Origin of the sequence: Streptomyces sp. NBC_00273 (genome assembly GCF_036178145.1) — a bacterium.
GTDB lineage: Bacteria > Actinomycetota > Actinomycetes > Streptomycetales > Streptomycetaceae > Streptomyces.
Genome location: NZ_CP108067.1, coordinates 2408911 through 2523041 on the forward strand (window position 1 = coordinate 2408911; position 114131 = coordinate 2523041).

General features: G+C 72.5%; 98 protein-coding genes, 1 tRNA gene, 1 pseudogene and 1 riboswitch (2 of these 101 only partly in view). Of the genes and pseudogenes, 52 read left to right on the top strand and 48 right to left on the bottom strand.

Annotation, left to right across the window (positions count from 1 at the left end; genetic code table 11):
- Both OG386_RS10240 and OG386_RS10245 read left to right on the top strand, forming a co-directional pair.
- Nucleotides 1-114: the 3' end of a toxin-antitoxin system, toxin component gene (locus OG386_RS10240; protein WP_327382315.1), read on the top strand. Its footprint begins 444 nt before the window's first position; the window shows 114 of its 558 coding nt (coding positions 445-558); the start codon falls outside the window, past its left edge; its stop codon occupies nt 112-114.
- Nucleotides 111-1280 carry an MAB_1171c family putative transporter gene (locus tag OG386_RS10245; RefSeq protein WP_328787855.1) on the top strand — a complete coding sequence of 390 codons (1170 nt, stop codon included), beginning with the start codon at nt 111-113 and terminating at the stop codon, nt 1278-1280. The genes OG386_RS10240 and OG386_RS10245 overlap by 4 nt, the downstream gene beginning before the upstream one ends.
- 25 nt (nt 1281-1305) lie before the next feature.
- Here the strand turns inward: OG386_RS10245 and OG386_RS10250 are convergent, their stop codons facing one another.
- Both OG386_RS10250 and OG386_RS10255 read right to left on the bottom strand, forming a co-directional pair.
- Nucleotides 1306-2088, bottom strand: coding sequence for a bestrophin-like domain (locus OG386_RS10250; protein ID WP_328787856.1), 783 nt, complete (start codon nt 2086-2088; stop codon nt 1306-1308).
- A gap of 91 nt (nt 2089-2179) precedes the next feature.
- The gene (locus OG386_RS10255; protein ID WP_328787857.1) at nt 2180-2794 is read right to left on the bottom strand and encodes a hypothetical protein; all 615 of its coding nucleotides are present in this window, start codon (nt 2792-2794) and stop codon (nt 2180-2182) included.
- A 115-nt stretch (nt 2795-2909) separates the two neighbouring features.
- On the opposite strand from OG386_RS10255, the gene OG386_RS10260 reads away from it, so the two are divergent.
- From OG386_RS10260 to OG386_RS10270, 3 genes are all read left to right on the top strand, one after another.
- Nucleotides 2910-4640 carry a serine/threonine-protein kinase gene (locus OG386_RS10260; protein WP_328787858.1) on the top strand — a complete coding sequence of 577 codons (1731 nt, stop codon included), beginning with the start codon at nt 2910-2912 and terminating at the stop codon, nt 4638-4640.
- Between the two features lie 382 nt (nt 4641-5022).
- Nucleotides 5023-6333 (top strand): sensor histidine kinase, encoded by a 1311-nt coding sequence (locus OG386_RS10265; RefSeq protein WP_328787859.1) that lies wholly within the window; start codon nt 5023-5025, stop codon nt 6331-6333.
- Nucleotides 6321-6977: a response regulator transcription factor gene (locus OG386_RS10270; RefSeq protein WP_328787860.1), complete on the top strand. Its 657-nt coding sequence runs from the start codon at nt 6321-6323 to the stop codon at nt 6975-6977. The genes OG386_RS10265 and OG386_RS10270 overlap by 13 nt, the downstream gene beginning before the upstream one ends.
- 185 nt (nt 6978-7162) lie before the next feature.
- On the opposite strand, the gene OG386_RS10275 is transcribed toward OG386_RS10270, so the two are convergent.
- The 3 genes from OG386_RS10275 to metG form a co-directional block, all read right to left on the bottom strand.
- A complete protein-coding gene (locus OG386_RS10275; RefSeq protein ID WP_328787861.1) occupies nt 7163-9784 on the bottom strand; it encodes an MDR family MFS transporter in 2622 nt (873 codons plus the stop codon).
- A gap of 40 nt (nt 9785-9824) precedes the next feature.
- The gene (locus OG386_RS10280; RefSeq protein ID WP_328787862.1) at nt 9825-11117 is read right to left on the bottom strand and encodes a glycosyltransferase 87 family protein; all 1293 of its coding nucleotides are present in this window, start codon (nt 11115-11117) and stop codon (nt 9825-9827) included.
- 204 nt (nt 11118-11321) lie between these two features.
- Nucleotides 11322-13037, bottom strand: coding sequence for a methionine--tRNA ligase (gene metG, locus OG386_RS10285; protein ID WP_328787863.1), 1716 nt, complete (start codon nt 13035-13037; stop codon nt 11322-11324).
- A 168-nt stretch (nt 13038-13205) separates the two neighbouring features.
- On the opposite strand from metG, the gene OG386_RS10290 reads away from it, so the two are divergent.
- The 3 genes and pseudogenes from OG386_RS10290 to OG386_RS10300 all read left to right on the top strand — a co-directional run.
- Entirely contained in the window at nt 13206-13463 is a 258-nt protein-coding gene (locus OG386_RS10290) for a hypothetical protein (RefSeq protein WP_328787864.1), read from the top strand.
- 68 nt (nt 13464-13531) lie between these two features.
- Nucleotides 13532-14119: a sigma-70 family RNA polymerase sigma factor gene (locus OG386_RS10295; protein ID WP_328787865.1), complete on the top strand. Its 588-nt coding sequence runs from the start codon at nt 13532-13534 to the stop codon at nt 14117-14119.
- A gap of 803 nt (nt 14120-14922) precedes the next feature.
- Nucleotides 14923-15642 (top strand): annotated as a pseudogene (locus tag OG386_RS10300) (IclR family transcriptional regulator domain-containing protein); the annotation flags it as partial.
- 387 nt (nt 15643-16029) lie between these two features.
- Here OG386_RS10300 and OG386_RS10305 read toward each other — a convergent pair.
- Both OG386_RS10305 and OG386_RS10310 read right to left on the bottom strand, forming a co-directional pair.
- The gene (locus OG386_RS10305; protein WP_328787866.1) at nt 16030-16506 is read right to left on the bottom strand and encodes a hypothetical protein; all 477 of its coding nucleotides are present in this window, start codon (nt 16504-16506) and stop codon (nt 16030-16032) included.
- Between the two features lie 60 nt (nt 16507-16566).
- A tRNA-Leu gene (locus OG386_RS10310) sits at nt 16567-16651 on the bottom strand.
- A 290-nt stretch (nt 16652-16941) separates the two neighbouring features.
- On the opposite strand from OG386_RS10310, the gene OG386_RS10315 reads away from it, so the two are divergent.
- Nucleotides 16942-18108 carry a low temperature requirement protein A gene (locus OG386_RS10315; protein ID WP_328787867.1) on the top strand — a complete coding sequence of 389 codons (1167 nt, stop codon included), beginning with the start codon at nt 16942-16944 and terminating at the stop codon, nt 18106-18108.
- On the opposite strand, the gene OG386_RS10320 is transcribed toward OG386_RS10315, so the two are convergent.
- Nucleotides 18095-19036, bottom strand: a complete 942-nt coding sequence (locus OG386_RS10320; RefSeq protein WP_327382326.1) for a beta-ketoacyl-ACP synthase III — start codon at nt 19034-19036, stop codon at nt 18095-18097. The genes OG386_RS10315 and OG386_RS10320 overlap by 14 nt on opposite strands.
- 217 nt (nt 19037-19253) lie before the next feature.
- On the opposite strand from OG386_RS10320, the gene fdhD reads away from it, so the two are divergent.
- Entirely contained in the window at nt 19254-20081 is an 828-nt protein-coding gene (gene fdhD, locus OG386_RS10325; protein ID WP_328787868.1) for a formate dehydrogenase accessory sulfurtransferase FdhD, read from the top strand.
- On the opposite strand, the gene OG386_RS10330 is transcribed toward fdhD, so the two are convergent.
- Genes OG386_RS10330 through OG386_RS10340 form a run of 3 tightly spaced genes read right to left on the bottom strand, consistent with a single transcriptional unit; the run spans nt 20071 to nt 22030 of the window.
- Nucleotides 20071-20547, bottom strand: coding sequence for a hypothetical protein (locus OG386_RS10330; RefSeq protein WP_328787869.1), 477 nt, complete (start codon nt 20545-20547; stop codon nt 20071-20073). The two genes, fdhD and OG386_RS10330, sit on opposite strands and share 11 nt — an antisense overlap.
- A gap of 1 nt (nt 20548) precedes the next feature.
- Nucleotides 20549-20980, bottom strand: a complete 432-nt coding sequence (locus OG386_RS10335) for a (2Fe-2S) ferredoxin domain-containing protein (protein ID WP_328787870.1) — start codon at nt 20978-20980, stop codon at nt 20549-20551.
- Nucleotides 20981-20989: 9 nt separating this feature from the next.
- The gene (locus OG386_RS10340; RefSeq protein WP_328787871.1) at nt 20990-22030 is read right to left on the bottom strand and encodes a bile acid:sodium symporter family protein; all 1041 of its coding nucleotides are present in this window, start codon (nt 22028-22030) and stop codon (nt 20990-20992) included.
- Between the two features lie 127 nt (nt 22031-22157).
- On the opposite strand from OG386_RS10340, the gene OG386_RS10345 reads away from it, so the two are divergent.
- The 6 genes from OG386_RS10345 (at nt 22158) to OG386_RS10370 (ending at nt 30894) form a co-directional block, all read left to right on the top strand.
- Nucleotides 22158-23015 carry a LysR substrate-binding domain-containing protein gene (locus tag OG386_RS10345; RefSeq protein WP_328787872.1) on the top strand — a complete coding sequence of 286 codons (858 nt, stop codon included), beginning with the start codon at nt 22158-22160 and terminating at the stop codon, nt 23013-23015.
- Between the two features lie 103 nt (nt 23016-23118).
- Entirely contained in the window at nt 23119-24942 is a 1824-nt protein-coding gene (locus tag OG386_RS10350) for an AMP-dependent synthetase/ligase (RefSeq protein WP_328787873.1), read from the top strand.
- Nucleotides 24943-25102: 160 nt separating this feature from the next.
- Nucleotides 25103-26371, top strand: a complete 1269-nt coding sequence (locus OG386_RS10355; RefSeq protein ID WP_328787874.1) for an ABC transporter substrate-binding protein — start codon at nt 25103-25105, stop codon at nt 26369-26371.
- Nucleotides 26372-26380: 9 nt separating this feature from the next.
- Entirely contained in the window at nt 26381-29143 is a 2763-nt protein-coding gene (locus OG386_RS10360) for an ABC transporter permease subunit (RefSeq protein WP_328787875.1), read from the top strand.
- A complete protein-coding gene (locus OG386_RS10365; RefSeq protein ID WP_328787876.1) occupies nt 29140-29916 on the top strand; it encodes an ABC transporter ATP-binding protein in 777 nt (258 codons plus the stop codon). Before OG386_RS10360 ends, OG386_RS10365 begins: the two co-directional genes overlap by 4 nt.
- A gap of 129 nt (nt 29917-30045) precedes the next feature.
- Nucleotides 30046-30894: an aldo/keto reductase gene (locus tag OG386_RS10370; RefSeq protein ID WP_328787878.1), complete on the top strand. Its 849-nt coding sequence runs from the start codon at nt 30046-30048 to the stop codon at nt 30892-30894.
- 57 nt (nt 30895-30951) lie between these two features.
- Here OG386_RS10370 and OG386_RS10375 read toward each other — a convergent pair whose 3' ends face one another.
- On the bottom strand, nt 30952-31716 hold the full coding sequence (locus OG386_RS10375) for a class I SAM-dependent methyltransferase (RefSeq protein WP_328787879.1): 765 nt from the start codon (nt 31714-31716) through the stop codon (nt 30952-30954).
- Nucleotides 31716-32021 (bottom strand): 4a-hydroxytetrahydrobiopterin dehydratase, encoded by a 306-nt coding sequence (locus OG386_RS10380; RefSeq protein WP_328787880.1) that lies wholly within the window; start codon nt 32019-32021, stop codon nt 31716-31718. Before OG386_RS10380 ends, OG386_RS10375 begins: the two co-directional genes overlap by 1 nt.
- Before the next feature lie 174 nt (nt 32022-32195).
- Between OG386_RS10380 and OG386_RS10385 the strand changes: the two genes are divergently transcribed.
- Together OG386_RS10385 and OG386_RS10390 are read left to right on the top strand one after the other, a co-directional pair.
- Entirely contained in the window at nt 32196-33983 is a 1788-nt protein-coding gene (locus OG386_RS10385) for a hydroxysqualene dehydroxylase (RefSeq protein WP_328787882.1), read from the top strand.
- 24 nt (nt 33984-34007) lie between these two features.
- Nucleotides 34008-34799: a helix-turn-helix domain-containing protein gene (locus tag OG386_RS10390; RefSeq protein WP_328787883.1), complete on the top strand. Its 792-nt coding sequence runs from the start codon at nt 34008-34010 to the stop codon at nt 34797-34799.
- Here the strand turns inward: OG386_RS10390 and OG386_RS10395 are convergent.
- Both OG386_RS10395 and OG386_RS10400 read right to left on the bottom strand, forming a co-directional pair.
- Nucleotides 34785-35207, bottom strand: coding sequence for a hypothetical protein (locus tag OG386_RS10395; protein WP_328787884.1), 423 nt, complete (start codon nt 35205-35207; stop codon nt 34785-34787). The two genes, OG386_RS10390 and OG386_RS10395, sit on opposite strands and share 15 nt — an antisense overlap.
- A gap of 231 nt (nt 35208-35438) precedes the next feature.
- Entirely contained in the window at nt 35439-35762 is a 324-nt protein-coding gene (locus OG386_RS10400) for a tyrosine-type recombinase/integrase (RefSeq protein ID WP_328787885.1), read from the bottom strand.
- A gap of 466 nt (nt 35763-36228) precedes the next feature.
- On the opposite strand from OG386_RS10400, the gene OG386_RS10405 reads away from it, so the two are divergent.
- On the top strand, nt 36229-36633 hold the full coding sequence (locus OG386_RS10405; protein ID WP_328787886.1) for a hypothetical protein: 405 nt from the start codon (nt 36229-36231) through the stop codon (nt 36631-36633).
- Nucleotides 36634-37046: 413 nt separating this feature from the next.
- On the opposite strand, the gene OG386_RS10410 is transcribed toward OG386_RS10405, so the two are convergent.
- From OG386_RS10410 to OG386_RS10425, 4 genes are all read right to left on the bottom strand, one after another.
- Nucleotides 37047-37604 carry a PIN domain-containing protein gene (locus OG386_RS10410; protein WP_328787887.1) on the bottom strand — a complete coding sequence of 186 codons (558 nt, stop codon included), beginning with the start codon at nt 37602-37604 and terminating at the stop codon, nt 37047-37049.
- A gap of 3 nt (nt 37605-37607) precedes the next feature.
- Nucleotides 37608-38066 (bottom strand): helix-turn-helix domain-containing protein, encoded by a 459-nt coding sequence (locus OG386_RS10415; protein WP_328787888.1) that lies wholly within the window; start codon nt 38064-38066, stop codon nt 37608-37610.
- A 2113-nt stretch (nt 38067-40179) separates the two neighbouring features.
- Nucleotides 40180-41514, bottom strand: coding sequence for a hypothetical protein (locus OG386_RS10420; protein ID WP_328787889.1), 1335 nt, complete (start codon nt 41512-41514; stop codon nt 40180-40182).
- Between the two features lie 118 nt (nt 41515-41632).
- A complete protein-coding gene (locus OG386_RS10425; protein ID WP_328787890.1) occupies nt 41633-42079 on the bottom strand; it encodes a hypothetical protein in 447 nt (148 codons plus the stop codon).
- Nucleotides 42080-42314: 235 nt separating this feature from the next.
- On the opposite strand from OG386_RS10425, the gene OG386_RS10430 reads away from it, so the two are divergent.
- The 3 genes from OG386_RS10430 to OG386_RS10440 are packed head-to-tail and all read left to right on the top strand — an operon-like array spanning nt 42315 to nt 45467.
- Nucleotides 42315-43340, top strand: coding sequence for a hypothetical protein (locus OG386_RS10430; RefSeq protein ID WP_328787891.1), 1026 nt, complete (start codon nt 42315-42317; stop codon nt 43338-43340).
- Entirely contained in the window at nt 43337-43972 is a 636-nt protein-coding gene (locus OG386_RS10435; RefSeq protein ID WP_328787892.1) for a toxin-antitoxin system, toxin component, read from the top strand. The genes OG386_RS10430 and OG386_RS10435 overlap by 4 nt, the downstream gene beginning before the upstream one ends.
- A gap of 16 nt (nt 43973-43988) precedes the next feature.
- Nucleotides 43989-45467, top strand: a complete 1479-nt coding sequence (locus OG386_RS10440) for an NAD(P)/FAD-dependent oxidoreductase (RefSeq protein WP_328787893.1) — start codon at nt 43989-43991, stop codon at nt 45465-45467.
- Nucleotides 45468-45595: 128 nt separating this feature from the next.
- Here OG386_RS10440 and OG386_RS10445 read toward each other — a convergent pair whose 3' ends face one another.
- Nucleotides 45596-46441: a bifunctional 5,10-methylenetetrahydrofolate dehydrogenase/5,10-methenyltetrahydrofolate cyclohydrolase gene (locus tag OG386_RS10445; protein ID WP_328793209.1), complete on the bottom strand. Its 846-nt coding sequence runs from the start codon at nt 46439-46441 to the stop codon at nt 45596-45598.
- A 96-nt stretch (nt 46442-46537) separates the two neighbouring features.
- Nucleotides 46538-46640, bottom strand: a riboswitch (ZMP/ZTP riboswitch).
- 57 nt (nt 46641-46697) lie between these two features.
- On the opposite strand from OG386_RS10445, the gene OG386_RS10450 reads away from it, so the two are divergent.
- Together OG386_RS10450 and OG386_RS10455 are read left to right on the top strand one after the other, a co-directional pair.
- Nucleotides 46698-47459 carry a class I SAM-dependent methyltransferase gene (locus OG386_RS10450; RefSeq protein WP_328787894.1) on the top strand — a complete coding sequence of 254 codons (762 nt, stop codon included), beginning with the start codon at nt 46698-46700 and terminating at the stop codon, nt 47457-47459.
- A gap of 213 nt (nt 47460-47672) precedes the next feature.
- Nucleotides 47673-49265 carry an RNA polymerase sigma factor gene (locus OG386_RS10455; protein WP_328787895.1) on the top strand — a complete coding sequence of 531 codons (1593 nt, stop codon included), beginning with the start codon at nt 47673-47675 and terminating at the stop codon, nt 49263-49265.
- Nucleotides 49266-49343: 78 nt separating this feature from the next.
- Here the strand turns inward: OG386_RS10455 and OG386_RS10460 are convergent, their stop codons facing one another.
- The 6 genes from OG386_RS10460 to OG386_RS10485 all read right to left on the bottom strand — a co-directional run bounded on the left by OG386_RS10460 (nt 49344) and on the right by OG386_RS10485 (nt 57258).
- The gene (locus OG386_RS10460) at nt 49344-51155 is read right to left on the bottom strand and encodes a vWA domain-containing protein (RefSeq protein ID WP_328793210.1); all 1812 of its coding nucleotides are present in this window, start codon (nt 51153-51155) and stop codon (nt 49344-49346) included.
- A gap of 2 nt (nt 51156-51157) precedes the next feature.
- Nucleotides 51158-52219, bottom strand: a complete 1062-nt coding sequence (locus OG386_RS10465) for an ATP-binding protein (RefSeq protein ID WP_328787896.1) — start codon at nt 52217-52219, stop codon at nt 51158-51160.
- Between the two features lie 99 nt (nt 52220-52318).
- The gene (locus tag OG386_RS10470; protein WP_328787897.1) at nt 52319-52762 is read right to left on the bottom strand and encodes an SRPBCC family protein; all 444 of its coding nucleotides are present in this window, start codon (nt 52760-52762) and stop codon (nt 52319-52321) included.
- 41 nt (nt 52763-52803) lie between these two features.
- A complete protein-coding gene (locus OG386_RS10475) occupies nt 52804-54207 on the bottom strand; it encodes an amino acid permease (protein ID WP_328787898.1) in 1404 nt (467 codons plus the stop codon).
- 75 nt (nt 54208-54282) lie between these two features.
- Complete coding sequence (locus OG386_RS10480) at nt 54283-56676, bottom strand: phage holin family protein (RefSeq protein ID WP_328787899.1); 2394 nt, start codon at nt 56674-56676, stop codon at nt 54283-54285.
- Nucleotides 56677-56853: 177 nt separating this feature from the next.
- Nucleotides 56854-57258, bottom strand: coding sequence for a hypothetical protein (locus OG386_RS10485; RefSeq protein ID WP_327382352.1), 405 nt, complete (start codon nt 57256-57258; stop codon nt 56854-56856).
- A gap of 120 nt (nt 57259-57378) precedes the next feature.
- Here OG386_RS10485 and OG386_RS10490 point away from each other — a divergent pair, with 120 nt between their 5' ends.
- Both OG386_RS10490 and OG386_RS10495 read left to right on the top strand, forming a co-directional pair.
- Entirely contained in the window at nt 57379-58155 is a 777-nt protein-coding gene (locus OG386_RS10490) for an MBL fold metallo-hydrolase (protein WP_328787902.1), read from the top strand.
- Nucleotides 58152-58781: a DedA family protein gene (locus OG386_RS10495; protein WP_328787903.1), complete on the top strand. Its 630-nt coding sequence runs from the start codon at nt 58152-58154 to the stop codon at nt 58779-58781. Before OG386_RS10490 ends, OG386_RS10495 begins: the two co-directional genes overlap by 4 nt.
- Before the next feature lie 27 nt (nt 58782-58808).
- Here OG386_RS10495 and OG386_RS10500 read toward each other — a convergent pair whose 3' ends face one another.
- Nucleotides 58809-59765: a virginiamycin B lyase family protein gene (locus tag OG386_RS10500; RefSeq protein ID WP_328793211.1), complete on the bottom strand. Its 957-nt coding sequence runs from the start codon at nt 59763-59765 to the stop codon at nt 58809-58811.
- 385 nt (nt 59766-60150) lie between these two features.
- Here OG386_RS10500 and OG386_RS10505 point away from each other — a divergent pair, with 385 nt between their 5' ends.
- On the top strand, nt 60151-60612 hold the full coding sequence (locus tag OG386_RS10505; RefSeq protein ID WP_328787904.1) for a MarR family winged helix-turn-helix transcriptional regulator: 462 nt from the start codon (nt 60151-60153) through the stop codon (nt 60610-60612).
- Between the two features lie 15 nt (nt 60613-60627).
- Here OG386_RS10505 and OG386_RS10510 read toward each other — a convergent pair whose 3' ends face one another.
- The 3 genes from OG386_RS10510 to OG386_RS10520 form a co-directional block, all read right to left on the bottom strand.
- Nucleotides 60628-61800, bottom strand: coding sequence for an MBL fold metallo-hydrolase (locus OG386_RS10510; protein ID WP_328787906.1), 1173 nt, complete (start codon nt 61798-61800; stop codon nt 60628-60630).
- A gap of 31 nt (nt 61801-61831) precedes the next feature.
- Nucleotides 61832-63049, bottom strand: a complete 1218-nt coding sequence (locus OG386_RS10515; RefSeq protein WP_328793212.1) for an aminotransferase class I/II-fold pyridoxal phosphate-dependent enzyme — start codon at nt 63047-63049, stop codon at nt 61832-61834.
- Nucleotides 63050-63226: 177 nt separating this feature from the next.
- Complete coding sequence (locus OG386_RS10520) at nt 63227-63799, bottom strand: TIGR03086 family metal-binding protein (protein ID WP_328787907.1); 573 nt, start codon at nt 63797-63799, stop codon at nt 63227-63229.
- A gap of 200 nt (nt 63800-63999) precedes the next feature.
- Here OG386_RS10520 and OG386_RS10525 point away from each other — a divergent pair, with 200 nt between their 5' ends.
- Both OG386_RS10525 and OG386_RS10530 read left to right on the top strand, forming a co-directional pair.
- Entirely contained in the window at nt 64000-64851 is an 852-nt protein-coding gene (locus OG386_RS10525) for a methyltransferase domain-containing protein (protein WP_328787909.1), read from the top strand.
- Nucleotides 64852-64966: 115 nt separating this feature from the next.
- Complete coding sequence (locus OG386_RS10530; RefSeq protein ID WP_328787910.1) at nt 64967-65413, top strand: LppU/SCO3897 family protein; 447 nt, start codon at nt 64967-64969, stop codon at nt 65411-65413.
- Here the strand turns inward: OG386_RS10530 and OG386_RS10535 are convergent.
- The 3 genes from OG386_RS10535 to OG386_RS10545 form a co-directional block, all read right to left on the bottom strand.
- A complete protein-coding gene (locus OG386_RS10535; RefSeq protein ID WP_328787911.1) occupies nt 65400-67373 on the bottom strand; it encodes a DUF5107 domain-containing protein in 1974 nt (657 codons plus the stop codon). The two genes, OG386_RS10530 and OG386_RS10535, sit on opposite strands and share 14 nt — an antisense overlap.
- 65 nt (nt 67374-67438) lie before the next feature.
- Complete coding sequence (locus OG386_RS10540) at nt 67439-68338, bottom strand: arginase family protein (RefSeq protein WP_328787912.1); 900 nt, start codon at nt 68336-68338, stop codon at nt 67439-67441.
- A 72-nt stretch (nt 68339-68410) separates the two neighbouring features.
- On the bottom strand, nt 68411-69163 hold the full coding sequence (locus OG386_RS10545) for a hypothetical protein (RefSeq protein WP_328787914.1): 753 nt from the start codon (nt 69161-69163) through the stop codon (nt 68411-68413).
- A 246-nt stretch (nt 69164-69409) separates the two neighbouring features.
- Between OG386_RS10545 and OG386_RS10550 the strand changes: the two genes are divergently transcribed.
- Nucleotides 69410-70102 carry a hypothetical protein gene (locus OG386_RS10550; RefSeq protein WP_328787915.1) on the top strand — a complete coding sequence of 231 codons (693 nt, stop codon included), beginning with the start codon at nt 69410-69412 and terminating at the stop codon, nt 70100-70102.
- A 24-nt stretch (nt 70103-70126) separates the two neighbouring features.
- Nucleotides 70127-70651, top strand: a complete 525-nt coding sequence (locus OG386_RS10555; RefSeq protein WP_328787916.1) for a hypothetical protein — start codon at nt 70127-70129, stop codon at nt 70649-70651.
- Here OG386_RS10555 and OG386_RS10560 read toward each other — a convergent pair.
- From OG386_RS10560 to OG386_RS10580, 5 genes are all read right to left on the bottom strand, one after another.
- Nucleotides 70648-72666, bottom strand: a complete 2019-nt coding sequence (locus tag OG386_RS10560; RefSeq protein WP_328787917.1) for a S9 family peptidase — start codon at nt 72664-72666, stop codon at nt 70648-70650. The two genes, OG386_RS10555 and OG386_RS10560, sit on opposite strands and share 4 nt — an antisense overlap.
- A 13-nt stretch (nt 72667-72679) precedes the next feature.
- Complete coding sequence (locus OG386_RS10565) at nt 72680-74116, bottom strand: M20/M25/M40 family metallo-hydrolase (RefSeq protein WP_405789366.1); 1437 nt, start codon at nt 74114-74116, stop codon at nt 72680-72682.
- Nucleotide 74117: 1 nt separating this feature from the next.
- The gene (locus tag OG386_RS10570) at nt 74118-74951 is read right to left on the bottom strand and encodes a M55 family metallopeptidase (RefSeq protein WP_328787918.1); all 834 of its coding nucleotides are present in this window, start codon (nt 74949-74951) and stop codon (nt 74118-74120) included.
- A 306-nt stretch (nt 74952-75257) separates the two neighbouring features.
- Nucleotides 75258-75701, bottom strand: coding sequence for an SRPBCC family protein (locus OG386_RS10575; RefSeq protein ID WP_030729835.1), 444 nt, complete (start codon nt 75699-75701; stop codon nt 75258-75260).
- Nucleotides 75702-75776: 75 nt separating this feature from the next.
- Nucleotides 75777-76619, bottom strand: a complete 843-nt coding sequence (locus OG386_RS10580; RefSeq protein ID WP_328787919.1) for a hypothetical protein — start codon at nt 76617-76619, stop codon at nt 75777-75779.
- A 112-nt stretch (nt 76620-76731) separates the two neighbouring features.
- Here OG386_RS10580 and OG386_RS10585 point away from each other — a divergent pair, with 112 nt between their 5' ends.
- From OG386_RS10585 to OG386_RS10595, 3 genes are all read left to right on the top strand, one after another.
- Entirely contained in the window at nt 76732-77763 is a 1032-nt protein-coding gene (locus tag OG386_RS10585) for an Rv2578c family radical SAM protein (RefSeq protein ID WP_328787920.1), read from the top strand.
- Between the two features lie 112 nt (nt 77764-77875).
- The gene (locus OG386_RS10590) at nt 77876-79468 is read left to right on the top strand and encodes an alpha/beta hydrolase (protein ID WP_328787921.1); all 1593 of its coding nucleotides are present in this window, start codon (nt 77876-77878) and stop codon (nt 79466-79468) included.
- 54 nt (nt 79469-79522) lie between these two features.
- Entirely contained in the window at nt 79523-79942 is a 420-nt protein-coding gene (locus OG386_RS10595) for a RidA family protein (RefSeq protein ID WP_328787922.1), read from the top strand.
- Between the two features lie 41 nt (nt 79943-79983).
- On the opposite strand, the gene OG386_RS10600 is transcribed toward OG386_RS10595, so the two are convergent.
- Nucleotides 79984-80535 (bottom strand): adenylosuccinate lyase, encoded by a 552-nt coding sequence (locus tag OG386_RS10600; protein ID WP_328787923.1) that lies wholly within the window; start codon nt 80533-80535, stop codon nt 79984-79986.
- Between the two features lie 395 nt (nt 80536-80930).
- Between OG386_RS10600 and OG386_RS10605 the strand changes: the two genes are divergently transcribed.
- From OG386_RS10605 to OG386_RS10660, 12 genes are all read left to right on the top strand, one after another.
- Entirely contained in the window at nt 80931-82730 is a 1800-nt protein-coding gene (locus tag OG386_RS10605; protein ID WP_328787924.1) for a 3-hydroxyacyl-CoA dehydrogenase family protein, read from the top strand.
- A 163-nt stretch (nt 82731-82893) separates the two neighbouring features.
- Complete coding sequence (locus tag OG386_RS10610; protein WP_266606351.1) at nt 82894-83706, top strand: TetR family transcriptional regulator; 813 nt, start codon at nt 82894-82896, stop codon at nt 83704-83706.
- Nucleotides 83707-84111: 405 nt separating this feature from the next.
- Complete coding sequence (gene ccrA, locus OG386_RS10615; RefSeq protein WP_328787925.1) at nt 84112-85449, top strand: crotonyl-CoA carboxylase/reductase; 1338 nt, start codon at nt 84112-84114, stop codon at nt 85447-85449.
- A gap of 31 nt (nt 85450-85480) precedes the next feature.
- Nucleotides 85481-87562, top strand: a complete 2082-nt coding sequence (locus OG386_RS10620; RefSeq protein ID WP_328787926.1) for a protein meaA — start codon at nt 85481-85483, stop codon at nt 87560-87562.
- Nucleotides 87559-88533 carry an HpcH/HpaI aldolase/citrate lyase family protein gene (locus OG386_RS10625; protein ID WP_266606348.1) on the top strand — a complete coding sequence of 325 codons (975 nt, stop codon included), beginning with the start codon at nt 87559-87561 and terminating at the stop codon, nt 88531-88533. The genes OG386_RS10620 and OG386_RS10625 overlap by 4 nt, the downstream gene beginning before the upstream one ends.
- Nucleotides 88534-88538: 5 nt before the next feature.
- Complete coding sequence (locus OG386_RS10630; protein WP_030010163.1) at nt 88539-89051, top strand: MaoC family dehydratase; 513 nt, start codon at nt 88539-88541, stop codon at nt 89049-89051.
- A 2-nt stretch (nt 89052-89053) separates the two neighbouring features.
- The gene (locus tag OG386_RS10635; RefSeq protein WP_266606347.1) at nt 89054-90259 is read left to right on the top strand and encodes an acyl-CoA dehydrogenase family protein; all 1206 of its coding nucleotides are present in this window, start codon (nt 89054-89056) and stop codon (nt 90257-90259) included.
- A gap of 186 nt (nt 90260-90445) precedes the next feature.
- Nucleotides 90446-91102, top strand: coding sequence for a phosphatidylserine decarboxylase (locus OG386_RS10640; RefSeq protein WP_030010161.1), 657 nt, complete (start codon nt 90446-90448; stop codon nt 91100-91102).
- On the top strand, nt 91089-91949 hold the full coding sequence (pssA, locus tag OG386_RS10645; protein WP_189740836.1) for a CDP-diacylglycerol--serine O-phosphatidyltransferase: 861 nt from the start codon (nt 91089-91091) through the stop codon (nt 91947-91949). Before OG386_RS10640 ends, pssA begins: the two co-directional genes overlap by 14 nt.
- Nucleotides 91950-92255: 306 nt before the next feature.
- The gene (locus OG386_RS10650; RefSeq protein ID WP_328787927.1) at nt 92256-93740 is read left to right on the top strand and encodes an AlkA N-terminal domain-containing protein; all 1485 of its coding nucleotides are present in this window, start codon (nt 92256-92258) and stop codon (nt 93738-93740) included.
- 12 nt (nt 93741-93752) lie between these two features.
- Nucleotides 93753-94262: a methylated-DNA--[protein]-cysteine S-methyltransferase gene (locus OG386_RS10655; protein WP_328787928.1), complete on the top strand. Its 510-nt coding sequence runs from the start codon at nt 93753-93755 to the stop codon at nt 94260-94262.
- Between the two features lie 114 nt (nt 94263-94376).
- The gene (locus OG386_RS10660) at nt 94377-94763 is read left to right on the top strand and encodes an SHOCT domain-containing protein (protein ID WP_328787929.1); all 387 of its coding nucleotides are present in this window, start codon (nt 94377-94379) and stop codon (nt 94761-94763) included.
- Between the two features lie 10 nt (nt 94764-94773).
- On the opposite strand, the gene OG386_RS10665 is transcribed toward OG386_RS10660, so the two are convergent.
- Both OG386_RS10665 and OG386_RS10670 read right to left on the bottom strand, forming a co-directional pair.
- Nucleotides 94774-95202 carry a hypothetical protein gene (locus tag OG386_RS10665; RefSeq protein ID WP_327382380.1) on the bottom strand — a complete coding sequence of 143 codons (429 nt, stop codon included), beginning with the start codon at nt 95200-95202 and terminating at the stop codon, nt 94774-94776.
- 48 nt (nt 95203-95250) lie between these two features.
- Nucleotides 95251-95751: an NUDIX hydrolase gene (locus OG386_RS10670; protein WP_328787930.1), complete on the bottom strand. Its 501-nt coding sequence runs from the start codon at nt 95749-95751 to the stop codon at nt 95251-95253.
- Nucleotides 95752-96040: 289 nt separating this feature from the next.
- On the opposite strand from OG386_RS10670, the gene OG386_RS10675 reads away from it, so the two are divergent.
- Together OG386_RS10675 and OG386_RS10680 are read left to right on the top strand one after the other, a co-directional pair.
- Entirely contained in the window at nt 96041-97060 is a 1020-nt protein-coding gene (locus tag OG386_RS10675) for a glycosyltransferase family 2 protein (protein WP_328787931.1), read from the top strand.
- 84 nt (nt 97061-97144) lie between these two features.
- Entirely contained in the window at nt 97145-99565 is a 2421-nt protein-coding gene (locus OG386_RS10680) for a hypothetical protein (RefSeq protein WP_328787932.1), read from the top strand.
- Nucleotides 99566-99607: 42 nt separating this feature from the next.
- Here OG386_RS10680 and OG386_RS10685 read toward each other — a convergent pair whose 3' ends face one another.
- Nucleotides 99608-101353, bottom strand: coding sequence for a BCCT family transporter (locus OG386_RS10685; RefSeq protein ID WP_328787933.1), 1746 nt, complete (start codon nt 101351-101353; stop codon nt 99608-99610).
- A gap of 143 nt (nt 101354-101496) precedes the next feature.
- Between OG386_RS10685 and OG386_RS10690 the strand changes: the two genes are divergently transcribed.
- Nucleotides 101497-102645: a glycerate kinase gene (locus OG386_RS10690; protein WP_328787934.1), complete on the top strand. Its 1149-nt coding sequence runs from the start codon at nt 101497-101499 to the stop codon at nt 102643-102645.
- A 137-nt stretch (nt 102646-102782) separates the two neighbouring features.
- On the opposite strand, the gene OG386_RS10695 is transcribed toward OG386_RS10690, so the two are convergent.
- On the bottom strand, nt 102783-103364 hold the full coding sequence (locus OG386_RS10695; RefSeq protein WP_328787935.1) for a cysteine hydrolase family protein: 582 nt from the start codon (nt 103362-103364) through the stop codon (nt 102783-102785).
- A 106-nt stretch (nt 103365-103470) separates the two neighbouring features.
- Between OG386_RS10695 and OG386_RS10700 the strand changes: the two genes are divergently transcribed.
- The gene (locus tag OG386_RS10700) at nt 103471-104466 is read left to right on the top strand and encodes a GlxA family transcriptional regulator (protein WP_328787936.1); all 996 of its coding nucleotides are present in this window, start codon (nt 103471-103473) and stop codon (nt 104464-104466) included.
- Nucleotides 104463-107273, top strand: a complete 2811-nt coding sequence (locus OG386_RS10705) for a SpoIIE family protein phosphatase (RefSeq protein ID WP_405789351.1) — start codon at nt 104463-104465, stop codon at nt 107271-107273. Before OG386_RS10700 ends, OG386_RS10705 begins: the two co-directional genes overlap by 4 nt.
- 60 nt (nt 107274-107333) lie before the next feature.
- Here OG386_RS10705 and OG386_RS10710 read toward each other — a convergent pair whose 3' ends face one another.
- The 4 genes from OG386_RS10710 to OG386_RS10725 all read right to left on the bottom strand — a co-directional run bounded on the left by OG386_RS10710 (nt 107334) and on the right by OG386_RS10725 (nt 113192).
- A complete protein-coding gene (locus tag OG386_RS10710; protein WP_328787937.1) occupies nt 107334-109400 on the bottom strand; it encodes a SpoIIE family protein phosphatase in 2067 nt (688 codons plus the stop codon).
- A 137-nt stretch (nt 109401-109537) separates the two neighbouring features.
- Nucleotides 109538-110644, bottom strand: coding sequence for a molybdopterin-dependent oxidoreductase (locus OG386_RS10715; protein WP_328787938.1), 1107 nt, complete (start codon nt 110642-110644; stop codon nt 109538-109540).
- A 324-nt stretch (nt 110645-110968) separates the two neighbouring features.
- Nucleotides 110969-112222: an amino acid aminotransferase gene (locus OG386_RS10720; protein WP_328787939.1), complete on the bottom strand. Its 1254-nt coding sequence runs from the start codon at nt 112220-112222 to the stop codon at nt 110969-110971.
- Nucleotides 112215-113192 (bottom strand): DMT family transporter, encoded by a 978-nt coding sequence (locus OG386_RS10725; protein WP_328787940.1) that lies wholly within the window; start codon nt 113190-113192, stop codon nt 112215-112217. The genes OG386_RS10720 and OG386_RS10725 overlap by 8 nt, the downstream gene beginning before the upstream one ends.
- A gap of 135 nt (nt 113193-113327) precedes the next feature.
- Here OG386_RS10725 and OG386_RS10730 point away from each other — a divergent pair, with 135 nt between their 5' ends.
- The gene (locus OG386_RS10730; protein WP_327382392.1) at nt 113328-113813 is read left to right on the top strand and encodes an Lrp/AsnC family transcriptional regulator; all 486 of its coding nucleotides are present in this window, start codon (nt 113328-113330) and stop codon (nt 113811-113813) included.
- Between the two features lie 31 nt (nt 113814-113844).
- On the opposite strand, the gene OG386_RS10735 is transcribed toward OG386_RS10730, so the two are convergent.
- A protein-coding gene (locus OG386_RS10735) for an O-acetyl-ADP-ribose deacetylase (RefSeq protein ID WP_328787941.1) crosses the window boundary here: on the bottom strand, nt 113845-114131 show its 3' portion. The gene runs 232 nt beyond the window's last position; only the last 287 of its 519 coding nucleotides appear in the window; the start codon falls outside the window, past its right edge; it ends in the stop codon at nt 113845-113847.

Sequence of the window (114131 nt, forward strand, 5' to 3'; positions counted from 1 at the left end):
TGTCGGAACTGGCTCGCCGGATCGGCGAGCCACCGCGCTCCGGTCCAGCGCGATCAATTGGCGGGCCGGATCGAGGCTTCGCTGGGCTACCGGGGGCACAGGAAAGAGCGTTGAACGGCAAGGACTACTACATACCGGCGGCCGCGATGGCGGTCTCACTCGCCTTCAAGCTGCCGGCCCTGCGGCACAACTGGCGCGATCCCCTCCTGCGGTCGGTCGTCGCCCTGCTGACCCTGGCCGGAGCGGTGTTCACCTTCGCGGCCCCGCCCACCATCGCCGCGGTCAACCGCTGGACCGGGATCGTCAACGTCTCGGCCCCCCTGGTCTACTGCCTGATCACCGCGTTCAGCGCCTCCTGCCTGGTCCTGATGGTCAACTGGCGGGGCGGCCCGCCCGAACAGACCCGGCTCGTCTCGCGCCACTGGATCCTCGGCTACAGCGCAGTGGTCCTCTCCCTGATCATGCTCTTCGCCCTCGGCAAGACCCCGGTGGAGCGGCTGCGCGACTTCGACACCTACTACGCGAACACGCCCTACATCGGCCACATGATCGCGCTCTACCTGCTGGCGCACTCCGTGGCCGCCGTGGTGATGATGGTCCTGTGCTGGCGCTGGTCGCTCCAGGTCCGAGGCTGGCTGCGGGTCGGCCTGGTGATCATCGTCGCCGGCTACATCTTCAACCTCTCCTACGACGCCACGAAGATGACCGCGGTCGTCGCCCGCTGGTCCGGTCACAACCTGGACGACCTCAGCACCTACGCCGCCCCGCCGCTCGCCTCGCTCGGGGCGCTGATCAGCGCGATGGGCTTCGTGGTGCCGCTCGTCTGCCAGCGGCTGTCGGACCACTGGCAGACCTGGGCGACGTACCGCCGGCTCGGCCCGCTCTGGCACGAGGTGCAGATCTCCGCGCCCTGCGGTACCCCCTCCGTCCAGATGGCCTGGTGGTCCGCGGCGGAACTACGGGTGATCCAGCGCGAGTCGGACATCCACGACGGCTTCCTGCACCTCGGGCCGTACTTCGACAAGGGCCTCGGCGACGGCGCCTACGAGAGCGCCGTCGCCGCGGGTGCCGACGACGAGACGGCCCGCGCCGTCGCCGAGGCCGCCATGGTCGCGGCCGCCGTACGGGCCCGCTCCGCCGACCCCGACGGAAAGGTCATCGGAGAGGACGAGGAGGCCGTCCTCGACGTCGCCGACGGCCCGCGCGACCTGCTGCGGATCTCCCACGCACTGCGGCACTCGCCGGTGGTGCAAGCGGTCCGGCGAGAGGTCACCGCGTAGCGGCGGACCGGGAGTCCGCCGGCCCTCAGCGGCTGGCGACGGCTGCCGACGCCGTGGCCGGGAACAGGTCCTGGAACGGTGCGGCCGAGTCGATCCCCTCCCGGCCGTACGGCGCGTCGAAACTCCACACCATGAAGAGCAGGAACACGATCAGCGCGCTGAACAGCCCGGCGAGCAGCAACTCCCGTCCGGAGCGCCGGATCTGCAGGGTGAAGATCAGTCCGACCGTGACCAGCCCACCGACCAGCAGCCCGAACCACACCACGCCCGGCAGCGTGGACTCGGAGCTCTGCGTCCGCGAGTGCCGCGCGTCGTCGGCGGTCGCGATGTGGTCCAGCAGCGGCTGGTAGGCCTGCGCCTGGAGCTCGTTGGCCGGGCTCTGGTGCGTGACGTCGGTGCGCAGCTTGCCGAGCAGTGCAGCGCCTTCGGGCGAGGCGCTGTCGCCGGAGGTCAGCAGCGGCCAGTCCACGGCGACGGTGTGGGAGACGTACGCGTCCACCTCGCCCCGGATCCGGTCGCGGACGGCCGCCGGGTAGACGTCGGCGCGCTGGGTCACCTCGTACAGGGCCTGGGCCTCGCGGCGCACGCTGTCCTCGGCGGCGCCGCGCGCCTCCCAGACGCCCGCGATGGCCAGGCCCAGCACGATCGCGTAGACCACGCCCACCATCATCGTCATGTACTCGATGACATCGGGGGTTTCGCTGGTGTCCTCGTCGTCGGCGGCCCGGCGGTGCCGGATCGCGGTGATGGCGAGGACGAGGGCGCAGACGAGCGCCATGGCGATGGCCAGGACCAGCCATTCGGACACGTGGGTTCTCCCGGTGTGGATCGGTGGTTCGACGGATCGGTGGTTCGACGGATCGGTGGACGGGGGGGGCGGAGGGGCGGAGAGGCGGCGGTCAGCCGCGGCTCTTGGAACGGGGGCGCAGGGCGGCGGCGGCGAGTACGGCCGGGGTGGTGACGACGACCATGAGCGTCATGGTGGACATCCCGCCCGGGCCGCGCCGCTCCAGGGCCACCGAGCGGTACGGACGCACGTGGAAGGCGCTCACCCGTGCGGCGGCGGCCCTGGCCGCGGGCGGGGCGGGTGCGTCGGCCGACGCCGGTTCGTCCCGGCCCTCGGGACCCGCCGCGGGCTCCGGCGGCTCCGACCCCCGGGCCCTTGCCTCCGCGGAAGGCTCCACCGCTGCGCCGGGCGGACGCTGCCGCGCCGGCTCGGCCGGCCGCACGGGCCGCTCGACGGGGGTGGTGGATTGCACGGGCCGCCCCGGGTGACGCACGGTCGGCCGGTCGGCGCCCGGCTCGACCACCCGGACCGAGGGCCCCCCGGACGGAGGCCGGAAGACCGGCCTCTCCGGCTGCCCGGCCGGCACGCACACGTCGACGCGGGCTCCGTGGCCGTGGCCGTGGCCGTCTCCGTAGCCGTCTCCGTCGGCCGCGACCGCCACATGGCCGTGCAGCGGGCAGAGCGCCGCCACCAGGCCCGCCCCGGCGAAGTACTGCCAAGCGGTCACCGCGCGCCTCCCGAAATCCGCAGCAGAAGTAAGGGCTACCGCTGAAGAAACGATCAATGGGCGGCTTCGACACGCCGTGGACGGGTGCTGATCCGCGATGCGGCATGATGTCGCCGTGGGGACCGAGGGGGCGAACGCCCGGCTGATCGCAGGGCGCTACCGGCTGGACGCCAAGCTCGGACGCGGTGGCATGGGCATCGTGTGGCGCGCCACCGACCAGCTGCTCGGCCGGAGCGTCGCCGTCAAGGAGGTCGCGCTCGACCTCGCGCTGTCCGAGGACGAGGCCCGGCACCAGCGTGAGCGCACGCTCCGCGAGGCACGGGCGGCCGCGCAGCTCAAGCACCCCCACATCATCGTGGTGCACGACATCGTCGAGGACGGCGAACTCCCTTACATCGTCATGGAACTGGTCGAGGGCGGTTCCCTCGCCGACCGGCTCTCCCGGACCGGCCCGGTGGACGTCGCCGAGGCGGCCCGGATCGGGATCGCGCTGGTCGGCGCGTTGCGCACGGCGCACGCGGCCGGGGTGCTGCACCGGGACATCAAGCCGGCGAACGTGCTGCTGGAGGCGCCGGGCGGGCGGCCCGTGCTCACCGACTTCGGGATCGCGCAGGTGTCGGGCGCCACGACGCTGACCACCACCGGGTCGTTCGTCGGGTCCCCCGAATACACCGCGCCCGAGCGGATGTCGGGGCGGACGCCGGCGGGGCCCGAGGCCGATCTGTGGTCGCTGGGCGCCCTGCTGTGCGCGGCCCTCAGCGGCGCCTCGCCCTTCCGGCGGGACTCGCTCGGCGGGATCCTGCACGCGGTGGTCTTCGACGAGATCCGGCCGCCCGAGGCGTGCGGCGCGCTGCTGCCGGTGGTGCGGGGGCTGCTGGAGCGCGATCCGGCCGGACGGCTCGACGCGGAGCGGGCCGAGCAGATGCTGCGGGCCTGTGCGGAGTCGGCGGCCCAGTACACCCCGACGCAGTACGCCCCGGCCCCGTACGGCCCGACACGGTCCGTTCCGGGCCCGCAGGCCCCCTCGCCGCAGGCCTCCTCGCCGCAAGCCCCGGCCCCGCAGGCTCCGGTCCCGCACGACCCGACGCGGCCCGGCGCGGCCCCGGTGTCCGCGCCGATGCCGGTATCGGCCGCCGTGCCCGCGCCCGGGCCCGTACGCGCCCCCGGGATGCGGCGGCCGGGGGCGGCGCTGATCGCCGGTCTGCTGATGGCCGCGATCGCCGGTGCGGGCGTGTCCGCCGCGCTGCTCGTGAACGACGGCGAGCGGGGCGGACAGACGTCCACGAGCGGGGCGGCCGGCCGGCCGCACACACCCGCCACCGGGACCGCCGCCACCGCCGCCACCGGCGCCCTCGGCGAGCGGATCGACACGGGCTCCCCCTCCTCCGATGACGAGCCCGCGCCCGCCGGCTACCGCGTCGTCACCGACCCGGAGGGATTCTCGCTCGCCGTACCGCTCGGCTTCACCCGCAAGGTGGAAGGTCCGCGGATCTTCTACATGTCACCCGGTGAGGCCTTCCGCATCGGCATCAAGGTGGCCGAGCCCGAGTCGGGCGGCCCGCTCGCCGTCCATCAGCGGGCCCACGCCAAGGGGCCGGGGACCAACCCCGGTTACCGTGACGCCGAGGTCGTGACCACCTCGCAGAACGGCAGGCAGGCCGCCCTCTGGCTGTTCACCTGGGACGGCTTCTCGACGACCGAGGGCCCCCGGCACACCCGCGACCTGTGCTGGGAGGAGGACGGCCGCCTGTACGACGTGTGGGTGTCCTCGCCGGTCCACCAGGGCGACGAGGCCCGGGGCTACTTCGACACCGCGGTGCGGACCTTCGTACGCACCGGGGACTGACACCCGCCGCAGCGCCCCGGTTCACCCGCCGGGCGCAGCCCACCACGGCACCTGCACCGCCCCCGCTCCATGATCGGGGGAGCGGACCGACGGACCGGCGGACCCTCTCAGGGATGGTGGCGGATGGAACCGGACAGCCGAGGCACCCCTTGAGCACGGCTCCCCCGGCCCCCGCCGATCCGGCTCCGTCACCGGCCCCGGAGGGCCCCGCGGGCAAGCCGCCCGGCTTCTCGGGGAGGGCGGTGAGTCGACGGATGCCACACGGCCTTCGCCGTCTTTGGACGAGGGCGATGCGTGAAGCCGCCCGGACAGCGTCACCGAGGTCCTCGTCAGCGCCGACCGACGATCGCGCCACGGGAACGACCCCCTAGGCTGGGGAGACATGTCCGACTCCACGCCCCTCCCCGAACCGGCCGGCCCTCCAACGGTCGCCGTCCTGGCCGCGATACGCCGGCCGTTGCGGTTCCTCGGCTCGTGGTGGCCCTGGCGGTGCTGGGCGTACCTGGGCAGCGGGTTCCTCATCGGCTATCCCGTTCTGGTCGTCCTCGTCCTGCTCCTCGGGGTCGGAATGGCGCTGGCGGTCGTCGGGATCGGACTGCTCCTCCTGCTCGGCGCCGTCGTCGCCGTGGTGCCGCTGGGGGCGCTGGAGCGGTGGCGGCTGCGGTGGGTGGAGCCCGTGCCCGTGGCGGACCCGCACGCCTCCCTCGCCGGGGCCGGGCCAGCGGCCTGGCTGCGGACCCGGCTGCGGGAACGGGCCACCTGGCGGGAGTTCGCGTACGCCACCCTGCTCGGGCCGGTCTTCGGGGCGGCCGGGTTCGCCGTGATCACGCTGCTGGCCTTCGCCCTGATCCTCGTCGCGACCCCGGCGATCGTCTGGGCCATCGCCCCGGACCACGTGATGCTGGTCCCCGGCCGGCCGGTCTCCGGGCCGCTGGAGGCCCTGGGCGGCACGGCCGTCGGACTGGCCGGGATGCTGGTGGCGGCGTACGCGGGCGCCCTGCTCGCCGCGGCCCAGGTGAAGACCGCCCGCCTGTTGCTCGGACCGCGCGTGGAGGCCGACCGGATCCTGGAGCTCACCCGCTCCCGGGTCCGCCTGGTCGACGCCTTCGAAGCCGAACGTCGGCGCATCGAGCGGGACTTGCACGACGGCGCTCAGCAGCAGCTGGTCGCCCTCAGCATGACGCTCGGCCTCGCCGAGCTGGAACTGCGCGGCATCCCGCAGGCGGCCGGGGCCGCCGCCCTGGTGGCCCGGGGGCGCGGGGAGGCCAAGGTCGCCCTGGAGCAACTGCGCGACCTCGTACGGGGCATCCACCCGCAGGTCCTCACCGATCACGGGCTCGCGGCGGCCGTCGCCGAAGTGGCCCTGCGCCATCCCGTACCGGTGACCGTGGACCTCGACGTGCCCCGGCTGGCCGAATCGGTCGAGATCACGGCGTACTTCACCGTCACCGAGGCGCTCGCCAACGCGGCCAAGCACAGCGGTGCCTCGCGCGTCGCCGTGGTCGGTAAGGTCGAGGGTGACCGGCTCACTCTCACCGTCACCGACGACGGCCGCGGCGGCGCCGATCCCGGCGCGGGGGCGGGCCTGGCAGGACTCGCGGACAGGGTGGCGATGTTGAAGGGCAGGCTGGTGGTGTCCAGTCCGGTGGGCGGACCGACCCGACTCCGGGTGGAGGTCCCGTGCTCCGGCTGATCCTCGCCGAGGACTCCGTACTGCTGCGCGCGGGGCTGACGGAACTCCTCACCCGCGGCGGCCACCAGGTCATCGCCGCCGTCGGGAGCGCCGAGGAGCTGGTGCGGGCGGTGGAGGCGCAGCGACCGGACGCCGTCGTGACCGATGTGCGGATGCCGCCCGGCTTCCGCGACGAGGGTCTGCGGGCCGCGCTGGAACTCCGTTCCCGGGACGCCTCGTTGCCCGTTCTCGTGCTCTCGCAGTACGTGGCCACGGCCTACGCCACCCAGCTGCTCACGGGTGCCTCCGCGGCCGGGCTGGGCTACCTCCTCAAGGACCGGGTCGGCGAGGTGGCCGAGTTCCTCGACGCCCTCCAGCAGGTCGCCGAGGGCCGTACGGTCATCGACCCCGAGGTGGTACGGGTCCTGCTCAGCCGGCAGTCCGAGGAGCGGCCGCTGGCCCGGCTGACCCCGCGGGAGCGGGAGGTGCTGACCCTGATGGCCTCGGGCCTCAACAACCAGGCCCTGGCGGCCCGGCTGTTCATCACCGAGGCCGCCGTCGTCAAACACGCGTCCAGCATCTTCATGAAGCTCGACCTGGACGCCACGGAGGGCAACCGCCGCGTCCTGGCGGTCCTGGCCCACCTGTCGGGCCAGGAGGCCTAGTACTGCGACCCGAATGGTTCACCGGGTCACGAAGCCCGGCACGACGCTCACCTCGCTTACCTGAACGACCCCGTGACCCGCGCGGCGGGAGAGGACCGCGTCGAGGTCCACTGCGTCGTGCCGAGGTTCGTCGTGGTCTTCATCGAGGCCGACGTCTACGACGCGGCGCGCGGCTTCCACGAGATCTAGGCCGTTGCTCGGCCAGATCCGGAAGGGACGGCCTCGGGGGTGTCCCCGCGCGGGGTGCCGGGCCTGAGCAGCAGGGCGGCCGGCAGGGTCGCGAGCAGGAGGGCGCCGACCGCGCACCAGAGGGTGGTGGTGTAGGCGCCCAGCATCCGGGCGAACACATCGGTGTCGTCCGAGACCTGGCCCAGGCGGCTCACCAGGACGGTGCCGAGCACCGCCCCGCCGATCGCCTGCCCCAGGTAGTGGGCCGCGCCGAGGGCCGCCGAGGCCGCACCCGCGTGGCGCGGGGCCACCCCGGCGGTCGCGGTGGCGTAGAGGGGGGCCAGGGCCAGGCCCAGGCCGACGCCGGTGAGCAGCATGCCGGGCAGCACCCCGGTCGCGTAGGTGGACGCACCCCCCGCACCGGCCAGCAGGGCCAGCCCGATGGCGGTGACCACCAGGCCCGGCAGGACCAGGACGCGCGGCGCGAGACGGGGCAGCAGGCGGGCGGAGACCTGGGTGGCGGCCACGATGGCCGCGGCGACCAGGGGCAGGTGGGCCGTCCCGGACGCGGCAGGCCCCTCGCCGCGGATCTGCTGGGCGAAGAAGCCCAGGGCCGGGAGGAGGGCGACCAGGGCGACGCCGGTGAAGAGGACGGCCAGGAGGGAGGCGAGGCGGCTCCGGTCGGCGAGGACGTACGCCGGGAGCAGGGTGCCGGACGTGCTGGTCTGCCACCACAGGAAGGCGGCGAGCAGCGCGATGCCGCCCACGAGCAGGAGCAGGCTCGGGACGACGGCCCAGCCGGTGGTCTGGGCCTCGGCGAGGCCGTAGGCGAGGGCGGCGGATCCCGCCGTGCCGAGGAGTACGCCGAGTCCGTCGAACCGGGCTCCGGTACGGCCCGGACGGGCCGGCAGCAGGGTGAGCGCGCCGATCAGGGCGAGCACGGCGAGCGGGACGACCGACCACAGGGCCCAGCGCCAGTCCAGGGTCTCGGCGAGCCACCCTCCCGTGAACACGCCGAACGCACCGCCGCCCGCGGCGACCGCCGCGTAGATCCCGAAGGCCCGCCCGCGTTCCCGGGGGTCGGTGAATCCGGTGGCCACCAGGGACAGTGCGGCCGGGACGAGCAGGGCGGCGAAGGCGCCCTGGAGGGCGCGGGCGGTGATCAGCAGTCCGGAGCTGCCGACCGCGCCGCCGAGCACGTCGGCCGCAGCGAATCCGATCAGGCCGGCCACCAGCATCCGCCGGGCCCCGAGCAGGTCGACGAGGTGTCCGCCGAGCAGCAGCAGTCCGCCGAGGGCGACCAGGTAGGCGCTGAAGACCGGGCCCAGGCCGTCGGCGCTGAGGGCGAGGTCGGCATGGATCTGCGGAACGAGCAGGTTGAAGTGCGTCGCTTCGACGAGCACCAGCAGCTGCGTCAGGGCGAGGACCGCGAGGCCCCACCAGCGCCTCGGGTGCGGGGGCGCGGGGACGGACGGGTCGCCGGGGAGGGGGCCCGGGGGCGGACCGAAGCCGCCCGCGGGACCGAAGTGACCGGGCGCCGTGGGGGCGTACGCGGGCGGTGTCGCGGGCGGCGGGGCTTCCTGCCGGGACTGTGCCGGCACGAGGCGGGGGTCCGGCGTCTTCTCGACGGGCTTCTTCTCGACGGACGTCTTCTCGACGGGCGTCTTCTCGACGGGCGTCCCGTCGGCAGGCGTCCCCTCGGCAGGGGCCCCGCCGCCGGCTCCGGCTCCTGCCGGGGACGCCGGGGCGTAGTCCAGCAGCCGCGCCGCATGTCGGCCCAGTTGGGCCAGCACCGCGCCCGGAAGCCATTCCCCGGCGGCGTCCGCCGCCGTACGCGCCGCCACCTCCTCGGGGGTGGGACGCCGGGCCGGGTCCTTGTGCAGGCACGCACCGACGAGTTCGACCAGCGACTCGGGTACTCCGGTCAGGTCCGCCTCCTCCTCGGCGATCCGGAAGAGGTGGGCGTTCAGACCGGAGTTCTTGGCGCCGAAGAGCATGCGTCCCGTGGCGGCGTACACGAGGACCGCGCCGAGGCAGAAGACGTCGCTGGAGGGGCCCAGTTCGAGACCGCGGACCTGTTCCGGCGACATGAATCCCGGTGAGCCGATCAGCATGCCGGTGCGGGTGTGCAGGCTGTCGCCGGTCAGGCTCTCCATCGCCCGCGCGATGCCGAAGTCGATGACCCGCGGCCCGTCGACGGTGACGAGCACGTTGGACGGCTTCAGGTCGCGGTGGACCAGGCCCGCCTCGTGCACGGCCCGCAGGGCATGGGCGAGCCGGTTGGCGAGGGTCCGCACCGAGTCCTCGGGCAGCGGGCCGAACTGCCGGGCGACCACGGTCTGCAGGTCCGGCCCCGGGATGTACTGGGTCGCCACCCAGGGCACGGCGGCTTCGGTGTCGGCGTCGAGCACCGCCGCCGTCCAGCTGCCGCCCACCCGCCGTGCGGCGGCCACCTCGCGCGCGAACCTCCTGCGGAATTCGGGGTTCCCGGCGAACTCCGGCTGGACCACCTTCACGGCAACGGTTCGGCCGCCCTCGGAGCGGCCCAGGTAGACCAGGCCCATGCCACCCGCACCCAGCCGGGCGATCAAGCGGTACGGTCCGATACGGCTCGGGTCTTCGGCGATCAGCTGATCCACGGAGCGAAGGCTAGTGCAACGAGCCAATGCGCAGGGGCCGTCAGGCGAAACGTCCTCCCTCCCGCTCGTTCCGTACCCGCGGCCGCCCGTCCGACGGTCGGAGCCGGTACGAGCCCGCCACCACGCGCGAGACGCCCGGTACGGCCACCGAGCGGGCCCAGACCGACAGCAGGACCGGCAGCGCCAGGTACCCGAAGCGGCCCGCCGGGGCCAGGAGGAAGGCCAGCGTGAGGCCGAGGGCGAGGCGGTCCGCGGCGGCCGCCACCGTACGCGGCGGCCGGAGGAGCAGGGAGAGGGTCACCGCGAGACCCCCCGCCAGCAGCAGACCCACCGTCAGGTACCAGCCCCAGGAACCCAGTTCGGCCAGGAGGCGCCCGGGCAACGGGCTGCTCGCCGGGGTCGGCACCTCCGCCCGCCCGGTGGGGAAGGCGAACACCTGGCGCCACAGCTCCGCCGGCTGGAGCAGTGCGGCCGGCAGCACCAGCAGGGCCGTACCGCCGAACGCCACCAGGGCGCAGCGCACCGCCGCCCGCCCGCCCCGGCAGACCGCGAGCAGGGCGACGGCCACCGCGACCGCGGGCAGCGCCGTCCACTTCAGTGCGCACGCCCCGGCGAGGGCCGCCCCGGAAAGGACGGGCCGCCCGGCGGCGGCCGCTGCCAGCGCCAGGCAGCAGAGCCCGGCCAGCGGCAGGTCCACCCCGCTCACCGCCAGGGGCAGGGCCACCACCGGCGAGGCCACCAGGACGGGCAGCAGCCGGCCCGGCCCACCGACCGGCCCGCCGCCGGCCCCATCGACCGGTCCGCCGCCGGTCCCGCCGCCGGCCCCACCGACCAGCAGCCGCCGGGCCGCCCCCAGGCAGCCGAACAGCACGGCCGCGCACCAGATGCGGGCGTCCCCCAGCAAGCGCACCACCCAGCCGTCACCGCCGCCGTCGCCCCCCAGCAGCGCACGCGGTACCCCGAGCAGCGCCATGCCCGGCAGGTAGGGGGTGTACTCCTCGACGTGCCCGGGCCGGTCGACGTAGAGCCGACCGGACTCCAGCAGGAGCCGTCCGGACCGTTCGATGACCGTCACCTCCGATTGCCCCCGGCCGGTCAGGACCAGACACAGGAGGGGTACGGCGACGGCGCCCAGCAGGGCGACGGCGAGCGCCGCGCGTCGGCGGCCGAGTGCGGTGGCCGCGGCGGCCCCGAGGTATCCGGTGGCGGCGCACCAGCCCCACAGCCGGTGCGGCGCCAGCGAGGAGAACAGCGGGAAGGACAGCGCCCATGCGGCGGCGAGCAACCAGAGCAACCAGCCGGTGGCCCACCGGGCGGTACGGGAAGGGATCATGGGCCCATTCCAGCCGCGCGCCCCCGGCCGGGTCTGCACGGCCAGGTGGACGGTCCGCGGTGGGGTTTCCCCTACCGTCGCCCCTCCCCCGTCCTCCCTGCGGGCATGCGAGAGGGGCACGACCCCAGCGGGTCGTGCCCCTCACTCGGCTGTCACCGGGCCCTCAAGGGGCCTCGGGCCTCCGTGCCTCGGGCCTCCGGGGCCTCAGGCCTCGGGGTTGCCGCCGAACCGCTCGCGGTAGGACTCCAGGTCCTCCTCGGTGACCCGCGCGAACAGCACCGGCGGGACGGTGAACGGGGTGCCGGCCGGAACGGCGTCCAGGGACCGCGCCTGCTCCGGGGTGATCCACGTGGCCGTGTCGTCGGCGAGCGCGAACGAGGAGCGCATCGCGCGCGCCGAGGCCGGGATGAACGGCTCGGAGACCACCGAGTAGAGGTGGATGAGGTTCATCGCGGTGCGCAGGGTGAGCGCGGCGCCCTCCAGGTCGGTCTTGACCTCCGTCCAGGGGGCCTTTTCGTCGAGGTAGGCGTTTCCGGCCGACCACAGGGCGCGCAGCGCGGCCGCGGCCTTGCGGTACTGGAGGGTGTCCATGTGGCCCTCGTACTCGGCCAGCAGTTCCGCGATCTGCTCGCCCAGCTTGGCCTCGGCCTCGCCGGCGGGGCTGCCCGCGGGAGCCTCGTCGCCGAACTTCTTGCGGGAGAAGGTCAGCACGCGGTTGACGAAGTTGCCGAGGGTGCCGCCGAGGTCCTTGTTGACGGTGGCCTGGAAGTGCTCCCACGTGAAGGACGAGTCGTCGGACTCGGGCGCGTTGGCGATGAGGAAGTAGCGCCAGAAGTCGGCCGGGAGGATCTCCAGCGCCTGGTCGGTGAAGACGCCGCGCTTCTGCGAGGTGGAGAACTTGCCTCCGTAGTACGTCAGCCAGTTGAAGGCCTTGACGTAGTCGACCTTCTTCCACGGCTCGCGGGTGGCCAGTTCGGTGGCGGGGAACATCACCGTGTGGAACGGGACGTTGTCCTTGGCCATGAACTGGGTGTAGCGGACGTCCTCGGCCTCGTACCACCACGACGTGTAGTCGCGGTTCGCCGGGTCCAGGTCCGACCACTCCTTGGTCGCGCCGATGTACTCGATCGGGGCGTCGAACCAGACGTAGAAGACCTTGCCGTCGGCGGCGAGCTCGGGCCAGGTGTCGGCCGGGACCGGCACGCCCCAGTCGAGGTCGCGGGTGATGGCGCGGTCGTGCAGGCCCTCGGTCAGCCACTTGCGGGCGATGGAGGAGGCGAGCTGCGGCCACTCCTCCTCGTGCTCGGCGACCCAGGCCTCGACCTCGTGCTGGAGCTTGGACTGCAGGAGGAAGAGGTGCTTGGTCTCGCGGACCTCCAGCTCGGTGGAGCCGGAGATGGCCGAGCGGGGCTCGATCAGGTCCGTGGGGTCCAGGACGCGGGTGCAGTTCTCGCACTGGTCGCCGCGGGCCTTGTCGTAGCCGCAGTGCGGGCAGGTGCCCTCGACGTAGCGGTCCGGCAGGAAACGGCCGTCGACCGGCGAGTACACCTGCCGGATCGCGCGCTCCTCGATGAACCCGTTCTCCTGCAGCTTGCGCGCGAAGTGCTGGGTGATCTCGCGGTTCTGCGCGGAGGAGCTGCGGCCGAAGTAGTCGAAGGACAGCTCGAAGCCGTCGTAGACCGCCTTCTGGGCGTCGTGGGCCTGCGCACAGAACTCGGAGACCGAGACGCCGGCCTCCTTGGCGGCGAGTTCGGCGGGGGTGCCGTGCTCGTCGGTGGCGCAGATGTAGAGGACGTCGTGGCCGCGCTGGCGGAGGTACCGGGAGTACACATCCGCCGGAAGCATCGACCCGACCATGTTGCCCAGGTGCTTGATCCCGTTGATGTACGGAAGCGCGCTGGTGATCAGGTGTCGAGCCATCCTCGGATGCTCCATTTCCTATGTGCGGTACAACGTGACGTAACGGATTGTGAATGCGGTTCATCGTATCGAACCGCCGCGAGGCCACGCGCCGCATTTGTTCATGGGTGGACGTAAAGCAAAAGCGAGGGCAGTGACCTCTCCGTCACGGCCCTCGCGATCAGGCACATGTTACAGCCGGACCGCGGCGCACCCGACCGGTGCCCGGGCGACGGCAACGACGACCGTGGCGACGGCGGCGACAGCGACACCTGCTCTGGCACCGTCAGCGGGCATATGCATACGTGCTGGCTGGAGCCGTGCGTGATCGAGATCGATCACGGGTCGATCATCCGCGACGTATTGCTTCCAGCTTTCTTCTCTGCGCCCTCCGAGTGCGCCCGCGCTGCTTTCCTGTTCGTCACAGGGGATGAGGTGGAGCGGTGAACGATGGCGGACCGGAGGAGTCCGGTGGGGCCGTGGGACTACCGAGCCGGCGTCGGCGGCCGACTCCCATGAGCCAGTGGGATCCGACGGCGCGCCTGTCGTACTGGGCCTTCCACGCCAATCGGCGGCCCGCGTACATGCGCTTCGCGTATCTGCAGCTGGGCTCCGACGCGGCGGCGGAGGAGGCGGTCGACGCCGCTTTCGACTCGATCATGGGCGAGTGGCTGCGGATGCTCCACATGGACCGCCTCGACGCCTACGCCTGGACCGTCCTCAAGCACTGCCTGGTCGACCGGCAGCGCCGACGCCATCCGTGGCAGCAACGACCGGAGCCGATGGACATCAGCGCCTTCGAGGCCACCCTCAAGGAGGCCCACGCCGATCAGTACGAGGTGCTGACCGACACCATCCGCTTCTATTCCGCCGTCTCCCGGCTCGCCGAGCGGCAACGCGACTCCGTACTGCTGCGGTACGGGCTCCAGTGCACCCCCGGTGAGGCCGCAGCCGTGATGGGGGTCGACGAGGCCACGGTCCGCTCCTACCTCGGACAGGCCCACCGGCGGCTCGCCCGCCTGCTCGCCACGTCCACCGCATCCGCCACGTCGCCCGAATCAGCAGAATCCGCCGAATCAGCCGAAGAACCAGCCGAATCATGAGGCGCTACGAACGGCAGGAGCGGCAGGACGGCGACCCGGTCCCCCGCTCCCTGGCCGAGTTCCTGGCCCGGGCGGGCGTCCGCGACCGCTACCGGTACTACGACCTCGGCGCCGCCGAGGCCCGGCTGCTGCGCGCCAGACCGCACCCGACCGCCTCCGGACACCGCGCCCGGCGCCGGTCGGTGCACGGCTGGAGCGACCCCGCCCGGGACTGCCCGCTCGACGCCGAACGGGCCCGGCGCGACCTCAAGGCCGTCTGCCTCGCCTCCGCGTGCGCGCCCGGGGCCGCGGCGCACCTCGACTCCTTCTTCACCGAGGGACACGCCGATCTGGCCGGGGCGGCCGTCTTCGGCTGCCTGCTGCACCTGGCCGGGCTGCGCGAAGGAGCCCGCTTCTGGTGGCAGTTCGCCGCCGGCTCCGGGAGCCCGCGGACCTCCGCGGCCGCGTACTGCCTCTTCCTCGACCACTCCCGGCGCGGCGAGCACCACGACGCCCGGCACTGGGCGCGCGAGCTGAGCCGGCGCGGCTTCCGGCCGGGGGGCCGACGGGATCTGCGGGAGGTCCGGCTGTGCACGCAGGCGGCCGTGCTCCGCTACGTCGACCAGCTCGAGGATCCCGACCTGGGCCCGGTGCCGCTGCCGAGGCCGGGGCTGTCCGGGGTGCTCGCCGCGTTCTTGCCGCAGCAGCCCGTCACGGTCGTCGCGCCGGTGACGGCGGCCCGGCCGGCCGCGGGCCCGCTGCGTCACCCCGCGCTGACGGCCGCGGCCCGCGGGACCGCCGTACGGGGCGGTACGGGCGAGGCGCTGGCGGAGGCCCGCCGTGCGCTGGCCGTCGTACGCGTCCTGGAACAGCATCCGTTGGGGGTACGGGCCGGCCAGCTCGCGCGGGAGTCGGGCCTCGCGGAGGCGGAGCTGCGCCCCCTCCTGGCGATGCTGTGCGAGGAGGAGTACGCGTACCGGCCGGGGGCGGGGGTGTACGGGCGCGGCCCGGCCCTGGACCGGCTCGCCGCCCCCGGCGGCCACGGCCTGGCCGGGCAGCTCCAGCGCACCCTGGCCCTGGCCCGGGACAGCGCCGGCGCCGCGGTGTACCTCAGCCGGTACGCGGGGGGCGAGGTCCACATCACGCAGATGGCGGCCGGGCCGGCGACCCCGCCGGTCCGGGAGTGGGTCGACTTCCGGGACGCCGCGCATGCCAGCGCGGTCGGCAAGTGCCTGCTGACCCAGCTCGACCACGACCGCCGCGCCGACCACGTGGCCCGGCACCGGCCCGCCCGGCTCACCGCGCAGACCATCACCGACAGCCGGGCCCTGTTCACGGCGCTGGACGCGGTGGCTCCGGGCGCGCCCGTCTTCGACCTGCTCGAGTACTCCCCGGGGGTCGTCTGCTCGGCCGTTCCCATCGCCACGGGCGGCGCCGCGGGCAGCCTGGCGCTGTCCCTGCCCGCAGCCCATGCCCACCGACTGCGCTCGGCCACCGCGGCGTTGCGGCGCAAGGCCGTACCGATCCTCCTCGCCCTGCTCCTGACCGGCGCGATCCCCCCGGACGCCCCCGCCGCCCCCGCCGTCGAACCCGGCTCCGCGCCCGGCCGGCCCGAGCCCCGGCCGCTGCGGGCCCCGGTCACCCCCGTCACCCCCGAGACCCTGCGCCAGCTCCGGCTGCTCTTCCGCACCCCGCTCGCGGAGGCCGCGGCGGCAGCGCACGGCCCGCACCTGGTCAGCGACACCACGACCGCGGCGGCCTACCTCTTCGAAGCCGCCCCGGACGGCGCCACCCCCCGGCTGTCCCTCCCCCACACCTTCACGTCGGTGACCCCGGGCAGCCTGACCCGCCCGACGGACCCGACGGGTCTGGTGGTCCTGGGTACGTGACGACGGGCCGGCGCCGGCTCCACCGCCAGGCCGACAAGGGGGTCAGGAGGGCTTCCTGGGCCTGAGGCCGAGCTCCTCGCAGCGCCGCTGGTACTCGGCCGCGGCAATGGCGTCGCGGAACTCGACCCTGTGCCAGCGTTCGGGGTCGTAGCCTTCGCAGTCGCGCCAGACCTGCAGGCCGTCGCAGAGGGCGTTCCAGTTCTCACGAATCTTGTCGAGGCGCCACTCGTCCTGGGCGTTGAGCACGGCCTCGGGCGGCGGCGCCCACACGAGGACCGGCGTGGAACCCCGCCTGTTGCGGTAGGGCCTCCAGAACCGCGCCCGGACGTCCCACTCCAGGTGCAGCACGGCGCTGGACAGCATCCGGGCCAGCGCATCGGCCGCCCTGTGTTCGTCGGTGCCAGGAGCGTGGCCGGCTTCCAGGGCCTCCAGCCGCGGGTACAGGAACTCGTAGACCTCCCAGAGGTCGTCCTCCGTGATGTCGCAGGCGTACCGCAGTGGCGCCCGTTCCGCGTTCATCTCCGCCCCCCGGGGAAAACAGCAGGAGCCCCACACTATGTGTGGGGCTCCTGCTTCTTGTGTCCGAGGGGGGACTTGAACCCCCACGCCCGATAAAGGGCACTAGCACCTCAAGCTAGCGCGTCTGCCATTCCGCCACCCGGACTAGGTGGTCGGCCCCGGTTTCCCGCGGCGACATGGACAACAATAGCAAAGGATCGGCGGGTCTCCGACCACTTATCCGGGCGGCGATCCTCCGCCACGCCGGGCTGACCTGCACGCATGCACCGAAGGCCGTAGCGAGACGGTCTGTCTCGCCACCGTCGGGGCGGCGGCCCGGTCCCGACGGCGGGGAGAAGGGGATGCATCGCGTCCACTTCCGGATGCTGATACCGGCTGGACATCAGGGGGAGCCGGGCGGTCGGATGGCTGCGCACACGTCCGGGGGAGCCGCGCATGGAATCCGAGCACCGCGTCAGCACGCTGGAGCTGTTCTTCGACCTCGTCTTCGTCTTCACCATCACGCAGTTGACGGTGCTTCTGGCGGACGACCTGAGCCTGCGGGGCGCGGGGCAGGTGGTGCTGATCTTCACCGTCCTGTTCTGGATGTACGGGGGCTACGCACACCTGACCAACCAGGTGCCGCCGGACCGGACGGTCCGGCGGGTGCTGCTGATGCTGGCCATGGGGGCGTTCCTGGTGTGCGCGCTGGCCGTGCCGACCGCGTTCGGCGCCGGCGGAATCGCCTTCGGCCTGGGGTACGTGTTCGTGGTCCTCGTGCACAGCGCCCTCTACACACAGGCGCACGGGTCCGGAGTGCTCTGGTTCGCGCTCCCCAACATGCTGTGCGCGCTGTCGGTGCTGGCCGCCGGGTTCTTCGACGGGCCGCCCGCCTGGGGGCTGTGGATGCTCGCCCTGCTGATCCAGTTCGCCGTGCCGCAGCTGGTGCAGCGGGTGGCGGCGAGCGGGGCGGAGCCCGCCGAGGCCGTGACCGCGGTGACGACCGTCAGCGACCAGCTCGGCGGCATGAGCTCCGGGCACCTCGTGGAGCGGCACGGGCTACTGCTGATCATCGTCTTCGGCGAGTCCGTCATCGCGATCGGCATCGGGACCGGCTCGCTGCCGCTGTCCCTGGGGATCGCCGGGGGCGCCTTCCTCGCACTCGCCGTCGCGTCGGCGCTGTGGTGGATGTACTTCGTGCGCGACGAGGGCCGGGCCGAGGAGGTCTTCGCCGAGACACCGCCCGAGAACCGTTTCAAGCTGGCGATGCTCGCCTACTACTACGCCTTCCTGCCCATGCTGCTCGGGATCGCCGCCTTCGCGGCCGGTGTCAAGAAGACCATCGGACACCTGGGCGAGCACCTGCACACCGGCCCGGCGCTCGCCCTCGCGGGCGGGGTCGCCGTCTACCTCGCCGGTGACCTGGCCTTCCGGGCCGTCCTCGGGATCGGCCCGGCCCGGTTCCGGGCGGCGGCGCTGGTGCTCGTCCTGGCGACGGTCCCGGTCGGCACGGGCGCCTCCGGGCTCTGGCAGCTGGTGGCGCTCGTCGTCGTGCTGCTGGGAACGCTGGGAGCCGAGGTCCGCTGGACCCCGGGCTGCACCGCGACGCCTACGGGCAGCTGATGACCTGGCCCGCGTAGGAGAGGTTGCCGCCGAAGCCGAAGAGGAGGACCGGGGCGCCGGAGGGGATCTCGCCGCGCTGGACCAGCTTCGACAGGGCCATCGGGATGCTGGCGGCCGAGGTGTTGCCGGAGTCGACGACATCGCGGGCGACGACGGCGTTGACGGCGCCGATCTTCGCGGCGAGGGGCTCGATGATCCGCAGGTTCGCCTGGTGGAGGACGACCGCGGCCAGGTCCTCCGGGGTGATCCCGGCCTTCTCGCACACCTTGCGGGCGAGCGGCGGGAGCTGGCTGGTGGTCCAGCGGTAGACGGACTGGCCCTCCTGGGCGAAGACCGGCGGCGAGCCCTCGATCCGGACCGCGTTGCCCATCTCCGGGACCGACCCCCACAGGACCGGGCCGATGCCCGGCTCCTCGCAGGCCTCGACGACGGCCGCGCCCGCTCCGTCACCGGTGAGCACGCAGGTGGTGCGGTCGGTCCAGTCGGTGATCTCGGTCATCTTGTCGGCGCCGATGACCAGGGCGCGGGTGGCGGAGCCGGCCCGGATGGCGTGGTCGGCGGTGGCCAGGGCATGGGTGAAGCCCGAGCAGACGACGTTGATGTCCATCACGGCGGGGCCGCCGCCCATGCCCAGCTTGGCGGCGACGCGCGCGGCCATGTTGGGCGAACGGTCGATCGCGGTCGACGTGGCGACCAGCACCAGGTCGATGTCGTCCGGGGTCAGGCCGGCGCCGGCCAGCGCCTTGCCCGCAGCCTGGTAGGCGAGCTCGTCCACCGGCTCGTCCGGGCCAGCCATGTGGCGCGTGCGGATGCCGACGCGGGACCGGATCCACTCGTCGGTGGTGTCCACCATGGCCGCGAGGTCCTCGTTGGTGAGCACTTTCGCGGGCTGGTAGTGCCCTAGCGCCACCACGCGTGAACCGGTCATGGGCGGGGTCCCCCCTTGTACGGAAGTCAGGATCACCCAGCTTCGCCTGCTACTGGTGGGTACGTGTGCGTGTGACCCGACAGGATTCCGGCCCCGGATTTTGGAGCTTCCCGAGGATCCACCTGCCGGGGGCGTCGCCGGAAGCGGAACCGGGACAATGAGCTTGTCGGGAGCCGGCAAGAACACAGGCGAGAACAGAAGGGGTGGGCTGATCACCATGGGACGGGTCACCGAGCGCCGTCGCGTCGTCCGGATCCGGAACGGCGGGGCGGGTGTCCGGCCGGACACACTGGTGGCCGAGGAGCCGCTGGAGATACGCCTGAACGGCAAACCGCTGGCCATCACGATGCGGACGCCGGGCGACGACTTCGCCCTGGCAGTGGGCTTCCTGGTCAGCGAGGGCGTGCTCGGCGCCGCCTCGGACGTGCAGGCCGTCACCTACTGCGAGGGGGCGACCGAGGAGGGTTCGAACACCTACAACGTGGTGAACGTCCAGCTGGCCGCCGGGGTCCCGGTGCCCGACATCACCCTGGAACGGAACGTCTACACCACCTCCTCCTGCGGCCTGTGCGGGAAGGCCAGCCTGGACGCGGTCCGTACGGCGACCCGCTTCCCGGGGATCGCCGCCGATCCGGTACGGGTGTCCGCGGAGGTCCTCAGCGCGATGCCGGACCGGTTGCGCGCGGCCCAGAAGGTCTTCGACCGTACGGGCGGACTGCACGCGGCCGGGCTGTTCACGGCCCAGGGCGAGCTGCTCGACCTGCGGGAGGACGTCGGCCGGCACAACGCGGTGGACAAGATCGTGGGCCGGGCGTACCAGTCCGGGCGGCTCCCGCTGGCGGGCGCGGTCCTGCTGGTGTCGGGCCGGGCCTCCTTCGAGCTGGTGCAGAAGGCCGTGATGGCGGGCATCCCGGTGCTGGCGGCCGTCTCGGCGCCGTCCTCGCTGGCGGTGGACCTTGCCCTGGAATCGGGGATGACGCTGGTCGGCTTCCTGCGGGGACCGGACATGAACATCTACGCGGGCGAGGAGCGGATCACCCTGTAGCAGTACGCCGGAACAGCTCCCCGCCCTGTTCGTAGCTGCCCATGAACGAGGCCCGCACGTCGCTGCCGTCTCCTGCGGTGCCCCCCTCGCCGGCGCCGCGGGGCGTGAACCGACCGTCGCAGGTCTGCACTGCGGGCGTTCCGTCGGCGGTGAACTTGATCAGGATCAGGATCCCCGGGTCCTCGTCGGAACGCTGGTTGATGGTCCAGCTGCCCTCGCCGGTGAACGTGCCCGGCTGCGGGCCTTGGCCGCAGCTCCAGCCCGAGAGCTCCGTGATGCGGACCCGGCCGCCGGCCAGCACCTCGAGCCGGGCTCCGTGGTCGCCCTGCCACGTGCCCGTGACGTCCTGCGCCGTCAGCGGAACGGAGGGTTTGCCGTCTTCCACGTCGAGGGACAGGGCCAGCCGGATCACCAGAGCGACCAGCAGGGCGAACAGGACGATCACTGCGCGGGCGAGGTTCTGCACCTCAGCGCCCCCGACGGACGCGGCGCGGGGAGTCCTTGGCCGGCTTCGGGGTCGGCGGGTCGATGCGGTGGAGGTCCAGGGTGGGCGGGAGCGGGGTGGTGCCCGGGCCGCCGGATTCGGCCCAGGCGATGATCTCGTCGGTCGCGGTGTCGTCCAGGGCCCAGCCGAACCAGGTCGCGCGGGCGCCGCGGCGGCGGGCCTCGGTGGTGGGCTGGACCACGATGACGTTGGCCTGGGCGCAGGGGCCGAGGCACTCGCTGGTACGTACGGCCAGGCGGCCCCCGGATGCGGCGGCGGCCTCGCGCAGCCGGGCGAGCTGACCGGCGTGGTCGGAGCCGGGGTTCTTGCGGGGGTCACCGCAGCAGCAGCCGCGGCAGACCACCAGCGTGCAGGGGCGTTCGGCGTGCGCGGCGAGCGGGCGTATCCAGGTCACCACCGAACGTTAACGGGCCCGGGGCGCGGGCCGTTCGAGCGCGGGCGAGACGTCCGCCACACGGTCGGCGGCGAGTTCGGGCAGCGGGTCGTGGGCGCGGCGCCGGGCGATGACGGCGCAGACCATCAGCTGCATCTGGTGGAAGAGCATCAGCGGGAGCACGGCGAGGGCGGCGTGGGCCCCGAACAGCACGCTGGCCATGGGGAGTCCGGCGGCCAGGCTCTTCTTCGACCCGGCGAACTGGATGGCGATGCGGTCCGCGCGGCCGAAGCCGAGGCGGGCCGCTCCGTACCAGGTGGCGAGGAGCATGACGGCGAGGAGCACGGCCTCCACGAGCAGCAGGGCGGCGAGCCGCGGGAGGCTCACCCGGTGCCAGATGCCCGCGACCACGCCCGCGCTGAAGGCGGCGTAGACGACGAGCAGGATCGAGCCGCGGTCGACGTAGCCGAGGACCTGCCGGTGGCGGGCGAGGAAGCCGCCGACCCGGGGGCGCAGGGCCTGTCCGAGGAGGAAGGGCAGCAGGAGTTGGAGGGTGATCTTGAGGAGGGAGTCGAGGGAGAAGCCGCCGGCGTCGCCACCGAGCAGGGCGGCGGCGAGGAGGGGGGTGAGGACGATGCCGGCCAGGCTGGAGAAGGAGCCGGCGCAGATCGCGGCGGGGACGTTGCCGCGGGCGATCGAGGTGAAGGCGATGGAGGACTGCACGGTCGAGGGGACCAGGCAGAGGAAGAGCAGGCCGCCGTAGAGCGGGGCGGTGAGGAGGCCGGGGACGAGGCCGCGGGCGGCCAGGCCGAGGAGCGGGAAGAGTACGAAGGTGCAGGCGAGCACCGTGAGGTGGAGCCGCCAGTGGCGCAGGCCGTCGAGGGCCTCGCGGGTGGAGAGCCGGGCGCCGTAGAGGAAGAAGAGCAGGGCCACGGCCGAGGTGGAGGCGAGGTCGGCGGCGGTGGCGGCCGGGCCGCGGGCGGGGAGCAGGGCGGCGAGGCCCACGGTGGCGAGCAGGGCCAGGACGTACGGGTCCAGCGGCAGCCGGTCGGGGAGGTGCGGGCGGCGCATGCGGGGGTGCTCACTTGCTGTCGGCGAGGGGTTCTCCCCCTCATGGTGGGCGGTGGGCGTTCATCGGGAAACCCGCACACCGCACTCACTGCCATCGTGAATCGTGATGAGCGGCTAGCGTGGCGGTATGTACGACCCCGTCCAGTTGCGGACCTTCCTCACGGTGGCCCAGACGCTCAGCTTCACGCAGGCCGCGGGGCGGCTCGGCGTGGGGCAGTCCACGGTCAGCCAGCACGTGCGGCGGCTGGAGGAGGCGACGGGGCGGCCGCTGTTCGTCCGGGACACGCACAGCGTGGGGCTGACGGAGGACGGTGAGGCGCTGCTCGGTTTCGCGCGGACGATCCTGGAGGCGAACGAGCGGGCGGCGGCCTTCTTCGCGGGGACCCGGCTGCGCGGGCGGCTGCGGTTCGGGGCATCCGAGGACTTCGTGCTGACGCGCCTTCCGGAGATCCTCGAAGGGTTCCGGCACGAGCACCCCGAGGTGGATCTGGAGCTGTCGGTGGAGCTCTCGGGAACGCTGCACGAGCGGCTGGACGGGGGCCGTCTCGACCTGGTGCTGGCGAAACGGCGGGGTCCGGGGGACGAGCGGGGCCGGCTGGTGTGGCGGGACCGGATGGTGTGGATCGGGGCGGAAGGACTGCGGGTGGACCCGGAGCGCCCTGTTCCGCTGATCGTCTTCCCGCCCCCGGGAATCACCCGCGCCCGGGCGCTGGAGGTGCTGGAGCAGGAGGGGCGGGCGTGGCGCATCGCATGCACGAGCGGCAGCCTGAGCGGCCTGATCGCGGCGGCCCGGGCCGGGCTCGGCGTGATGGCGCACGCCCGGGGGCTGATCCCGCCCGGGCTGGTGCGGGTCGGCGGGCTGCCGGAGCTCGGTCCGGTGGAGTTCGCCCTGCTCCGCGGGCCGCGTCCGTCAGCCGCGGCCGAGGCGCTGGCCGCGGCCGTGCTCTCCGGCGCGGACCGCCTCAGTCGCACGTCAACGGCGTGAACACCGTGATCACTGGGGAGGTCTTGTGGAGGTATCCGAAGGCCGGTCACCCCCTGTTGACCGTGCGGTACGTTCACCGCGGCGCGCGGAGAGGAGCGGGGCCTTGCGCGAGATCACCGTCCCACCGGTCGTCACGGGCGCACCCGTCGGCGGCCTGGCCGACATCGTCTTCCAGCACGCCCGCGAGGAGCCGGACCGGGTGGTGCTCGGCCGGAAGACCGACGGCCTCTGGCGGGACGTGACGTCCCGGGAACTGGCCGTCGAAGTGCTCGCGCTCGCCCGGGGACTGCTGGCCCAGGGGGTGCGCTTCGGGGACCGGGTCGCCGTCATGTCCCGCACCCGGTACGAGTGGACCCTCTTCGACTTCGCCCTGTGGGCGATCGGCGCCCAGCCCGTCCCGGTGTACCCGACGTCCTCCGCCGATCAGGTGCACTGGATCCTCTTCGACTCCGACTGCACGGCCTGCGTGGTCGAGGACGAGGACCAGGCCATGACGGTGGGATCGGTCATCGACCGGCTCCCCCACCTGCGCCGGCTGTGGCAGCTCGACGCCGGGGCCGTGGACGAGCTCGTCGCCGACGGCCGCGGGGTCGCCGAGGACGTCGTGCACCGCCACCGGGGCGCCGTGACGCCGGGCGCGACCGCCACCGTCATCTACACCTCCGGGACGACGGGCCGGCCGAAGGGGTGCGTGCTGACGCACGCCAACTTCATGTACGAGACCGACACCCTGGTCAGCCGCTGGGAGTCGGTCTTCCAGGCCCGGCAGGGCGAGGAGCCGTCCACCCTGCTCTTCCTGCCGCTGGCCCACGTGTTCGGGCGGATGGTGGAGGTGGCCGCCGTCCGGGCCCGGGTGAAGCTGGGCCACCAACCGGTACTGGCGGCGGCCGAGTTGATGCCCGACCTCGCCGCCTTCCGGCCGACCTTCGTACTGGGCGTCCCGCACGTCTTCGAGAAGGTCTTCGCGGGCGCCCGCCGCAAGGCGGAGGCGGAGGGACGTACGGGCCCCTTCGACCGGGCGGTGGAGACGGCCGTGCGGTACGCGGAGGCGCGCGAGCGCAAGGCCTTCGGCACCGGGCCGGGTCCGTCGGCCGCGCTGCGCGTGGAGCACCAGCTCTTCGACCGGCTCGTCTACGGGAGGGTCCGCGAGGCGATGGGCGGCCGGGTACGGCACGCCATGTCGGGCGGGTCGGCGATGTCGCGCCGCCTGGGGCTGTTCCTCGACGGGGCCGGGATCACGGTGTTCGAGGGGTACGGGCTGACCGAGTCGTGCGCGGCGGCGACCGCGAACCCGCCCGGTGCGACCAAGTACGGCACGGTGGGGCGGCCGATTCCGGGCAGTACGGTGCACATCGCGGACGACGGGGAGGTCTGGCTGCACGGCAGCCACATCTTCTCCGGGTACCTCAACGACCCCCGGGCCACGGAGGCGGTCCTGCGCGGGGGCTGGCTGGCCACCGGCGACCTGGGCCGGCTGGACGCGGACGGGTACCTGACCATCACCGGGCGCAAGAAGGACATCCTGGTGACCTCCAACGGCAAGAGCGTCGCGCCCGCCGCGCTGGAGGAGCGGGTCCGTTCCCATCCGCTGGTGTCGCAGTGCGTGCTGGTGGGCAACGACCGGCCGTACATCGCGGCGCTGCTCACTCTGGACATGGACGGGATAGCGCACTGGCTGTCGATGCGCGGCCGCCCGCAGTTGCCGGCGGCGCAGCTGGTGGGTGACCCCGAGCTCACGGCCGAGGTGCGCCGGGCGGTGGTGGCCGCGAACACCCTGGTCTCGCAGGCGGAGGCGATCCGTACCTTCCGGGTGCTGGGTGAGCAGTTCACGGAGGAGCGGGGTCTGCTGACCCCCTCGCTGAAGCTCAAGCGCCGGGCGATCGAGAAGGCGTACGCGAAGGAGGTCGCGGCCCTGTACTCCTCCTGAGCCGGGTCCGGCCGGGAGCCGTCGCGACGCAGGTCCGGGCCGTCCGCCGGGCGCCCGCACCCCGTAACTGACGGATCGTCATTTCTACTCGTCGACAATATTGACGAACCGTCAGGTCACGCACAGAATGCGGGGATTCCAACCGGAGGGGATCCCCGACATGTTGCGACCGATCCGCACCCTGGCCGCCGCGGCGGCGGCCCTCGCGCTCGTCTCCGCCTGCAACTCCGCCTCCACCAACGGAACCTCCCCCGGTGCACCCGGCGGCACGACGGGCAACTCCCGCGGAGTGAGCGACGACTCGATCAAGGTCGGCGGGATCGTGTCGATGACCAGCGCCAGCGGCTACAGCAAGAAGGACACCGACCTCGGGGCCAAGGCCCGTTACCTCCGGGCCAACGCAGAGGGCGGGATCAACGGACGCAAGATCGACTACCTCGGCGCGGAGGACGACGGTCAGGACCCCGCCAAGAACCTGGCCGCCGCCCGCAAACTCGTCCAGCAGGACAAGGTCTTCGCCGTCTCCCCCATGAGCTCGGTGACCTTCTCCGGGGCCGACTTCCTGGAGCAGGAGAAGGTCCCCACCTTCGGCTGGGGCACCCTGCCCGCCTTCTGCGGACCCCAGCACATCTACGGCTTCAACGGCTGCCTGGTCCCCACCCCCGGCGGCACCCTCAACCAGACCTGGCCCGAGGGCATCGGTCAGATCCTCGGCGGGGCCCGGGGGAAATCGGTCGCGATCATCGCCAACGACAGCGACGCCGGCAAGTTCGGCATCCGGACCTTCCAGCAGGGCTTCGCCAGCGCCGGGTTCAAGGTCTCCTACGCCAAGGCCTTCGTGCCCGCCACCGCCGTCCCGAGCGACTGGTCCGCGTACGTGAAGGAGATCCTCGCCGCCAACGACGGAAAGGCGCCGGACGCCGTCGTCTCCGTCATGCAGACCCCGAACAACATCGGACTGTTCACCGCGCTCAAGCGCAGCGGCTACCAGGGACTGCTCTCCGACCCGACCGACTACGACCCCGGGCTGCTCGCCAAGGACGCCACCAAGCAGGCCCTCGACGGGGTGCACGTGCTGCTGCAGTTCCAGCCCTTCGAGTCGACCGACCCGAAGATGGCGCAGTTCAAGGCCGACGTGAAGGCGGCCGCGGGCGGGCAGGACGTCCCGCTGAGCATGCACACCCTCACCGGGTACATGTCGGCCGACCTCTTCCTCTCCATCGCGCAGAAGGCCGGCAAGGAGCTGACCGTCGAGTCCTTCCAGGCCGCCGCACAGGGCTTCTCCGACACCGGCACGCTCGTCGGCGACCGCGCGGAGCCCAAGGGGCAGAAGGACAGCTTCGGCTGCGGAGCGCTCGTACAGCTGAAGAACGGTGCGTACGAGGTCTCCGTACCGTTCAAGTGCTACGAACCCATCCCCTTCAAGTAGGGCCGCGGCATGGGGGATCTGCTCGTCTTCGCACTGAGCGGTCTGGTCTCCGGCGCCCTGTACGCACTGCTCGCCACCGGGCTGGTGCTGTCGTACTCGGCGTCCGGACTGTTCAACTTCGCGCACGGGGCCACCGCCTACCTGTGCGCGCTCACCTTCTACGAGCTGCACTCGGGGCTGGGCTGGCCCGCCGTCCCGGCCGCCCTCCTGGTGGTCTTCGTCCTGGCCCCCGGTCTCGGCTGGGGGCTGGACCGGCTGATGTTCCGGCGGCTCGCCCGGGTCGGCGAGACCGCGCAGATCGTGGCCACCATCGGGCTGCTGGTGGCGCTGCCGGCCGCCGGGCTGTGGCTGGTGGAACTGCTGGCGGAGGCGGGCGCGCCGGTGAAGCCGGCGGAGAACCAGTTCGGGCTGCCGGGAGTGGGGCCCAGCCCCGCGCGGTCCTGGCAGCTCGCGGACGGCGTCGGCATCGACTCCGACCAGCTGATCACCTGGGTGGTGACGGCACTGGTGGCGGTGGCCCTGTGGGTGCTGATGCGGCACACGCGGCTGGGGCTGCAGCTGCGGGCAGCCGTCGACAACCGCTCGCTGACCGAACTGCGCGGCATCAGCGCCGACCGGCTGTCGTCGGTGGCCTGGATGATCGCGTCGGGCCTGGCGGGCCTCGCAGGTGTGCTGGCGACCCCGCTGCTCGGTCTGTCGGCGCACGACTTCACCCTCTTCCTGTTCGTGTCGGCCACGGCGGCGGTCATCGGACGGTTCGCTTCCGTGCCGCTCGCCTTCGCGGGCGGACTCGGGCTGGGGGTGCTGCAGAACCTGGTGGCGGGGTACGCGTCCTTCGCCGAGTCCGTCACCGGCTTCCGGACGGCCGTGCCCTTCCTGATCCTGTTCGGCGGGCTGCTGGTACTGACCCGTACGGCGCGGACGGCGGGGGTCGCGGCCGTGGACGAGCCGCCGGTCGACCATCTGGCCGGGGCCTCGTGGGGGCGACGGTGGGGGGTGTGGGCAGCGGGTGCGGCAGCGCTGTGCGTGGCGCTCTACACCGTGACCACCCCCTTCTGGAGCGGACTGCTGGCGCAGGGGCTGGCCATCGCGCTCGTGTTCATGTCCTTCACGGTGGTGACCGGGCTCGGGGCGATGGTGTCGCTGGCGCAGGGCACCTTCGTGACCGGCGCCGCGCTCGTGGCCGGGCTGCTCATGAGCCGGGGCTGGCCCTTCGTGGCCGCCCTGGCGGTGGGCACGTGCGCGGCGGCCCTACTGGGGGCGCTCGTCGCACTGCCGGCGCTGCGGCTGGGGGGCAGGTCCCTGGCCCTGGCCACGCTGGCGCTGGCCTTCCTGGCCGATCAGGTGCTGTTCCAGCTGCGCTGGCTGCGCAACGGCGATGCGGGATGGTCGATCCCGCGGCCGGTGTTCGGACCGGTGGACCTCTCCGACGACCGGGCGCTGGGGGTGGCCCTGGTGGTCCTGGTCGCGCTGGTGGCGGCCGGGCTGACCGCGCTGCGCCACTCCCCGTCGGGGCGGGCGATGCTGGCGGTCCGGTCGGCCCCGGCGGCGGCCGTCGCCTCGGGGGTCTCCGTACTGCGCACGAAACTGCTGCTGTTCACGCTGTCGGCGGGGCTGGCCGGGTTCGGGGGCGTGCTGTACGCGTCGTACAACACCCGGATCACGGCGACGGACTTCACGGCGATGACCGGGCTGGTGTGGCTGGCGGTGGTCGTGGCGGCGGGCGTGCGCCGGCCGCAGTACGCGGTGGTGGCCGGGCTGGTGTTCGCCGTCGCCCCGCGGGTGCTGGCGGACCACGTGACGGCGTCGGCGCACCTGCCGGTGATCCTGTTCGGGCTGGCGGGGTTGGCCCTGGCCAATGATCCGGACGGGTACTGCGCGGCGGTGCCGGTGCGGCTGGCGCGGCGGCGCGCCGCCACTTCCCGGGGCTCCGCCCCGGACCCCTCGGGGGCTCCGCCCCCGGACCCCCGCGCCTCGAACTCCCCCAGCTACCGCCGGGAGGGGCCCCCTGGCGAGGCTGAATCTGCCCTGCGGGCAAACCAGCCCGGCCTCGCGGGGCTGAGCCCCGAAAGTCCCGCAGGGCCTGCCCTGGAGCTGCGCGGCGTCACGGCCGGGTACGACGGGGGGCTCGTGCTGCACGGGGTCGATCTCACCGTCCGCGCGGGCGAGATCCTCGCCGTGCTCGGACCGAACGGGGCCGGGAAGAGCACCGCCTGCCGGGTCGCCGCCGGGCTGCTGCCGGTCGGGGCCGGGGCGGTGTACGTGGGCGGGCGGGACGCGACCCGGGACGGGGCCGTGCGCCGGTCGCGGGCCGGGGTGCTGCTCGCCCCCGAAGGACGCGGGATCTTCCCCGCGCTCACCATCGAGGAGAACCTGGCCCTGTACCTGGAAGACGCCGACGCCCGGGCCGCCGTCTACGCCCGCTTCCCGCGGCTCGCCGAGCGGCGCGCGATCCCCGCCGGAGCGCTCTCGGGCGGGGAGCAGCAAATGCTGGCCCTGGCTCCGCTGCTCCAGCGGCCGCCCGCGGTCCTGATCGCCGACGAACCTTTGCTCGGGCTCGCCCCGCGCGTGGTGGAGGAGGTGTACGCGCTGCTCACCGAGCTCCGCGACGCGGGGACGGCGCTGCTCCTGGTGGAGGAGAAGGCGGCCGAGATCCTCGGGATCGCCGACACCGTGGCCTACCTCTCCCAGGGGCGGGTCTCCTGGTGCGGCCCCCGGGCCGAGGTGGAGGCGGACCGGCTCACCGAGGCCTACCTGGGGATGGCGACATGAGCGGGAGCGGGTACGTACTGGAGGCCCGCGGGGTCGGTGTGCGCTTCGGCGGCGTCCGGGCGCTGACCGGGGTGGATCTCGGGGTGCGCGCGGGCGAGGTGTGCGGGCTGATCGGGCCGAACGGCGCCGGGAAGACCACGCTGTTCGACGTGCTGTCCGGGATCCGCCGCCCCGACCACGGGCGGCTGCTGCTGGACGGGGCGGACGTCACCCGCCGCTCCCCCGTCTGGCGGGCCCGGCACGGGATACGCCGGACGTTCCAGCGGCAGCAGTTGTTCGGCCAGCTGAGCGTGGCCGACAACATGCTGGTGGCGCAGGAGTGGCGGGGCGGCGGGGGCGGGCCGGCCGCCGATCTCCTGGCCCTGCCGGCCCGGCGGGCCCGGGAGCGCGAGCGCCGGGCCCGCGGCGAGCGGGTGCTGGCCGACTGCGGGATCGGCGCGCTCGGGGCCTCGTACGCCGGCGGGCTGCCCGTCGGGCAGGCCCGGATGGTGGAGCTGGCCCGTGCGGTGGCCGATCCGCCCCGGGTGCTGCTGCTGGACGAGCCGGCGTCGGGCATGTCCGCGCCCGAGCGCGGCCGGCTCGCGGAGGTCGTGCGGGTGCTGGCGGAGCGGGAGGGCTGCGCGGTGCTGCTGGTCGAGCACAACGTGGCCTTCGTGATGGAGCTGTGCGCGCGGGTCGTCGTACTGGATCTCGGGACGGTGCTGGCCGAGGGCACTGCGGCCGAGGTCCGGGCGAACCCGCTGGTGCGGGAGGCGTACCTCGGGACCGCGTGAGGGCGCGCACGGAAAGTTGGCGGGAATACGTCGTACGAGGGGCCGGTTATCGCCCCTTGTGCGACGCTCCACGACCGCCGCATCACCGCACCGACGCATCAACGCTCCGACGTGAGGGAACGACCAGACGTGAACCAGGTCCCCGCCATCAAGCTCAACAACGGCACGCTCATGCCCCAGCTCGGCTACGGCGTCTGGCAGGTGCCGGACGCGGAGGCGGAGCGCGCCGTCGGGACCGCCCTGGAGGTCGGTTACCGCAGCATCGACACGGCCGCCATCTACCGCAACGAGAAGGGCACGGGCAAGGCCGTCGCCGCTTCCGGGCTGCCGCGCGAGGAGCTGTTCGTCACCACCAAGCTGTGGAACGGCCCGAAGCAGACGTGGGGCCGGGACCAGGTGCTGCGCGCCTTCGACGACTCCCTCGCCAAGCTGCGCCTGGACCACGTCGACCTGTACCTGATCCACTGGCCGCGCCCGATGCGCGACGACTTCGTCGCCATCTGGAAGACCTTCGAGGAGATCGCGGCGAGCGGCCGCGCCAAGGCGGTCGGCGTGTCGAACTTCCGCCCGGCCGACCTTGAGCGGCTCGCCGCCGAGAGCGAGTTGGTCCCGGCCGTGAACCAGGTCGAGCTGCACCCGCTCTTCCCGCAGGCCGAGCTGCGCGCCGAGCACGCCGGCCGCGGAATCGCCACCGAGGCCTGGTCCCCGCTGGGCCAGGGCAAGGAGCTGCTGACGCTCCCGGCCGTGGCCGCGATCGCCGCCGCGTACGGCCGCAGCGCCGCGCAGGTGGTGCTGCGCTGGCACCTGCAGCACGGGAACATCGTGATCCCGAAGTCGGTGACCCCCGCGCGCATCCGGGAGAACCTGGACGTGTTCGGCTTCGAGCTGGCGGCCGCCGACATGGCGGCGCTGGACGCCCTGGGCGCGGGCGCGGCGGGCCGGCGGATCGGGCCGGACCCGGCCGAGTTCGACGTGTGACGCGATCCGGGTCCGGGTCCGGGTCTGGGTCCGGGTCCGGTCAGCCCTCCGCGCGGGTCAGACGCGTACGAAGCTCCGTATGCGGTACGTCGGCTCCGCGCGCGGGACGTCCTGGTCCGGCAGCAGTTCCAGCCGGGCCGCCAGCTCCTGCGCGGTGATGCCGCGCGGGACGATCCGGGAGGCGTACCGGCCCGCGAGCAGGGACTCGGCGGAGCCGCGCGGGGTACGGCCCTGGCCGTGGCCGGTGAAAAGCGCCTCGCCGACCGCGAGCAGGCCCGCCCTGGCCGCGTAGGCCTCGACCTCCCCGGAGGCGTCCGAGGGGGTCGGGGTCAGGTGCGCGGCGAAGACGGCGTCGATGTCGCTGCCGACGTCGTGCGCCGAGTCCTTGTCCACGGTGGCGAGGAAGACCCCGCCGGGCCGCAGCACCCGGGCGGCCTCGGCGATCACCGCCGGCACCAGTCCCGGCTCGCGCAGCAGGTGCAGCAGCCACACCGCGCTGACCGCGTCCAGGGACTGCGACCGGACCGGCAGCCGGGCCGCATCGGCGAGGGTCACCGGGATGCCGCGCCGCACCGCTATCGCGGCCATGCCGTGGGAGGCGTCCGCGCCCAGGACGCGTAGGGCGGGGCGCCTGATCCGGCTGGTGACGATGCCGGTGCCGCAGCCGATGTCGAGGAGGGTCTGCGCGTCCGCGGGGAGCAGCTCGAGAACGGCGGCGGCCGCGGCTTCGGCGCGCGGGACGCCGCCGCGGGTGGTGTCGTAGGCCTCGGCCTCGGCGTCGTAGTCGAGCAGGGATCTCACGGACGGTATGTGCGTGGTCATCAGCTCGCGCCGTGGGCCGGGGCGAGGGCCTCGACGCGTTCGGCGAGGGCGAAGTCGGACTCCGTCACCACACCACCGGCATCGTGGCTGTTCACGGAGAGCCGGACCGTGTTGTAGCCGAGGGTCAGGTCGGAGTGGTGGTTCAACTCATCCTGGACGGTGGCGATATGGACGACGAGGGCGCTCGCGGCGAAATGCGTGCCCAGCCGGTAGGTGCGGAAGATCCGGTCGTCCTCGAAGGCCCAGCCGGGGAGCTCCCGCAACCGGTCCTCGATCTCCTTCTGTGACAACGGCTCACTCGGCATGCACCGGCTCCTTTTCCCCGTGACGTGTAGTCAAGGTTCCCACAGTGCACACCGGACCAATCCTTTCGCGCCATAGTGCGCTCGGGTGCTCCTGCACCTTCCGGGTCCGTCGCACCCCCCATAGGCTCCTGCACCGAACACACTGTTACCGGCGGTAACGAGGGGGCATCCGTCATGGCGGGCACAGGAAGTTCCAGGCGTACGTTCATCGCGGGCGCGGGCGCGGCGGCCGCCGCCGGGGCGGTCCCGGCCGGGGCCGGGGCGACTCCAGCGGCAGCCGCCGGGACCGGACCGGCTCCCGCCGGACGGCGCGTCGCGGTGCTCGGCGGCGGGGTGGCGGGCCTGACGGCGGCGCACGAACTCGCCGAGCGCGGATACGCCGTGACCGTGTACGAGCGCCGGGCCCTCGGCGGCAAGGCGCGCAGCATGGACGTACCCGGAAGCGCCCGCGGCGGGCGCCGGCCACTGCCCGCCGAGCACGGCTTCCGCTTCATCCCCGGCATTTACCACAACCTGCCCGACACCATGCGGCGCATCCCGTTCCCCGGGAACGCGGCCGGGGTGTGGGACAACCTCGTCGCCCCGCGCGAGATGATGTTCGCCCGGGCGGCCGGGCGCGAGGACCTGCGCGGACCGATCCCGTGGCCCGGTCACTCCCCCGCCGAGCTGACGCCCGAGGAGATCCGGCGCGCCCTCGCCGGCATCCTGCAGACGCTCGTCCGGCTCCCGCCGCACGAGACGGCGTACTTCGTCGACCGCGTGCTGGTCTTCCTGACCAGCTGCGACGAGCGGCGCGAGGAGGTCTGGGAGCGGACGCCCTGGTGGGACTTCGTGCGCGCGGAGCGGATGTCGAACGAGTACCGGCGCATCCTCGCCGTCGGCATCACCCGCAACATCGTGGCGACCAAGGCCGAGGAGGCCTCCACCCGTACGGTCGGCACCCTCGGCGAGGCCTTCGTCCTCAACCTGCTGGGGCGCGGGGCGGACGGCCCGCCCGACCGGATCCTCAACCTGCCGACCAACGAGGCCTGGATCGACCCCTGGGAGGCCCATCTGCGCTCCCTCGGCGTGGAGTTCAGGATCGGCTGGACCGTGCGGGAGGTGCGGTACGCGGGCGGTCGGGTGAGCGGGGTCGCCGTCGAGGGCCCGGACGGCGCCGGGCGGACCGTCACCGCCGACCACTACGTGAGCGCGCTGCCCGTCGAGCACGCCCGCCGCACCTGGAGCGCGGCGCTACGGGCCGCCGATCCGATGCTGGGGCGCTGCGACGCGCTGGAGACGGACTGGATGACCGGCATCCAGTTCTATCTGACCGAACGGGCCGAGCTGGTGCACGGCCACCTCAACTGCATCGACTCCCCCTGGTCGTTGACGGCGATCCAGCAGGCCGAGCACTGGCCGTCCCGAGACTTCCCGGCCGACTACGGCGACGGGACGGCGGTCGACTGCCTGTCGGTGGACATCTCCGAGTGGGACAAACCGGGGATCCTGTACGGAAAGACGGCCAAGCAGTGCACGCGCGAGGAGGTGGCGCGCGAGGTGTGGGCCCAGCTGAAGGCCTCCCTCAACGACACCGGGCGGACCCTGCTGACCGACTCCACGCTGCACTCGTGGTTCCTGGACCCGGGCGTGGACGGGCTCGGCACCCCGCACCCCACCAACCAGGACGAGCTGTTGATCCACCCGGTCGGCACCCTGCACAACCGACCGAGCGCGGGCACCCGCATCCCGAACTTCTTCCTCAGCGGGGACTACGTCGCCGTCGACATCGACCTCGCGACGATGGAAGGGGCCAACGCCTCGGCGCGCGCGGCCGTCAACTCCCTGCTGGACCACGACGGTTCCGACGCCCCGCGGTGCACCGTCCATCCGATGTACCGGGCGCCGGAACTGGAGCCCGCCAAACGGCACGACCGGTGGCGCTACCGTCTCGGCCTGCGGAACGTCTTCGACCTGGGCTGACCCCTCTCGGCTAACGTCGTACGCATGACGACGACGAGTGTGGGCACCCTGCTGCGCGCCTGGCGGGAGCGGCGCGGCATCAGCCAGCTGGAGCTGGCGGGCCGCGCCGACTCCTCGTCCCGGCACATCAGCTTCATCGAAACGGGCCGGTCCCGGCCGAGCGAGGAGATGGTGCTGCGGCTCGCCGGCCATCTCGACGTACCGATGCGGGAGCGCAACTCCCTGCTGCTCGCGGCGGGTTACGCCCCGCGCTATGCGCACACCGCGCTGGACGACCCGGCGATGGAGACGCTGCGCGAGGGCATCGCCCGCCTGCTGGCCGGGTACGAGCCCTACCCGGCCCTGGTCGTGAACGCCGTGTACGACGTCGTCGCCGCCAACCGGGGCATCGCGATGCTGCTGGACGGGCTACCGGAGCACCTGCTGACCCCGCCGCTGAACGCCATGCGGATCACCTTGCACCCCGAGGGCCTGGCCCCGCGGATCCACAACCTCAAGGAGTGGCGCGGGCACCTGCTGGCGCAGATGGAGCGGCAGATCGCACTGGCCCGCTCCGAGCCGCTGCGCGCCCTGTACGAGGAGGTGTCGGCCTATCCGGTCGCCGAGCGCCCGGGCGGCGACGGCGCTCCGGAGGAGTCCACCCCGTACATCGCGCTGCCGCTGGTCATCGAGCACGACGGGCACCTGTTGTCGTTCGTGTCGTCCATCGCGACCTTCAATACGCCGATGGACGTGACCGTCGCCGAGCTGGCCATCGAGACGATGCTCCCGGCCGACCCGGCGACGGTGAAGTACCTGCGCTCACTGGGAGGCTGAGCCCGAACGCAGGGCGAGCTGCTGGAGCACGGCGAAGCCGGCCACGGTGACGGCCTGCGCCGGGATCCACAGCAGCCCGGCGGTGGTGGGCTCGAACCAGAGGGCCAACGACGCCAGGCTGAGGGCGGCCCAGGCGTAGTTCGTCTCGACGACGAGCTTCACGGGCAGGACGGGCGGCTGCGGCCGCGAGGCGAGCCATCCGACGCCGGCCCCGTACGCGACGAGGAGGATCCCCAGTTCCAGCAACAGCCCCTGCCCGACCCCGAGCAGCCGGCCGAGCGGGGCGGACAGGGCGACGTACGCGAGCCCGTTGGCGGTGGTGACGACCGAGTCGAGGGCGAGGATCCGGCGCAGGGCGGTCTGCGGGACGCGATTGCGGGTGAAGCCGGCGAGCGGGGTCGCGGACATGGGAATCAGCCTCCATCGAGGTCGAACGGCCAGGCGGGACACGGATCCCGGGACCGAGTGCGCGGCCCCGGAACCCGATGCGTCCACTGTGCCGGGGTCCGCGAGGAGGGTCGATTACCCCGGAGGTAATCCCAATTGGGGCAGGCATGCGCCGTTGCCCCCAGGTCAGCCCCTCGCGCCAGGCGAAGACCTGGCACAAGAGAGCCAAACTGGGGGCCACGCAGGGTCAGATCAGCCCTCGGGGCCACCGGATAGCGCCGCTCCTCTCCCAGATCCGAAGATCTCGTCCATGGCCTGCGCGCCATCTCTGATGACGGGCTGAAGCTGCTTGCGGTACACCCGTTCCGTCGTGTGCGTTCCGCTGTGTCCGACGACGAGGGCGATCACCTCGATGGGAATGCCGTGAGCGGACAGCAGCGATACACAGCTCGTGCGGAGCATCCGGACTGTCCACTTCTCGGGACTCTTCACGCCGGCCTCGCGTAGCAACGAACGGAAGTTGCGTAATACGTTGGTCGACGTTCGCTGCTTCCCGTGGTCGTCGGGAAAAACCAACCCTTCCGTGCTCCAGACCTTCCCCGCATCCCTGAACTGAATCGGTCATCTGCTGGCCGACTACCCGTTCCAGACCGACCACCAGGCCTATGAACACGCTGCGCTGCGGTGAAGGTTCCCTACTACATCAAGGCACCCGCCGCGCACAGCGCGGCGCGCGCGGCGCGTCGCCCGGGCCTGCGCTCCTGTCTCCGCCCCGCTCCAGCCCGGCCGCCGGCGCGTTGTGGTGCGTGCAGGAGCTCCCATCCCGCTGCCATCGACCCAGGCAAGCCGAGCAGACAGGGCTCCTGGCGTCCGCTCCACAAACGTGTGGGTCGACGGCAGACGGGTTGGGAGCTGGGTCGAGTGGTTAAGGCAGCTCGCAAGCGGCTCGTGGCAGGCGGCGTTGACGGTTTGCTCGGCCTTGGACCCGAGGGATCTTTCCAACCACGTCATTTCATGCTTCGCAGATCGCTAGCGTGCTGGTATGGCAGACAAGACCGACGGTTGGCAGACCGTCTACGGCGCGCTGGACAGTTCCACCCTGCTCTCCCTTCTTCCTGTGCTGAAGGAAGGCAGGGAGAAGGCCACGGAGATGTTGAAGATGGAGTCTCGCAGCCACGAGGACTCGGAGGGAGCGGACGCCTACTCCGCGCAGCTGTGGGGTGAAGCGCTGGCCACCTTCGACGCTCGGATCAGTGCCGATGATCCGGCGAGGCCGAAGCTCGCGGAGCTGCGGGACAAGGTGCAGGAGGTACTCGGCCAACAGGTGGCCCGGACCAATCAGAGCAAGCGCGATACTCGGGTCACCGAGTTCCTGTGGGCTCATCAGCAGCGCGAGCTTTGGATCAAAGAAGAGCTAGCCCGTCGCGGCCTGTTGCCAACATTCTGATCAGCTTTGGGACGCAGGTCAGTGACGGTGAGCCCGAGGTGCGCGTGCAGGCCGCGGGGTTGGGGCGACTAGGTGGTGACTGCCGGTCGGCACCGCTGCCCTGATCCCGAGGGCAGCACGGTTCTGGGCGGTGCCCATCAGGTCAACGGCACCGACCTCGAAGGAGCACACCATGGCCTGCAACCACGGCTACGACCCCCGCGACTACGCCGACTAACGCTCCCGGGGCCCCGGCGCGAGTCGGGGCCCGCAGGGTCTGCGCTATGGCAGTGTCGTACCGCAACCTCCCCCGGTCGCCGGGACCCCGGAAGGGCATTGAAGCCGCCGGTGTAACCCGTTACGGACCGATCCGGATAGAGCTACGGATCGGAAGGGCAGCGTATCCGGTGAATCTCAGGGGCGCCCAAGTAGCACTAATTCAAGGCCCGCAGGGCGGCTACCGAAGAGACAAGGCCGGTTCGTTCGAGACTTTCGATCAGATCCGCAACAGCCAGAGGCGGTTTCTTGCACCCATCGGAAATTTGCTGAAGAACCGCATATATAATCTGCGGATTCAGGTCGATCTGCGCCTCCAAGAATGCATCAGGATGGATCGCTTCTACATCCCATGGAGCCAGAGCCTCTTGCGGAAAATCCTTCAGGTTGAAAGTGACGATCGCCTGCGCTTTCGCGCGTATCGCCGCCGCCAGGACGTGGCGATCGTCAGGGTCCGGCAGTTCTATTGCATCAATAAGGGGCTCGTATCCGATGACCATACAGTCTCGAATCGCCCCCTTCATGGCACTGCGCGTGCGACTCAAACGCTCTGGGCTCAGGTCGGGCCGGTTAGCCTCGAGACTCCGGAACGTCTCGTCAAGGATCGCGTCCGTCCACTTAGCTTGCACCAGGCCTGCAGCGCCAACCCGGATGAGCACGTCACGCAGGACGCTCGGATAGAGCACATTGGCGTCATAAATGGCGACGAATGCCATTGACTACATCAATCCCATCTCCTGGCCGAGCTCCGTAAGCTCATCGGCGGCAGCGCGGCGCCTGCGGTCATCCTGCTGCTTGTACTCCACGAGCGATGACGCTTTGATCCTGCGGTGAGTCCCGACGTTCCGATACTCGATCTCGCCGGCGTTCAGTAGTCCGACAAGGAAGGGTCGGGAAACGTTGAGCATGTCCGCGGCCTGCTGGGTGGTTAGCTCAGCATCCGCTGGCACAACAGAGACACCGCGGCCAGCCCCCAGGTGCGCAAGAAGGCCGGCCAAGAGCTCGACCGCCTCGCGAGGAAGGGTCAGCTGCTCGGGTTCGCCGTCCTCGACGGTGACTGTGATCTCGCGACGGTCCTTGTGCGCTTCCAGGTAGCTGCGAACCCGCTGCAGCGCTCGGTTCGTGGACGCAGTTTGCTCGGGGGGGATCGTCACTGGCCTGATGTCTGTCTTGGTCATCTCACACCCCTCGCTGCTCAGGTAGACAGTATGCCTGCGATGGCTAGTCACAGTATCCGAAACAGTCGAAATAAGCGCAACATCTAGATGACGCCATCTGGTGGCTGGAATCTTCCCCACACCTGGCCTGAGCAGGCGTTTTGTCGACTTCTCGTACCTAATGTCGAGCGTTCAACGTCACGTGTGTCAACCTCACTGGCACCTCATGGAAGCCTGTCCTCTGGTGACGCAGAGGCCGTGATCTGGGGATGAGCCGGTGCGATAGCTCAGACAGTGCTGCAAGCCCACGAGTAGCCGTCGCCGACCTGGGAGTGAGCGGGGAGTCGCGGCTATTCGTGGACCGGCATGGCAGGAGAGACCACATATGGGACCTGACCTGCAGAAATACCCGAGACGCGCGGGGCCTCCGGAGTTGCATGCCCCGCTGTGCTCCAGTGCGCGCCTTCCCAGCCGACGCAGGTGGCGAGACGCTGCCAGCGTCCGTGCGGCTGCAAGGGAGGGGGCGAGGCGAAGTGACCCAGCCGAAGTGTGGGGCCGCGAAAAAATTGGCCGGTGGCGACGCCGGCCATCGTGGGCAGCGGCCAGTGCTACCAGCATCAGGGCGACTGGACAGCCCGCGGGGAGGCAGACCGCGAGGAGGCGGCAGCCAAGGCTAAGAAGCAGGGGCTTCGGAAGAAGAAGTGGTCCTGGTGGTGACCGACTACTGACATCCGCAACTGACATCACCGTTGGTGGATCGTGGCACTCACAAGCCGCCTAGGGAGGGCTCTGCGGCTTGGGCTCGGTCCGTGAATGGTAGTCGCCGGGCGAGCTTACAAAGCAGATGTCGGCGGTTCGAAACCGTCCGCGCCCACCAGAACGAAGCCCCTCCGATCCCGGCGGGGCTTCTGCATCCAAACCTGACGTCAACGGGCGGCTATCCCACCCTGCACGGAGCCGGAGCCGCAAAGGTGCTTTCCCCGTTGAAGACGCGGCGAGCAGCTGTGGTCATTCTCCCGACCGCCTCCCGTCGGGCACTCCCTGCTTGCTCAACGGCTTCCCAAGATTCCTGAGCCTGATGGTGCGCCAAAATAACAGCCAGCTCGTGGTCGAGGCTTCGGCGCGCTTGAGCAGCCGCAAGAGCGACGCCCTCCGGCCCTTCGACGCTCACGATCGCCTCATGCTCGATTACCTCGTTCAGAGCTTGTTGCGCGCCCTCACGGCGATCTCGGTATTCGTCCGCAGTGATGCCCACCTCGCTCACGCGGACAACCAGCCCCGCTGTGCGCACAGCAGCAGAAATGAACTTTGCGTACGCCTCCCGCCTCGCTGCACGAGCCTCAGACTCTCGTTGCGCAGATTGAGTACCTACTGCTAGTTCGCGCTGGATGTTTGCCTGATGGCGTACCCCTCTCACGGCCAACCACGCGGCAATGCCGGCAGCTGCAAATGACGAAGCCGAGGGGATGATGGTCTCTACTACTCCACTCACCCTCAGATCACACCAAACCTGGGCCCACCGGTGCAGCCGAACACCAGAATCAGGACTCCCCCGGCCGCCGCAGCGCCGTCGGGGGACAGACGGGCGGCCAACACTCCTGCCCCGCCAGCTCTGCGGACTATTCGTGGACGGGCGAGGCGGCGGATGTCGCCTCCAGGCCCTTGGCCTCGCGATACGCGTAGCGCACACGGGGCCTCCGGAGCCGTGATCAGAGGCGAAGCTCCCCGATTGCGGTGCCGCCTGTGGGCCGTCGGAGGGTGGCTGGAGGTAATTGGCAACGACCAATGGCTGCCAACCGGGGCCCAGTTGGGGCAAGGAGGGGAGGTGACCTGCCTGGTGGGCGGAGGGGGCATGGCTTCCTGTGCAACAAGAAGCGTGGGTGCGCTTACGGGGGAGCCAATCGGGGAGCCACCGACGGCAACTCAGTGTGGATCTGTATGGACTGGCATGGACGGCTTGGGGTGCGAGCTGATGACAGTCGCGCCCTTCCCTGCACGTCCCCGGCCGGGGCTCGTTACCCCGGAGGTAACGGGCCCCCTCCGGGGTGTGCTCAGGGGGTGCCGGCCCTTGCCCGTGCCAGTTGCCGGCCGGGCGACCGGGCGTACCGCCCGCCGGACGCGTGGACGATCGCGTTCAGGCGAGCACGTCGTCTTCACGGCCGGGCCAAGCGAGCGTGATCCCGACGCGCTCGCACAGGGCGACCCACCGCGACTCCAACGGCTCGCGCTCCACCCAGAGAACGGCGCGCACGGAGTCCGCCCTGTCCTTGAGCCTGTCGTGGTAGTCGAGGAGTTGCCCGATGCCCGTGCGCAGCTGACGCGTCTCGTTGGCCGGCGTCAGCGACTTCACTTCGCACACCGTCAGCCCGGCAGCGGTCAGCCGCCACCCGAGGTCGAAGTCGGGGTCGCCGATGCCCGGTGAGAGCACCTCCAGTCCGTGCGCGGCGGCCGCCTTCGCCAAGTCGTTCTGCAGCTTGCGGTGCGCCTTGAGGTTCCTCCCCACGAGATCGGAGTCGGAGGGGCTGAGCTGGGCGGGGGACGGCTCTACCGATTCGTCCGCCACGCGGTATCCGCAACCGACGGGGACGCTCGCCGGCTGAGTGGTGCTGCCGACCGGCGCCAGGTGGAACCGGATGACCTTGCGCAGCGGCCCGCCGCCCGTCTCCGGGGCCTCACCCCACGAATACGGCTGCTCCGGGTCCACCGCGAACTCGCCGACGTAGCGGACGACTCCGCGCGACCCTTCGAAGAGCCGCAACGCGAGCCCCAGGCTGACGTGGTCCCGGGTGGAGGCGTTCCCCAGGCTGTCGAAGGTCTGCGGCCCGATCTGGCCGTCCCCCGTGTAGTGGAACGTGCCGTCCTCGGCCCACTTGTCGAAGTAGCCGTGCTGGTGACCCGTCTTCGGATCGCTGAACAACAGCACGTTGTCCGATTTGGCGCACTTGCTGATGCCGCCCTGGCGGCTACCGCCGTACCGGTCGTGCAGCTCCTTGCGCTTGATGGTCTGGCCCGGGAGGAGGTGCCAAGCGGGCGCCGCGTTCTCGGCCTGCCCCTCAGCGAAGGCCTCTTCGAAGGCGCTCCACTGCTCCTCCGTCACCCGGTGCGGGTTCGTGGCGAACAGGGAGCCCAGCGGGGACCCCTCCTGAAAGCGCGCGTCCTCCTGGAAACGCTGACGCGGGACCGCCCGCCCCAGCCACTCGTCCATGACCAGCGGCGCGTACCAGCGCGTTCCGGGGTCTTCTTGCCAGTACTCGTCGGGGGCGCTCGCCTGCTGCGTCGGGGCGCCGGTGATGCGCCCCCTGCCGACGAGGCCGCCCCGGGGCCCCGTCACCCACATGACGAACCGGTCGCCGGCGGCCAGGTGCTTGAGGTACCGCCCGACGCTCCAGGAACTGAGTTCGTGGCCGTCCTTCCGGTACCTGTCGAGCTCGAACATCTCCTGGTTGCAGGCCAGAAGCCACGTCGCCATACCCACCCCCGTCGGGTCAAGGACATCAACTGCACGAGGCTACGGCAGAGCACTGACAACCCGCGGAGCCCGCCCGCCCCGCGCACCTGCACTCCCGCCCCGGAGGCGCCGTGCGGTCTCAGGGGTGATCCTGCAAGGCCGCGTAGGCCCGCTCGATCTCGCCCAGGTACTGCTCCAGGTGGAAGCGGACCTCTTCGACGGTGGTGTCGTCGGGGCCCGCGTACATGAGGTCGGACCAGATGACCGTCCCGCCCCGGAGCCGAACCCGGATGGTCAGCGGGTCCGGCCCTGGCCCGGGCCGGACTTCGGTGGCCACGACCGCGCTGCGCGGCATGTCCGTCGGATGGAGCGGCCCGCCCGGCCGGAGCAGTTGCCGCGGGTGGAGTCCGGCCGTCCCGCTGTTGCTGCCCGCCACCACGTCGATGCCGTCGACGAAGAGGTAGGTGTGGACGTCCGTGCACACCGGAGGCCCGGGGCACGCGCTGATGAGCAGCGTGCTCGTCTTGCCGTCGCTCTGCCTGTGGGGCGCGGTGGCCCTGAGCGCACGCGGGGCCCTACGCGGCATCCGACTGAGGTGAGGTCATGGGTCGATCGTAAACGGATCAGGAGCGACCAGCTGCCTCATCCGCCCTACAGCCGAAGCCTGTTATTCCGGTTTGGCGACGGCGGAGGGACCCCAACCCTTTTTGAGCTGTACGGCAGGAAACGTTGGGGTTCCCCTGGTTCGGCCAGGGGCGGGGGGCTAGGCTTCGCGAAGCCGAATCACTCGAACGCCTTGTCGACATATGGAGAATCCGCCGGTGCGAGCCACCGCCCGACCCGATCTCGCCGCCGTCTGGCGTCGCACCTGGGCCCTGGCGCAGGAGCACGGTCAGGATCCGTCCGCGGTGCTGGCGGTGGAGCGGCTGAGTCATCTGTCCGGGGTCGAACCCGGCCGCGTGCCCCAGGTGGTGGCGGGCACCGCCGTGGAGGCGCCGCTGGAGCGGCGGGTGCACCAACGGTTCCTGCGACTGCGCGCGACCCGGCGCGACAAGCACGGCCGGGAGTGGCCGCTGGCGGCCATCGCCGACGACTTCGATGCGCCCGGCGCCTCCCTCGGACCGCTCAACGCCGGTACCGGGCTGCCCCGGATGGGTCATGCTGCCGGTGTGCAGCGGTTCTTCGGCGTCCATGCCGGCTTCCTCCTGGCCGACAGCAAGAGCGCGGTGGAACGGGCCCTCGCCCTGTCCGCCACCACCGCCCCCGACGGACGGGACGACCTGGAGCGCCTGTCGTACCTCACCGGCATGACCCCGCAGGCCATCCGGCTCACCCTCGACGGGAGGCCGCCCCGGCTCCCCCTCAAGGAGCAGGTGCACCTACGGTTCGAGCACCTGCGCCGCACCCGCGTACGCGAGGACGGCCAGCCCCACTCGCTGGCGGCCATCGCCAGGTCCTTCGACGCGTCGGGGCAGTCGCTGACCCGCCTCGCCCAGGGCGAGGGCCTGCCGAACCTCGCCGCGGCCGCCGGGATCCAGCGTTTCTACGGCGTCGAGGGCGGCTTCCTGCTGGCCGACGACACCGAGGCGCTCTCCAGCGCCCTCGCCCTGATCGAGGGCGAGTTGGAGTCCACCGTGCGGGACCGGGAGAACCCGATGCTGGCGGTGCTGCGGGCGCACGACGTACGCAGCATCGTCACGCGGGCCGGGCGGCTGTCGCCCCAGGGCTGGAAGTCACTGGCCGACCACTTGGACGACCTCCTCGCGCGCGAGGGGCAGCTCGGGGTGCCGGGCACGAAGGGCGGGGCGCCGGCCGAGGGCGCCGCCGCTGAGGGAGAAGCACCATGAGGACCACCCGGGCCATGCGCGAACTGGCCTCCGATCTACTGGAGGGCGCACGCCTGACGCCGCCGGCCGATGCCGGGGAGATCATCGGGGCGCTGTGCACCGCCTACGCGGAGCGGCGCGGCGGAGAGCGGAAGGTCGATGTTCATTTCACCTCCTTCCCGCCCGACACCGCGAGCGGGCTGTGGCTCGAGCTGGACGACGTCGACCTGATCATCGTCGAGCAGCACACCCGGCCCGAACACCAGCTCGTCATCGCGTGCCACGAACTGTGGCACCTGGACGAGGGAACCAGCGACAGCGTCGGTCCGGGCATGCTGGTGGCCGCCCGGCTGGCGGGACACCCGGGCCGCCTCGCCGACCTACTGGCCTCCGCGTCCGGGCTGGAGGCAGTGGTCCGGCAGGCCGCCGCCCGCGCCGACCAGGGGGATCCGGACGAGGTCCGGGCCGAAACCTTCGGCCTGCACCTCGGCAACGCCCTGCGCTCCTACCTGCCGTCGCCCCGGGAGCAGCAGCTCCCCGAAGCCATCGAGCGCATCAAGTCCTCACTCGGTTGGGGAAGCCCCGTGCCACGCCGCGACCCGCAGCCGCCGGTCGCCGCATCCCTCACGCCGATGCCCTCGGCACGGCCCTGACAGAGAGCACGCCACGATGAACCAGTCCACCCCGCCCCGCCACGCAGTCGTCATAGGCGGCAGTCTGGCCGGCCTCCTCACCGCGGCCGTCCTCGCCGAGCACGCCACGGTCACCGTCATCGACGCCGACCCGCTGCCCGAGGGTCCGGCCCCGCGCCGTGGACTCCCGCAGGCCCGACACACCCACCTGCTGTGGTCGGGCGGTGCCCGGGCCATCGAGCGGATCCTGCCCGGGATCACCGACGACTGGACGAAGGCGGGGGCCATCCGCCGCAGCCTGCCCACCGACCTGGTCAGCAAGACCGCCCAGGGATGGATCCCGCGCTGCGGGGAGAAGCAGTTCAACATCTCCTGCAGTCGCGATCTCCTCGACTCGGTGGTCCGCGCCCGGGTGACCGGTCTGAAGGGGGTTTCCACGCTCCAGCGGAGCCGGGTCCGCGCCCTGGAGGGCACGGCGTCCCGGGTCACCGGCGTGCTGGTCGACACCCCTGAGGAAGCGGGCCGGCTGGTGACCGCCGACCTCGTGATCGACGCGAGCGGCCGCGGCTCGCGCGCCCGGACCTGGCTCCAGGCGCTCGGCGTCACCGGCATCCGGCTGGCCGAGGTCGACTCGGGCCTCGTCTACGCGACGAGGATCTTCGAAGCCCCGGCCGGAGCCCACGAGATGGGCTTCCCCATCGTCAACGTCCAGTCCGATCCCAGGGTGCCCGTACCGGGCCGGACGGCCACGATCGTGCCCATCGAGAACGGCCAGTGGCAGGCCACCCTCTCCGGGACCCGGGGCGGCCAGCCGACCGGCGACCCCGACGCCTTCATCCCGTTCGCCAAGGCCGTCCGCGACCCGATCGTCGGTGAGCTCCTGGAGGGGCGCAAGCCCCTGACGGACGTCGCCGTCACCCAGGGCACCGCCAACCGCCGGATCTACTTCGAGAAGGCCGAGCTGCCCGACGGGTTCTTCGCCGTCGGCGACTCCGTCGCCACCTTCAATCCGCTGTACGGACAGGGCATGTCCGTCGCGGCCCAGGGCATCCTGGCCGTACGCACCCTGCTGCGGGCGAAGGGACTGGGGCACCCCGGCATCGGCCGCGAGGCGCAGCGCGCCATCGCCCCGCAGGTCAGCACCGCCTGGGAGCTCGCCACGTCGCAGGACATCCTGTATCCCGGGGCCACCGGAATGAAGCCGCGCGCCGGCACCGGCCTGCTCAACGGGTACGTCAACCGGCTGATGACGGGAGCGACCACCGACGAGGCGCTCACCGCCGCCCTGCTCAAGGTCCTCACCATGAGCACCGCACCCACCCACTGGATCCACCCGTCGGTGGTCTGGCACGTCCTGCGCGCCTCGGACCGGGGCGCGCTGAAGGCGCCGCCGCTCACCGCCGCCGAGCGGGCCGTCGCCGGGCTCGACCGGGCACCCGGCACGGACACCGGCACCGGCCCGGACACCGGCACCAGCCCGTGGGCGGACCCGGATCCCGACCCGGTCGGCGCCTGAGGCGCACGGGCCCCGTGCGTCCGGACCGGCCCACCGGCTCCCGGGGAAAGCACGACGCCCCGGACCGGGGCCGGGGCGTGCGTGCGTGAGCGCGTGCGTACGTCGTACGCGGGAGCCGCGTGGTGGGATCAGAGCTCGGCGAGGTCCAGTCCGGCCTGCGCGGCGGCCGCCTGCACGGTCTGCTCCAGCAGTACGGCGATGGTCATCGGGCCGACACCACCCGGCACCGGCGTGATCAGCGAGGCCCGGGCGGCGGCCGACTCGAAGTGCACGTCGCCGACGTTGCCCTCGTTGTACCCGGCGTCCAGGACCACCGCGCCCGGCTTGATGTCCTCGCCCCGGATGAACTCGGCCTTGCCGACGGCGGCGACCAGCACGTCCGCCTGGCGCACGATCGAGGGCAGGTCCTGGGTGCGCGAGTGGCAGTAGGTGACGGTGGCGTTCTGCTCGAGCAGCAGCATCCCGGCCGGCTTGCCCAGGATCGCGCTGCGGCCGACGACGACGGCGTGCTTGCCGGTCAGGTCGACGTCGTAGGCGGCGAGCAGCCGCATGATGCCGCCGGGGGTGCAGGAGACGAAGCCCAGCAGTCCGAAGCCCATGGCGGCGAAGGAGTGCATGGTGACCCCGTCGACGTCCTTGCCCGGGGCGATGGCCTCGAAGGCGGCGCGCTCGTCGATGTGGTGCGGGACGGGGTGCTGGAGCAGGATGCCGCTGATCTCCGGGTCCTCGGACAGCGCGGTGAGGGTGGCCACCAGCTCCTCGGTGGTGGTCTCGGCCGGCAGCTCGACGTGGCGGGAGGTGATCCCGGCCTTGGCGCAGCGGTTCTGCTTCATGCGGACGTAGGTCACGGAGGCCGGGTCCTCGCCGACCAGCACGGTCGCGAGGCAGGGCGCGGTGCCGGTGCGCTCGGTGATCTTCGCCGCGTAGGCGGCGGTCTGCTCCGAGATGCGGCGGGCGAGGGCCGTGCCGTCCATCAGCTGGGCGGAGCCGGCAGCAGGGGCAGTGGCAGTGGCAGTGGCAGTGGCAGTCTGGGCAGTCGTCACGGGGTCTCCTGAACGTCGCTGCGGATCGCGGTTCGCCCAGGCGCGCGGCAGCCGACGTACCGGAGGTCCACAGGTACGCCGGGCCGCTCCCCGGTGGTGATCCACCCGAACGCCAGTCACGGCCCGCCGACCACTGTAGTCGACATATTCGGTGGTTGTCGGGCGTCCGACCTGGGACGATCAATGCATGACGCGTACTTTCGACCATCTTGTCGCCGAAGCCGAGTCCGTCTCCGTGGACGGCTGGGACTTCTCCTGGCTCGACGGCCGGGCCACCGAGCAACGTCCCTCCTGGGGGTACCAACGGCTGATGGCCGACCGCCTGGCCCGGGTGCGGTCCGCGCTGGACATCCAGACCGGCGGCGGCGAGGTCCTGGCCGGTTGCGCTCCGCTGCCGCCGCTGACGGCGGCCACCGAGTCCTGGCCGCCCAATATCGAGAAGGCGACGCGGCTGCTGCACCCGCTGGGCGCGGTGGTGGTGGCCGACGCCGACGAGCCGCCGCTGCCCTTCGGCGACGCGGCCTTCGAGCTGGTGACCAGCCGGCACCCGGTGACCATCTGGTGGAAGGAGATCGCGCGGGTGCTGACGCCGGGCGGCAGCTACCTCTCGCAGCAGGTCGGTCCGGCGAGCGTCTTCGAGCTCGTCGAGTACTTCCTCGGCCCGCAGCCGGAGGAGGTCCGGCGCGCCCGGCACCCCGACGACGCGGTTGCCGACGCCACCGCGGCCGGGCTCGAAGTCCTCGATCTGCGCTCCGAGCGACTGCGCACGGAGTTCCACGACATCGGAGCCGTGATCTACTTTCTACGGAAGGTGATCTGGATGGTGCCCGGCTTCACGGTCGGGCAGTACCGGGACCGGTTGCGCGAGCTCCACGAACGGATCGAACGCGAAGGTCCGTTCGTCGCTCACACCGCCCGCTTCCTCATCGAAGCCCGCAAAACGGGCTGATCTGAAGGGCGGACGGATCTACGCCGGATCGGTTGCGTGGCCACAGCGTGGCGCAGGTCACTCAATTCAGCGCGTAACGAATCGACTCGGGCATGCGATGAACCGACAGGTGTCCTCGCGCGGCCCGGAATACAGACCCCCCTCCGGTCTGTTTCCCGAGTTCGCGCGATGATGTCCCGTCCACCCTTATCTGTTCGCAACGAGAGGCTCCTTGTGTCGCTCAGCCCGTCCCGTACGTTCCCTCCGGAGATCGCCGAATCCGAGGCCCTTGTCGCGCTCGTCGAGCGCGGCCGCGAGCAGGGTCACATCAACGGTGACGACGTGCGCCAGGCCTTCGAGGCCGGCCGCATCCCGGTGGACCAGTGGAAGCGGGTCCTGCGCAGCCTGAACCAGGTCCTGGACGAGGAGGGTGTCGCCCTTCACGTCAGCGCGGCCCCCGCCACCAAGGCTGCCGCCAAGAAGCCCCGCAAGGCTGCCGCCGCCCCGGCCCGCACCGTGGCCAAGAAGGCCACCGCCGCGCCGCGCCCCATCGGCGCCCGCAAGACCGCGGTCACCACCGCGGCCACGGCTGCCACCACCGCCACGGCGATATCCGCTTCGTCGGCCGCTGCCATCGGAGACGAGGCGTCGGCCGAGGCCGCCGCCGAGCCGAAGAAGCGCACGGTCAAGAAGACCGCCGTGAAGAAGACCGCCGTGAAGAAGACCGCGGCGAAGAAGACCAGCGCCAAGGACGCCGACGAGGGCGAGACCCCCGTCGTCGAGGGCGAGGACTGGGCTGCCGAGGACCTGGTCGACGAGGCCGAGGACGAGGCGCCCAAGGCCGGCGGCACCCAGGGCTTCGTCCTGTCCGACGACGACGAGGACGACGCCCCGGCGCAGACGGTCATGGTGGCCGGCGCCACCGCCGACCCCGTCAAGGACTACCTCAAGCTCATCGGCAAGGTGCCGCTCCTCAACGCCGAGCAGGAGGTGGAGCTCGCCAAGCGCATCGAGGCGGGTCTCTTCTCCGAGTACAAGCTCGAAGAGGAAGAGGACCACAAGCCCGCCTTCAAGCGCGAGCTGGAGATCCTGGTCGAGGACGGCCGCCGTGCGAAGAACCACCTGCTGGAGGCCAACCTCCGCCTCGTGGTCTCCCTCGCCAAGCGCTACACGGGCCGCGGCATGCTCTTCCTGGACCTGATCCAGGAAGGCAACGTCGGCCTGATCCGCGCCGTGGAGAAGTTCGACTACACCAAGGGCTTCAAGTTCTCCACGTACGCGACCTGGTGGATCCGGCAGGCGATCACGCGTGCCATGGCCGACCAGTCGCGCACGATCCGCATCCCCGTGCACATGGTCGAGATCATCAACAAGCTCGCCCGCGTGCAGCGCCAGATGCTCCAGGACCTGGGCCGCGAGCCCACCCCGGAGGAGCTGGGCAAGGAACTCGACATGACCCCCGAGAAGGTCATCGAGGTCCAGAAGTACGGCCGCGAGCCGATCTCCCTGCACACCCCCCTGGGTGAGGAGGGCGACAGCGAGTTCGGTGACCTCATCGAGGACTCCGAGGCGGTCGTCCCGGCGGACGCGGTCTCCTTCACCTTCCTCCAGGAGCAGCTCCAGTCCATCCTGGGCACGCTCTCGGAGCGCGAGGCGGGCGTGGTCTCCATGCGTTACGGCCTCAACGACGGCCAGCCGAAGACCCTGGACGAGATCGGCCGCGTGTACGGGGTCACCCGTGAGCGCATCCGCCAGATCGAGTCCAAGACCATGTCGAAGCTGCGCCACCCGTCGCGTTCGCAGGTGCTGCGCGACTACCTCGACTGAGTCGATCTCCTCCAGAACGCCCCCGACCCGCGGATCCGCGGGTCGGGGGCGTTCTGCGTCCGGTCAGGGCAGGGCAGGTCAGGTCAGACGGAAGACGGGGCCCTTGGGGGTGAACGGCAGGGAGGCGCCCTGGGGGATCAGGTAGGCGTGTTCCCGCCGGATGCGCAGGATGTCGCACCAGCCGTCCGTGATCACGAGCACCGGGGCCCCGGGCGGGAAGTCCTCCGCCCGCTGCAGCAGGTCGATGCCCGGCTGCAGCTCGGTGCCGCCGCGCCCGCGGACCCGTACCCGGCCCGCGATCTCGGTCGGGGGCAGATAGCCCGCGTCGTACGGCGCCGCGTCGCAGAAGACGACCCGTGCCGCCGGTACGTCGCGGGCCTCGGCGTACGAGGCGATCGCGCCCAGTGCCTTGCCGAGCAGGGCGGCGTTCATCGACCCCGAGGTGTCGAGCACCACGCCGAAGGTGCAGCGGGCGACCTCCTCGGGCGGGAAGTAGCGGCCCGCGCGCGGGATGTCCGGGGTGGAAGCCTGGCGGCGCGCCGGACGCGCGAAGCTCCGTACCGGCTCGGGGCGCGGCACGTACTCGTCGAACCAGCGGGCGAGCCGGGCGTCCCACGGCACGGGCGGGTGGGCCAGGGCCCGGATCTCCTGGATCAGCCCGGCGGGCAGCAGGCCGCGCTCCCCGTACGCGTGCAGGTCGAAGCCCTGGACCAAGCCGCGCCGGTAGAACTCGTCCAGGTCGGTGTACGGCGCGCTGCCCGGGTGGGGCAGCGGCTCGCCCAGGATGTCCCCGCGGCCCTTGCCGCGCAGGGTGGCGAGGCGGCGCATCCGGCGCAGGTCTGCGGTGATCCGGTCGTAGACCTCCTCGACGGAGAGGTCCCTCAGCTCCGGGTCGTACAGCAGCCCGGCGGGCATCTCGCCGACGCCCATCTCGACGAGCCACCCGTTGACCACGTAGTCGGCGGCCACGTTGTGCAGGTACGGGTCCCGGGCGCCGCGGCGCTCGCCGTGGCGCAGGGCGGCGTGCAGCATCTCGTGGGCCAGGATGAACCGCCATTCCTCGTCCTCGAAGCTGCGCAGCGGGTTGACGTAGATCTCCCCGGCGGTGGCACTGACCGCGGCGATGTCGATGCCCTGGGCGCGGGCCAGCTCGGCGTCGGCGACGATCTTCAGGCCGCTGGCCAGGCCGCCGAGGAGCGGGTACGAGGAGACGAACCAGTTCAGGGCGCGGTCCCACGGGCGCTGCGCCACGCGCTGCCCCGTGACCCGGTCGCGGCGCCCGCCCGCGACCTCCATGGCGGCGGAGACGCTGCGGGTCAGGGCGTGCGCGAACGCGGTCTCCCAGTCGGGGACCTGGGCGGAGTTCCATGCGGGCCAGGCGACCAGGAGCTGGTCGGGGTGGTCGCCGGCGGTGCCGCAGTGTGCGAGGGCGGCGGGGATGCCGTCCCGGCGCCAGCGGGCCGCGAGCAGTTCCTCGTCACCGCCGGGGTACTCGGCAGGGAGGTCGTCCGGGGGCCGGAGCGACGGCTGGGTCAGCAGGAAGCGGTTGACGACGGCGCAGCGGGCGGCGAGGTCGAAGCGGTCGGGCTGCACGCGCTGGTCGACGGCCGCGGCCGGGACGTGGCCGAAGCCGAGGTGGAGCAGGGCGTGGGCGAGGGCCCAGGCCCAGGCCGCGGGGTCGGCGCGCAGCCCGGAGCGGACGTGGAGGACGCCGTTGGAGTCCACGGCGACCAGGCCCGCGGCGGGGGTCCGGGGACACTTGGACTGCTCGCACACGCTTCCGCCGACGGCGGCGAGGGCCGGGTTCCGTTTGACCAGGGCGAGCCCCTCGGCGAAGGCCTGCGCGGCGGGGTCGGGCGGGGCGGCCTTCTTCGGCCGGGGGCGCGACACGCTCACCGGCGGGCCTCGACCAGGCGCGGCATGTCCCGGGCGGCCTCCACGAGGAACCAGGAGGGCAGCACCGGCAGGCCGTCGACGTCCTCGGCGATGACGGTCTGCGCCACCTCCACGGAGATCTCGGCGAGCTGGACCAGCAGCGCCTTGGCCCGGTAGGCGGTCTGGCGCAGGGCGGGCGAGACGTGCTCGCGCTGCGCGGGCAGCTCCTTGACCAGGCGGCCGCGGAAGGCCTCGGCGAGGTAGTAGAGCAGGTCGCGGTCGGCGGGGCGGGTGGGCCAGGAGGCGTCGCCCTTCATGATCGCCTCGATGCCGAAGCTGTGCCGCACGATCTTGGCGTAGCCGCAGAAGGAGACGGCGTGCGCGGGGGTGAGGGTGCCGTGCGCGATCACCTTGAGGGTCTGCTCGTCCAGTTCCGCGCCGAAGGAGTGCAGGGCGTCGGAGAGCATGTGCCAGGAGCGCGGGGTGGAGAAGGGCTCCTCCGTCTTGGGCGGCTGCGACCAGAGGTGGTCGGGACGGTCGGTGAGGTAGTCGGTGACCCAGGGGTGGATGCCGTGCTCGCCGGCCCAGACCAGCCAGTCCCCCGCGGACGCCTGGAGGTGGACGTGGGTGAGGCGGTTGACCAGCGCGGAGGCGATCGGCCGGGCCAGCGCGTTGTCGGTGGCCCGGTTGCCCGCGCCGATGACGATGGAGCCGGCCGGCAGCTCGTAGGAGCCGATCCGGCGGTCGAGGATCAGCGAGTAGAAGGCCTCCTGGACGTCCGGGCTCGCGGCGTTGAGCTCGTCGAGGAAGAGGCAGTACGGCTCGTCGCGGGCGATGGCCTCGGGCGGGCAGAAGACGGACCGGCCGTCGCGGATCTGCGGGACGCCGATCAGGTCCTCGGGGGCGAGCTGGGTGCCGAGCAGGCTGACGCACTCCAGCCCGAGCGCGTCGGCGAACTTCCTTACCAGCGAGGACTTTCCGATGCCGGGAGCCCCCCAGAGGAACACCGGCCGGACGGTGGCGAGGCCGAGCAGCAGTTCGGGGATCTGGGCGGGGGTGACGGTGACGGCGGCCTGCACGGGCGTGGATGTCCTCGGGGGTGTGGCGGTGTGTGGTGCGGCCAGTGTGGCCGCACCACACGCCCCGGGGCATCCGCTTTTCCCCCCGGCCGCGCGCCTTCAGCGGGTTTCGAGGAGGTGCTTGAGCTTCGCCTCGCCCCGGGGCATCTCCTTGCGGACCATGGGCCTGACCACGAGGGGTACGAGGGCCCGGCCCAGCCCGTGGCCCTCGAAGTCGACGTCCAGGGTGACGCGTGAGCGGGCGCCGCCGTCGAGGGGTTCGACGGTGCCGCGCACGTCGGGTCGTACCGGCCCGTCGACCCCGTGCACGTGCCAGCTCCTCGGCGGGTCGAGCTCCACGAACTCCATGGTCGTGGGTACCCGCCGGCGGCCGATCTGCCGGGTGACGAGGATCAGCGAACCGACGTGCACGGGGAGATCGCCGACCGGGACGGCCGATACGGCGCTGTCCTGCCACTCCGGCAGGTGCGTGGGATCCGTCAGGTACGCGTAGACGTCCTCGGGCCTGCGGTCGATGTCGATGCTCTTCCTGAATGCGGACATGGTGACCCCTTGGCGCCCCCTGGGCGGCCCCTCTTTCCAAGCTACTCCGCGGGTGACGCGGCGGCGCGGTGCTTCTTCGCGGACATGGCGGCGTAGACGAGCACGCCCGCGAAGAGGAAGAGCACGCCCTGGTAGACGGCCGCGTAGCCGGAGCCGGCGACCAGCCACATCGAGAAGCCGAAGGCGAGGGCGGCGAGGACGCCGTCGCGGGCCAGGCGGCCGGGGTGGACCCGCTCGCGCTGCCCGGAGAGCAGGAAGTAGATCTGGGCGGCGGTGGCCAGCAGGTAGGGGACGGTCGCCGTGAAGGTGGTGATCAGGACCAGGCTTTCGAAGACGCCCTGGGTTCCGGACGTGTAGTTGTAGACGGTGAGGGCGGAGGCGAGGGCGACGGTGACGACCACGCCGACGACGGGGACCCCGCGCTTCTTCGTCTCGAAGGCCTTCGGGAAGAGCCCGTCCTTGGCGGCGGCGTACGGGGTCTGCGCGCTGAGCAGGGTCCAGCCGTTGAGGGCGCCGAGCATCGAGATCACGGCGGCGCAGGCGACCACGGTGCCGCCCCAAGTGCCGCCGGCCCCTCCGTCTGCGGAAAACATGGCGTTGACGGCGTCGGTGAAGGGGGCGGTGGAGGAGACCAGCCGGTCATGGGCGACCAGGCCGAAGACGGCGACCGTGCCGAGCAGGTACACGGTGGCGGCGCCCACGGTGCCCAGGACCGTGGCCCGGCCGACGTTGCGGGCCGGGTCGCGGACCTCGCCCGCGCTGACGGTGGCGGACTCGACTCCGAGGTAGCTGAACAGCAGGATCGCCGCGGAGGCGGAAACGGCGCCGGCCGCGCTCTGGTCGGTGGCCCGGAAGGGGCCGAGGTTGGCGGGGTCGAAGAAGAACAGCCCGCCGACGGCCACCAGGAGCAGCGGGGCGAACTTCAGCACGGTGGCGACGACTTGCACCGCGCCGACGTAACGGGTGCCCGCCAGGTTGGAGAGGGCCGGGAGCCACTGGACGGCGAGGGCGGCCAGGCACATGGACCACTTGTGCTCGCCCGCGGCGGGGAACAGCACCGTGAGGTAGCCGACGGCCGCGACGGCCAGGGCCGCGTTCGAAACCCAGGCGGTGATCCAGTAGCTCCAGGCGGCGAGGAAGCCGGCGAAGTCGCCGAAGGCGGCGCGGGCGTAGACGTAGGGGCCGCCGGTCTGCGGGTGGCGTTCGGCGAGCCGACCGAAGACCAGGGCGAGGGCGATCGCGCCGGCGGTGAGGACGGCGAAGGCGACGAGGCTGATGGTGCCGAAGGGAGCCACCGAGGCGGGGAGGAGGAAGATCCCGCCACCGATGATGTTGCCCATGACCAGGCAGGTCGCGACGGGCAGGCCGAAGCGGCGCGCGTGGGGGTCGCGGCCCTGCTCGGGGGGTGCGGCGGCCTCGGCGGGCAGGGTTGCGGTGCTGGTCATCGGTGGTGCGCCTCGGGTCGTCTCACATGGTGGGCAGGTCGACACATGGTCGACCACCGGGCGGGACGCACCAAATCAGCGGGTTTCGTCCCGCGCGGGCAACCCATCGGACGGAAAGATTCCGCCGATGGGGTCCTCAGGCGGGGAATCCTGCGGCACCGCACGCTGGGGACGCTCACCCGGACCGGGCGCGGGCGGCGGCCCACCAGCCGGGTCCGCGGGCTGCCGCCCGGCCGGGTCCGGGAGCCCCGGTCCGGGTACTCCTCCCGGACCCTCGACGTCGGCTACGGCGCCGTACCTCCACGCCTCCGTCCCGGGGCGCCCCGGGGACACCCCGGTCGCCGCCCGGGTGTGCCCGGTACGCGGTGGGTCCGGCGCCTCGCGGGCCGCCGCGAGCGGCGCCGCGGGCTCCTGCGCCGATTCGCCCACCGGCGGAGCCAGGGGCGCGGCCACCACCGGTACCTGCGGCCCGTCCGCCTCCCGCAGCCAGCGCCGCAACACGGCGTGCACCGCCTCCGCGCCGGCCAGTTCCGCACCGGGGTCCGACAGTTCCGAGGGCCACATCAGGAACGGGTTCCCCTGCTCCCCGCCCAGCCCGCCGTGCGAGCCGATCTGTTCCTCGAAGGCGTGCACCGCGCCCGTCTCCGGGTCGTACGCCGAGTTGACCATGACGTCCGCCACGTGCGGGAAGGCGTCGGTCCGCCGGACGGCCTGCGCCGCGCCCGGGCCGAAGGGAGCCAGCAGCTCCTCGGCCTCCCCCGGGACGTCCAGCCGGGCCGCCCTTCCGTCCCGGCCCAGTACCACCCCGTCCACCAGCAGGAACCCCACGCCGGGATGGTTCGCCAGGGTGGTCAGCAGGGCGGGGTGCGCGCGCTCCACGCGCGCCCGCGACGCCCGGCCGGGAAGGTCCGGGAAGGAGATCAGGCCGAGGTTGCCCGAGGCCAGCACCACCGGGTCGGAACCCGGTCCCGGGTGCGCCTCCTCGCCCTCCTCCACCGGCCGGTGGAGCGCCGCGAGCACGGCCGCCCGGGCCTCGGCCCCGCTGCGCGTGCGACCGGCCCGGCGCGGGACCGGCAGCCCGCAACCGGCCCGGACCAGGTCCTTGAGGGTCAGTCCGTACCGGCCGAGGAAGGTCTCGCCCGGGCTCTGGCCGTGGTCGGAGAGCAGCACGATCCGGTACCGGCGCGGCGCGTGCTCGGCGACCCGGGCGATCAGCGCGAGGCTCCGGTCCAGGCGCTGCAGCACCCGGTCGGTGTCCCGGCCGCGCGGGCCCGAGTGGTGCGCGACCTCGTCGTAGGCCACCAGGTCGGCGTAGACCGCGGAGCGCCCGGCGAGCATGTCGCCGATCACGGCCGCGACGACCACGTCCCGTTCGACCACGGTCGCGAAGGCCCGGATCAGCGGGTACAGCCCGCCGCGCGACACCCGTGGCCGGTCCCCGCGGATCCGTGCCCGCAGTGACTGGACGACCTCCCGGACCACTTCGGCCACGAAGGACACGGCCGTACGGACGGCGTTGGCCGGATCGGAGAAGTACGCGAAGTAGCCCGCGCGGGACCGGTTGGCCCGCCCCCGACGGGCCGAGACCGACAGCACCAGCGCCAGTTGGTCGGCGCCGCCGCTGAACAGGTTGCCCCGGCTCGCCCCGTCCAGGGTCAGCAGTCCGCCGTCCCCGGTGCACGCGACCGCCCGCCGCTGGAGCTCGGCGGCGCTGGTCGGCCGGTTGCAGACCATCACCTCGCCGGTGTCCTTCTCGTACCAGCGGAAGGCGGGCACATCGAAGTTGGAGCCGTGCAGGATCCCGAGCTGGCTGGCGCCGGTCTGGCTCGACCAGTCCGTGCGCCAGGGCCGGGCGCGGTGGTTGCCCTCCAGCAAGCCGGTGACGGTGGGCATCAGTCCGCCGTCGCACGCACGGCGCAGCTCCTCGTACCCGACCCCGTCCAGCTGGAGCACGAGCAGGCCCGGCGGGGTCTCGGCGGCCCGGGACGGCACCGCCCTGCCCTGCCGGCGGCGGCGCCGGTCGGCGAGCCGGTAGAGCCGCCGCCGGTAGGCCTCGTCGTCGCGCACGGCGAGGGCGGTGGAGGTCGCCGACGCCACTGCGGACATCACGGCGGCGACGACCACCGCGGTCTCCGGGGCCACCTCGCTGCGGCCGTCCGGGATCAGGTCGAGCGCTATCAGCAGGAGCGAGCCGTTGAGGAAGAAGACGAGCAGTCCGAGCACCAGGGCGGGCACCAGCAGCAGGGCCCGGACGAGCACCGGCCAGACCAGCGCGCTGAGCAGACCGAAGGCCCCGGCGGCCCACGCGGCGGTCAGTCCGATCTGCGTGATGCTGTCGCCGTCGTCGGACTGGAGCCGGAAGTCCGGCAGGATCCCCGCCAGGGCGAGCATCGTGAGGGTGGACACGGCCCAGACCAGCAACACCCGCACCAGGGCGCTGCCCGCGGTCCGCCACCGTCCTCGCCCCACGCCGCCACCTCCCGCGCGCCCCGTCCGCCTTCCAGGCTCGCACAGCCCGGCGCACCCGGTCGGGCGACGCGGACGGCGCGGACGGCGCGCCGTGGCGCATGGGTGGCGGCTGGGCGGGCGGCGGATCGGGGCGGCGTGGGTCAGGCGGCCGGTCAGGTCAGGTCAGGTCAGGTCAGGTCAGGTGCCGTCGTAGCCGGCGGTCGGCATGGACAGTCTGCGGTGCACCTCGGCCTTCATCGCGGAGGTGTACCGGGGCTCTTCGTCCCCGGCGGTCTCCAGCCGTACGCCGCGCCGCTCGCACTCGGCGGTGAACTCCTCGACGGAGCGCAGCGCGCGGGCCAGCACCCGGTGGTTGGCGGCGACGAAGAGGTCGACCTGCCCGGTGTCGACGTCGGACCAGAGCCCGCAGTGGTCGGCCCGCAGTCCGTAGACCAGCAACTGCTTCGTCACGACGTAGCCCCGGTCGGCGGCCCAGCGCGCGCACATGGAGTGCTGGCCGCGGGTGTCCACGGCGAAGGGGTCGGCGTCGAGGTCTTCGAGCGGGGCCAGGCTGGTGATCGCGGCCACGCGCAACTCTTCCATGCCGCCGGACCCTACTCCGCTACTCCGCGGTAGAGGAGGGGGCTGCCGAGATCCGGTTCCGAGCGCCCGCGCCGGGCAGACTCTAGGCTCGTGAACGGGGCTCGAGGGAGGGAGGTCCGGGTGCCGGTGGAGATCACCTGGTGGGGTCATGCCACGTGCACCGTCGAGGACTCCGGGGTCCGGCTGCTCACGGACCCGCTGTTCGCGCGGCGGCTCGCGCACCTGCGGCGGCGGCGCGGCGCGGTGCCCCCGCCCGAGGCGGCGGTGGCCGACGTGGTGCTGGTCTCCCATCTGCACGCCGACCACCTGCACCTGCCGTCGCTGGCGCGCCTCGCACCCGGCACCCGGCTGGTCGTGCCGCGCGGGGCGCGCCGGGCCGTGCCGGGGCTGGCGCGGGTCGCCGGGCTGCGCGGGCTGGCCGTGACGGAGGTGGTGCCGGGCGAGGAGGTCCCCGTACGGGACGGCGTACGGATCCGGGCGGTCGGCGCGCGGCACGACGGACGGCGGCTGCCGTTCGGGCCGCACCTGTGTCCGGCGCTCGGGTACGTGGTGCAGGGCGCGGCGCGGACCTACTTCGCCGGGGACACCGGGCTGTTCGACACGATGGCCGAGGAGGTCGGGCCGGTGGACGTGGCCCTGCTGCCGGTCGGCGGCTGGGGACCGTACCTCGGCCCGGGGCACCTGGACGCGGGGCGGGCGGCGCGGGCGCTGGCCCGGCTGGCGCCCGCGGCGGCGGTCCCGGTGCACTACGGGACGTACTGGCCCGTCGGGCTGGACGCGGTGCGGCCGCACGAATTCCACGCGCCGGGCGAGGAGTTCGAGCGACTCGCGCGGCAACTGGCGCCCAAGGTGACCGTACGGGTGCCGCAGCACGGCGAGCGGGTGCGGCTGCCGTGACGTGGCGCGAGCTCGCGGCGGCGGCCGGCCAGGTACCGCCGGAGAGCACCCAGCAGGCAGTGGGGTACCCGGCGCTGTTCCTGCTGGTGGCCCTGGGTGCGCTGGTGCCCGTCATCCCGACGGGTGCGCTGGTGAGTTCGGCGGCGGTGGTGGCCTTCCACCACCAGTCGCCGCCCTACCGGGTGCTGCTGGTGTTCGCGGTGTCGGCGCTGGCGGCCTTCACCGGGGACATGACGCTGTACTGGCTCGGGCAGCGCGGGGTGCGCTCACGGGGCGGCTCGCGCTGGCTGGAGGCACTGCGCGGCCGGGCCACGCCGGAGCGGCTGGAGCAGGCGCGGACGAGGCTGGACGAGCACGGGGTACTGGTCCTGGTCCTCTCGCGGCTGGTCCCGGCGGGCCGGATCCCGGTGATGCTGGCCTGTCTCCTGGCGCAGATGCCGCTCCGCCGCTTCGCCCGTGGTGACGCCCCGGCCTGCCTGGCCTGGGCGGCGACGTACGGGCTGATCGGCATCCTGGGCGGCACCCTCTTCGCGGAGCCCTGGAAGGGCGTGGCCCTGGCGGTCGGCCTGGCCCTCGCGATCAGCACGGGGCCCTCGCTCTGGCGCCGCCTGCGGCCGCGACCCTGAGCCGGCCCTCGACTCCCCCGCCGACCCCTATAGGTCCCGGTCGTGTCCCGGCCGTCCCGGCCGTGCGGCGGCCGGTGGGAACGCGAGACCCGTCGGCGTGTTGAGGCCGGTGAAGGCGAGCGTGACCTGTCCGCCGCCCGACTCGCGGACCCGCACCACCCGGTTGTTGAAGCCGTCGGCCACGTAGAGGTTGCCGGATCCGTCGAGCGCGAGGCCGAGCGGGGAGCTGAGGCCGGTGGTGGGCACCGTGCTCTGCGCACCGCTGCCCGCGGCCACCTTCACCACGCGGTTGTTGCCGCTGTCGGCGACGTAGAGGTCACCGGCGGCGTTCGGGGCCAGTCCGGTCGGCTGGGAGAGCCCGGTGGTGGGCACGGTGCTCTGGCCGCTCCCGTCCACGGCCACCTTGACGACGCGGTCGTTGACGAAGTCGGAGACGTACAGCTCCCCGCCGGGCGCCCACGCCAGCCCCCAGGGGTGCAGCAGCCCGGTGGTGGGGACGGTCGTCTGGCCCCCGCCGCCGGCCGGCACCTTCACGATCCGGTCGTTGAAGCTGTCGGCGATGTAGAGGTTCCCGGCCGGGTCGACGGCGAGCCCCAGCGGGCGCGACAGGTCAACGGTGGGAACGACGGTCTGTTCCCCGCCGTTCGGGGGCAGCACGAGGACCCGGTTGTTGCCGGTGTCGGAGACGTAGAGCCGGCCCGCGGCGTCCCAGGCCAGACCGGTCGGCCGCACCAGGCCGTCGAGGGGGACGGTGCTCTGGTCCCCGCCGTCCGCAGGCAGGGCCACCACCCGGTTGTTGCCGTAGTCGGACGCGTACAGGGGCGACCCGGCGGGCGACCGTACGTCGCCGGGCGGCGCGGCGCCGGCCGCGCCCGCCGCGCCCGCGGGGAGCGCGCAGAGCATCAGCAGCGCCACCGCGGCGGCCAGCCGCCGGGTCCACCGCCGGGCGGCCGGAGGTTCGTGCGTTCGTGACTCGGCCGTCATGCGTTCCACGACTCACCCACCTGATCCGGACGGTCGGCCGGCCCGGTGCCGTGCCCCCGCCGACCCTAGGAAGCGTCGGGCGCGGGCGCGGGAGCCACGCCATCGGAGCGGCCGACGGCCACTCCAATGCCCGGGGAGCGGTGGCTCGCTCGGGAGGTCTTCGTACGCGCATCCCGACCGTCGCGCTCGGCCCCCGAGACGGGTGGAACCGGCCAATCTCGCCAGGGGAGGCCGACCCCCCACACCCTCCGCCGCACCCCCGCCCCATCCCCGCAGGGGCGGGATCGGGACGGGTGCGGCCGGCGACTGGACCTCAAGTGCGCTTGAGTTCATAGGGTCTTGGACAGCGCACCAGGCTGCACCACCAACGGGGAGTTGATCCGCCATGGAGTACTCGCACGATGACGCCGAACTGATCCGCCAGCCCATCGGCTACTGGAGCTGGGCCGCCTACGAGGCGGTCGTGAACCGCACCCGTGGCGCGCTCGCCGGGCTCGGCACCAGCCAGCCGCAGTGGTGGATCCTCGCCCGGGTCGCGCTGGCGGGCGACGAGGTCAGGACCCGGGACGAGGTGACCGAGACGCTGCGGGGGTACCTCGCGGTGGGCGAGGGGGCGCTGTCCGAGGAGATGGACACGGTCATCGTCCAGGGCTGGATCACCCAGGACGCCGAAGGGCGCCTGGAGATGACCCCCGAGGGGCGCGAGTTCTTCGCCAAGGCCGCGGCCCTGCAGGGGGACCTGTGGGACGAGCGGCACGCCGGGATCTCCGACGAGGAGTACCTGATCACCCTCAAGGTGCTCCAGCGGTTCATCCACAACGTGGGCGGGCAGGCCTGGCACCACTGAACCGACGGGGCCGCGTCAGTCGCCGGCCCCCGCCGCGGTTCCGTCCGCGGCCCCGGCGCCGGTCACGGCCCCCTCTGGGGGCAGCGTGCGGGAGGCGCCGATCGGCAGGTCCCAGAGGTCCTCGCGCGGGAGGCCGGCCCGGCGCCAGGCGACCAGGGTGCGGGACAGGGGTTCCATGACCGGTTCCGCGGAGAGGACGAAGGTGGCCCAGTGCATGGGGGCCATCCGGCGGGCGCCGAGGTCGAGACAGGCCCGGACGGCCTCCTCCGGGTCGGCGTGGACGTCGCCGAGCCACCAGCGCGGGGCGTACGCGCCGACGGGCAGGAGGGCGAGGTCGATGCCGGGGTGGCGGCGGCCGATCTCGCCGAACCAGTGCCCGTAGCCCGTGTCACCCGCGAAGTAGAGCTTCCGCGGCGCCGCACTCAGGGTGTCGGTGAGGATCCAGCCGCCCCACAGGGACCGGCACGTGTCGATCAGCGACCGCTTCGACCAGTGGTGGGCGGGGACGAACTCGAAGAGCACGCCGCGCAGTTCGGCCGATTCCCACCAGTCGAGGTCGGTGACCCGGGTGAAGCCGCGGCGGCGGAACCAGCCGGCCAGGCCCGCCGGTACGAAGAGGGGCGTGCGCCGGGGCAGCCGCTTGAGGGTGGGGGCGTCGAGGTGGTCGTAGTGGTTGTGGCTGATCACCACCGCGTCCACCGGTGGCAGATCCCCCCACCGCACCCCGACCGGGGTCATCCGGGCCGGGGTGCCGAGGATCCGCCGGGACCAGACCGGGTCGGTCAGTACGGTCAGCCCGCCGGTCCGCAGGACCCAACTGGCGTGCCCGGCCCAGGTGACGCAGACGCTGCCGGGGGGCGCCGGCGGCAGCGGGCCGGGCCCGTACGGCAGGTCGGGAATGCCGCGCAGGCCTTCGGGGCCCGGCCGGAAGGCGCCCTCGCGGGCGAGGCGGGCGTAGCCGCGGACCCCGGGCAGCGGGGTGGTCAGCCGGTCCGCGAACGAGCGGGGCCAGCGGCGGTGTTCACCGAGCGGTCGAGGCGCGGACGCACGCTCCGGTGCGGCGGGGGCGAGGTCGGGTACGGAGTCGGGCGAAGGGGCCGGACTCTGGGCCGGGGCCGGGGCCGGGGCCGGGGCCGGGGCCGGGGCCGGCGCAGGGGCGGGGGCGGGGGCATCCGTCCGGTCCCTCATCGCGAAGTCTCCGTTCACCGGGGTCGGGTGGTCAGGCCAGCCCGGCCAGGACTGATCCGAGGAGCTCAAGCGAGTCGCGTACGTGCGGGAGCGCGAGCGGATCGCGGGCGGTGAGCGCGGCCAGCCGCTCCTGCGGGGTGGCGCCCAAGAGCGGCCCGGTGGACAACCGCACGCGCAGCGCGCCCAGTTCGTCGGCGAACCGCTGCCCGCCCGGTGTGGGCGCGCCGAGCCGGCCGCCGAGCCAGTCCTCCAGTTCCATCGCGTCGCCGACCCCGTGCCGGGCGAGTCCGGCGCGCAGCGGGGTGAGGTCGGCGTACAGGTGCCGGCCGGCCTGCGGGGGCCGGGCCAGCGCCCCGGCCTCCAGCAGTCGGTGGTGCGCGGCGGCGGCCACCACCCCGTGCAGGGCGGCGGCGGCGTACGCGCGCCCGGTGACGGCGTCGGGTTCGTCGAGGGCGTGCGCGGCGGCCGCCGCGACCGGCCCGGCGACCATCGCCCCGGTGGCGGTGAGGACGTCGAGCGTACGGGCGCGCAGCCAGGTCCCGCGCGGGGTGTCGGGGAAGCGGACGACGGCGGCGGGCCAGCCGGCCGGCAACATCGCGCCGGCCAGGTCGATGAGGACGGCCGCCCGTTCGGGGAGCATCTCTGCGGGGCTCAGGACCAGGGTGTCGTGGGGCCGGTGGACGGTGTCCCGCCAGCTCTCGTCGCTGACGACGAGCAGCCCGGCGGATTCGGCGGCCTCGCAGGCCTCGCGCAGCATCTCGGGCGGCGGCACGGTCGCGGTGGGGTCGTCGGCGACCGACAGCAGCAGCACGCGCGGGTCGCCGCCCTCGGCGCGCACCCGCCGGACGGTCTCCAGCAGGGCGTAGGGGTCCGGCACTCCGCCGCACTCGGCCGGGGTCGGCACGTGGTAGGCCCGCCGTCCCAGCAGCCGGACCTGCGGGGTCCACCACGCGGGACAGGGACGGGGCAGCATCACGTCTCCCCCGTAAGCCCCGAGCAGGGCCAGGAGCAGCGCGGGGGCTCCGGGGCCCGCCGCCACGCTCTCGGGGGAGGTGGCGAGCCCGCGCCGGCCCCAGTGCCGGCAGGCGGCCTCCCGCACGGCCTCGCCGCCGCCCGGGGGCTCGGGCGCGGCGCGTCCGGCGGCTGCGGCGAGGACGGAGACCAGTTCGGGGAGCACGGGCAAGCCGGGCTGGGGGGCGGGCGGGCCGTACCGGACCGGGCCGCGGCCCTCCGCCGCCGTGCGCTGCATCCCCGCCACCGCTTTCCGCCTTCCGCGCTCGCCCTGCCACGCCCGCCGGGCCCGCGACGCACCGCGGTGCCCCACGACGCACCGCGATGCCCCGCGGCGCCCCGCCGGACCTGACCTTTATACGATTATTTAGGGCTGTATGCCCGTTGCGCGGGACGCCCGCCCCCGTGCCGCGTGTCAACCCTTGCGCCCCACCATCGCCAGGAGCCTCGTCTGCGCGTCCGCGCCCGCCGGGACCTCCACGGGTTCGGCGTACGCACCACTGGCCGCGAGCCCGTCGGCGTACGGCATGATCTCCTTGATCGAGAACTCGACGAGGCCGTCGGGCAGCCGGTCCTCCGCGCCGATGCCCCGGGCGAGGTCCCAGGTGTGCACGATGCAGTCGGCGGTCAGCTCCGAGCAGTACGCCGATCCGAGCGCGGGCCCGTACGACAGGCGCACGGTCCGGTCCATCGCGCCGGACGCGGCGAAGGCCGCGTGCGCGGCGGCCGAAGCCCGGTCCCAGGCCGCGACCGGGTCGACGCCCAGCACGTCGCCGGAGAACCCGCCCTCCAGCTCCTCCACGGTCCGCCCCTCGGTGACCAGTGGCGGGATCCAGAGCTGCTCCGCGGTGACGTGGTTGACCAGCTCCCGCACGTTCCATTCCGTGCACGGGGTCGGCTCCCCCCACTGGTCGCCGCGGATCTCACGCACCCGTTCACCGAAGAGCCTCAGCGCCTCGGCGTGCCGTTCGAGCAGCGTGTCCGTCATGACCCTCACCGCCCTCTGCCCTGGGGTCGTATCCCCCTTCAGCCACTCTCCTCGCACCCGCATCGGCCTGCCACCGCCCCGCCCCATCCCCTTGGTGCACAGAACTCCTGTCCACATGTCAAAACGTCTATCTCACATGACGAACTGATCGTCTACGGTGGGAGCAACGCTTCGACGAGGAAACGAGGAGGGGTCCGGTCATGAACGTCGCCAGGGGAACCGCCGCCGGGGAAACGGCCGCCAAGGAGACGGCCGTCTACACGCACGGCCACCACGAGTCGGTGCTGCGCTCGCACCGCTGGCGCACCGCCGAGAACTCCGCCGCGTACCTGATCGGCGAGCTGCGCCCCGGAATGCGGGTGCTGGACGTCGGCTGCGGCCCGGGCACGATCACCGCGGACCTGGCGGAGCTGGTCGCGCCGGGCGGCCACGTCACCGCCGTCGACGCCGCCGAGGACGTCCTGGTGCAGGCCCGCACGTACGCCGGGGAGCGCGGCCTGGGCGACGCCGTGTCCTTCGCCACCGCGGACGTCCACGCGCTGGACTTCCCGGACGCTTCCTTCGACGTGGTCCACGCGCACCAGGTGCTGCAGCACGTGGGCGATCCGGTCCAGGCGCTGCGCGAGATGCGTCGGGTGTGTCGGCAGGGCGGGATCGTGGCCGCGCGCGACGCCGACTACGCCGCGATGACCTGGCACCCGGCCGCGCCGGGCCTGGACGACTGGCTGGACCTGTACCGGCGGGTGGCCCGCGCCAACGGCGGCGAACCGGACGCGGGCCGCCACCTGCGGGCCTGGGCCCGGCGGGCCGGATTCACGGACGTGACCTCCTCGGCGACGGCCTGGTGTTTCGCCACCCCGGAGGAGACCGCCTGGTGGTCGACCCTGTGGGCGGACCGTACGCAGGCTTCCGCGTACGCCGCCGTCGCCACTCGGGGCGGCCACACGACGGCCGCGGACCTGGCGGCCGTCGCCGACGCCTGGCACGCCTGGGGTGCGCACCCCGACGCGTGGTTCTCGGTCCTGAACGCCGAGATCCTGTGCCGGGTCTGACGCCGGCCCTGGCGTCGGGCCCGACGCCGGGTGGCCACGCCGGTCGGGGTGATCACCTGGCTGATATAGCGTGCACGCGTCAATACGCGACCACGCACACCCGGGGGACAGACCCATGACCCAACCGCCGCAGCCGGGCACCGGCCCTCACGGCCAGCAGCCGCCGCAGGGAGCCTCGCCCCAGCAGTCACCGGACCCGCTGCCCGCCGCGCCGTCCCGGAACGGGGGCATCGGCGTCCGGAAGGCGCTGGGGATCGCCGGAGCCGTGGTCGTCCTCGCCGCCGTCGCCGTCGGCTACTTCCTGAGCCAGGACGGCGCCGACCGCGCCGAGGCCGGCGACTGCCTCAAGAACAACGGGGACCCGATCTTCCCCGACCTGCGCGTGGTCGACTGCGGCGACCCCGACGCCGCGTTCAAGGTGGTCCAGGTGCTCCACGACACGGTGGACACCGCCAGGTGCCAGGGAGTTTCGGACATCGGCTACGAGGAGCAGGCCGACAGGGCCCGGCACAAGTCCGGCAAGCGGTTCGTACTCTGCTTCGACGGGATCAAGAAGAAGTAGGCGGCCGCATCCGGAAGTCGTAGCGCGCGGGCAGCGGGCAGTCGGTGAGGGTGGACCAGACCTCGGCGAGGGTCTCCTCGCCCTCCCGCAGGTCCGGCAGTTCGAAGCCGTCCTCGAAGACCCGGCGGGCCGCCCGCACGTGCCCCTCCGCCGCGAGGAGCCGGGCCGCGAGGAGCCGGAAGCGGCCCTGCTCGCGCAGGGCGGGCCGCAGCCGGTCCCAGACGGCGCGGGCCTGCGGCAGCCGGCCCGCCGCGAGGAGGGCGGCCATCGCCTCCTGGCCGAGCGCCGACTCCGCGGCCGTCCACGGCTCACCGCCGCGGCTCTCCGCGGCCAGGTCGTCGAAGGCCGCCGCGAATCCGTCGGCCGCCCGCTCCGCGTCGCCCGCCAGGGCGTCCGCCACCGCCAGGCACCGCAGCAACGGCCACCGCGAGGGGGCCAGCGCCAGCCCCCGCTCCCAGCTGCGCACCGCCTGGGCCACGTCCCCGGCGTGCCACTGGGCCACGCCCAGGTGGTACTCCGTCAGCGGATCCGCCGGGGCCGTCTCCAGCATGTCCCGCCAGTGCGCGGCGACCAGGCTCGGCCCCGGCGGGACCACCCGGCGCGGGGCCGGTAGGGCGCCCGTGCGCCAGAGCTGGAGCCACGGCTCCTGCTCCTCCTCGAGCACGTCCTCCTCGAAGGGGGTGCCCGGCAGTTCGAAGCCCCCGCACAGCAGCTCCAACGCGCCCCAGCCGGAGCCCTGTGCCAGCCGCTCCCCCGGGTCGGTGTCGGCGCGGCCGCGCCACGCCTCGTACGCCGCGTCCACGCGCTCCCGCGGCAGTACGGCGTCCAGCGCGCCCTCGGCCGCGCCGCGGGCCGCCGCCCAGTCCGCGCCGTGCACCTGCGCCGGATCCGCCGACAGCGGCCCGTAGGCCTCCAGCCAGCTGAACTCCGCCCCGCCCTCCAGCCGTACGTGCTCCAGCTGGGTCCGGGCGAGCCCGGCCTGGATCTCCGCGTAGCCGCCGGTCCCCGGCTCGGTCAGCCACTCCTGCCAGCGCCGGCCGCCGTCGCCCGCGCCCCACACGAACAGCTTGCGCCCGCTCAAGCGCGCGGTGGAGGTCTGCACGAGCCCGTGCCCGGCGGCGTCCAGGGCGGCGATCCACGGCCGGGCCCCGCCCCGGACCTCGTAGAAGAAGTCGGCCGGATACTCGCCGCGCAGCGGGTACGTGCGGTCCGCGCCCTCCCACTCCGGAACGGGGACGCGGCGCAGCGCGCGCTCGTAGCCGAAGTGCCAGGCCTCGTCGGCGGGGGCGAGCACCCGGGTGCCGGAGTCCTCCGGGACGGCGATGTTGGACCACCAGTACACGGGGGCGGGGCGTTCGTGCGGGTTGCGCACGCGGACACCGACGTAGAGGAACTCCGAGTCCTCCGGCAGCCACAGGTCCACTTGGAAGGGCAGGTCGCGCAGGCGCTCCCACTCCCACAGCCGGACCATCTCGCCCCCGTCGGGGGCCGGGACGAGCGCGGCGTGCACCGGGGCGCAGGACAGGGTGGTGTGCCCGGTCGCACCGGTGTTCCACTCGATGCCGCCGGAGAACCAGGCCCCGTTGAGCGCGAAGTTGGCGGGCTGGAAGACCGGGTTGCGGTAGAGGAGTTCACGGCCGGTCGGCAGGTGGACGAGCGAGTGGACGCGCCCGCCGAGGCCCGGGAGCACGGTGACCCGGAGGTGATCGTTCTCGATGACGATCGACTCGAACTCCCGCTCCGCGCGCTCCCGTCCGTATCCGTCGCGGATGCGTACGGGCAGGAGCGAGCGCAACGGCTCGTAGCCGATCTGCCGCGCCATGTCGCGCGGCATCCCCTCACGGGCGCGCTCGTCCAGTACGTGCACCTCGTCGGGCGCGCGCAGGGCGGGCAGCGGGTTGTCCGAGCCCAACGGGGCTGCGGGGAGGGTCAGTACGGCGCGTCGGACGGTGGTGGCCATGAGGGAAATGGAACACGCCACGGCGGCCGGTGCACAGGGGTTCCGCGGATCACCACCGGTCAGGATTACGCAAAGGCGCCCGCGACCAGGTCGGCGAGGAGGGCGCCCGCACGTCCGTCCGGATCCAGGTCCGGGTCGTAGATCGTGACGTTGAGCCCGGCGCAGCGCGGCGAGCCCACCAGGACGGCGAGCAGTTCGGCGAGTTCGTCGGGGAGCAGGCCGCCGGGGTCGGGGCTGTCCACGGCCGGCATGACGCCCGGGTCCAGCACGTCGGCGTCCAGGTGCACCCAGAACCCGGCGGTGTCCGGCGGGTGGAGCCCGTCCAGTGCCGCTCGGGCCACCGGCCCCGCGCCGCGCCGGCGGATCTCCCCGACGGTGGCGACGGAGATCCGGGCCGCGTGCAGCTCGGCGAGGTCCGGGTCGCCGTCGCGCAGCCCGAAGAGCCGTACGTCCTCGTCGCGCAGGTAGGGGCCGCGGCCCTCCAGGTCGGCGAGGTCCGCCTGGCCGCGGCCGGTCGACAGGGCCAGCTCCTCGCCGCCGGCGGCGCCGACGGGGCCGTTGACGGCCTCGTTGCCGGGGTGGCGGAAGTCGGCGGAGCCGTCGATCGCGGCGAGGCCGTAGCGTCCCAGGCGGCGCATGGCGAGGGCCGCACCGAGCTGGATGGAGCAGTCGCCGCCGAGCACGACGGGGAACTCCCCCGCCCGCAGGTGCCGTTCGATGCGGTCGGCGAGGGTGACGGTGTACGCGGCGAGGGCCTCGGCGTGGAACACGCCGTCGCCCTCCCGCCAGTCGCCGCGGTCGTAGCGCGGTGGCACCACCACCCCGCCCTCGACGGCGCCGAGCCGGGCCAGCAGGCCTTGTTCGCGCAGGGCCCCGGCGAGCTTGTAGACGCCCGGTACGGCGCCGGGCGCGGGCGGGCGCAGCCCGAGGTTGGAGGGGGCGTCGAGGAGCACGAGGGTTCGCATGCCCTCATCCTGTGCGATGCGACCCCGCAGGGCCCGGCATTTCCCCGGCGCCGCCCCACCGGGCCGGCCGCGTCACCGGTGCCCGTGGTCCACCATCAGGTCGCCGATCAGCGCGGACAGGGCGTCGACCCGGCGCCGGTCCTCGCGCTGGTTCCGCAGCGCCTCGTCGACGGCCCGCAGCCGGGCCAGGGCGGCCGGCTCGCGGTCCGTCACCTCGTCGATCAGCGGCGAGGTGACCAGATCCAGGCACGCGGTGAACAGGCGACGGGTGGCAGGCGACGGCGGGGCGGGATCCGGATCTGCGTATCCGCTGGTCAGATACCGCACGGGATCGGTGAGGCTCCAGCCGACCACGACACCCCGCTGGACCAGGAGCGCCACGTCGGGTGCGATGCCGATGCGGGCCTCCAGCGGCTCGTCGAGGACGTCGAGGTCGCGCAGACAGGTCAGTACGGTGTCCCCGGGAGCGCGGTGCAGCACCGTACACATCTCGTGCCGGAAGTCCTGGACCTCGTCCGCACGGAGCCCACCGGGGCGCACTGCGGGCACGACGGGAACGCGGTCGGCGTTCTCGGCGTGCAGGGACCCGTAGGGCATCTGGAATTCGGCTCCGACCAAGGCCCGACTGTCTTTGTCGAACCGAAGGATGTCGGGGGCGTCCCACAGCCAGTGCTCGCTACCGAAGGTGCCCAGGACGAACCGTTCACGTTCCCCCACGCTCGCGTACGGCACGAGACGCACGGAGTCGGTCGTGAAGCGCGGAGTGATGCGCAGCGGCTCGCGCGTCACCGCCGCGCACCAACCGCCGTCGAATGCCACCTTCACGGTCCCCTCCACCTCATCGGCTCCTACTCCTGGCGCCCGGCCCTTCGCATGACGGAAGTCATCCCAGGCCGTGCGCACGGCCATTTCGAGTCAGGCATCGTCAAGACCGCATGGTTCGGCGAATCACCTCGGCGGGTTTCGGGGTGGTGATCATATTCGTGCATGCGGTGACAGGCGCCGCGTGGCTCGGCCGGCGCATGGGCCTGATGTCAGGCCGGGTCGTGTGGCAGCATCGGCCGGGTGATCATGGACGAGGCGAGGATGGGCCTGCTCCGCAGGGCCGCGGTGAACAACGCCGCCTGGTGCGACGCGGTGTGTCGGGCGCACGGGCTGGCGCCGCGGTACGACGGCGAGCAGCTGTGGTCCAGTGCGCGGCGGACTCCGCCGTTGTATCCGGATGCCGTGACGCTGGAACCGGGTGTACCGGCGCGGAACGTGGTCCGGGGCGTCGACATCGCCTCCCACGGCTGCTCCGTGAAGGACAGCTTCGCCGACCTGGACCTGGTCGGGGCGGGCTTCGAGGTGCTGTTCGAGGCGCAGTGGATCCATCGGCCCGCCGGGGCGCCGCTCCCCGAAGCGGAGGCGGAGGCGGCCGGGCTGGAGTGGTCCGAGGTCTCTGGCGCCGAGGAGCTGGCGGCCTGGGAGGCCGCCGGGGGCGGCGGGCCGTTCCGGCCGGGCCTGCTCGGCGAGGGGATCGTCTTCCTGGCCGGGCGCGCCGACGGCCGGATCGTCGCCGGGGCCGTGGCCAGCACCGGCGGGGGTGTGGTCGGCGTGTCCAACCTGTTCGGGGCCGCCTGGGCGGGTGTCCTCGGCGCGGTCTCCGACCGGTGGCCGGAGCTGGACGTGGTCGGCTACGAGCACGGGGAGGACCTGGAGGCGGCGGTCCGGGCCGGCTTCGCCGCCATCGGTCCGCTGCGGGTCTGGCTTTTTGCCCAATGATCAACTTCTAGTGAGACTGGCGACGTGACATCGAATCAAGCAGGCCGACTCATCGGCGCGATATTCGGGCTCGTCTTCGTCCTGGCCAATGCCGGCGCCCTGCCCACGGCCGCCGCCGTGCCGGTGTGCGTCCTCGCGATCGCCTCGTTCGTCTGGCTGTTCGTCGCGCTGCGCAGGGTACGGACGCCTCCCGCCGGCGGCGAGGGCGGGGCCGCGCCGAGGCGGTTCGGGCGGCGCTTCCTCCTCGTGGTGGCCGCCGAAGTCGCCGTCGCGCTGGCCGGTTTCCTCGTCATCAACCTCGTGTTCCACGCCCCGCAGGCCGCGGTGCCCTGGCTCAGCCTGGTCGTCGGCCTGCACTTCTTCGGTCTCGCCGCCGTCTGGCGCATGCCGTCGCTCCGGCCGCTGGCAGCCGCGATGGCCGCCTGCGGCGCCGCCGGTCTGGTCCTGGTCGCCTGCGGGGCCTCCCTCGCCGTCATCGCGGCCGTCGCGGGCATCGCCCCCGGCGCCCTGCTGCTCGGCTCCGTCGCCCGGAGCCTGCGCACCCGCTAGCCGTCCAGTTCCAGCCGCGGCACGTCGGTGCGTTCGATCCCGAAGACCTGCGCGTACAGGGAGAGTTCTGCCTCCAGCGCGCGGATCATGGTGTCGGCCCGCCGGAAGCCGTGACCCTCGCCCTCGAAGGTCACGTACGCGTGCGGCACCGGCCGGTCCCGCAGGGCGTCGAGCAGCCGCTCCGCCTGGGCCGGCGGGCAGACCGGGTCCTCCAGCCCCTGGAGGAGCACGAACGGCGCCGTGATCCCGTCGGCGCGGGCCACCGGGGAACGCTCGCGGTTGAGTACGGCCAGGGTCTGCGGCGGCCCGGCCAGGCTGTCGATGTAGCGCGATTCCAAGTCGTGGGTCTCCTCGGCGAAGCCCACCAGGTCCAGCACCGGGTAGATGATCGCCGCGCACGCGTACAGGTCGGTGGCGGCCAGCGAGGCCGCCGCGGTCCAGCCGCCCGCGCTGCCGCCGCGGATGGCGAGCCGGGCGGGGTCGGCGGTGCCCTCGGCGGCCAGCGCGCGGGCGACCGACGCGCAGTCCTCCACGTCCACCACGCCCCATTGCTCGCGCAGCCGCTCCCGGTAGGCGCGGCCGTATCCGGTGGAACCCCCGTAGTTCACCTCGACCACGCCGATGCCGCGCGAGGTGAAGTAGGCGATGTGCAGGTCGAGTACGGGCGGCACGTGGTCGGTGGGTCCGCCGTGCGCCCAGACCACGTACGGGGGCAGTTCGTCGGCGGCGGCCCGGACGGCCGGGTGGTGCGGCGGGTAGACGTGCGCGTGGATCTGGCGGTTGTCGGGGCCGAGGAAGGTGCGGCTCTGCGGCTCCGGGTAGTAGGCCGGGTCCACCGGGTCCGGGCGTTGCCCGCCGACCGCCCGGGCGTGCCCGGTCGCGGTGTCCAGCTCGACCACCTCGTACGCGCTGCGCGGGCTGGCGGCGACGCCGTAGACGCGGGTGCCGTGCACGGCGAGGGTCGGCTGCCAGGCGGTCCACGGCCCGGCGGCGTCCACCAGGTCGCCGCTCTCCGGGTCGAGGATGCCGAGCACCGAGGAGCCCTGCCCGTGCAGGACGGCGACGAGCCCGGGCGGCGAGCCCGCCGGGTGCGGGGTGTCCCCGGGGAGCGGGGCGAGCCAGCGCAGCCCCGGCTTCCACAGCGGGCCGCCGAACTCCTCCTCCCGCGGGCAGAGGTTGATCGCCCAGCCGGTCCGCGGGTCCACCCCGTACGGGTTCCACCAGCCGCCGCGGTCGCTGACCGCGAGGAGGGTCCCTTCGGCCGTCCACTCGACCTGGGCGACGGCCTCGTCGGGGCCGCCGAGTACGGTCCGTGCGTCGGCGAGCTCCCCGTCCCCGGTGACCTCGGCCACCCTGAGCTCGGTACCGTCCCACGGCATCGAGGGGTGGTCCCACACCAGCCAGGCGGCCCGCCGGCCGTCCGGGGAGAGCCGGGGCCCGGTGGTGAACCGGTACCGGTCGTGCGTCAGCTCCCGCACCGCGCCGCGGTTCCCGGCCGCCGAGCCGTCCAGCGGTACGGCGGCCAGCACCCGGCGCACATCGGTCGGCGCGGGCCCGGTGAACTCCTCCAGCACGCACCAGACCTCGTCGCCGCGCAGCACCGGGTCGGCCCAGCGCAGGCCGCCGCCGGTCCGGGAGACCGGGGTCAGGGGCCGCGGCTCGGGGCCACCGGGGGCGTCGGGCTCGTACGCGTACAGCCGCTGGTCGGCGAAGTGGACGAAGACCAGCAGGGGGCCGCCGGCGGGCCGTTCGACCCCGGCCCAGGGCAGGCCGCCGTACTCGGTGACGCGGCTGCGCACGTTCCACGGGGCGGGGAGTTCGGTGATCTCGGGCCCGCCGTCGGCGAGGCGGCGGCGCACCAGGGTACGGCGGCCGGCCTCCTCGGGCCGGGGTTCGGTCCACCACACCTCGGGGCCGACCGTGCCGAGGTACTCGGGCCGCCCGTCGAGACAGGCGGCGAGGCCCGCGTCGATGGGTGAGGGCCAGCTGCCGTAGGGCCGGGTCGTCGCCGCCATCACCGGGCCCCGTTCACAGGGTCCGCAGCGCGTGGTCGAGGACGCGGACGCCGAAGTGCAGGGCGTCTACGGGCACCCGCTCGTCCACGCCGTGGAAGAGGGCCCAGTAGTCGAAGTCGGGCGGCAGCTTCAGCGGGGAGAAGCCGTAGCCGGTGATGCCGAGGCGGGAGAACTGCTTGGCGTCGGTGCCTCCCGCCATGCAGAACGGGATCACGTGGCCGGCCGGGTCGAACCGTTCGACCGACTCGCGCAGGATCCCGTACGTCCGGCCGTCCACGGGGGCTTGGAGGGCGACCTCCCGGTGGTGGAACTCCCAGCGCACGTCGGGGCCGGTGAGGGCGTCGAGGGTGGCGGTGAACTCGGCCTCGCCGCCGGGCACGGTCCGGCCGTCGACATAGCCGGTGGCGTGCTCGGGGATCACGTTGAGCTTGTAACCGGCGCTGAGCATGGTCGGGTTGGCGCTGTTGCGCACGGTGGCGCGGACCAGCGCGCCGGCCGGGCCGAGCCGGTCGAGGAGCGCGTCGACGTCGAGGTCCGGCCGCCGCGGGTCCACCGACAGGCCCTGTAGGGCGGCGAGTTCGACGATGCAGGCGGTGACGGTGTCGGTGAGCCGGACCGGCCAGTCGTACGCGCCGATCCGCGCGACGGCGGCGGCGAGCCGGCTGACGGCGTTGGCCCTGTTCGGCTTGGAGCCGTGACCTGCGGTGCCGTGCGCGGTCAGCTTCAGCCAGGCGGTCCCGCGCTCCCCCGCCGCGATCGGGTAGAGGGCGCGGCCGCCGGGGCCGTCGTGCACGGTGAAGGCCCCGGACTCGCTGATGCCCTCGGTGCAGCCTTCGAAGAGGTGCGGGTGGTGGTCGGCGAGGAAGCCGGAGCCGTCGACCGCGCTGTCCTCCTCGTCGGCGGTGTAGGCGATCACGATGTCCCGGCGCGGCTTCACTCCCGCGCGTGCCCAGGCCCGTACGACGGCCAGCACCATCGCGTCCATGTTCTTCATGTCGACGGCGCCGCGCCCCCAGACCACGCCGTCGCGCACCTCGCCGGAGAAGGGGTCAACGCTCCAGTCGGCGGCCTCGGCAGGGACCACGTCGAGGTGGCCGTGGACGAGGAGGGCCTCGGCGGAGGGGTCGGTGCCCTCGATCCGGGCGACCACGTTGGTGCGGCCGGGGGTGCGTTCCAGCAGGAGCGGCTCCAGGCCGGCGGCGGCGAGCCGCTCGGCGACGTACTCGGCGGCGGGGCGCTCGCGGCAGTCGCCGCCGCCCCGGTTGGTGGTGTCGATCCGGATGAGGCCGGAGGTGAACTCGACGGCCTCGTCGAGAGCCACCGCGTCCACCACGTCCGCCACGCCCAGCACGTCGACGCCGGCCGATGTGCCCGCCGCGTCCACCGGCTCCGCGGTGTCGACGGCTCCGGCGCCTGCACCGGCGGGGATCTCGGCGTTGATTGCGCACATGTCAGCCATACTGCTCCTCCACGGCCGCCGAGACGACCGTCGTGACCGCTTTGAAGGCCCGGATCCCCTCGTACATGGTGTCGCTGGTGTACGCGACCTTGCGCTCCCCGGACCGCTCCACGCCGGGGACCACGGTGGCGGACATGGCCAGGTGCGCGGCGTCGAACTCCAGCTCCACGGTGAAGGGGCCGCCGCGGACCGGATCGTGGCGCACGGCCAGGGCGGTGGCCTCCTTGGCCGCGGCCCGGATGTCGGCGGCGGTACGGGCCGGGGTGCGGCACACGGCGGCGTAGCGCGAGACGTGGTCCTTGACGGCGACGGTCGCGGCTCCGGGGGCGTATCCGGCGGCGTCCACGCAGGTCAGGTCGTCGCCCGTGACCAGGATGACGGGGACCCCGTACTCGGCGACGACGTGCGCGTTGAGCAAGCCCTCGCTGGCGCGGGTCCCGTTGACCCAGACTCCGGTGATGGAGTTGGCGAGGTAGGTGTGGGCGAGGACCCCCTCGGAGCCGGCCCCGGTGTGGTAGCCGACGAAGGCGATGCCGTCGACATCGCCGTGCTGGACGCCCTCGACCATGGAGAGGGTCTTGTGGCGGCCGGTGATCATCTCGGCGCGGGCGTCGAGCTTCTCCAGCAGCAGGTTGCGCATGGTCCAGTGCGCCTCGTTGATGAGGACCTGGTCGGCTCCGCCGTCGTAGAAGCCGAGCACGGCGGCGTTGACGTCGGAGGTGAACATCGCGCGGCAGCGTTCCCACTGCGGGGTTCCGGGCAGCACGTCCGCGGGCCAGGTGACGCCGGTGGCGCCTTCCATGTCGGCGGAGATGAGGATCTTCATCAGGCCCCCGGGCGGTCGGTTGCGCTCAGAGTGCCACCCTAGCCGCCGAGACCCCCGGTGGCCGTGGGGCTCGCGCCCCGGCGCGGCGCGCGGTGCGCGACCCCCGCCGCGCGGCCCGTCGGTGCGCGGCCGTCGCTGCGCGGTATCCCGGTCGTGAGCCGTCCGTCTCACGAGCCGTCGGCGCGTCGGCGCAGTCCGCCCGTCGGCGCGTCCGCCCCTCGACCGAGCGAGCTGTGGTGCGCGGGCGCTCCGGGTTCACCCGATCCGGTGAGGCCGCTGTGCCGGCCCCACCGTCAACGCCGTTGCTCAGCGCTCCACTTCGGTGGCCAGGTTCTCCAGCACGGAGTCGTAGATCCGGCCGAGGCCCTTGGGCGCGAAGGTGCGCTCGAAGAAGCCGCCGATGCCGCCGGCGCCGTTCCAGACGGTGGTGACCACGGCCTTGGACTTGCCCTCACCGGCCGGGGTGACCCGCCAGGTGGTGACCATGGAGGAGTTGCGGTCCTTCTCCACCAGTTCGCCGTCGGTCGGCTCGCTGACCTCGAGCAGGCAGTCGCGCACGCGCTTGCTGGTGGCCTGGAGCTTCCAGTGCACCAGGGTGCCCTCGCCGTCGCCGCCCTCGCGCACCTCGTACTCGCTGAAGTGCTCGGGCAGCAGCTTCCCGCGGGTCCCGGTGTAGTCCGCCAGCGCGTCGAACACGGTCTCCGCGTCGGCCGCGATGATCCGCTCCGTGGTGGCCTCGACCTGCGCCATAGCTGTTCCTCCAGCAGTTGTGATCGCTCGTCACGGCGAAGCCAACCACCTCCGGGCCGGTGGCCCAAATCCGGATCAGACGTGGCAGCGGACGTACACGAGGAGGGTGTCGTCCGGGAGGCCGGCGAGGTGGGCCTCTCCCGCCCCCGGCCGTTGCGCGTACGGCGGAGTGTGCGGACAGGCGTCCTGGTCGTCGCAGGCACCGTGGACGGGATCGTAGCCCTGCTCGCACCACCAACCGTCGAGGGTCAGCACGTTGCCGTGCGCGACCGCCCGGTCGGCGCCGAAGGCGAGGAATTCCTCCCGGCCGTAGCCGCCGACCCTCCCGAGAGGGTCGTCCTCGCGGCGCAGGACATTGCCGAAGAACCCGGTATCCAGATGGTCCGGCAGCCCGGCGAGCCACTCGCGAAAGGCGGGGGCGGGCGGCTGCGCGAGGTACCTCTCCCAGCCCGCGTGCCGGGCTTCGGCGTCGACGCGGAGGTCGTGCGCCGTTTCCGGCGCCAACGCCGACGCCGGGGCGAACTCCTCCCACGGCCGGCCCGGCGGGTGCTCCGCCGCCATCTCGTGCCAGCGGTCCCAGGCGATGCCGGCCAGTTCGGCGGCCCGCTGCTGCGGCTCGCCCAAGGCGAGCAGTCCGCGCGGCCCGCCCGTGCACCAGCCCGGTCGGCTCGGCCTCCGGGTGCCGTCCCGCAGCGGCTGGTCGTGAACGATCCGGGGGTCCGCTTCGTGACCGGGACGGATCGGGTAGCCGCCGTCGTCCGCGCCGCCCGTGATCCACCAGTGGTCCCAGATCCACAGGTCGTCCGAGTAGGGCCGCGGCCCCCCGATCTCGAAGGGCGCCATCGCCTCGCCGACCGCTTCCACCAGCCGGTCCCGGGCCCCGCCCGGAAGGCACACCGTCAGTCTGTATCCCGCCATGCGGCGCAGCCTCACACGCCGGCCGCAGCGCCGACCAGCTATTTTCGAGGCCCGCACGATCATGGGAACATTTGTTCTATTCTCGGCGCAGAGCTACCGAGGGAGGCGCACCGTGCGCTGGGAGAACCTGACCGAGGGGTCCGCGGGGCCGGCCGCGCTCTTCGGGGCCGACGCCGTCGTGACCCGGACCATCGACACCCCCGAGTTCCGGGGGATCACCTTCCACGAGGTACGCGCCCGGTCGATCGTCAACCGCGTGCCCGGCGCCTCCCGCATGCCGTTCGAATGGACCGTGAACCCCTACCGGGGATGCAGCCACGCCTGCGTGTACTGCTTCGCCCGCAAGACGCACAGCTATCTCGACCTCGACACCGGCATCGGGTTCGACTCGCAGATCGTCGTCAAGACCAACGCCCCCGAACTGCTGCGCCGCGAGCTCGCCTCGCCCCGCTGGACCGGCGCGCACATCGCCATGGGCACCAACGTCGACTGTTACCAGCGCGCCGAGGGCCGCTACGGGCTGATGCCCGGGATCATCGAAGCCCTGCGCGACCGCGCCAACCCGTTCTCGATCCTCACCAAGGGCACGCTGATCTTGCGCGACCTCCCCCTGCTGCGGGAGGCCGCCGAGGTCACCGAGGTCGGCATATCGGTCTCGGTCGGCTTCACCGACACCGGGCTCTGGCGGACCGTCGAGCCGGGCACCCCCTCCCCCGCCGCCCGGCTGGGCGCCGTGCGGGCGCTCACCGACGCCGGGATCGAGTGCGGGGTGCTGATGGCCCCGGTGATCCCCTTCCTCGGGGACTCCCCGGAGCAGCTGCGGGCGACCGTACGGGCCGTGGCCGAGGCCGGCGCGACCTCCGTGACACCCCTGGTACTCCATCTGCGGCCCGGCGCGCGCGAGTGGTTCACGGCCTGGCTGGGCGCCCACCACCCCCACCTGGTCCCCCGGTACGAGCGGATGTACGCGGGCGGGTCGTACGCGCCCACCTGGTACCAACGCCGGATCACCCGCCAAGTCCACGAACTGGCGGCCGAATTCGGCATCGGCCCGGCCCGCCGGGGCGAGGCCCGCAAGATCGTCACGCCGGAGCGGCCGGACGGCTCCGCGCCCGCCGGGGCCACGCAGCTCAGCCTCCTGTGACGGCCGGCGCCGCCTGAACGGTCATCACATCGGGCCAATCGGCGGCCCAATCCCGCCTTCCAGGCGTGGTTTCCGGGACGATTCCGCCCAGAACCCTCGGCTGGGAGGCCCCATGCTCCACCCCTTGAAGAAGCGCGCCGCTGTCCTGCTGTCGATCTCCACCGTCGCCGCCGCGCTCGCGAGCCCGGTGACGGCCGCGCCCGCCGCCCCGGCCGATCCGGCCGCGCAGGCGCCCGCGCAGGCGCCCGCGCAGGCGGCGCTGCGCTGGACCGGCTGCACCACCCCGCGGTACCCCACGCTGCAGTGCGCGTCCCTCAAGGTGCCCCTCGACCACGCACGTCCGGACGGCCGCCAGATCACCCTCGCCCTGACCCGGGTCCCCCACACCGGCCCCACCTCCCAGGGCCCGCTGCTGGTCAACCCGGGCGGCCCGGGCGGCAGCGGCCGCAGCCTGGCCGGATACATCGCCTCCGCCCTGCCCAAGGAGGTGGCCGCCCAGTACGACGTGATCGGCTTCGACCCCCGGGGCGTCGGCAAGAGCGAGCCGGCCCTGGACTGCGCGGCCGGGCACTTCAAGCCCGCGCGGCCGGACTCCGTCCCCATGGACGAGGCCACCGAGCGGGCCAACCTGGACCGGGTGCGCTCCTTCGCCGAGTCCTGCGGGGCCAAGCACGCGGACGTGCTGCCGTACATCGACACCGTCTCGTCCGCCCGCGACATCGAGGCGCTGCGCGGCGCCCTCGGCGCGGAGCGGATCAGCTACTTCGGCTACTCGTACGGGACCTACCTGGGCGCGGTGTACGCCAAGCTCCACCCGGGCCGCGTGCACCGGCTCGTCCTGGACTCCGTGGTCGACCCGGGCGGGGTCTGGTACGAGGACAACCTCGCCCAGGACCTCGCCTTCGACGCGCGCCACAAGGCGTTCCTTGCCTGGGTGGCCCAGTACGACGCCACCTACAAGCTCGGCACCGACCCGGCGGAGGTCGAGCGGGCCTGGTACGCGATGCGGGACGCGCTGCGCGAGAGCCCGGCGGGGGGCAAGGTGGGGCCGGCGGAGCTGGAGGACACCTTCATGCCCGGCGGGTACTACAACGGCTACTGGCCGAACCTGGCCGAGGCCTTCGCCGCGTACGCGGTGGCCAAGGACCCGAAGCCGCTGGTGGCCGCCTACGAGCGGTTCGGCGCGGTGGAGCCCTCCGCCGGCAACGGTTACAGCGTCTACACGGCGGTGCAGTGCCGGGACTCGGCCTGGCCGAAGGACTGGAACCAGTGGCGCGCGGACATGTGGCGCACCCATGCCAAGGCGCCGTTCATGACCTGGAACAACGCCTGGTACAACGCCCCGTGCGCGTTCTGGCCGACGGAGCCGCTCGAGGCCCCGGACGTGACCAACGCCGACCTCCCGTCCGCCCTGCTGCTCCAGGCGACGGACGACGCGGCGACCCCCTTCGAGGGGGCGCTCAGCATGCGGGAGAAGCTGTCGGGTTCGGCCCTGGTGGTGGAGGAGGGCGGCGGCAACCACGGCATCGCCCTGAGCGGCAACAAGTGCTTGGACGAGAAGGTGTCGGCCTACCTGACGACCGGCAGGGCCACGGACGCCACCTGCCCCGCCCAGGCGGCCCCGAAGCCGACGACGGCGACCCGCGCCGTGCCCGCCTCCGCGGGCGGTGCGGCCCTGCACGGCCTGCTCGGCTTCCGGGGCTGACGCCCGCCCGGTCCACCCTGTCGGGGCGGAAGGGGAAGGGGCAAGATCGTGGCCATGACCACGACACCGTCGCACAGCAGCCACCTGACCCGCATCGCCGCGCCGGAAGGAGTCGCCGCGAGCCCCCACTACAGCCACGTCGCGTGGGGCACGGGGCGCTTCGTCGCCGTGTCGGGACAGTGCGCGCTCGACGAGCGGGGCGAGGTCGTGGGCGAGGGGGATCCGGCCGCCCAGGCCCGGCAGGTGTTCGAGAACCTGCGCCGGTGCCTGGCGGCGGCGGGGGCGAGTTTCGACGACGTCGTGAAGCTCACCTACTTCGTGACGGACGTCGCCCACCTCCCGGCGGTGCGGGAGGCCCGCGACGCGGTGATCCCGGCCGACCGCCTCCCGGCCTCCTCGGCCGTGCAGGTCTCCGCGCTGTTCCGGCCCGAACTCCTGGTCGAGATAGAGGCCTTCGCGGTCATCGCCGCATAGCGGGCCGCGATCCCCGGCCCGCGCGCCCCGGCCCGCGCGCCTCAGCGCAGGTTGCGCAGCGCGGCCGTCGCCGCCACCGCCAGCCGGGGGTGGGACTGGGCGCGGACGAGCAGTTCGCGGGCGCGGGGGTCGGCGAGCGCGCCGAGACCCTCGATGCAGGCCAGTGCCACCCGCCAGTACGGGTCGTGCGGGTGCAGCAGCCGCGAGAGGGTGGCCATCAGGGCCGGTACGGACTCGGGGGCGCGCAGGACGGTGAGCAAGCGCACGGGCTGCAGGGCGTAGGCCGTGCGCAGGGCATTGGTGGCGAGGGCGGCTGCCGCGCGGGCGGTGCGCGGGTCGTCCAGGGCGGCCAGCGCCTCGGCGGCGGCCGCGCAGCGGGCCGGGTCCCGGTGGTTGAGGAGCAGGACGAGGGATTCGAAGGCGCGGCGGTCTCCCGCGAGGCCCAGCCGGTACGCGGCCAGTTCGCGGGCCCACAGGGGCAGCCCGGCCGAAGTCAGAGAGGCGGCGAGACCGTCGGGGGCGGCCGTGAGCAGCACCTCGTACTCGGGTGACGGTCCCGCCTCCGCCCGCAGGCGCTCCAGCACGTCGTTCACCCGGCCACCTTAGGGGGACACAGCGGTCGACGTGCCGGGTTTCGGGACATCGGAGACAGCCCGTTGATCGATGATCGATGATCGGTACATTTGGGCGGTACAGGTCACATCTCCGCGCTCTGGCGGACCAGTTACCGGCGGGTTACTGTCGTTGCAACACGTACGAGGGCGGCCTGGTGACGCAGCCGCCTCGTGCCGGTCGGTTCGTTTCTCCACGGTGTGACCCCGGGACAGGGTTCCGCCGTTTCCGCCCCAGGGACTCGTTCTCCGCGGGCACCTCTCTGCGGGCCCGCTCACCCCGGGTCCTTCACCGCACGGCTCTTCCGTACGGCATCCGCGCGCGCCGTGCGCCGCGCGCCCTCTCAGTCGTCACCCTCATCCACTGGAGTCCCTCGATGGACCGTCAGTCCAGTCAGCCCACCCTCCAGACCATCGCCGTCGTCGGCCTCGGCACGATGGGCACCGGCATCGCCGAGGTCCTCGCCCGGGCCGGCCGCGAGGTCATCGGCATCGACATCAGCGAGGCCGCCGCCCAGCGGGCCGCGACCGCCCTCGCCGCGGCCACCGCGCGCTCCGTCGCCCGGGAGCGGCTCACCGAGCAGGAGCGGGCCGACGTGCTCGCCCGCTTCCGCACCTTCACCGATCTGGGCGCCGCCGCCGAGGCCGATCTGGTCATCGAGGTCGTCCCGGAGTCGTACGAGATCAAGCAGCAGGTGTTCCGCGAGCTCGACTCGATCGTGCGGCCCGACGCCATCCTGGCCACCGGCACCAACGCCCTGTCGGTGACGCGCATGGCCGCCGAGTCCCTGCGTCCCGAGCGCGTGCTGGGCCTGCACTTCTTCAACCCCGCCCCCGCGATGAAGCTGGTCGAGATCGTCTCCTGCGTCCTGACCGCCCCGCCGGCCGTCGAGGCGGTCACCGATCTGGCCCGTGAGCTCGGCAAGGAGCCCGTTCCGGTCGGCGACCGGCCCGGCTTCGTCGCCGACGGCCTGCTCTTCGGCTACCTCAACCAGGCCGCCGCCATGTACGAGGCGCGGTACGCCTCCCGCGAGGACATCGACGCGGCGATGCGGCTCGGCTGCGGGCTGCCCATGGGCCCGCTCGCGCTGCTCGACCTGATCGGCGTGGACACCGCCCGCACCGTCCTGGAGGCCATGTACGCCTCCTCCGGCGACCGGCTGCACGCCCCGGCCCCGATCCTGGGCCAGCTGGCCGAGGCGGGCCTGACCGGGCAGAAGTCCGGCCGCGGCTTCTACACGTACGAGGCGCCGGGCAGCTCGGTGATCGTCCGCGACCTGCAGACCCCGCTCGACGGGTCCCTGGTCGGCACCGGCCGTCCCGTCAGCTCGGTCGGCGTGGCCGGCTCGGGAACGATGGCGAGCGGGATCGCCCAGGTCTTCGCCCAGGCCGGTTACGGCGTGGTGCTCGCCGCCCGCAGCCAGGAGAAGGCCGAGGCCGCCAAGGCCGCGATCGGGAAGTCCTTGGGCCGTGCGGTGTCCAAGGGCCGCCTGACCGAGGAGGGCGCGGCCCAGACCCTGGACCGGATCACCCCGGCCGGATCGCTGGACGCCTTCGCCGAGGTGGACCTGGCCGTGGAGGCCGTCGCCGAGGACCTGGCGGTCAAGCAGGAGCTGTTCGCGACCCTGGACAAGGTCTGCAAGCCGGGTGCGGTGCTGGCCACCACCACCTCTTCGCTGCCGGTGATCGCGGTCGCCCGCGTGACCTCGCGTCCGCAGGACGTGATCGGCATGCACTTCTTCAACCCGGCCCCGGCGATGAAGCTGGTCGAGGTGGTCCGGACCGTCCTGACCGCCGACGACGTGCACGCCACGGTCCGCGAGATCTGCCTCAAGGTGCGCAAGCACCCGGTGGACTGCGGCGACCGGGCCGGCTTCATCGTGAACGCGCTGCTGTTCCCGTACCTCAACAACGCGATCAAGATGGTCGAGCAGCACTACGCCGACATCGACCAGATCGACGCGGCGATGAAGCTGGGCGGCGGCTACCCGATGGGCCCGTTCGAGCTCCTCGACGTGGTCGGTCTGGACGTCTCGCTGGCCATCGAGAAGGTCCTGCACAAGGAGTTCCGCGACCCGGGCCTGGCCCCGTCCCCGCTGCTGGAGCACCTGGTGGCGGCGGGCTGCCTGGGCCGGAAGACCGGCCGCGGATTCCGTGAGTACGCCGCCCGCCGGTAATCCGTCGGGCCACGAGCCGGATGCGTGGGGAGGGCTGCTCGGGCCCGCCGGACCCTCACGGCGGGCCAACCCTCACGAGCCCAGTGCGGGCCCTCCCCCGCATCCACCCCTCTCTCACCCCCCGCAGGCGCGCACCCCTGCACGAATGAAGTACTTTCGCTCTATGTCCCAGCCCGCCAAGACCTCGCCCCGCGCCGCCACGGCCTCCGACACCCCGGAGAGTCCGGCCGGCACCAAGGCGGCCGCCCAGCGGCTCAAGATGCGCCGCGAGCTCGCCGCCGCGGCCATGGAGCTCTTCGCGACCAAGGGGTACGAGGCGACGACGGTCGACGAGATCGCCGCGACCGCCGGGGTGGCGCGGCGGACCTTCTTCCGGCACTTCCGGTCCAAGGAAGAGGCGATCTTCCCGGACCACGACGACACCCTGACCCGCGCCGAGGCCGTCCTGGACGTGGCCCCGGCGCACGAGCACCCGCTCGACACGGTGTGCCGCGGGATCAAGGAAGTCATGAAGATGTACGCCGCCTCGCCGGCGGTGTCGGTGGAGCGCTACCGGCTGACCCGCGAAGTGCCGGCGCTGCGGGAGCGGGAGATCGCCTCCGTGGCCCGGTACGAGCGGCTGTTCACCCGCTACCTGCTGGCCCATTTCGACGAGCACGACCACCACGACGGCAACGACGACCCGCTGCTGGCCGAGGTGGCCGCCTCGGCGGTGGTCACCGCCCACAACCACGTGCTGCGGCGCTGGCTGCGCGCGGGCGGCCAGGGGGACGTCGAGGCGCAGCTGGACCACGCGTTCTCGATCGTCCGGAAGACGTTCGGTACGGGCATCGGCGCGGGCCGCACCCTGAGCACGGAACCGGCCGCTCCGGCGGCCGTGCGCACGCAGGGCGAGGTGCTGGTGGCAGTGGCCCGTACCGACGCTCCGCTGGACGAGGTCATGCGGACCATCGAAGAGGCACTGCGCGCCAAGTAGGAACCACTCCCCCAGTGACCGCTGGGGGTGCCCCTGGTCACAGTGGCCGCTCCCGTTCCGGGGGCGGCCACTTTCGTTTGTCCGGCTTGCCCCTACTCGCGGGTAACTCTGATCGATCATCGCTCATCGGTGCAGGTCAATCGGCAAATGAGAGAAAGTTTTGGCACGCGGTGCCTTGCCGGGTGACACGGGGTGCCATACGTTGAAGTCGTCCGGATGTCCCCGCGACCCACGCCCACCCGGCGTGGAACGCGCCCCGGATCGCCTGCGTCACCAGGCACCGCACGCCTCACCACGGGCGTCGCCCAGCACCACTGCACCAGCCGGACCGACGGCACACCGCACCCGCACCACGCACCCCGTTTACCTCAGCGCACCCTCATCAGCGCTAGCCGGAGGCTCACCGTGAAGGACATCCTGGACGCGATTCAGTCGCAGTCCGCCACCGCAGCAGACTTCGCGGCCCTGCCGCTTCCCGAGTCCTACCGCGCGATCACCGTGCACAAGGACGAGGCGGAGATGTTCGCCGGGCTCACCTCGCGCGAGAAGGACCCGCGCAAGTCCCTGCACCTGGACCAGGTCCCGGTGCCGGAGCTCGGCCCGGGCGAGGCCCTGGTCGCCGTCATGGCCTCCTCGGTCAACTACAACTCCGTGTGGACCTCGATCTTCGAGCCGGTCTCCACCTTCAGCTTCCTGGAGCGCTACGGCCGCCTGTCGGAGCTCACCAAGCGCCACGACCTGCCGTACCACGTCATCGGTTCCGACCTCGCGGGCGTCGTGCTGCGCACCGGCCCCGGCGTCAACGCCTGGAACCCGGGCGACGAGGTCGTCGCGCACTGCCTCTCGGTCGAGCTGGAGTCCTCCGACGGCCACAACGACACGATGCTCGACCCCGAGCAGCGCATCTGGGGCTTCGAGACCAACTTCGGCGGCCTGGCGGAGATCGCCCTGGTCAAGTCGAACCAGCTGATGCCGAAGCCCGACCACCTGAGCTGGGAGGAGGCCGCCTCCCCCGGTCTGGTCAACTCCACCGCCTACCGCCAGCTGGTCTCCCAGAACGGCGCCGGCATGAAGCAGGGCGACAACGTCCTGATCTGGGGCGCCAGCGGCGGCCTCGGCTCCTACGCCACCCAGTTCGCGCTGGCCGGCGGCGCCAACCCGATCTGCGTGGTCTCCAGCCCCGAGAAGGCGGACATCTGCCGGGCCATGGGCGCCACGGCGGTCATCGACCGCAACGCCGAGGGCTACAAGTTCTGGAAGGACGAGCACACCCAGGACCCGCGCGAGTGGAAGCGCTTCGGTTCCAAGATCCGCGAGCTGACCGGCGGCGAGGACATCGACATCGTCTTCGAGCACCCGGGCCGCGAGACCTTCGGCGCCTCGGTGTACGTCACCCGCAAGGGCGGCACCATCACCACCTGCGCCTCGACCTCGGGCTACATGCACCAGTACGACAACCGCTACCTGTGGATGTCGCTGAAGCGGATCGTCGGCTCGCACTTCGCCAACTACCGCGAGGCGTGGGAAGCCAACCGCCTGATCGCCAAGGGCAAGATCCACCCCACCCTGTCGAAGGTCTACTCCCTGGAGGAGACCGGCCAGGCCGCCTACGACGTCCACCGCAACCTCCACCAGGGCAAGGTCGGCGTCCTCGCGCTGGCCCCCGAGGAGGGCCTGGGCGTCCGCGACCACGAGATGCGCGCCAAGCACCTCGACGCCATCAACCGCTTCCGCAACGTCTGAGACCGTTCAAAGGCCTAAGGGACAGCCTGAGATGACAGAGCGCCAGAAGGACCGTCCGTGGCTCATGCGGACGTACGCCGGCCACTCCACGGCCGAGGCGTCCAACGAGCTGTACCGCCGCAACCTCGCCAAGGGCCAGACCGGCCTGTCGGTCGCGTTCGACCTGCCGACGCAGACCGGCTACGACCCCGACCACATCCTCGCCCGCGGCGAGGTGGGCCGGGTCGGGGTCCCGGTCTCCCATCTGGGCGACATGCGGCGGCTGTTCCAGGACATACCCCTGGAGCAGATGAACACCTCGATGACGATCAACGCCACGGCCATGTGGCTGCTGGCGCTCTACCAGGTGGCCGCCGAGGAGCAGGGCGCGGACATCGCCCAGCTCCAGGGCACCACCCAGAACGACATCGTCAAGGAGTACCTCTCGCGCGGGACGCACGTCTTCCCGCCGGGGCCGTCCCTGCGGCTGACGACGGACATGATCGCGTACACGGTCAACCACATTCCCAAGTGGAACCCGATCAACATCTGCTCGTACCACCTCCAGGAGGCCGGGGCCACCCCGGTCCAGGAGATCTCGTACGCGATGTCCACGGCGATCGCGGTCCTCGACTCGGTGCGCGACTCGGGCCAGGTGCCCCAGGAACGCTTCGGCGAGGTCGTCGCCCGGATCTCCTTCTTCGTGAACGCGGGCGTCCGCTTCATCGAGGAGATGTGCAAGATGCGCGCCTTCGGCCGCATCTGGGACAAGGTCACCAAGGAGCGCTACGGCATCGAGAACGCGAAGCAGCGTCGCTTCCGCTACGGCGTCCAGGTCAACTCCCTGGGGCTGACCGAGGCGCAGCCGGAGAACAACGTCCAGCGCATCGTGCTGGAGATGCTCGCGGTCACCCTCTCCAAGGACGCCCGCGCCCGCGCCGTGCAGTTGCCCGCCTGGAACGAGGCGCTGGGTCTGCCCCGGCCCTGGGACCAGCAGTGGTCGCTGCGCATCCAGCAGGTCCTGGCGCTCGAGAGCGACCTGCTGGAGTACGAGGACATCTTCGCCGGATCCCACGTCATCGAGGCCAAAGTCGACTCCCTGGTCGCCGACTGCCTGGCCGAGATCGACCGGATCCAGGAGATGGGCGGCGCCATGGCGGCCGTCGAGTCCGGGTACCTGAAGGGCGAGCTGGTCTCCTCGCACGCCGAGCGGCGGGCGCGGATCGAGGCCGGCGAGGACAAGATCGTCGGTGTCAACTGCTTCCAGCAGACCGAGGAGAACCCGCTCACCTCCGACCTGGACGGCGCCATCATGACGGTCGACCCCGCAACGGAGGCGCTCACCGTCGAGCGCATCGTCCGCTGGCGGGCGGAGCGTCAGGAGTCCTCGGACCGGCAGGGGAACGGCGATCCCTTCGTCTTCCCCACCACCCAGCAGGCGCTGGAGCGCCTCAAGGAGGCCGCGGCGGGCACCGAGAACCTGATGGAGGCCACGCTGGAGTGCGCCCGCGCCGGTGTCACCACCGGCGAGTGGTCCAGCGCCCTGCGCGAGGTGTTCGGCGAGTTCCGCGCCCCGACCGGGGTCTCCTCGGCCCCGGTGGCGGTCACCGCCGAGCCCGGCACGCCGATGCACGAGGTCCGCGAGAAGGTGTCCCGCACCGCCGACGAGCTCGGCTCGGGCCGGCTGCGCCTGCTGGTCGGCAAGCCCGGTCTGGACGGGCACTCCAACGGCGCCGAGCAGATCGCCGTCCGGGCCCGTGACGCCGGCTTCGAGGTGGTCTACCAGGGCATCAGGCTGACGCCGGAGGAGATCTCCTCCGCGGCGCTGGCCGAGGACGTGCACTGCGTGGGACTGTCCATCCTGTCCGGTTCGCACAGCGCTCTGGTCCCGGACGTCCTGGAACGGCTGCGACTGGCGGGGGCGGGTGACATCCCCGTCATCGTCGGAGGCATCATTCCGAACGCCGACGCCGTGACGCTCAAGGCCGCGGGTGTCGCCGCGGTCTTCACGCCGAAGGACTTCGGCATCACGGAGATCATCGGCCGTATCGTCGACGAGATCCGCAAGGCCAACAAGCTCGCCCCCCTCGACATCGACAACGAATTCGTTGCAAGCACGGAGGTCCCCGCATGACCACGCCAGTCCACCCGGTGAACCGCCTTCGCCCGCGTCGCTCCTGCCTCGCGGTGCCCGGCTCGAACCCGCGGTTCCTGGAGAAGGCCCAGGGCCTGCCGGCCGACCAGGTCTTCCTGGACCTGGAGGACGCCTGCGCGCCGCTCGCCAAGGAAGGCGCCCGCCACACCATCGTGGACGCGCTGAACAACGGCGACTGGACCGGCAAGACCCGCGTCGTGCGCGTCAACGACTGGACCACCCACTGGACCTACCGCGACGTCATCACGGTCGTCGAGGGCGCCGGCCAGAACCTCGACTGCATCATGCTGCCGAAGGTCCAGGACGCCCAGCAGGTCGTGGCCCTGGACCTGCTGCTGACCCAGATCGAGAAGACGATGGGCTTCGAGGTCGGCAAGATCGGCATCGAGGCGCAGATCGAGAACGCCAAGGGTCTGGTGAACGTCGACGAGATCGCCGCCGCCTCGCCGCGGCTGGAGACCATCATCTTCGGCCCGGCCGACTTCATGGCCTCCATCAACATGAAGTCCCTGGTCGTGGGCATGCAGCCGCCCGGCTACCCGGCGGACGCCTACCACTACATCCTGATGCGGATCCTGATGGCGGCCCGCATGCACAACCTCCAGGCGATCGACGGCCCCTTCCTCCAGATCCGCGACGTGGACGCCTACCGCGAGGTGGCCGGCCGGGCCGCCGCGCTGGGCTTCGACGGCAAGTGGGTGCTGCACCCCGGTCAGGTCGACGCGGCCAACGAGGTCTTCTCCCCTTCCCAGGAGGACTACGACCACGCCGAGCTGATCCTCGACGCGTACGACTGGTGCACCTCGGAGGCCGGCGGCAAGAAGGGCTCCGCGATGCTCGGCGACGAGATGATCGACGAGGCCAGCCGCAAGATGGCCCTGGTCATCGCGGGCAAGGGCCGGGCGGCCGGCATGGAGCGCACCACCAAGTTCGAGATCCCGGAGGCCTGATCCCGATGCAGTTCGGACGCACGTACGAAGAGTTCGAGGTCGGGGCGGTCTACAAGCACTGGCCCGGGAAGACGGTCACCGAGTACGACGACCACCTCTTCTGTCTGCTGACCATGAATCACCACCCGCTCCACATGGACAGCAATTACGCGGAGAACACGACCGACTTCGGCAAGAACGTGGTCGTGGGCAACTACATCTACTCGCTGCTGCTCGGCATGTCCGTGCCGGACGTCTCCGGGAAGGCCATCGCCAACCTGGAGATCGAGTCCCTGCGGCACGTGGCGCCGACCTTCCACGGCGACACCATCTACGGCGAGACCACGGTCCTCGACAAGACCCCGTCGAAGTCGAAGAACGACCGCGGGATCGTCTACGTGGAGACCAAGGGCTACAAGCAGGACGGCACCCTCGTCTGCGTCTTCCGGCGCAAGGTGATGGTCCCGACCGAGACGTACATCAAGGAGCGCGGCGGCGAGCAGCCCGGCCGCCCCACGCTGAAGGAACAGGGGAAGTAGCCATGGCCCGACTCGCCCAGACCGCCGGGCTGACCGACGTCCAGCGGGAGATCCTCAAGACCGTCCGGGAGTTCGTCGACAAGGAGATCATTCCGGTCGCGACCGAGCTCGAACACCGTGACGAGTACCCGCAGCAGATCGTCGACGGCCTCAAGGAACTCGGCCTCTTCGGCCTGATGATCCCGGAGGAGTACGGCGGCCTGGGTGAGTCGCTCCTCACCTACGCCCTGTGCGTCGAGGAGATCGCCCGTGGCTGGATGTCCGTCTCGGGCATCATCAACACCCACTTCATCGTGGCGTACATGCTCAAGCAGCACGGCACGCAGGAGCAGAAGGACCACTTCCTCCCGCGCATGGCCCTGGGCGAGGTGCGCGGCGCGTTCTCGATGTCCGAGCCGGCGCTGGGCTCCGACGTGTCGGCCATCACGTCCAAGGCGGTGAAGGACGGCGACGAGTACGTCCTGAACGGCCAGAAGATGTGGCTGACGAACGGCGGCAGCTCCACCCTGGTGGCCGTTCTCGTCCGGAGTGACGAAGGACACCCCGAGGGCACCGCGCCCCACAAGTCGATGACGACCTTCCTCGTCGAGAAGGAGCCCGGCTTCGGTGAGGTCCGCCCCGGCCTGACCATCCCCGGCAAGATCGACAAGATGGGCTACAAGGGCGTCGACACGACCGAGCTCATCATGGACGGACTGCGCATTCCGGCCAATCGGGTACTCGGCGGTCAGACGGGCCGAGGGTTTTACCAAATGATGGACGGGGTCGAGGTCGGCCGCGTGAACGTGGCGGCGCGTGGCTGTGGCGTCGCTCAGCGTGCCTTCGAGCTGGGCGTCTCCTATGCCCAACAACGTCACACTTTCGGCAAGCCGATCGCCCAGCACCAGGCGATTCAGTTCAAGCTGGCCGAGATGGCTACCAAGGTCGAAGCCGCCCATGCGATGATGGTCAATGCAGCACGCAAAAAGGACTCTGGGGAACGAAACGACCTCGAAGCAGGGATGGCGAAGTACCTCGCCTCCGAATACTGCAAGGAGGTCGTCGAGGACGCCTTCCGCATCCACGGTGGATACGGATTCTCGAAGGAGTACGAGATCGAGCGCCTCTACCGGGAGGCCCCGATGCTGCTGATCGGTGAAGGTACCGCCGAGATCCAGAAAATGATCATCGGGCGACGCCTGCTCGAGGAGTACCGGCTTCAGGGCTGAAAGTCCCTTTTGCAGCGAATCATCCATGGGTTCGTTGCGAAAGGATCACTGGCAGTGACTGGCTGACGGTCATCGACTCGGCTTCTGGCTTGCCCAGTTGTTGCGCGCAACCGATAGCATTCCAGTAAAGCCGCCGTCCCGTCCCCCCGTTTGCGGCGCGGCAATCACCCGCTACGAAGGTCATCCATGCCCCACAGCCAAACCTCTGCACCTCGCGACAGCCTCCTTGGCGTACGCCTCGCGCGCGGAGCATCGCCGTGGCTTCTGCCGACCGTCGCCACCGCGGCGCTCAGCCTCACCCGGGCCCGCAAGTCCGGACGCTGGGCCGCGGCGGCCGTGCCCGCCACCGCGCTCGCCGCGGGCATGCTGTGGTTCTTCCGCGACCCCGAGCGTGAGATCGCTCAGGGCCGTGTCATCTCGCCCGCCGACGGTGTGGTGCAGAGCATCATGCCGTGGAAGGACGGACGGACCCGGGTCGCGATCTTCATGAGCCCGCTGAACGTCCACGTCAACCGTGCGCCCCTCGCGGGCACGGTGACGTCCGTGGAGCACATCCCCGGCGGATTCGTCCCGGCGTTCAACAAGGAGAGCGAGAACAACGAGCGCGTCGTCTGGCACTTCGACACCGAACTCGGTGACATCGAGATGGTGCAGATCGCCGGCGCCGTCGCCCGTCGCATCGTCCCGTACCTGCCGGCCGGAACCAAGGTGGAGCAGGGCGAACGCATCGGTCTGATCCGCTTCGGCTCCCGCGTCGACATCTACCTCCCCGAGGGCGTCGAAGTCGCGGTCGAGGTCGGTCAGGCCACCACCGCGGGGGTGACACGAATTGACCGTGACTGACCCTGAGACTCCGGCCGCGGGCTGGGTTCCCGAGCCCGCCGAGGAGGAGTCCGCCGAGGACGACATGCCGCTCTCGCTGCGGCTGTCGATAGCGGACACCCTCACTCTCGGTAACGCGACGTGCGGATTCATGGCGGTGTACTTCACCACCACCGGAATCCTCATTCCGCACCTCACCGGCAGCGGCGAATCGGGCATGGCCCGTAACAGCGCCGCGACGGCAGTGATACTGATGCTGCTCGCCGCGGTCTTCGACCTCTTCGACGGCATCGTGGCCCGCAAGCTGCGCAGCTCGCCGATGGGTGCCGAGCTGGACAACCTGTCCGACCTGATCAGCTTCGGCCTCGCGCCGGCCTACTTCGTGCTCGTCTACGGCATGGTCGCCGTCGACGCGCACCAGAAGATGTCGGCGCTGGCCGCGATCGTGGTGCTGCTCGCCGTGGTGCTCAGACTGGCGAGATTCAGCTGCGTGACGATGAAGGACGGCATGTTCCAGGGCATGCCGAGCCCCTTCGGCGCGCTCACGGTCGTTTCGATCGTGCTGCTGGAGCTGCCGTTCGTCCCGACGCTGCTGGCGATCATCGGGGTGGCCTGGCTGATGGTGAGCCGGGTCGAGTACCCCAAGCCGCGGGGCGTCCTCGCGGTGGCGATGCTCTGCTGGATCATCAGCGCGATGGGGCTGCTGGCGGCCTGGGCGTTCGACGCCCCGGGCGGTCAGCTGCTGCTCCAGACCGGCTGCGCCCTGCAGATCGCCATGGCGGCGACCATTCCGCTGTTCGCGACGACCCGGAAGGCCAACACCTTCCGGCACAACCGTCGCGAGGCCCGCGCCACGACGCTGCGCTAGCCGTACCTCAGAAGGCCCCCGGATGCCGATGGCATCCGGGGGCCTTCTGCCGTTCCCGGGGGCCGTACCCGTCCGGGCGCACCCGAAAGCCGGGGTCCGAACCGAAGACCAGGGCCCGTTCCCGAAGGCCGGAGCCCGTGCCGAGGCCGGGTGCCCTGCCCGAAGACCGACGCCCGTGGCGAGGGACGGGCGGTCGTGCTCGCACTCCCGGAGTCGGCCGGACCCATGCCGAGCGCCCCGCCGGGGGATAGCCTTGATGTCGGAAAACTGCCAGCCCGCCGTAACCGGAACCCCGAAGCTGGACGCATGCACACCGACACCGAGCGCTGCGTAAGGGCCGTGCAGTCGAAGGACGCCCGCTTCGACGGCTGGTTCTTCACCGCCGTCCTGACCACCCGGATCTACTGCAGGCCCAGCTGCCCCGCGGTACCGCCGAAGGTCGAGAACATGACCTTCCTGCCCAGCGCGGCCGCCTGCCAGCAGGCCGGGTTCCGCGCCTGCAAGCGGTGCCGGCCCGATACGAGCCCCGGTTCGCCCGAGTGGAACGCCCGGGCCGACGCCGTCGCACGCGCGATGCGGCTGATCCAGGACGGCGTGGTGGACCGGGAGGGGGTGCCGGGCCTGGCCACCCGGCTGGGCTACTCCACCCGCCAGGTGGAGCGGCAGCTGAACGCCGAGCTCGGCGCCGGTCCGCTGGCCCTGGCCCGGGCCCAGCGCGCCCAGACCGCCCGGCTGCTCATCGAGACCTCCGAGCTCCCGATGGGTGACGTGGCCTTCGCCGCCGGGTTCTCCTCCATCCGGACCTTCAACGACACGGTCCGCGAGGTCTTCGCCCTGTCCCCGAGCGAGCTGCGGGAACGGGCCGTCAAGGCCGGCCGCAGTAGGAACGCCCCGCCCCGGATCCCGGGGACGATCAGCCTGCGGCTGCCGTTCCGGGCCCCGCTGAACCCCGACAACCTCTTCGGGCACCTGGCCGCGACCGCCGTCCCCGGGGTCGAGGAGTGGCGCGACGGCGCCTACCGGCGCACCCTGCGCCTGCCCTACGGCACCGGGGTCGTCGCCCTGACCCCGCAGCCCGACCACATCGGCTGCCGGCTCGCCCTGACCGACCTGCGCGACCTCACCATCGCCATCAGCCGCTGCCGCTGGATGCTCGACCTGGACGCCGACCCCGAGGCGGTCGACGAGCAGCTGCGCTCCGATCCGCTGCTGGCCCCGCTCGTGGACAAGGCTCCCGGGCGCCGGGTACCCCGTACGGTCGACGCGCCGGAGTTCGCCGTACGGGCGGTGCTGGGCCAGCAGGTCTCGACCGCGGCGGCGCGCACGCACGCGGCCCGGCTGGTCACCGCGCACGGGGAGCCGATCGAGGACCCGCTGGGCGGGCTGACCCACCTCTTCCCCTCCCCGCAGGCGCTCGCCGGGCTGGACCCGGAGGCGCTGGCCCTGCCGCGCAGCCGGCGCGCCACGCTGACCACCCTGGTCGCGGCGCTCGCCGACGACTCGCTGGCGCTCGGCTTCGACAGTGACTGGGAGGCGGCGCGGGCCCAGCTGACGGCGCTGCCCGGCTTCGGCCCGTGGACCACCGAAGTGATCGCGATGCGGGCCCTCGGCGACCCGGACGCCTTCCTGCCGTCCGATCTGGGGATCCGGCGGGCGGCGCAGGGGCTCGGGCTGCCGTCCACCCCCTCGGCGCTCACCGCGCGGGCGGCCGCATGGCGGCCCTGGCGCGCGTACGCCGTCCAGTACCTGTGGGCCACCGAGGCCCACCCCATCAACCACCTGCCCGTCTGAGGAGCACCAGCGATGCGATCCACCACGAACAGCGCGAAGACGCACACCGTCGTCGAAAGCCCCTACGGCCCGCTGACCCTGGTCGCCACGGACGGCGTCCTCAGCGGCCTCTACATGACCGGGCAGCGCCACCGGCCGGCCGAGGAGTCCTTCGGGGAGCGGGTGGCCGCCGCCGAGGAGCCCTTCCCCGAAGTGGCGCGCCAGCTGACCGCGTACTTCGCCGGCGAGCTCACCGAGTTCGACCTCCCGCTGCGTCTGGAGGGCACCGATTTCCAGCGCAGCGTCTGGGACCAGCTCGTGCGGATCCCGTACGGCGAGACGTGGTCGTACGGGCAGCTCGCGGCCAAGCTGGGCAAGCCCAACGCCTCGCGCGCGGTGGGCCTGGCGAACGGGAAGAACCCGGTCGGCATCATCGTGCCCTGCCACCGGGTGATCGGCGCGTCGGGCGGGATGACCGGCTACGGCGGCGGGCTCGACCGCAAGGTCCGACTGCTGGCCTTCGAGTCCGGAGAGCAGGCCTGACGTCCTGTCCTGAAAGTCGGCCCCGGAGGCCGGTCCGCCCCTGCCCCATTCCGAAATGCGGAGTTTTTGAAGCGGTTGTATGAATGGAATACCGCTACATGATCGGAGTCGGGCATGGACGACTATCCGCTTCTCAACATCTTCTGGACGATGCTGTACCTGTTCCTGTGGATCATGTGGTTCTTCCTGCTCTTCAAGGTCATCACGGACATCTTCCGTGACCACAGCCTCAGCGGCTGGGGGAAGGCGGGATGGCTGATCTTCGTACTCCTGGTGCCCTTCCTGGGCGTGTTCGTCTACCTCATCGCCCGGGGCAAGAGCATGGGCGAGCGCGACCTGAAGCAGGTCCAGGAGAACGAGGCCGCCTTCCGGGACTACGTCCAGAAGACGGCGGGCTCCGGCGGCAGCGCGGACGAGCTGCACAAGCTCTCGGCCCTCAAGGACAAGGGCGACATCACGCAGGAGGAGTTCGACCGCGCCAAGGCCAAGCTCCTGGCCTGACCCGGTCGGGTCAGACGACGAGGAGCGGAACGAGCAGCGCGAAGGCGGCTCCGGCCTCCACTGCGTAGTTGTAGAGCGAGGGGTGCTGGACCGGGGCGGCGAGCAGGACGACGCTCTGCTGGGCGGTGGCGGCCGCCACCCAGTCGGGGTCGGCGCCGAGGTTGCCCTGGTACCAGCCCTCGCAGGATCCGGGACCGGTGACGGCGAGGAGGTCGTCCTCGCGGCGGTAGAAGGCCTGCCAGTCGGCGGCCGGGACGGACCAGCCCTCGAAGTCGGTGAACTGCGCCCAGCCGCCCTCGCGTATCGCGGTGTCGAAGAGCCAGACCGGGGTCCCGTCCGGAGTGACTTCACCACCGGCCTGCTGGTCGGTGGTGAAGTGCACCATGGGAAGGGCGTCGGGCCCGTCGGCGGTGCTGGGCCAGGCGTACATCGTGATCATCTTCTGATTCTGTCCTGGTCGAGGTAAGTCCGGTGTTACGGAGCGCCGTCACGAGGTGACCGGGCGCCGGCCGTTCTCCAGTTCCGCCGTCCCCTCGCCCGACTGCACGATCCGGTACGCCTCTTGGACGCGCAGTCCGAGCGATTGGGGCAGGAGGACGGTGAGTTCGGCGGGCTCGACCAGCCGCCAGGAGATCAGCTCCTCCTCCTGCAGCGTGACGGAGGCGAGCTGGGCCCCGTCGAGCACGCCGCCGTCGTAGACGTAAGCGACCAGCGGCGGGCGGCCGGCGCCCAGCACCCAGTCGACGACCAGCAGACGACCGAGGGGGAGGTCGAGGCCGATCTCCTCGGCGCTCTCGCGCCGGGCCGCGGTGCGCGGCGACTCGTCCTGGTCCGACTCGACGGTGCCGCCCGGCAGCGCCCAACCCTCACGGTAGTTGGGCTCGACGAGCAGGACCCGACCCTCGGCGTCCCGGTAGAGGGCGGCCGCGCCGGCCAGCACCCGGGGCAGGCTCGCGATGTACGTGGCGTAGTCATCTGCGGTGGTCACGCCGCCACCCTAATTCCTCCGTGAGGACCGCGGTGGTGCCGGGTGGCACGGGGTGTTCGGTCCGCTCGGGTACCACGGACGCCCCCGTGACGATTGTCCTACTGATGATATTGTTGCCGCTCGCCCGGGTCACTCGCTTCCGCCCTGTGGCACCAAGGGCTCCGGTAGCTGGTGCGCCTCCGCGTCGTCGGCCTGGTGGTCCACTGCCGACGTCCTGCTCTCGGCAGGTCAGATCGTCAGGCACCCGCCGGCGGTCTTCCGCACTCGGAGATTGAAGACAAGCCCCTCCATGCAGAACGCAGCAGCCCCGGCACGCGACGCAGCCGACCGGCCGGCACCCGTGCTGTCCGTCGTCATCCCGATCTACAACGAGCAGGAGGCCCTGCCCCTGACCGTGGCGCGCCTGCGCCCGATCTTGGACGGCATGGGGATCAGCTACGAGGTCGTCGGCATCGACGACGGTAGCACCGACGCCACTCCGATGATCATGCAGAAGATCCGCCAGGAGTGGCCCGAGCTGCGCATCGTGCGCTTCGCACGCAACTCCGGACACCAGGCCGCGCTGACCGCCGGCATCCATCGGGCCTACGGCGAGTACGTCGTGAGCATCGACGCCGATCTCCAGGACCCGCCGGAGAAGATCGTCGAGATGTACGAGCTGGCCCGCGAGAAGAACCTGGACATCGTCTACGGCGTCCGCGGCGACCGCGGCACCGACACCTTCTTCAAGCGGCGCACGGCCGGCGTCTACTACTGGCTGATGCGCAAGCTCGTCGGCAAGAACATGCCCAACCAGGCCGGCGACTTCCGTCTGCTCAGCCGGGCCGCCGTCGACGCGCTCAAGTCCCTGCCCGAGCACCAGCCGGTCTACCGACTGCTCGTGCCGTGGCTCGGCTTCAGCAGCGGCGAGGTCGTCTACGTCCGCGAGGAGCGGGTCGCCGGCAGCACCCACTACCCGCTGTCCAAGATGGTCCGCCTGGCCCTCGACAGCATCACCAACTTCTCCGCCAGCCCGCTGCGGCTCGCCACCTGGCTCGGCCTGCTGAGCTTCCTCGTCTGCTTCTGCCTGGCGATCTACACCACGCTCCAGTACGCGTTCGGCTCGACCGTGCCCGGCTGGTCGTCGCTGTTCATCGGCATGCTCTTCATCGGCGGCGTCCAGCTCATCTGCGTGGGCCTGCTCGGCGAGTACATAGGCCGGATCTACTCGGCCGTCCAGGCCCGTCCCGCCTACTTCGTCGGCTACGACTCCGCCGAGGACTCCGCGGCCGCCGGCCGCGACCAGCGGGTCTCCGAGTACGCGGCCTGATCCCTGGCGCCCCGGTCCGGGGCGCTCCCGGCCGCCCCGGACCGGGGCGGCCGACGCATAGCAGGTAGGGAAGAAACAAAAGACATGGGTACAACTGGCAGCGCCGCGCCCGAGCGGACCGCCCTCGGGGCGCGGCCGCTGAGCGGCTCGTCCCCGTCCCGCACGACCGACCGGCCCGTACCGCACGCGTTCTGGCGATTCCTGCCGGCGGCCGCCGCGTACCTCCTCCTGGTCTCCCTGCTGCTGGCCTCGGACACCCCGGTCAGCGACGTCGCCCGGTACACCTTCTACGTGCTCTGGGGCGTCATGCTCCCCGGCACGCTGGTCTTCCGCTCCCTGCGCCGGCGGCCGCACTCGCTGGTCGAGGACCTCGCCTTCGGTGCGGTCACCGGCCTCGTCCTGGAACTGGCCGCCTGGGCGGTCCTCGTCGGCGTCGGCGCCCAGGCACTCGCGCTCGCATGGCCGCTCGCCGTGGTGATCCCCTTCGCGGCCCTACCGAAGCTGCGCCGGCACTGGCGTCCGCGCGGGTACACCAGCCCCTCGTTGGGCTGGTCCTGGTCGGTCTCCGGAACGGTGATGCTCAGCAGCGTCTACTTCCACCAGGTCTTCCTGTCCCTGTACCCGGTGCTCCCGGACAAGGAGGACAGCAGGCTCTTCGGCGACATGCCGTACATGCTGTCGCTCGCCGCGAACGCGAAGCAGAACGTCCCGCTGACGCTGCCCCAGGCCTCCGGCGAGCCCCTGTACTACCACTGGTTCACCTTCGCCCACATGGCGATGACCGACATGGTCGGCCACCTCGACCTCGCGGTGATCGAGTCCAGGCTCATGGTCCCCGCGCTGGCGGCGCTCGGCATGGTGATCACCGCCGTAGTGGCCCAGCGCCTGATCGGGCGGGCCTGGGCGGGGCCGCTGGCCGCGCTGCTGGTCTTCGCGGTCGCCGAGTTCACCGCCGCCTACCCCAACCCGGTCCCCACCTGGACCTTCGGCGCCCCCGCAGTCCGGCTGATGTCCTGGTCGAGCCTCTCCCAGACGTACAGCCAGCCGCTGCTGATCGCGCTGATGGGGGTCGTCGGCGACGCACTGCGCAGGAGCCGCAAGGACGACGGGGCGGCCACGGACGGCGAGGGCGCCGACCGGGCCCCGCTCTTCGGCCGCGGGGTGTACGTCCTCGTCGCGCTGTTCGCCCTGGCCTCCACCGCGGCCAAGGCGAGCACCCTGCCCGTCACCCTGGCCGGCCTGGCCCTGACCGGCCTCGTCCTGCTGATCACCACCCGGCGCATCCCGTGGCACGTGGTCGGGTTGGGCGCGGTCCTCGGCGGTGCCCAGCTCTTCGCGACGGCCGTCATCTTCCACTTCGAGAGCTACGGCCTCGAAGTGATCCCGTTCGGCAACATCCGCGGCTACTGGGCCGATCCGGGGCACCTGCGCTCGCCGGCGTTCCAGGCCCTCGTGGTCGTGGGCACCCTGGTCGCCTTCGTGCTCAACCACCAGCTGAAGCTGCTCGGCATGATCCCGCTGATCGCCAAGCGGCGCTTCCGGCTGGAGCCCGTCCAGTGGTTCCTGCTCGGTGCCTCCGTGGCGGGACCGTGCGCCTACCTGGCCGTCAACGGCTACAACGCCAGTTACTTCACGCTCGCCGCGCTGCCCTTCGGGGCCGTGCTCTCGGCCTGGGGCTTCTGCGAGACCTTCGAACGCGCCGCGCTCGGCGCGAAGGCCAAGGCCGCACTCGCCTTCGGCGTGCTCGCCCTCTCGGCACTGCTCACCTTCGGGATCTACCGCTACTCCGCCCGCTGGTCGACCTACGTGCTGCGGCTCGCCGGGGACGAACGGCGCGCGGCCACCTACTCCGTGCTGCTGCCCGCGCTCGCCCTGGCCGCCGTACTGCTCCTGGCCGCCCTGGTCGGCGCGGTCCTGTGGCGGCTCGGCGGCCGGGTGTGGCCCGCGCTGCGCGGCCGCGGCGGGATCGTCCTGCTGACCGCCGCCCTCACGGCCGGCACCCCGGGGCTCTTCCACGACGTCCTGCAGTCCCGGGAATCGCTGTGGTCGTACTCCTGGGTCATGCCCGGCTCGCAGGTGCAGGCGGCGCGCTGGATCCGCGCCCACAGCGAGCCGTCGGACGTGCTGGCCACCAACAGTCACTGCTGGGAACTGGAGGGCCCGCTGCCCGCCGGGGCGTCGTGCGACAACGTCCGCTCGCAGTGGCTCAGCGCGTACTCGGAGCGGTCGGTGCTGGTCGAGGGCTGGGCGTACGCACCGCGGGCCATGGCGCTGTCGGGTGGCTCCGCCGCCTACAACGGACCCTTCTGGGACCAGGAGCTGTTCCGGCTCAACGAGGACGCCGTCTACCGGCCGACGGCCGAGATCCTGAGCCGGCTCCACGACCGGCACCACGTCCGCTACGTGGTGGCGCACCGCCCGTCGGGCGCCGAGTCGCCGCTCCTGGCCGATCTCGCGAAGAAGGTCTACGACAACGGCCGGATGGCGGTGTACGAGCTGTCCTGACGGGCTCGCGGACACCCCGGAGGCCCGGGGTCCCCGTAGGCGTCACGCCTGTGGGGGCCCCGGGCCTCCGCCGTCCTCGTGGTCCCGTCCCCGGGACCGGGACCGGGATCCGGGCCCGGCCCCGCGCCGCAGCCGCGGGTGGCGGGCCGTCCCCTGTTCGGTGAGGGCGTCGCCGACCATGGCCCGGACCGCGTCCCGCATGCCGTGCAGGGGGTGGTGACGGGCGGGTCCGGCGCCTGGGTCGGTGCGGAGTTCCTTCACCAGGGCCCAGCAGAGCAGCATCATGACGATGACGAAGGGCAGCGCGACCAGGATGGTGGCGGTCTGCAGGGACTTCAGGCCGCCCGCGACGAGGAGCACGGCGGCGACGGCGGCCATCAGCACGCCCCAGGTGACGACGAGCCAGGTGGGCGGGTTGAGGGAGCCGCGGCTGGTGAGCGAACCCATCACCAGGGAGGCCGAGTCGGCGCTGGTGACGAAGTAGGTCATGACCAGGACCATGGCGACCCACGAGGTGACCGCGGAGAGCGGCAGGGCGTCCAGCATCGCGAAGAGCGAGGCCTCCGTACCGTCCTTGATCTTGACGGCGAAGTCGACGGCGCCGGGGGAGTCGAGGCGGATGGCGGTGCCGCCCATGACGCAGAACCAGATGACGGTGGCCCCGCTGGGGACGAGCAGCACGCCGATGAGGAACTCGCGGATGGTGCGGCCGCGCGAGATGCGGGCGATGAAGGTGCCGACGAAGGGTGCCCAGGAGAGCCACCAGGCCCAGTAGAAGATCGTCCACGCGCCGAGCCACTTGGAGTCGGTGAAGGCTCCGGTGCGGCTGGCCATGGGCACCAGCTCGCTCAGGTACCCGCCGATGCTCGAGGGGATCACGTCGAGGATGTAGACGGTGGGCCCGAGCACGAAGACGAAGAACATCAAGGTGGCGGCGAGCACGATGTTGATGGTGCTGAGCCACTTCACCCCCTTGTGCAGGCCGGAGAAGGCGGAGAGGACGAAGGCCGCCGAGAGCGAGCCGATGATGACCAGCTCGACGGTGACGGAGTCCTCGATGCCGGTGGTGAGGCTGAGCCCCTTGGAGACCTGGAGCGCGCCGAGGCCGAGACTGGTGGCGGTGCCGAAGACGGTGGCGAACACGGCCAGCAGGTCGATGGCCTTGCCGGCCCGGCCGCCCGCCCGTTCCTCGCCCATCAGGGGGACGAAGGCGGAGCTGAGGCGGTTGCCGCGGCCCTTGCGGAAGGTCGCGTAGGCCAGGGCGAGGCCGGCGATGCCGTAGATCGCCCAGGGGGTGAGGGTCCAGTGGAAGAAGGAGTACTCCATGGCCGCGAGGGCGGCTGCGCCGGTGCGGGGGGCCGCCCCGGAGGCCGGGGGCGGGGCCAGGTAGTGGGTGAGCGGCTCCCCCACCCCGTAGAACATCAGGCCGATGCCCATGCCGGCGCTGAACATCATCGCGATCCACGCGAGGTTGGTGAACTCGGGCTCGGAGTCGTCGGCGCCGAGGCGGATCCGGCCGAACCGGCTGATCGCGAGGACGACGCACAGGACGAGGAAGACGTCGGCGGCGATCACGAACAGCCAGGCGAAGTTGCCCAGCGCCCAGGAGAGCGCGGTGCTCGACGCCGTGTCGAAGGAGTCCCCGGCCAGGGCCGCCCAGGCGACGACGGCCAGCACGGCGATCACACCCAGGGTGACGACGGCGTGGTCGGGCGCGCCGTCCGCGGGGGCGCCGGATCGCCCTCCCGGAGTGTCCGGACCCGGCTGTTCCAGTGATTCCGCGCTCATGCGGCCCCACTATGCGGGCGTATATCCGCATTTAGAGGCATGGCGCGCCGGGTGTGGCCCAGGCCACTCATGGGCATAGGAGGATCCTCCGGATAAGCTCATGGCGGCGCGACTGCACTGTTCGATAGCAAGGGAATAGCAAGGTGACGGACGGAGCAGTAAACGAGGCCGCGCGCGTGCTCATCGCCGCGGACAAATTCAAGGGCTCGCTCACGGCCGTGCAGGTCGCGGAGCGGGTGACGGCCGGTCTCCGCAGGGCCGTACCGGACGTGGAGATCGAGACCCTCCCCGTCGCGGACGGCGGCGACGGAACGGTCGCGGCAGCCGTGGCAGCGGGCTTCGAGCGCAGGGAGGTACGGGTCACCGGACCCCTCGGCGACCAGGTCACGGCCGCCTTCGCGCTGCGCGGGGCCACCGCGGTGGTCGAGATGGCGGAGGCCTCCGGGCTGCAGCTGCTGCCGGCGGGCACCTTCGCCGCGCTGACGGCGACCACGTACGGCTCGGGAGAGCTGCTCAAGGCCGCCCTGGACGCGGGCGCGCGCTCGATCGTCTTCGGCGTGGGCGGCAGTGCCACCACCGACGGCGGCGCCGGCATGCTGGCCGCGCTGGGCGCCGTGTTCCTGGATGCGAACGGCGAACCGGTCGGTCCGGGCGGCGGCGCACTGGCCGAGCTGGCCTCCGCCGACCTGTCCGGGGTCGACCCGCGCTTCGCGGACGTGGAGTTCGTCCTCGCGAGCGACGTGGACAACCCGCTGACCGGCCCGAAGGGCTGCGCCGCGGTCTACGGCCCGCAGAAGGGTGCCTCGCCCGAGGACGTGGCGACGCTCGACGCGGCGCTGGCGCACTTCGCCGTGGTGCTGGAGAAGTCGATCGGCGCGAAGGCCGCCGAGTGCGCGGTGCTCCCGGGTGCCGGTGGTGCGGGCGGCATCGGCTACGGGGCCCTGCTGCTCGGTGCGACGTTCCGTCCCGGCATCGAGCTGATGCTGGAGGTGCTGGGCTTCGCCCCCGCGCTGGAGCGGGCCACGCTGGTCATCACCGGCGAGGGATCGCTGGACGAGCAGACCCTGCACGGCAAGGCCCCGGCGGGCGTCGCGGCCGCGGCGCGCGCGGCGGGCAAGCCCGTGGTGGCCGTCTGCGGCCGGCTGCTGCTGAGCCAGGAAGCGCTGGAGGGGGCCGGCATCCGCAAGGCGTACCCGCTGACGGACCTGGAGCCCGACCCGGCCAAGTCCATCCCGAACGCGGGTCCCCTGCTGGAGCAGGTCGCCGCCAACATCGCCGCCGACGTGCTCTGACGCGGCCGCCTCCCTCGAGGGCCCCGACCCCCTTGTCCCGGGGGCGGGGCCCTCAACCTTTCCGGCCCCGCCGGCCCACATACAGCCCCGCCGGCGAGGCTGGATCTGCCCGGCGCAGGCCGGTCGTGGCCCGGCGGCTACGACGCGAGGAGGTCGGCCGTGGTGACCACGCGGGCGAAGCCGCCGCCCTGGAGGTTCACCGCGGTGGCGGTGGCGAGTTCGTCCGCCGTCAGGGCGAGGCCCGCCGGCCCGGCGAGGTCGAAGGTGTGCGTGGCGTCGAGCGGGACGAGCACGTCGTAGCCCAGGTTCCCCGCCATCCGGGCCGTGGTCTCGACGCACATGTTGGTCTGGATGCCGACCAGCACCAGCTGGCCGATGCCCCGGGCCTTCAGCCAGTCGGCCAGGTCCGGGGTGCCGTAGAAGGCCGAGTTCACGGTCTTGGTGACCACCAGGGCCCCCTCGCTCCGCTTCTCCACCAGGTCCTTGAAGGCGTGGCCGGGGTGGTCAGCGGCGAGGACCGAACCCGGCTGCACGGACGCGTGCTGGACGAGCACCACCGGGCGGCCGGCCGCCTGCCAGTCGTCCATCAGGGCCGCGATGTTGTCCTCGGCCGCCGGGTTGTTGCGGGGCCCCCAGAAGGACCCCTCGTCGAAGCCCTTCTGCACGTCGATGACCAGCAGGGCACTGTTGGGGGCGATCTCGATCGCGGTCGTTGTCATGGCTCCATGCTGTCCGCCGGGCAGCGGGCCCGACAGCGCCCGCGAGGCCCCGTACCGATGGGATCCTGCCAGTCTGGCAGTGGTGGCCGCCTGGCAGACTGGCCGGATGCGCCGTGTCGCGATCGTCGTCCAGCCCGGTATCCGCAGCTTCGACCTCGCCGTCATCACCGAGGTCTGGGGCCCCGACCGCAGCCGCGCCGGGGTGCCGGGCTTCGAGCTGCGCCGGTGCGCCCTGGAGCCCGGTCCGATCCCGCTGCCCGGCGGGCTGACGCTGACCCCCGACCGGGGACTGGACTGGCTGGCGACCGCGGACCTGGTCGTCGTACCGGCGCTGGCCGAGCCGGCCGATCCGACGCCCGCGCCGGTCCTCGCCGCCCTGCGCGAGGCGCACGGCCGGGGCGTGCCGGTCGCCGCCCTGTGCGCCGGGGCGTTCATCCTGGCGGAGGCCGGCCTGCTGGAGGGCCGCCGGGCGGTCACCCACTGGTGGCTGGCCCCGCAGCTCGCCGCACGCTACCCGGGGATCGTGGTCGAGGACGCCCCGCTCTACGTCGAGGACGGCGGGCTGTGGACCTCCGCCGGCGTGGCTTCCGGGATCGACCTGTGCCTGCACCTCGTCCGGGAGGCGCACGGCGCCGAGGCCGCCGCCGCCATCGCCCGCTCCATGGTGACGGGCCCCTTCCGCACCGGGGACCACGCCCAGTACCTGGACCGGCCCGTCCCGGCCGCGGACCGGACGGCCGAGGCACTGGCCGCCGTGCGGGCGCGCGCCCTGCGTTCGCTGCACGAGCCCCTGTCCGTGGCGACCATGGCCGGCTGGGCCGGGATGTCCCCGCGTTCCTTCGCCCGGCACTTCACCGCCGCCACCGGCACCACCCCGCACCGGTGGCTGCTGGGCCACCGGCTGGACGCGGCCCGCAAGCTGCTGGAGCGCACCGACCATCCGGTGCCGGAAGTGGCCCGGCGGGCCGGTTTCGCGAGTGAGGTCACCTTCCGCCAGCACTTCACCGCGCACGTCGGCCTCGGCCCTCGCGCGTACCGTGCGGCCTCCTGCGCACCGGCAGCCGCACCAAACCCCCCGGACAGTGTTAGAAAGGGCTCATGACCGGACGTTTTGGTCGCCAGCCGACCGGGTGGGGCTCGCGCCTGTTCGCGCGCCTGTCCCGGTGGGCACACAGCGTCGCCGGTCAGGTCTTCGCCCTCCAGGCGATGATCGTCCTCCTGCTGATCGCCGCCGCCGCGGCGGCCCTGGTGTTCCAGGCCCAGTACGACAGCGAGCGCGACGCCCGGCACCGCGCGCTCGCGGCGGCGGAGTCCTTCGCGCACGCCCCCGGTATCGCGTCGGCGCTGCTCTCGACGGATCCGACCGCCCTGCTGCAGCCGCTGGCCGAGGCCGCCCGCCGGGGCTCGGGCGTCGACTTCATCGCCGTCATGAACACCGCCGGGATCCGCTACACCGACTCGCGCCCCGAGCTGATCGGCAAGCGGGCCACCGGTGACCTCAGCCGCGCCGTCGCCGGCCGCGCCTTCACGGAGACCTTCCGGGGCGAGCCGAGCGACGCCGTTCGGGCCGTCGTCCCGATACGCAATGCCGACGGCGTCGTCATCGGCCTGGTCGGCACCGGCATAGACGTCGAGAACGTCTCCCAGGTCGTCGAGGGCCAACTCCCGCTGCTGCTCGGTGCGGCCGCGGGCGCCCTGCTGCTCGGCACCGGTGGCGCCGCCCTGGTCAGCGGCCGGCTGCGCCGCCAGACCCGCGGCCTGGGAGCCGCCGAGATGAGCCGGATCAACGAGCACCACGAGGCGGTCCTGCACGCCGTCCGCGAGGGCGTGGTCATCATCGACGCCGACCAGCGGCTCGTCCTGGCCAATGACGAGGCCCGCCGGCTGCTCGGCCTGCCGCCGGATCCCGAGAACCGGCACGTCACCGACCTCGGCCTCGACCCGCGCACCGCCGAACTGCTGGCCTCCGGCCGGGTCGTGACGGACCACGTCCACCTGGCGGGCGACCGGCTGCTCGCCGTGAACGTGCGGCCCACCGCCCGGTACAAGGGCATGTCCACCGGCAGCGTCGTGACCCTGCGCGACTCCACCGAGCTCGCCGCCCTCTCCGGCCGGGCCGAGGTGGCCCGTGGCCGGCTCCAGCTGCTCTACGACGCCGGTGTGCGGATCGGCTCCACCCTGGACGTGGTGCGGACCGCCGAGGAGCTGTCGGAGGTCGCCGTCCCCCGGTTCGCGGACTTCGTCACGGTGGAGCTGCTGGAGCCGGTGCTGCACGGTGACGAGCCCTCCCTGGTCACCGGCATCTACACCGAGATGCGCCGGGCCGCGATCACCGGCGTGCGGGCCGACTCGCCGCTCCAGCCGGTCGGCGACATCATCCGCTTCGTCTTTCCGACGGCCCCGATGGCGGCGGCCCTGGACGCCGGGCACGCGGTGCTCGCCGCCGACCTGAACGCGGCCATGGGGTGGCGGGCCCAGGACTCCCAGGGCACCCGGGTGGCGCTCGAGTACGGGCTGCACTCGCTGATCTCCGTACCGCTCCAGGCCCGGGGCGTGGTGCTGGGCATGGCCAACTTCTGGCGGGCCGCCGACACCCCGGAGGCCTTCGACGAGGAGGACCGTTCCTTCGCGGCGGAGCTGGGTGCGCGTGCGGCCGTCTCCATCGACAACGCCCGCCGCTTCACCCGCGAGCACGCCATGGCCGTGACGCTCCAGCGCAGCCTGCTGCCCCGGGTGCTGCCCGCCCAGAACGCGGTGCACGTCGCCTCCCGCTACCTGCCCGCGAAGGCGGGGGTCGGCGGGGACTGGTTCGACGTGATCCCGCTGCCGGGCGGCCGGGTGGCGCTGGTCGTCGGCGACGTCGTCGGGCACGGGGTGCACGCCGCGGCGACCATGGGTCGGCTGCGGACCGCGGTGCACAATTTCTCCACCCTGGACCTGCCCCCCGACGAGCTGCTGGGACACCTGGACGAGCTGATCAACCGGATCGACCAGAACGACACCGGCAGGGGGCTCGCGGGCGGGGCCGAGGAGGGGAGCTCCGAGGACGCTCCGGACGGGTCCGCCGAGCCGGCCGGGGTCACCGGTGCCACCTGTCTCTACGCGGTCTACGACCCGGTCTCCGGGCGGTGCCTGATGGCCAGCGCCGGCCATCCCGGGCCCGCGCTGATCCGCCCCGGCGCGGCGGTCGAGTTCCCCGAGCTGCCGGCCGGGCTGCCGCTGGGCGTCGGCGGCATGCCCTTCGAGGCCGCCGAGTTCACGCTGCCCGAGGGGAGCCGGCTGGTGCTGTTCACCGACGGCCTGGTGGAAGACCGCGACCGGGACTTCGATACCGGACTGCAGCTGCTCGGCCAGGCGCTGGCGCGGCCCGGCCGCAGCCCCGACCAGGCCTGCTCGGACGTGCTCGCCACGATGCTGTTCCCGGTGCCGAGCGACGACATCGTCCTGCTGGTCGCCGACACGCGGCGGCTGGAGGCCGACCGGATCGCCGAATGGGAGGTGCCGGTCGAGCCCGCAGCCGTCTCGCGCGTGCGCAACGCGGGCGCGGCGCAGCTCGCCGCGTGGGGGCTGGACGAGCTCTCCTTCCCCACCGAGCTGATCCTCAGCGAGCTGATCACCAACGCCATCCGGTACGGGAGCGCGCCCGTGCGGGTGCGGCTGCTGCGCGACCGCGCCCTCGTCTGCGAGGTCTCCGACGGCAGCAGCACCTCACCGCACCTGCGGTACGCGACGACCACCGACGAGGGCGGGCGCGGGCTGTTCCTCGTCGCCCAGTACGCCGCCCGCTGGGGCACCCGCTACACCGAGCGCGGGAAGGTCATCTGGGCGGAGCTGCCGCTGACCGGGGGCCCGGAGCCGCTGCTGCCGGATCCGCTGGACCTGGACGCGTTGGAGGACCTGGCCTGGTGACCCGGCGCTCCGGCGGCCGGGCCGGGCCGGGGCTCCGGCCCGGACCCGGGGCCCGGGGGGTCACACCGCCCGGGTGCGGGCCAGCAGCACGGCGACGTCGTCCTGCTGTGCGGAGGGCAGCAGCAGCCGCAAGATCCCCTCGCACAGCTCCTCCAGGGGCTGCTCCACCCGGCGCAGGGCCCCCGCCAGCTGGGCCATGCCCTGGTCGAGGTCCCGGTCGCGGGCCTCGATGAGGCCGTCGGTGTAGAGCACGAGCAGGCTCCCCGGCGGCAGCCGTACCTCCTCGGTGCGGAAGTCCTGCCCGCCCGTGCCCAGCGGGGTGCCGGGCGGGCCGTCGAGGAAGGTGATGGCTCCGCCCGGGGTGACCACGGCGGGCGGCGGGTGGCCGGCGCGGGCGATCACGCAGACGCCGGAGGCCGCGTCGTGGACGGCGTACACGCAGGTGGCCATCTCGTCCTCGCCCAGGTCGGCCACGACGGCGTCGAGCGAGCGGAGCAGCCGCGCCGGGGGCACGTCGTGGCGCGCGAGGGTCCGTACCGCCGTGCGCAGCTGCCCCATGACGGCGGCGGCGTGGACCCCGTGGCCCATGACGTCCCCGATGACCAGCCCGGTCCGGTCGCCGGGCAGCGGGATGACGTCGTACCAGTCCCCGCCGACGTCGTGGTCGCTGGCGGGCAGGTAGCGCCCGGTGAGTTCGAGGCCCGGGACCTCGGGGAGCGCGCTGTTGGTGAGGCTGCGCTGGAGGGTCAGGGCCGCCTGGCGCTGGAGGGTGTACATCCGGGCGTTGTCGATGTTGAGGGCCGCGCGGGCGACCAGCTCGTCGACGAGGACGCAGTCCTGCTCGTCGAAGGGTTCCCGCTCGCGCGTGCGGGTCACGGCGACGGCGCCGAGCACGGTGCCGCGGGCGACCAGCGGAACCAGTCGGGCCGAGCCCAGGGTGGCGAGGTAGGTGCGCAGTGCCTCGGCGCGCGGGGAGGTGATCAGCGCCGGGATGTCGGCGAGGTAGAGGTTCATGGGCCGCCCCTCGGCGATGACCTGCTCGTAGGTGGTGCCCATGGGGATCTGGAAGGTCTGGCCGGGGGCGAGTTTCGCGGTGGGGGCGGTCGGGTCGGGGAAGTGGGCGGCCAGGCGGCGCAGGACGCCGCGCGTGGAGGCCGCGGGGACGGGTCCCTCGTCGGGGAGCAGGACCGCTTCGAGCAGCTGTACGTCGGCCGAGTCCGCGAGCTGCGGCACCAGTACGTCCACGATCTCCTGGGCGGTCTGGTGGAGGTCCAGGGTGGTGCCGATGCGGGTGCCCGCCTCGGCGAGCAGGGCGAACCGGTGCCGGGCCCGTTCGGCGTCGGCCTGGGCCTGCTGGCCCTCGGTGATGTCGATGAGCGAGGCGATCACGCCGAGGGCCCGGCCGGAGCCGTCCAGCAGCGGGGCGTACGAGCAGGACCAGGTCCGGTCGTGCTCCGGGTCGGCGGGGGTCCGTCCGGTGCGGCGGACGTCGACGACGGCGGTGCCCCGGTCGAGGACCTGCTGCATCGTGGCCTCCAGCGCGTCGGCGTTGACGCCGGGGACCACCTCGGTGAGCCGCTTGCCGAGGTGCTCGGCGGCGGAGGCGCCGTTCATCCGGGCCAGGGCGTCGTTGACGCGGAGGAACCGCAGGTCGGTGCCGAGGGTGGCGAGGCCGATGGGCGACTGGGTGAACAGGCTCTGGAGGGCGGCGAGGGAGTCCCGCATGTGGAGCACCTCGGAGGTCTCCACGGCGATGAGCATGGCCCCCGTCCGGCCCTGCGGGTCGGCGGCGGGGACGATCCACATCTCCATGGGGACGCGGTGACCGTCGCGGTGGCGCACGGGCAGGGTGCCGACGACGGTCTCGCCGGACTGGACGCGGCGGGTCAGCTGGTCGGCGAGCTCGTGATTGGCCTCGGGGACGAGCACGGCGCTGCCGGGGAGGCCGATGATGTCCTCGGGGCGGTGCCCGAGGAGGTCCTGGGCGGCCAGCGACCACTCCACGATGCGTCCGTCGGCGTCCTCCCGCCACAGGGCGATCGGCAGCAGCTCGCTGAGTACGCCCGCGTACCCGACAGCCGCGGGCGGCGGGTCCGGCACCTCGCTCGTCGCCTGGTAAGTGTCCAACGCACCGACCTCACCCCGGGGGGTCTGATTCCTACCGATTCACCCTATCCGAGGGGTGGGCGCGGGGCTCTGTGTCGCACTGGTCCTGACCGGGGCGCGGACCTCCCCGGACCTCCTCGGGAGAATCCCCGTGTCGCTCATACGACCACCACCTCGACGCAGGCCACGGGGTTGCAGCCGTAGCCGCGGGCGTTCCACGGGGCCCGCGGCGGCTGCGTGTCGCCGTGGGCGTCGGTGGCGCGGGAGACCAGTCGGTACGGTCCGGGCCGCTGCGGCGTCCACCGGTACGACCAGCTGCTCCAGCCGTACGGCCCGGCGGGCGCTTCGAGCAGGGCCCCCTGCCAGCCGCGCTCGCGGTGGCGGTCGTCGTCCTCGTACTCGGCGCGCACCTCGACGCTCCGCAGCGGCACCCCGTCGCCCGACCAGGCGCGGCCGCGGACGAGGGTCTCGTGGCCTCGGCGCACGGCCGTGTCCGGCTCGGGCTCGATGATGAGCGACTTGACCCGCACGCCGGTCACCGGGCCCTCGGGGGTGCCGCGGGAGGCCACGTAGAGGTACTCCTCGCTCTGGAAGACACCGGTGAACGGGCGGGTCACGGCCCGGGCCCCGACCAGCCACTTCACGTCGGCGACCGCGTAGCGGCCGGGGACCACCAGGCGGACCGGCGCCCCGTGCTCGGGGGCGAGCGGCTCCCCGTTCATGCGGGTGACGAGGAGGGTGTCCGGGTGGAGCGCCACGGCGAGCGGGAGGCTGCGCTCGAAGGCCGCCCGGCGGCCGTGCACCGGGCCGGAATCGGCCCCGGTGAAGACGACCTCCACGGCCGACGGTCCGATCAGGGCCCGCTCGGCGAGGAGCCGGAAGGGCACTCCGGCGAAGTGCGCGCAGCCCACCGCCTGCTGGCCCCACGGCAGGCCGGGCGGGCGGGGCGTCATCAGGCTGCGGCCGTTGCCCGCGCACTCCACGACGACGTCGAGTTCCCGGTGGTCCATCGCGAGCAGTTCTTCGTAGCCGAGGGCGAAGGGCGCGGCGGCCGCGGCGCCGCCGACCCGCAGCCGCCAGCGGCCCGGTGGGGTCCGCGGGATGCCGAAGTGGTCGCGTACGAAGAAGGCCCCGACGGGGGTGACCGGCTCGGCCAGCGCGGCCGAGGGGGTCTGGGCGTTGTACGGGTCTGCGGTGACTGTTTCGGGCGCCCAGACCGTGGCGCCGGGCCCTCGGGCCGCTCCTGAAACCGGCCATGTGGTCATGGCAGCACCTTCCGTCGGGCTCTGCCGAGCGCGACGCGGATTTCTTTACAGACTACGTCCGAACAAAGCCTTGACTGGGTGCGAATTGGGAGGAAACTCATCAATACACCGGAATACCGGAAAGCGCCGCACCTCCCTCTGGAGACGTCCTCAGGCCCGCGTGACCCTTGTCCAGGCTCTGGCCAGGCCCCCGGCAGCACTCGTCGACCAGGGGAGCCATCGGCGACGGCGGATGGCTCATGGAAACGACGGACTGCCGGGGACTGTCTTGTCTTCGGCGGGCGGACTCCCCCGCGGGCGGGCGGACTCCCCCGCGGCTCTCCCCTACGCCTGGACGGCGGCCGCTCCGGACTGCTGCTGACGCGGGAGCGTCGGGATCGTACGGGGCGCTTCGGCCGTCCCGAGGACGCCCGCGATGCCCCGGGCGAGGCAGGGGATCCGGTGCGCCGGGATGCCCGCGATGTTGATCCGCCCCGAGGTCGTGCCGTAGACGGCGTACTGCCTGCGCAGCCGCAGCATCTGCTGCGCGGACAGCGGCAGCATCGAGAACATGCCCTTCTGCCGGGCGAGCGAGCGCGCCTGGTCCGCGCAGCCGAGCGCGCTCAGGTGGGCGATCAGATCGGCCCGGTTGTCCATGATCCGGCCGCGCATGACGTCCAGCTCCGCCCGCCAGGCGGCCCGCAGCCCCTCGTCCTCCAAGATCGTGGTCACGACGGCCGCGCCGTGCTCGGGCGGCATCGAGTAGAGCGTCCGGGCGGCGTTCTGCAGGGCGGTCTCGGCGTGCCGCACGGCCTGGCCCGAGGCACCGAGCACGATGGCGCAGCCGACGCGGTCGCTGTAGAGGCCGAAGTTCTTCGAGCAGCTGACCGCGATCAGCATCTCCGGCACCCGCGCCGCCAGCATCCGCGTGGGCAGCAGGTCGGCCTCCAGGCCGTCACCGAGCCCGTGGTAGGCGAGGTCGACGAAGGGCACCCAGCCACGGCGGGCCGCCGACTCGGCGAGCGCCTCCCAGTCGTCCAGCAGCGGGTCGACGCCCGTGGGGTTGTGGGCGCAGCCCTGGAGCAGGACCACGTCGTCGCGCTGCGCGTCCTGCAGTTCCCGCAGCACACCGGCCGTGTCGAAGCCGCCCTCGGCGTCGCGCCAGCCGTACGTGCGCACGCGCAGCCCGGAGGCCTCCAGGATGGGCCGGTGGTTGACGTAGGCCGGGTCGCTGATCCACACCGTCGCACCCGGGCGGGTCCGGCAGATCAGATCGGCCAGCAGCCGCAGTGCGCCGGAGCCCGCGACGGTCTGGACGGCCGCGGCCCGATCGGTCGGTCCGGCCTGGCCCAGGACCAGCTCCAGCAGGGAACGGTTGAAGGCGGCGTTGCCGGAGAGCCCGCGGTACTCCTTGGAGTCGGAGCGCTCCGCCAGGCGGATCTCGGCCTCGCGCACGGCCGACATGACGGGTGTGGTGCCCGTCTGGTCCCGGTAGACCCCGAGGACGAGGTTGAGGCGTTCGGGCCGCTCGTCACTGCCGAACTCGTAGGTCAGGTCCCACAGCGGGTCGGTGGGCGGCGTGGGGAGGAGCTCAAGCATCTGCGGGAACCTTGGGTCGAGGGCGGCGGTTGGCGAGGACGACGCCGGCGGTGATGAGGGGGACGCCGACGAGTACGGCGAGGGTCGGCCTCTCGCCGAGGAGCGGGACGGCGAGCAGGACGACGGCGACGGGGCTGAGGCTGCCGAAGACGGCGCTGCGCTCGGCGCCGAGGCGGCGGATGGCGAAGGCGTAGAGCAGGCCCGCGCACAGGCCGACCCCGAGCCCCTGCACGACGAGGAACAGCGCGATGTCGCTGCCCGCCGCGTGCGCGATGCCGGTGGGGAGCACCCCGGTCAGCACCAGGACCCCGATCACGGCGAAGGAGGGCAGGCACAGCAGTCCGATCGACCCGATCGGGTCGAGGTCGACCTCGCGCAGCCCCACGGTGTAGAGGGCCCAGAGGCCGCTGGCCACCAGGAGCGTGCCGGCGCCGGCGAGTACGTCGGTGTCGACGGGGACGACGTAGCGCCAGACGAGGGCGGCCACACCGGCCGCGATCAGGGCGAGCCCGGCGGCCTGCGTGCCCCGGGGGGCGCCGTGGCCACGGCGGATCATGATCATGGAGACGAACAGCGGAACCATGCCGGGGACGATGGATCCGACGAAGGCGGCGGACGTCAGCGCGCCACCGTGCATCGCTGCCAGGAAGAACGGCACCCCGGCACCACAGACGATCTTCACGGCGGGGCCCGGCCGCACCGCGGCGATGGCGCGCCGGCGCCGCCACAGGGCGGGGAACAGAACGACGAGGGGGACGCCGAAGCGCAGCAGGGCCGCGTCGGCGGGCAGCAAGGAGGAACCGCCGAGGGCCCGGGCGCTGAGCGCGAAGGCCGCCCAGATCGACACGGTGACCAGCAGGGCCAGCATGCCCTCGGCCTGTGGGGAGAGCCCGCGCCGGCCGGGGTGTCCGGCCCGCGGGCCCGCCGCATCGGGAGGCAGGGTCGCCCGGGTGGTGTTCGTCGCGACCAAGGAATTGCTCCAGCCTCTGAGACCCGGACCGATCCGGTCCGTGCCTGGGCAACGCTAGGGCTTGGGGCGGGGCAGCCGATTGCCAGTTCTGCCTCTCGGACATACGTTTGGGGCAGAATCTGCCAAGGAGTGCCCATGGACGCAGTGGATCTACAGATCATCAGGGAATTGCAGGCCGACGGGCGCCTGTCCAACCAGGACCTCGCCGACCGCGTCCGGCTCTCCCCGTCGCCCTGTCTGCGCCGAGTACGGCGGCTGGAGGAGGCGGGCCTGATCCGCGGCTACACGGCCATGGTCGACCAGGTCGCCTTCGGGCTCCCGGTCACCGTCTTCGTCCGGATCCGCCTGGAACGCCACACGGCGGAGGCGGTGCGGCTCTTCGAGGAGCACGTCGCGGTCATCGAGCACATCCAGGACTGCTACCTGATGGCCGGCAGCAGCGACTACTTGCTCCGGGTCGTCATCGAGGACCTGGAAGCCTACGAATCCCTGGTGCGCCACCGGATCCACGCCATCCCCGGGATCGCCTCGATCGAATCGAGCTTCGCGTTCGGCAGCGTCAAGCAGTCCCGGACCTATCCGCGGCCCGCCCCGGGCGCCTCCGGGCGCTCGCCGCGCTGACGACGGCCCGGCGGGCGGCCCGGCGGGCGGCTCAGGAGGCGGCCGCCACCGCCGTCTCGAAGGCCTCGTAGGCGGCCGCGTCGAAGAGCACGAACCGCACCTCCTGCACCTCGGTACGGGCGCTGCGCACCGTCTCCACCGCGATCCGCGCCCCGTCGTCCATCGGCCAGCCGTAGATGCCGGTGGAGATGGCCGGGAACGCGACCGTACGGGCCCCCAGCTCGTCGGCGACCCGCAGCGACTCGCGGTAGCAGGAGGCCAGCAGCGCCGACCGGTCCTCCTCGCGCGACCAGACCGGGCCCACCGTGTGGATGACGT

Coding starts and splice junctions, on each gene's coding strand:
- OG386_RS10265 (WP_328787859.1), top strand. CDS start 5,023: ATGTCCGACTCCACGCCCCTCCCCGAACCGGCCGGCCCTCCAACGGTC.
- OG386_RS10280 (WP_328787862.1), bottom strand. CDS start 11,117: ATGATCCCTTCCCGTACCGCCCGGTGGGCCACCGGCTGGTTGCTCTGG.
- metG (WP_328787863.1), bottom strand. CDS start 13,037: ATGGCTCGACACCTGATCACCAGCGCGCTTCCGTACATCAACGGGATC.
- OG386_RS10290 (WP_328787864.1), top strand. CDS start 13,206: ATGTTACAGCCGGACCGCGGCGCACCCGACCGGTGCCCGGGCGACGGC.
- OG386_RS10295 (WP_328787865.1), top strand. CDS start 13,532: ATGAGCCAGTGGGATCCGACGGCGCGCCTGTCGTACTGGGCCTTCCAC.
- OG386_RS10305 (WP_328787866.1), bottom strand. CDS start 16,506: ATGAACGCGGAACGGGCGCCACTGCGGTACGCCTGCGACATCACGGAG.
- OG386_RS10315 (WP_328787867.1), top strand. CDS start 16,942: ATGGAATCCGAGCACCGCGTCAGCACGCTGGAGCTGTTCTTCGACCTC.
- OG386_RS10320 (WP_327382326.1), bottom strand. CDS start 19,036: ATGACCGGTTCACGCGTGGTGGCGCTAGGGCACTACCAGCCCGCGAAA.
- fdhD (WP_328787868.1), top strand. CDS start 19,254: ATGGGACGGGTCACCGAGCGCCGTCGCGTCGTCCGGATCCGGAACGGC.
- OG386_RS10340 (WP_328787871.1), bottom strand. CDS start 22,030: ATGCGCCGCCCGCACCTCCCCGACCGGCTGCCGCTGGACCCGTACGTC.
- OG386_RS10345 (WP_328787872.1), top strand. CDS start 22,158: ATGTACGACCCCGTCCAGTTGCGGACCTTCCTCACGGTGGCCCAGACG.
- OG386_RS10355 (WP_328787874.1), top strand. CDS start 25,103: ATGTTGCGACCGATCCGCACCCTGGCCGCCGCGGCGGCGGCCCTCGCG.
- OG386_RS10360 (WP_328787875.1), top strand. CDS start 26,381: ATGGGGGATCTGCTCGTCTTCGCACTGAGCGGTCTGGTCTCCGGCGCC.
- OG386_RS10365 (WP_328787876.1), top strand. CDS start 29,140: ATGAGCGGGAGCGGGTACGTACTGGAGGCCCGCGGGGTCGGTGTGCGC.
- OG386_RS10375 (WP_328787879.1), bottom strand. CDS start 31,716: ATGACCACGCACATACCGTCCGTGAGATCCCTGCTCGACTACGACGCC.
- OG386_RS10380 (WP_328787880.1), bottom strand. CDS start 32,021: ATGCCGAGTGAGCCGTTGTCACAGAAGGAGATCGAGGACCGGTTGCGG.
- OG386_RS10385 (WP_328787882.1), top strand. CDS start 32,196: ATGGCGGGCACAGGAAGTTCCAGGCGTACGTTCATCGCGGGCGCGGGC.
- OG386_RS10390 (WP_328787883.1), top strand. CDS start 34,008: ATGACGACGACGAGTGTGGGCACCCTGCTGCGCGCCTGGCGGGAGCGG.
- OG386_RS10395 (WP_328787884.1), bottom strand. CDS start 35,207: ATGTCCGCGACCCCGCTCGCCGGCTTCACCCGCAATCGCGTCCCGCAG.
- OG386_RS10405 (WP_328787886.1), top strand. CDS start 36,229: ATGGCAGACAAGACCGACGGTTGGCAGACCGTCTACGGCGCGCTGGAC.
- OG386_RS10410 (WP_328787887.1), bottom strand. CDS start 37,604: ATGGCATTCGTCGCCATTTATGACGCCAATGTGCTCTATCCGAGCGTC.
- OG386_RS10415 (WP_328787888.1), bottom strand. CDS start 38,066: ATGACCAAGACAGACATCAGGCCAGTGACGATCCCCCCCGAGCAAACT.
- OG386_RS10420 (WP_328787889.1), bottom strand. CDS start 41,514: ATGGCGACGTGGCTTCTGGCCTGCAACCAGGAGATGTTCGAGCTCGAC.
- OG386_RS10425 (WP_328787890.1), bottom strand. CDS start 42,079: ATGCCGCGTAGGGCCCCGCGTGCGCTCAGGGCCACCGCGCCCCACAGG.
- OG386_RS10435 (WP_328787892.1), top strand. CDS start 43,337: ATGAGGACCACCCGGGCCATGCGCGAACTGGCCTCCGATCTACTGGAG.
- OG386_RS10440 (WP_328787893.1), top strand. CDS start 43,989: ATGAACCAGTCCACCCCGCCCCGCCACGCAGTCGTCATAGGCGGCAGT.
- OG386_RS10445 (WP_328793209.1), bottom strand. CDS start 46,441: ATGGACGGCACGGCCCTCGCCCGCCGCATCTCGGAGCAGACCGCCGCC.
- OG386_RS10450 (WP_328787894.1), top strand. CDS start 46,698: ATGACGCGTACTTTCGACCATCTTGTCGCCGAAGCCGAGTCCGTCTCC.
- OG386_RS10470 (WP_328787897.1), bottom strand. CDS start 52,762: ATGTCCGCATTCAGGAAGAGCATCGACATCGACCGCAGGCCCGAGGAC.
- OG386_RS10475 (WP_328787898.1), bottom strand. CDS start 54,207: ATGACCAGCACCGCAACCCTGCCCGCCGAGGCCGCCGCACCCCCCGAG.
- OG386_RS10485 (WP_327382352.1), bottom strand. CDS start 57,258: ATGGAAGAGTTGCGCGTGGCCGCGATCACCAGCCTGGCCCCGCTCGAA.
- OG386_RS10500 (WP_328793211.1), bottom strand. CDS start 59,765: ATGACGGCCGAGTCACGAACGCACGAACCTCCGGCCGCCCGGCGGTGG.
- OG386_RS10505 (WP_328787904.1), top strand. CDS start 60,151: ATGGAGTACTCGCACGATGACGCCGAACTGATCCGCCAGCCCATCGGC.
- OG386_RS10510 (WP_328787906.1), bottom strand. CDS start 61,800: ATGAGGGACCGGACGGATGCCCCCGCCCCCGCCCCTGCGCCGGCCCCG.
- OG386_RS10515 (WP_328793212.1), bottom strand. CDS start 63,049: ATGCAGCGCACGGCGGCGGAGGGCCGCGGCCCGGTCCGGTACGGCCCG.
- OG386_RS10520 (WP_328787907.1), bottom strand. CDS start 63,799: ATGACGGACACGCTGCTCGAACGGCACGCCGAGGCGCTGAGGCTCTTC.
- OG386_RS10525 (WP_328787909.1), top strand. CDS start 64,000: ATGAACGTCGCCAGGGGAACCGCCGCCGGGGAAACGGCCGCCAAGGAG.
- OG386_RS10530 (WP_328787910.1), top strand. CDS start 64,967: ATGACCCAACCGCCGCAGCCGGGCACCGGCCCTCACGGCCAGCAGCCG.
- OG386_RS10535 (WP_328787911.1), bottom strand. CDS start 67,373: ATGGCCACCACCGTCCGACGCGCCGTACTGACCCTCCCCGCAGCCCCG.
- OG386_RS10540 (WP_328787912.1), bottom strand. CDS start 68,338: ATGCGAACCCTCGTGCTCCTCGACGCCCCCTCCAACCTCGGGCTGCGC.
- OG386_RS10550 (WP_328787915.1), top strand. CDS start 69,410: ATGGACGAGGCGAGGATGGGCCTGCTCCGCAGGGCCGCGGTGAACAAC.
- OG386_RS10560 (WP_328787917.1), bottom strand. CDS start 72,666: ATGGCGGCGACGACCCGGCCCTACGGCAGCTGGCCCTCACCCATCGAC.
- OG386_RS10565 (WP_405789366.1), bottom strand. CDS start 74,116: ATGTGCGCAATCAACGCCGAGATCCCCGCCGGTGCAGGCGCCGGAGCC.
- OG386_RS10570 (WP_328787918.1), bottom strand. CDS start 74,951: ATGAAGATCCTCATCTCCGCCGACATGGAAGGCGCCACCGGCGTCACC.
- OG386_RS10575 (WP_030729835.1), bottom strand. CDS start 75,701: ATGGCGCAGGTCGAGGCCACCACGGAGCGGATCATCGCGGCCGACGCG.
- OG386_RS10580 (WP_328787919.1), bottom strand. CDS start 76,619: ATGGCGGGATACAGACTGACGGTGTGCCTTCCGGGCGGGGCCCGGGAC.
- OG386_RS10590 (WP_328787921.1), top strand. CDS start 77,876: ATGCTCCACCCCTTGAAGAAGCGCGCCGCTGTCCTGCTGTCGATCTCC.
- OG386_RS10595 (WP_328787922.1), top strand. CDS start 79,523: ATGACCACGACACCGTCGCACAGCAGCCACCTGACCCGCATCGCCGCG.
- OG386_RS10605 (WP_328787924.1), top strand. CDS start 80,931: ATGGACCGTCAGTCCAGTCAGCCCACCCTCCAGACCATCGCCGTCGTC.
- OG386_RS10610 (WP_266606351.1), top strand. CDS start 82,894: ATGTCCCAGCCCGCCAAGACCTCGCCCCGCGCCGCCACGGCCTCCGAC.
- OG386_RS10620 (WP_328787926.1), top strand. CDS start 85,481: ATGACAGAGCGCCAGAAGGACCGTCCGTGGCTCATGCGGACGTACGCC.
- OG386_RS10625 (WP_266606348.1), top strand. CDS start 87,559: ATGACCACGCCAGTCCACCCGGTGAACCGCCTTCGCCCGCGTCGCTCC.
- OG386_RS10630 (WP_030010163.1), top strand. CDS start 88,539: ATGCAGTTCGGACGCACGTACGAAGAGTTCGAGGTCGGGGCGGTCTAC.
- OG386_RS10635 (WP_266606347.1), top strand. CDS start 89,054: ATGGCCCGACTCGCCCAGACCGCCGGGCTGACCGACGTCCAGCGGGAG.
- OG386_RS10640 (WP_030010161.1), top strand. CDS start 90,446: ATGCCCCACAGCCAAACCTCTGCACCTCGCGACAGCCTCCTTGGCGTA.
- OG386_RS10650 (WP_328787927.1), top strand. CDS start 92,256: ATGCACACCGACACCGAGCGCTGCGTAAGGGCCGTGCAGTCGAAGGAC.
- OG386_RS10655 (WP_328787928.1), top strand. CDS start 93,753: ATGCGATCCACCACGAACAGCGCGAAGACGCACACCGTCGTCGAAAGC.
- OG386_RS10660 (WP_328787929.1), top strand. CDS start 94,377: ATGGACGACTATCCGCTTCTCAACATCTTCTGGACGATGCTGTACCTG.
- OG386_RS10665 (WP_327382380.1), bottom strand. CDS start 95,202: ATGATCACGATGTACGCCTGGCCCAGCACCGCCGACGGGCCCGACGCC.
- OG386_RS10675 (WP_328787931.1), top strand. CDS start 96,041: ATGCAGAACGCAGCAGCCCCGGCACGCGACGCAGCCGACCGGCCGGCA.
- OG386_RS10680 (WP_328787932.1), top strand. CDS start 97,145: ATGGGTACAACTGGCAGCGCCGCGCCCGAGCGGACCGCCCTCGGGGCG.
- OG386_RS10685 (WP_328787933.1), bottom strand. CDS start 101,353: ATGAGCGCGGAATCACTGGAACAGCCGGGTCCGGACACTCCGGGAGGG.
- OG386_RS10695 (WP_328787935.1), bottom strand. CDS start 103,364: ATGACAACGACCGCGATCGAGATCGCCCCCAACAGTGCCCTGCTGGTC.
- OG386_RS10700 (WP_328787936.1), top strand. CDS start 103,471: ATGCGCCGTGTCGCGATCGTCGTCCAGCCCGGTATCCGCAGCTTCGAC.
- OG386_RS10705 (WP_405789351.1), top strand. CDS start 104,463: ATGACCGGACGTTTTGGTCGCCAGCCGACCGGGTGGGGCTCGCGCCTG.
- OG386_RS10715 (WP_328787938.1), bottom strand. CDS start 110,644: ATGACCACATGGCCGGTTTCAGGAGCGGCCCGAGGGCCCGGCGCCACG.
- OG386_RS10720 (WP_328787939.1), bottom strand. CDS start 112,222: ATGCTTGAGCTCCTCCCCACGCCGCCCACCGACCCGCTGTGGGACCTG.
- OG386_RS10730 (WP_327382392.1), top strand. CDS start 113,328: ATGGACGCAGTGGATCTACAGATCATCAGGGAATTGCAGGCCGACGGG.